The organism is Streptomyces sp. NPDC048606 (genome assembly GCF_040650855.1).
Lineage (GTDB): Bacteria > Actinomycetota > Actinomycetes > Streptomycetales > Streptomycetaceae > Streptomyces.
Genome location: NZ_JBEZIB010000025.1, coordinates 1 through 115,343, shown reverse-complemented (window position 1 = coordinate 115,343; position 115,343 = coordinate 1). Strand labels below are relative to the sequence as shown.

General features: G+C 72.4%; 86 protein-coding genes and 1 pseudogene (1 of these 87 running past the window's edge). 40 read left to right on the top strand and 47 right to left on the bottom strand.

Features of this window, described 5'->3' with window-relative positions; genetic code table 11:
* The 5 genes from AB0D01_RS25675 to AB0D01_RS25655 all read right to left on the bottom strand — a co-directional run.
* Positions 1 to 4,479, bottom strand: the 5' portion of a protein-coding gene (locus AB0D01_RS25675) for an SDR family oxidoreductase (RefSeq protein ID WP_363059107.1). 1,692 nt of this gene lie to the left of the window's left edge; the window shows 4,479 of its 6,171 coding nt (coding positions 1-4,479); the start codon lies at positions 4,477 to 4,479; its stop codon lies off the left edge, out of view.
* Positions 4,476 to 6,371: an acyltransferase domain-containing protein gene (locus AB0D01_RS25670; RefSeq protein ID WP_363059105.1), complete on the bottom strand. Its 1,896-nt coding sequence runs from the start codon at positions 6,369 to 6,371 to the stop codon at positions 4,476 to 4,478. The genes AB0D01_RS25675 and AB0D01_RS25670 overlap by 4 nt, the downstream gene beginning before the upstream one ends.
* A 313-nt stretch (positions 6,372 to 6,684) precedes the next feature.
* Entirely contained in the window at positions 6,685 to 8,049 is a 1,365-nt protein-coding gene (locus AB0D01_RS25665; protein ID WP_363059103.1) for an NAD(P)/FAD-dependent oxidoreductase, read from the bottom strand.
* Positions 8,050 to 8,304: 255 nt separating this feature from the next.
* Positions 8,305 to 9,084 carry a LuxR C-terminal-related transcriptional regulator gene (locus AB0D01_RS25660; RefSeq protein WP_363059101.1) on the bottom strand — a complete coding sequence of 260 codons (780 nt, stop codon included), beginning with the start codon at positions 9,082 to 9,084 and terminating at the stop codon, positions 8,305 to 8,307.
* Between the two features lie 846 nt (positions 9,085 to 9,930).
* On the bottom strand, positions 9,931 to 11,613 hold the full coding sequence (locus tag AB0D01_RS25655) for an SWIM zinc finger family protein (RefSeq protein ID WP_363059099.1): 1,683 nt from the start codon (positions 11,611 to 11,613) through the stop codon (positions 9,931 to 9,933).
* 146 nt (positions 11,614 to 11,759) lie between these two features.
* Here AB0D01_RS25655 and panD point away from each other — a divergent pair, with 146 nt between their 5' ends.
* From panD to AB0D01_RS25635, 4 genes are all read left to right on the top strand, one after another.
* Positions 11,760 to 12,179: an aspartate 1-decarboxylase gene (panD, locus tag AB0D01_RS25650; RefSeq protein WP_363059097.1), complete on the top strand. Its 420-nt coding sequence runs from the start codon at positions 11,760 to 11,762 to the stop codon at positions 12,177 to 12,179.
* Positions 12,180 to 12,191: 12 nt separating this feature from the next.
* A complete protein-coding gene (locus AB0D01_RS25645) occupies positions 12,192 to 12,533 on the top strand; it encodes a GNAT family N-acetyltransferase (protein WP_363059095.1) in 342 nt (113 codons plus the stop codon).
* Complete coding sequence (locus tag AB0D01_RS25640) at positions 12,530 to 13,198, top strand: arylsulfatase (protein WP_363059093.1); 669 nt, start codon at positions 12,530 to 12,532, stop codon at positions 13,196 to 13,198. Before AB0D01_RS25645 ends, AB0D01_RS25640 begins: the two co-directional genes overlap by 4 nt.
* 105 nt (positions 13,199 to 13,303) lie before the next feature.
* Positions 13,304 to 13,507, top strand: a complete 204-nt coding sequence (locus AB0D01_RS25635; protein WP_363059091.1) for a hypothetical protein — start codon at positions 13,304 to 13,306, stop codon at positions 13,505 to 13,507.
* A gap of 78 nt (positions 13,508 to 13,585) precedes the next feature.
* Here AB0D01_RS25635 and gndA read toward each other — a convergent pair whose 3' ends face one another.
* The gene (gndA, locus tag AB0D01_RS25630) at positions 13,586 to 15,031 is read right to left on the bottom strand and encodes an NADP-dependent phosphogluconate dehydrogenase (RefSeq protein WP_363059089.1); all 1,446 of its coding nucleotides are present in this window, start codon (positions 15,029 to 15,031) and stop codon (positions 13,586 to 13,588) included.
* A 184-nt stretch (positions 15,032 to 15,215) separates the two neighbouring features.
* On the opposite strand from gndA, the gene AB0D01_RS25625 reads away from it, so the two are divergent.
* Positions 15,216 to 16,652, top strand: coding sequence for a transglycosylase family protein (locus tag AB0D01_RS25625; RefSeq protein WP_363059087.1), 1,437 nt, complete (start codon positions 15,216 to 15,218; stop codon positions 16,650 to 16,652).
* Between the two features lie 24 nt (positions 16,653 to 16,676).
* Here the strand turns inward: AB0D01_RS25625 and AB0D01_RS25620 are convergent.
* Positions 16,677 to 17,534: pseudogene (locus AB0D01_RS25620) on the bottom strand (DMT family transporter); the annotation flags it as partial.
* A 373-nt stretch (positions 17,535 to 17,907) separates the two neighbouring features.
* Between AB0D01_RS25620 and AB0D01_RS25615 the strand changes: the two are divergent.
* A complete protein-coding gene (locus AB0D01_RS25615; RefSeq protein ID WP_363059085.1) occupies positions 17,908 to 19,395 on the top strand; it encodes an SDR family NAD(P)-dependent oxidoreductase in 1,488 nt (495 codons plus the stop codon).
* Between the two features lie 168 nt (positions 19,396 to 19,563).
* Here the strand turns inward: AB0D01_RS25615 and AB0D01_RS25610 are convergent, their stop codons facing one another.
* A complete protein-coding gene (locus AB0D01_RS25610; protein ID WP_363059083.1) occupies positions 19,564 to 19,926 on the bottom strand; it encodes a hypothetical protein in 363 nt (120 codons plus the stop codon).
* A 309-nt stretch (positions 19,927 to 20,235) separates the two neighbouring features.
* Between AB0D01_RS25610 and AB0D01_RS25605 the strand changes: the two genes are divergently transcribed.
* Together AB0D01_RS25605 and AB0D01_RS25600 are read left to right on the top strand one after the other, a co-directional pair.
* A complete protein-coding gene (locus AB0D01_RS25605; protein WP_363059159.1) occupies positions 20,236 to 20,406 on the top strand; it encodes a hypothetical protein in 171 nt (56 codons plus the stop codon).
* Positions 20,407 to 20,630: 224 nt separating this feature from the next.
* A complete protein-coding gene (locus AB0D01_RS25600; protein ID WP_363059081.1) occupies positions 20,631 to 21,617 on the top strand; it encodes an NAD-dependent epimerase/dehydratase family protein in 987 nt (328 codons plus the stop codon).
* Here the strand turns inward: AB0D01_RS25600 and AB0D01_RS25595 are convergent.
* From AB0D01_RS25595 to AB0D01_RS25585, 3 genes are all read right to left on the bottom strand, one after another.
* Positions 21,600 to 23,048 carry a lipase maturation factor family protein gene (locus AB0D01_RS25595; RefSeq protein WP_363059079.1) on the bottom strand — a complete coding sequence of 483 codons (1,449 nt, stop codon included), beginning with the start codon at positions 23,046 to 23,048 and terminating at the stop codon, positions 21,600 to 21,602. The two genes, AB0D01_RS25600 and AB0D01_RS25595, sit on opposite strands and share 18 nt — an antisense overlap.
* 11 nt (positions 23,049 to 23,059) lie before the next feature.
* Positions 23,060 to 23,599, bottom strand: a complete 540-nt coding sequence (locus AB0D01_RS25590) for a DUF1990 domain-containing protein (protein WP_363059077.1) — start codon at positions 23,597 to 23,599, stop codon at positions 23,060 to 23,062.
* A gap of 65 nt (positions 23,600 to 23,664) precedes the next feature.
* Positions 23,665 to 24,627: a YndJ family protein gene (locus AB0D01_RS25585; protein WP_363059075.1), complete on the bottom strand. Its 963-nt coding sequence runs from the start codon at positions 24,625 to 24,627 to the stop codon at positions 23,665 to 23,667.
* A 180-nt stretch (positions 24,628 to 24,807) separates the two neighbouring features.
* Here AB0D01_RS25585 and AB0D01_RS25580 point away from each other — a divergent pair, with 180 nt between their 5' ends.
* The 4 genes from AB0D01_RS25580 (at position 24,808) to AB0D01_RS25565 (ending at position 29,990) form a co-directional block, all read left to right on the top strand.
* Positions 24,808 to 26,487: a DUF6777 domain-containing protein gene (locus tag AB0D01_RS25580; protein ID WP_363059155.1), complete on the top strand. Its 1,680-nt coding sequence runs from the start codon at positions 24,808 to 24,810 to the stop codon at positions 26,485 to 26,487.
* 7 nt (positions 26,488 to 26,494) lie between these two features.
* The gene (locus AB0D01_RS25575; RefSeq protein WP_363059153.1) at positions 26,495 to 28,558 is read left to right on the top strand and encodes a SpoIIE family protein phosphatase; all 2,064 of its coding nucleotides are present in this window, start codon (positions 26,495 to 26,497) and stop codon (positions 28,556 to 28,558) included.
* Between the two features lie 78 nt (positions 28,559 to 28,636).
* A complete protein-coding gene (locus tag AB0D01_RS25570; protein WP_363059073.1) occupies positions 28,637 to 29,497 on the top strand; it encodes a DNA-formamidopyrimidine glycosylase family protein in 861 nt (286 codons plus the stop codon).
* 64 nt (positions 29,498 to 29,561) lie between these two features.
* Positions 29,562 to 29,990, top strand: coding sequence for a hypothetical protein (locus AB0D01_RS25565; protein WP_363059071.1), 429 nt, complete (start codon positions 29,562 to 29,564; stop codon positions 29,988 to 29,990).
* 55 nt (positions 29,991 to 30,045) lie between these two features.
* On the opposite strand, the gene AB0D01_RS25560 is transcribed toward AB0D01_RS25565, so the two are convergent.
* Positions 30,046 to 30,510, bottom strand: a complete 465-nt coding sequence (locus tag AB0D01_RS25560; protein ID WP_363059151.1) for a hypothetical protein — start codon at positions 30,508 to 30,510, stop codon at positions 30,046 to 30,048.
* 257 nt (positions 30,511 to 30,767) lie between these two features.
* The gene (locus AB0D01_RS25555) at positions 30,768 to 31,301 is read right to left on the bottom strand and encodes a sigma-70 family RNA polymerase sigma factor (RefSeq protein WP_363059069.1); all 534 of its coding nucleotides are present in this window, start codon (positions 31,299 to 31,301) and stop codon (positions 30,768 to 30,770) included.
* Between the two features lie 327 nt (positions 31,302 to 31,628).
* On the opposite strand from AB0D01_RS25555, the gene AB0D01_RS25550 reads away from it, so the two are divergent.
* The gene (locus AB0D01_RS25550; protein ID WP_363059067.1) at positions 31,629 to 32,879 is read left to right on the top strand and encodes a CapA family protein; all 1,251 of its coding nucleotides are present in this window, start codon (positions 31,629 to 31,631) and stop codon (positions 32,877 to 32,879) included.
* Positions 32,880 to 32,895: 16 nt separating this feature from the next.
* Here AB0D01_RS25550 and AB0D01_RS25545 read toward each other — a convergent pair whose 3' ends face one another.
* Positions 32,896 to 33,357 carry a universal stress protein gene (locus AB0D01_RS25545; RefSeq protein WP_363059065.1) on the bottom strand — a complete coding sequence of 154 codons (462 nt, stop codon included), beginning with the start codon at positions 33,355 to 33,357 and terminating at the stop codon, positions 32,896 to 32,898.
* 60 nt (positions 33,358 to 33,417) lie between these two features.
* Here AB0D01_RS25545 and lysX point away from each other — a divergent pair, with 60 nt between their 5' ends.
* Entirely contained in the window at positions 33,418 to 36,723 is a 3,306-nt protein-coding gene (lysX, locus tag AB0D01_RS25540) for a bifunctional lysylphosphatidylglycerol synthetase/lysine--tRNA ligase LysX (RefSeq protein ID WP_363059063.1), read from the top strand.
* Positions 36,724 to 36,889: 166 nt separating this feature from the next.
* Positions 36,890 to 37,729: a polysaccharide deacetylase family protein gene (locus tag AB0D01_RS25535; protein ID WP_363059061.1), complete on the top strand. Its 840-nt coding sequence runs from the start codon at positions 36,890 to 36,892 to the stop codon at positions 37,727 to 37,729.
* An 89-nt stretch (positions 37,730 to 37,818) separates the two neighbouring features.
* Here AB0D01_RS25535 and AB0D01_RS25530 read toward each other — a convergent pair whose 3' ends face one another.
* Entirely contained in the window at positions 37,819 to 38,484 is a 666-nt protein-coding gene (locus tag AB0D01_RS25530; RefSeq protein ID WP_363059059.1) for a class F sortase, read from the bottom strand.
* A gap of 375 nt (positions 38,485 to 38,859) precedes the next feature.
* Here AB0D01_RS25530 and AB0D01_RS25525 point away from each other — a divergent pair, with 375 nt between their 5' ends.
* Entirely contained in the window at positions 38,860 to 39,360 is a 501-nt protein-coding gene (locus AB0D01_RS25525; protein ID WP_363059057.1) for a hypothetical protein, read from the top strand.
* Between the two features lie 351 nt (positions 39,361 to 39,711).
* On the opposite strand, the gene AB0D01_RS25520 is transcribed toward AB0D01_RS25525, so the two are convergent.
* The 3 genes from AB0D01_RS25520 to AB0D01_RS25510 all read right to left on the bottom strand — a co-directional run bounded on the left by AB0D01_RS25520 (position 39,712) and on the right by AB0D01_RS25510 (position 41,669).
* Positions 39,712 to 40,434 carry a hypothetical protein gene (locus tag AB0D01_RS25520; protein ID WP_363059055.1) on the bottom strand — a complete coding sequence of 241 codons (723 nt, stop codon included), beginning with the start codon at positions 40,432 to 40,434 and terminating at the stop codon, positions 39,712 to 39,714.
* A gap of 195 nt (positions 40,435 to 40,629) precedes the next feature.
* Complete coding sequence (locus tag AB0D01_RS25515; RefSeq protein WP_363059053.1) at positions 40,630 to 41,400, bottom strand: hypothetical protein; 771 nt, start codon at positions 41,398 to 41,400, stop codon at positions 40,630 to 40,632.
* A gap of 128 nt (positions 41,401 to 41,528) precedes the next feature.
* Positions 41,529 to 41,669, bottom strand: a complete 141-nt coding sequence (locus AB0D01_RS25510) for a hypothetical protein (RefSeq protein ID WP_363059157.1) — start codon at positions 41,667 to 41,669, stop codon at positions 41,529 to 41,531.
* Between the two features lie 902 nt (positions 41,670 to 42,571).
* Here AB0D01_RS25510 and AB0D01_RS25505 point away from each other — a divergent pair.
* The gene (locus tag AB0D01_RS25505) at positions 42,572 to 43,402 is read left to right on the top strand and encodes an SAM-dependent methyltransferase (protein WP_363059149.1); all 831 of its coding nucleotides are present in this window, start codon (positions 42,572 to 42,574) and stop codon (positions 43,400 to 43,402) included.
* Between the two features lie 227 nt (positions 43,403 to 43,629).
* Positions 43,630 to 45,786, top strand: coding sequence for an EAL domain-containing protein (locus AB0D01_RS25500; protein ID WP_363059147.1), 2,157 nt, complete (start codon positions 43,630 to 43,632; stop codon positions 45,784 to 45,786).
* 61 nt (positions 45,787 to 45,847) lie between these two features.
* Here AB0D01_RS25500 and AB0D01_RS25495 read toward each other — a convergent pair whose 3' ends face one another.
* Positions 45,848 to 47,092, bottom strand: a complete 1,245-nt coding sequence (locus AB0D01_RS25495; protein ID WP_363059051.1) for an FAD-dependent oxidoreductase — start codon at positions 47,090 to 47,092, stop codon at positions 45,848 to 45,850.
* Between the two features lie 131 nt (positions 47,093 to 47,223).
* Between AB0D01_RS25495 and AB0D01_RS25490 the strand changes: the two genes are divergently transcribed.
* Complete coding sequence (locus tag AB0D01_RS25490) at positions 47,224 to 47,868, top strand: TetR family transcriptional regulator (protein ID WP_363059049.1); 645 nt, start codon at positions 47,224 to 47,226, stop codon at positions 47,866 to 47,868.
* A 16-nt stretch (positions 47,869 to 47,884) separates the two neighbouring features.
* Here the strand turns inward: AB0D01_RS25490 and AB0D01_RS25485 are convergent, their stop codons facing one another.
* Positions 47,885 to 48,766 (bottom strand): LysR family transcriptional regulator, encoded by an 882-nt coding sequence (locus tag AB0D01_RS25485; protein ID WP_363059047.1) that lies wholly within the window; start codon positions 48,764 to 48,766, stop codon positions 47,885 to 47,887.
* A gap of 96 nt (positions 48,767 to 48,862) precedes the next feature.
* Between AB0D01_RS25485 and AB0D01_RS25480 the strand changes: the two genes are divergently transcribed.
* The 5 genes from AB0D01_RS25480 (at position 48,863) to AB0D01_RS25460 (ending at position 54,921) form a co-directional block, all read left to right on the top strand.
* The gene (locus AB0D01_RS25480) at positions 48,863 to 49,567 is read left to right on the top strand and encodes a succinate dehydrogenase (RefSeq protein WP_363059045.1); all 705 of its coding nucleotides are present in this window, start codon (positions 48,863 to 48,865) and stop codon (positions 49,565 to 49,567) included.
* Between the two features lies 1 nt (position 49,568).
* Positions 49,569 to 51,557, top strand: coding sequence for a fumarate reductase/succinate dehydrogenase flavoprotein subunit (locus AB0D01_RS25475; RefSeq protein ID WP_363059043.1), 1,989 nt, complete (start codon positions 49,569 to 49,571; stop codon positions 51,555 to 51,557).
* Positions 51,554 to 52,294, top strand: coding sequence for a succinate dehydrogenase/fumarate reductase iron-sulfur subunit (locus tag AB0D01_RS25470; RefSeq protein ID WP_363059041.1), 741 nt, complete (start codon positions 51,554 to 51,556; stop codon positions 52,292 to 52,294). Before AB0D01_RS25475 ends, AB0D01_RS25470 begins: the two co-directional genes overlap by 4 nt.
* 153 nt (positions 52,295 to 52,447) lie before the next feature.
* On the top strand, positions 52,448 to 53,110 hold the full coding sequence (locus tag AB0D01_RS25465; protein ID WP_363059039.1) for a histidine phosphatase family protein: 663 nt from the start codon (positions 52,448 to 52,450) through the stop codon (positions 53,108 to 53,110).
* A gap of 110 nt (positions 53,111 to 53,220) precedes the next feature.
* Positions 53,221 to 54,921 (top strand): protein kinase, encoded by a 1,701-nt coding sequence (locus AB0D01_RS25460; RefSeq protein ID WP_363059037.1) that lies wholly within the window; start codon positions 53,221 to 53,223, stop codon positions 54,919 to 54,921.
* Here AB0D01_RS25460 and AB0D01_RS25455 read toward each other — a convergent pair.
* A complete protein-coding gene (locus AB0D01_RS25455) occupies positions 54,906 to 57,371 on the bottom strand; it encodes an excinuclease ABC subunit UvrA (RefSeq protein WP_363059035.1) in 2,466 nt (821 codons plus the stop codon). The genes AB0D01_RS25460 and AB0D01_RS25455 overlap by 16 nt on opposite strands.
* A gap of 126 nt (positions 57,372 to 57,497) precedes the next feature.
* Positions 57,498 to 58,481, bottom strand: coding sequence for an LLM class flavin-dependent oxidoreductase (locus AB0D01_RS25450; protein ID WP_363059033.1), 984 nt, complete (start codon positions 58,479 to 58,481; stop codon positions 57,498 to 57,500).
* A gap of 161 nt (positions 58,482 to 58,642) precedes the next feature.
* Between AB0D01_RS25450 and AB0D01_RS25445 the strand changes: the two genes are divergently transcribed.
* Positions 58,643 to 59,137 (top strand): hypothetical protein, encoded by a 495-nt coding sequence (locus AB0D01_RS25445; protein ID WP_363059031.1) that lies wholly within the window; start codon positions 58,643 to 58,645, stop codon positions 59,135 to 59,137.
* Positions 59,138 to 59,178: 41 nt separating this feature from the next.
* Here AB0D01_RS25445 and AB0D01_RS25440 read toward each other — a convergent pair whose 3' ends face one another.
* Positions 59,179 to 59,394: a dodecin gene (locus tag AB0D01_RS25440; RefSeq protein WP_363059029.1), complete on the bottom strand. Its 216-nt coding sequence runs from the start codon at positions 59,392 to 59,394 to the stop codon at positions 59,179 to 59,181.
* A 169-nt stretch (positions 59,395 to 59,563) separates the two neighbouring features.
* Here AB0D01_RS25440 and AB0D01_RS25435 point away from each other — a divergent pair, with 169 nt between their 5' ends.
* The 3 genes from AB0D01_RS25435 to AB0D01_RS25425 all read left to right on the top strand — a co-directional run bounded on the left by AB0D01_RS25435 (position 59,564) and on the right by AB0D01_RS25425 (position 62,819).
* Positions 59,564 to 60,820 (top strand): extracellular solute-binding protein, encoded by a 1,257-nt coding sequence (locus AB0D01_RS25435; protein WP_363059145.1) that lies wholly within the window; start codon positions 59,564 to 59,566, stop codon positions 60,818 to 60,820.
* Positions 60,821 to 60,945: 125 nt separating this feature from the next.
* Positions 60,946 to 61,836 carry a GNAT family N-acyltransferase gene (locus AB0D01_RS25430; protein WP_363059027.1) on the top strand — a complete coding sequence of 297 codons (891 nt, stop codon included), beginning with the start codon at positions 60,946 to 60,948 and terminating at the stop codon, positions 61,834 to 61,836.
* Positions 61,833 to 62,819: a lysophospholipid acyltransferase family protein gene (locus AB0D01_RS25425; protein ID WP_363059025.1), complete on the top strand. Its 987-nt coding sequence runs from the start codon at positions 61,833 to 61,835 to the stop codon at positions 62,817 to 62,819. The genes AB0D01_RS25430 and AB0D01_RS25425 overlap by 4 nt, the downstream gene beginning before the upstream one ends.
* Here AB0D01_RS25425 and egtD read toward each other — a convergent pair.
* From egtD to egtA, 4 genes are read right to left on the bottom strand one after another with little or no spacing between them, the layout of a single operon-like run.
* The gene (gene egtD, locus AB0D01_RS25420) at positions 62,702 to 63,676 is read right to left on the bottom strand and encodes an L-histidine N(alpha)-methyltransferase (RefSeq protein WP_363059023.1); all 975 of its coding nucleotides are present in this window, start codon (positions 63,674 to 63,676) and stop codon (positions 62,702 to 62,704) included. The two genes, AB0D01_RS25425 and egtD, sit on opposite strands and share 118 nt — an antisense overlap.
* Complete coding sequence (egtC, locus tag AB0D01_RS25415) at positions 63,673 to 64,497, bottom strand: ergothioneine biosynthesis protein EgtC (RefSeq protein ID WP_363059021.1); 825 nt, start codon at positions 64,495 to 64,497, stop codon at positions 63,673 to 63,675. The genes egtD and egtC overlap by 4 nt, the downstream gene beginning before the upstream one ends.
* A complete protein-coding gene (egtB, locus tag AB0D01_RS25410; RefSeq protein ID WP_363059143.1) occupies positions 64,497 to 65,843 on the bottom strand; it encodes an ergothioneine biosynthesis protein EgtB in 1,347 nt (448 codons plus the stop codon). Before egtB ends, egtC begins: the two co-directional genes overlap by 1 nt.
* Before the next feature lie 8 nt (positions 65,844 to 65,851).
* Positions 65,852 to 67,219 carry an ergothioneine biosynthesis glutamate--cysteine ligase EgtA gene (gene egtA / locus AB0D01_RS25405; protein ID WP_363059019.1) on the bottom strand — a complete coding sequence of 456 codons (1,368 nt, stop codon included), beginning with the start codon at positions 67,217 to 67,219 and terminating at the stop codon, positions 65,852 to 65,854.
* 108 nt (positions 67,220 to 67,327) lie between these two features.
* On the opposite strand from egtA, the gene AB0D01_RS25400 reads away from it, so the two are divergent.
* A complete protein-coding gene (locus AB0D01_RS25400; RefSeq protein WP_363059017.1) occupies positions 67,328 to 68,158 on the top strand; it encodes a TIGR02452 family protein in 831 nt (276 codons plus the stop codon).
* A 121-nt stretch (positions 68,159 to 68,279) separates the two neighbouring features.
* Here AB0D01_RS25400 and AB0D01_RS25395 read toward each other — a convergent pair whose 3' ends face one another.
* The 5 genes from AB0D01_RS25395 to AB0D01_RS25375 all read right to left on the bottom strand — a co-directional run bounded on the left by AB0D01_RS25395 (position 68,280) and on the right by AB0D01_RS25375 (position 74,231).
* Positions 68,280 to 69,848 carry an immunity 49 family protein gene (locus tag AB0D01_RS25395; RefSeq protein WP_363059015.1) on the bottom strand — a complete coding sequence of 523 codons (1,569 nt, stop codon included), beginning with the start codon at positions 69,846 to 69,848 and terminating at the stop codon, positions 68,280 to 68,282.
* Between the two features lie 89 nt (positions 69,849 to 69,937).
* Positions 69,938 to 70,402, bottom strand: a complete 465-nt coding sequence (locus tag AB0D01_RS25390; protein ID WP_363059013.1) for a type II toxin-antitoxin system PemK/MazF family toxin — start codon at positions 70,400 to 70,402, stop codon at positions 69,938 to 69,940.
* A gap of 78 nt (positions 70,403 to 70,480) precedes the next feature.
* Positions 70,481 to 71,911: an amidase gene (locus AB0D01_RS25385; RefSeq protein WP_363059141.1), complete on the bottom strand. Its 1,431-nt coding sequence runs from the start codon at positions 71,909 to 71,911 to the stop codon at positions 70,481 to 70,483.
* Between the two features lie 190 nt (positions 71,912 to 72,101).
* The gene (locus AB0D01_RS25380; protein ID WP_363059011.1) at positions 72,102 to 72,797 is read right to left on the bottom strand and encodes an alpha/beta hydrolase; all 696 of its coding nucleotides are present in this window, start codon (positions 72,795 to 72,797) and stop codon (positions 72,102 to 72,104) included.
* A gap of 180 nt (positions 72,798 to 72,977) precedes the next feature.
* Positions 72,978 to 74,231 (bottom strand): MFS transporter, encoded by a 1,254-nt coding sequence (locus AB0D01_RS25375; protein ID WP_363059009.1) that lies wholly within the window; start codon positions 74,229 to 74,231, stop codon positions 72,978 to 72,980.
* A 406-nt stretch (positions 74,232 to 74,637) separates the two neighbouring features.
* Here AB0D01_RS25375 and AB0D01_RS25370 point away from each other — a divergent pair, with 406 nt between their 5' ends.
* The 8 genes from AB0D01_RS25370 to AB0D01_RS25335 all read left to right on the top strand — a co-directional run bounded on the left by AB0D01_RS25370 (position 74,638) and on the right by AB0D01_RS25335 (position 85,401).
* Positions 74,638 to 75,615 carry a LacI family DNA-binding transcriptional regulator gene (locus AB0D01_RS25370; RefSeq protein ID WP_363059007.1) on the top strand — a complete coding sequence of 326 codons (978 nt, stop codon included), beginning with the start codon at positions 74,638 to 74,640 and terminating at the stop codon, positions 75,613 to 75,615.
* 786 nt (positions 75,616 to 76,401) lie between these two features.
* Entirely contained in the window at positions 76,402 to 77,619 is a 1,218-nt protein-coding gene (locus tag AB0D01_RS25365; protein WP_363059005.1) for a thiolase family protein, read from the top strand.
* Positions 77,620 to 77,974: 355 nt separating this feature from the next.
* Entirely contained in the window at positions 77,975 to 79,414 is a 1,440-nt protein-coding gene (locus tag AB0D01_RS25360; protein WP_363059003.1) for an aldehyde dehydrogenase family protein, read from the top strand.
* 126 nt (positions 79,415 to 79,540) lie between these two features.
* On the top strand, positions 79,541 to 79,966 hold the full coding sequence (locus AB0D01_RS25355; RefSeq protein ID WP_363059001.1) for a thioredoxin family protein: 426 nt from the start codon (positions 79,541 to 79,543) through the stop codon (positions 79,964 to 79,966).
* Positions 79,967 to 80,009: 43 nt separating this feature from the next.
* Positions 80,010 to 81,467: an NAD(P)/FAD-dependent oxidoreductase gene (locus tag AB0D01_RS25350; protein WP_363058999.1), complete on the top strand. Its 1,458-nt coding sequence runs from the start codon at positions 80,010 to 80,012 to the stop codon at positions 81,465 to 81,467.
* A 198-nt stretch (positions 81,468 to 81,665) separates the two neighbouring features.
* The gene (locus AB0D01_RS25345; protein ID WP_363058997.1) at positions 81,666 to 82,220 is read left to right on the top strand and encodes a hypothetical protein; all 555 of its coding nucleotides are present in this window, start codon (positions 81,666 to 81,668) and stop codon (positions 82,218 to 82,220) included.
* The gene (locus AB0D01_RS25340) at positions 82,217 to 84,544 is read left to right on the top strand and encodes a hypothetical protein (protein WP_363058995.1); all 2,328 of its coding nucleotides are present in this window, start codon (positions 82,217 to 82,219) and stop codon (positions 84,542 to 84,544) included. Before AB0D01_RS25345 ends, AB0D01_RS25340 begins: the two co-directional genes overlap by 4 nt.
* A gap of 89 nt (positions 84,545 to 84,633) precedes the next feature.
* Positions 84,634 to 85,401 (top strand): metallophosphoesterase, encoded by a 768-nt coding sequence (locus AB0D01_RS25335; RefSeq protein WP_363058993.1) that lies wholly within the window; start codon positions 84,634 to 84,636, stop codon positions 85,399 to 85,401.
* On the opposite strand, the gene AB0D01_RS25330 is transcribed toward AB0D01_RS25335, so the two are convergent.
* The 7 genes from AB0D01_RS25330 to AB0D01_RS25300 all read right to left on the bottom strand — a co-directional run bounded on the left by AB0D01_RS25330 (position 85,371) and on the right by AB0D01_RS25300 (position 90,290).
* Complete coding sequence (locus AB0D01_RS25330; protein ID WP_363058991.1) at positions 85,371 to 85,676, bottom strand: DUF2087 domain-containing protein; 306 nt, start codon at positions 85,674 to 85,676, stop codon at positions 85,371 to 85,373. The genes AB0D01_RS25335 and AB0D01_RS25330 overlap by 31 nt on opposite strands.
* Positions 85,677 to 85,792: 116 nt before the next feature.
* A complete protein-coding gene (locus AB0D01_RS25325; protein WP_363058989.1) occupies positions 85,793 to 86,443 on the bottom strand; it encodes a hypothetical protein in 651 nt (216 codons plus the stop codon).
* Entirely contained in the window at positions 86,440 to 86,931 is a 492-nt protein-coding gene (locus AB0D01_RS25320) for a DUF6114 domain-containing protein (RefSeq protein WP_363058987.1), read from the bottom strand. Before AB0D01_RS25320 ends, AB0D01_RS25325 begins: the two co-directional genes overlap by 4 nt.
* Complete coding sequence (locus tag AB0D01_RS25315) at positions 86,922 to 87,563, bottom strand: DUF6230 family protein (protein ID WP_363058985.1); 642 nt, start codon at positions 87,561 to 87,563, stop codon at positions 86,922 to 86,924. The genes AB0D01_RS25320 and AB0D01_RS25315 overlap by 10 nt, the downstream gene beginning before the upstream one ends.
* 108 nt (positions 87,564 to 87,671) lie before the next feature.
* Complete coding sequence (locus AB0D01_RS25310; RefSeq protein WP_363058983.1) at positions 87,672 to 88,616, bottom strand: MerR family transcriptional regulator; 945 nt, start codon at positions 88,614 to 88,616, stop codon at positions 87,672 to 87,674.
* A 28-nt stretch (positions 88,617 to 88,644) separates the two neighbouring features.
* Positions 88,645 to 89,850 carry a methyltransferase gene (locus tag AB0D01_RS25305; protein WP_363059139.1) on the bottom strand — a complete coding sequence of 402 codons (1,206 nt, stop codon included), beginning with the start codon at positions 89,848 to 89,850 and terminating at the stop codon, positions 88,645 to 88,647.
* 83 nt (positions 89,851 to 89,933) lie between these two features.
* Complete coding sequence (locus AB0D01_RS25300; protein ID WP_363058981.1) at positions 89,934 to 90,290, bottom strand: tetratricopeptide repeat protein; 357 nt, start codon at positions 90,288 to 90,290, stop codon at positions 89,934 to 89,936.
* Between the two features lie 151 nt (positions 90,291 to 90,441).
* Between AB0D01_RS25300 and AB0D01_RS25295 the strand changes: the two genes are divergently transcribed.
* Positions 90,442 to 91,407, top strand: a complete 966-nt coding sequence (locus tag AB0D01_RS25295; protein ID WP_363058979.1) for a pirin family protein — start codon at positions 90,442 to 90,444, stop codon at positions 91,405 to 91,407.
* A 413-nt stretch (positions 91,408 to 91,820) separates the two neighbouring features.
* The gene (locus AB0D01_RS25290) at positions 91,821 to 93,035 is read left to right on the top strand and encodes a hypothetical protein (protein WP_363058977.1); all 1,215 of its coding nucleotides are present in this window, start codon (positions 91,821 to 91,823) and stop codon (positions 93,033 to 93,035) included.
* Positions 93,036 to 93,066: 31 nt separating this feature from the next.
* On the opposite strand, the gene AB0D01_RS25285 is transcribed toward AB0D01_RS25290, so the two are convergent.
* The 6 genes from AB0D01_RS25285 to AB0D01_RS25260 all read right to left on the bottom strand — a co-directional run bounded on the left by AB0D01_RS25285 (position 93,067) and on the right by AB0D01_RS25260 (position 108,520).
* The gene (locus tag AB0D01_RS25285) at positions 93,067 to 94,260 is read right to left on the bottom strand and encodes a hypothetical protein (protein WP_363058975.1); all 1,194 of its coding nucleotides are present in this window, start codon (positions 94,258 to 94,260) and stop codon (positions 93,067 to 93,069) included.
* A 285-nt stretch (positions 94,261 to 94,545) separates the two neighbouring features.
* On the bottom strand, positions 94,546 to 99,951 hold the full coding sequence (locus tag AB0D01_RS25280) for a DUF3883 domain-containing protein (protein ID WP_363058973.1): 5,406 nt from the start codon (positions 99,949 to 99,951) through the stop codon (positions 94,546 to 94,548).
* A gap of 236 nt (positions 99,952 to 100,187) precedes the next feature.
* Positions 100,188 to 101,825: a serine/threonine-protein kinase gene (locus AB0D01_RS25275; protein ID WP_363058971.1), complete on the bottom strand. Its 1,638-nt coding sequence runs from the start codon at positions 101,823 to 101,825 to the stop codon at positions 100,188 to 100,190.
* 73 nt (positions 101,826 to 101,898) lie between these two features.
* Positions 101,899 to 105,129, bottom strand: coding sequence for a DEAD/DEAH box helicase family protein (locus tag AB0D01_RS25270; protein WP_363058969.1), 3,231 nt, complete (start codon positions 105,127 to 105,129; stop codon positions 101,899 to 101,901).
* A 41-nt stretch (positions 105,130 to 105,170) separates the two neighbouring features.
* Positions 105,171 to 106,475, bottom strand: coding sequence for a restriction endonuclease subunit S (locus AB0D01_RS25265; protein WP_363058967.1), 1,305 nt, complete (start codon positions 106,473 to 106,475; stop codon positions 105,171 to 105,173).
* Positions 106,472 to 108,520, bottom strand: coding sequence for a class I SAM-dependent DNA methyltransferase (locus AB0D01_RS25260; protein ID WP_363058965.1), 2,049 nt, complete (start codon positions 108,518 to 108,520; stop codon positions 106,472 to 106,474). The genes AB0D01_RS25265 and AB0D01_RS25260 overlap by 4 nt, the downstream gene beginning before the upstream one ends.
* A 593-nt stretch (positions 108,521 to 109,113) precedes the next feature.
* On the opposite strand from AB0D01_RS25260, the gene AB0D01_RS25255 reads away from it, so the two are divergent.
* Entirely contained in the window at positions 109,114 to 110,001 is an 888-nt protein-coding gene (locus AB0D01_RS25255; protein WP_363058963.1) for a DUF5655 domain-containing protein, read from the top strand.
* Positions 110,002 to 110,210: 209 nt separating this feature from the next.
* On the opposite strand, the gene AB0D01_RS25250 is transcribed toward AB0D01_RS25255, so the two are convergent.
* Both AB0D01_RS25250 and AB0D01_RS25245 read right to left on the bottom strand, forming a co-directional pair.
* A complete protein-coding gene (locus tag AB0D01_RS25250; RefSeq protein WP_363058961.1) occupies positions 110,211 to 112,976 on the bottom strand; it encodes an RNaseH domain-containing protein in 2,766 nt (921 codons plus the stop codon).
* 5 nt (positions 112,977 to 112,981) lie between these two features.
* Positions 112,982 to 115,204 (bottom strand): hypothetical protein, encoded by a 2,223-nt coding sequence (locus tag AB0D01_RS25245; RefSeq protein ID WP_363058959.1) that lies wholly within the window; start codon positions 115,202 to 115,204, stop codon positions 112,982 to 112,984.
* Between the last annotated feature and the right edge of the window lie 139 nt (positions 115,205 to 115,343).

The following is a 115,343-nucleotide window of genomic DNA, read 5'->3' as shown; positions in this document are numbered from 1 at the left end:
CTCGCCGGCGCGCACGCCCGCCGCGATGTACGCGGAACGCGTCGCCGCGAACTCCTCGTCGGAGCCCTCGAAGGTCTCCGGCGGGTAGCCGTCGAGGGGGTTGCTGCCCAGGGCGTAGATCCGCGACCCGTAGCGCTCGGCGAGCGCGGTCAGCAGCTCCGCGGTGATGCCCCGGGCGCCGCCGAGGGCGAGCACCACGGAGTCGCGGTCCAGCGGGGACCCGTCGGCCCCGGCCGGCTCCCGCGGCGCGGGCGCCTCCTCCAGGGCGGGCACCAGCCGGCTCGTCCCGTCGTGGTGGACCACCGGGAAGGTACGGACGGCGTCCGCCTCCAGGGCCGCGAGCCGGGCGCCGACCGACGCGTCCGCGGTCGCCGTGAGGAAGGCGAAGGAGTCCGCGTCGGCGAGCTCCAGGCGGACGCACTTGACGAGCCCGGTGAACAGTCCGGCCAGCGGGTGCGTGACCCCGCCCGGCATCGCGCCCAGCAGCAGGAACACCACGGACGACGTCGCGTCGCCGAGCTCCTCGTAGCGCTGCTGCACGGTCAGGAACGCCAGGTCGTGCAGGGCGGAGATCCCCTCGACCGCACCCGTGAGCGCCTCCTCGGCGGGCACCGAGCCGGTCAGGTCCGCGACCAGGCGCAGGTGGCGCACCGGGCCGGGGACGGAGGCGAGCGCCTCGCGCACGGCGTCGGCGGTGACCTCGGGCAGGTGGTGCCAGCCGGGTCGGGGCGTCGCGGGCCGGACCGTGCTGAGGACGGTGACCTCGGCGGCCGGCGCGGCGATCCGCGCCACCAGCTCCGGGTCGTCGGTCAGCACCACGGCCCCGGCCGGCAGGAAGTCCGCGGCCGTACGGGCGGACGGGCTCGCTCCGGCGGCGGCGAGCGCGGGTTCCGGCCGCAGGGCCGTGGCGTACCGCCGGACCAGCTGCGGCGGGAGCGCGGCGGTGCCTTCCGGGGCGGCCTCGGCGTCGACGCCGGCCTCCGCGGGGGCGGCGGCCCGGCCCGGCGCGGTCACCAGCAGACCGGGCGCCACGTCGCCGCCGCTCTCGCGGCAGCGGATGACGGTCGAGTCGTCGCCCTGGCGCAGCGCCCGCAGCAGGGCGAGGCCGCCGGCCGCGCCGAGGTAGCGGGCGTACTCGCCGTCGGCGCCGCATTCGAGCTCGGTGGAGTCCGCGGCCGGTCGGGCCCCGGGGGCGAGCTCGTCGACGAAGGCGAGCACGTCGAGCCCCGCCTCCCGGGCCTTGCTCTCGGTGGTGAGGCCGAACAGGAAGGCGCCCTCGGCCGGATCCACCGACCGCCCGCCGAACACCTCGCTCAGCAGCGGCAGGTACTCGGGGAGGCTGTTGCCGTTGATGCCGCCCGCCAGGACGAAGTCCAGCTCGCCGCTGTGCAGGTAGCGGGCCGCCGTCGAGAAGGCGGACAGAGCCGATCCGAGGCCCGCGTCGACCGTGATGTTCGGGCCGTGCAGGTCGAAGTAGTTGGCGACCCGGGCGGAGATGACGTTCGGCATCATCCCGGGGAAGGAGTCCTCGTTGGACGGGGGAGTCATCGAACGGACCCGCTCGCGGAGCCGGTCCACCACCTCGGCGAGCCGGGGCTCGGCCGCCAGCGAGGCGTCGGACCGCAGGCCGCGCTCGATGTCGTCGAGGTAGCAGCGGTTGGCGTACAGCATGGCGGCCCGGGTCGGTCCCATGTGCCCGACGACGACGCCGGTGCGCTCCGCCTTGGCGTCCCAGAACTCCGAGAGCTGGCCCCGCAGTTCGTGGGCACAGGAGATGATCATGAGCTGGCAGCGGTCGATGGTCCGGACGGTGGCGGGAGGCATGCGCACCTCCTGGAACGACGGCGCGGGGAAGGTGTCGCCGAATCCCGCGTCGACGGTGCGGGCACCGTCCAGCCACTCCTGCACGTCCTGCCGGCCCGAGGTGCCCGGCAGCCTGGCCGACCAGCCGACGACGGCGATCCGCTCGGCGGACGCGGCGACCGGGGCCCGGCCGGCGCCCTTGTGGCCCTTGCGGTCCTTGCGGCCCTTCCCGCGCGCGGCCACGGGCCGCCCCGCCGGCTCCTCCGCGCTCTCGGAGACGATCAGGTGGGCGTTGGTGCCGCCGAACCCGAAGCCGGACACCGCCGCCGTGCGGCGGCTGCCCTCCTTAGGCTCCCAGGGGCGCGACTCGCTGGAGATCTCCAGTCGCGTCGAGTCCATCTCGAACAGCTCGGGGGCGGAGCGGTAGCGGTACTGGCCGGGGATGGTCCGCTCCTGGATGCCCAGGATCGACTCGATCAGGGAGACCACCCCGGCCGCCCAACCGGTGTGCCCGATCAGGGACTTGTTGGAGGTGACGACACTGGCCCGGTCCTGGCCGTAGTGCCCGCGCAGGGTGGTGAACTCGGCCAGGTCGCCGGCCGGGGTACCCGTGGCGTGGGCGTTGACCCAGTCCACGTCCGCGCCGGTGAGGCCGCCCGCCGTCAGGGCGCGGCGCACCGCGAGGTCCTGACCGGCGGAGCTGGGCGCGTAGATCGCCTTGCCCTTGCCGTCGGAGGAGGAGCCGAAGGCCCGCAGCACGCCGAGGATCCGGTCGCCGTCCGCCTTGGCCCGGCTCATGCGCTTGAGCACCACGACCCCGGCCCCGTCGGCGAAGATCACGCCGTCCGCCTCGGCGTCGAGCGAGTGCACCGATCCGCGCTTCGAGAGCCCCTTCAGCTTGGAGAAGAGGACCGTGCCGCGCGGCGCGAGGGCGAAGGCCCCGCCCGCGACCGCGATGTCGTACCGGCCCGAGAGGAGGCCCTTGACGCCGATGTCGATGGCGTACAGCGAGGAGGAACACGCCGTGTCGACCATCTGCACGGGCGTCTCGTCCGGCAGCACCCCGGCCATGGCCTCCTGGCCCACCTGGTGCGGCAGGAAGCGCGGGGCGTCCGCCCGCCCCCGGTGGTAGCGGGCCGACAGGGCGCGGTCCACGCCCGACAGCAGCCGGTCGCGTTCCGGGCCGGCGATGTCGAGGTCGGAGGTGATCTCGCCGATGAGGTGGTTGGAGGCGGCGAGGACGCCCGCCTCCTCCAGGTGCTGGCTGCCGTCGGCGGTGTAGCCGACGTGGAAGGAGTGCCGGTCGCCCGGCTCGCGGTGCACGCCGTCCAGGGCCTGGACGAGCGAGTGCCGAAGCCACATCGTGGTCAGCTCGACGTCGTCCGGGGCGGAGCCGAGCCCCTCCAGGGCGGTGGGCTCCGGTCGGAAGTCCGTGATGAAGACGCAGGTGTCCTGGTAGGACTTGTCCTCGTCGGCCTGGTCGGGCGAGGAGAAGGCGGCCCGCTCCCAGCGGTCCTCCGGCACCTCGATGAACAGTTCGGCTCCGGTGGTGCGCAACTCCCACAGCTCGGCGGGGCTGTTGGCCCCGCTGACGGCCAGGCCCATGCCCACGACGGCGATCTCGTCGTCGTTCTCGTCCTCGTACGCGTCCTCGGGGGACTCGGCCGGCGCCTGCTCCGGCGCGGCGTGTACGGGCGCCACGGGCTCGGGCGCGGTCTGCGGTGCCACGGTCTGCGGTACGAGCTCGACGGCGGCCGCGTCCTCGACCGCGACCTCGGCTTCGGTTTCGGCCACGACCTCGGCCGCGACCTCGGGCGCCGGGGCGCCCACGGTCGGGTCCGCGGCCCGGGCCGGTGCCAGCAGGGTGGACCCGAGGGTGAGGCCGCCGTCGGCCAGGATCACCTGGCCGGTGATCCAGCTGGACTCGTCCGAGGCCAGGAACGCCACCAGGCGGGCGAACTCCTCCTGCGTGCCGAGGCGCCCCAACGGCGTGCCGTCGATCACGGCCCGCTGCATCGCGGCGGACTCGGGGAACTTGTCGGCCACCTCGCTCGCCAGCATGGCCGCCGAGGCGATGTTCACGCGGATGTTCCGCGGGGCGAACTCCACCGCCAGGTAGCGGGCGGCGGCCTCGGCCGCCGCCTTCGCCGGTGCACAGGCCAGGTAGTTGGCCATCACCATCTGCGAGGCGCCGAGCGCCGAGACGGTGACGATCGAACCGCCGCCGGAACGCGCCATCAGCGGCGCCGCCGCCCGGGCGCAGCGCAGACCGCCCTTGAGGTTGGTCTCCAGCGCCCGGTCGAGATCGGCGTCCGTGGTCTCGTCCACGGACAGCAGCGCCCCGTTGGCGGCGTTGTTGACGAGGATGTCGAGCCGGCCGACGCGCTGCTCGATCTCCTCGAACATCCGGGTGACCTGCTCGGGGCGGGCCACGGAGGCCCGGAAGATGTCCACGGTCGCGCCCAGGGCGCGCAGCTCGTCGCGGGTCTGCTTGGCCTGCTCGTGGGAGTGGAAGTAGTTGATCAGGACGTGCGCGCCCCGCTCGGCGAGCGTGGTGGCGATGGCCTTGCCGACGTTGCGGGCTCCGCCGGTGACGAGTGCCACCTTGCCCGTCAGGTCGGCCGCCGCGCCGGTGGCGCGGGGGCGGCCCCGGTCGGTCGTGTGGTCGTGGGTCATGCGGCGACACCTGTCGACTGGAGGGCGCGGAGTTCGTCCGCGATCAGGGTGACGATCTTGTCGAGGGTTCCGTAGTCGGCGAGGCGGAAGTCGCTCGCGCGGGTGGGGAGTCCGTAGTGGCGGGAGGCGCGGGCGAGGAGTTCGACCTGCTTGACGGAGTCCACGCCGAGTTCGGCTTCGAGGAGGGCTTCGGGGGTGAAGACCTCCTCGGGGTACTCCAGTGCCTCGGCGTAGATCCCGCGGACGACCGCGAGGATCTCCTCCCGGTCCGGCAGGGCGGCCGCGGCCGGCTGCGGCAGGGCGCTCACGGGAGCGGAGGCGGCGGAGGCGGGCGCGACCGTGGGCGTGGTCGGCGCGGCCGTGGTCGGTGTGACCGTGGGCTCCGGACGCCGGGCGCCCAGTTCGTCCGCGATCAGGGTGACGATCTTGTCGAGGGTTCCGTAGTCGGCGAGGCGGAAGTCGCTCGCGCGGGTGGGGAGTCCGTAGTGGCGGGAGGCGCGGGCGAGGAGTTCGACCTGCTTGACGGAGTCCACGCCGAGTTCGGCTTCGAGCAGGGCCTCGGGGGTGAAGACCTCCTCGGGGTACTCCAGTGCCTCGGCGTAGATCCCGCGGACCACCGCGAGCAGCTCCTCCCGACCCGGAACCGCGGCGCCGTCGGCCGCGACGGCCCGGGGCGCGCCAGCTGTTCCGTCCGCTCCCGCGGTGGGGGCGCCCGCGTCGAGGAACTCCCGCAGACGGCCGGCCGCGACCTCGGTCAGCTCGGCGCGGTGGGCGTTCCAGAACGCCTCGAACACCTCCTGCGGCGCGTCGGGCACCAGGTGCAGGCGCACCGACCGCAGCCCGTCCTCGCCGCCGCCGGTCAGGCCGGCCGTCCGCAGCGAGCCCAGGGTGGTGGAGAGCTGGAGCGCCCCGCCCTGCCCGGTGGCGAGCGTGGGCAGCGCGGTCGTCAGGGAGCCGTCGGCCGCGTCGAGCGGGCGGACGACCTTCGAGACGAGCGAGGTCAGCACGGCCCGGCCGCCCGCCTCCACGAAGGTGCGGTGGCCGCGGGCGCGCAGTTCGCGCACGGCGGCGGAGAACCGTACGGGCTGGGTGAGGTGTTCGGCCAGGCGCTCGGCGAGCGGCTCCCGGGGCTCGTAGAAGCGCCCCAGGATGGGCGAGTACACCGGGACGGTCAGCGGCCGCCGGTCGAGCGAGCCGAGGAACGAGGCGAAGGCGGGCGCGACGTCGGCCAGCGCGGGGTTGTGGAACGCGAAGGCCGAGTCGAGCTTCAGGGAGCTGATCCGCAGCTGGTCGGCGATGGCCTTGACGCTCGCCACCACCTCGTACGGGCCGCTGAGCACGGTCTGCGTGTCGTGGTTCTCGGTCGCGACGGACAGCAGCGGGTGGCCGATCAGGCCCACCAGGTGGCGGGCCCGGTCCGGGTCGGCGGCCAGCGCCACCATGGCGCCGCCGTTCTCCCCGTCGCCCTCGCTCTCGGCGATGACCATGATGCGACGGGCGACGATGCGGGCGCCGTCCTCGACGGAGAAGGCGCCGGCCGCCACCAGTGCGGTGATCTCGCCCAGGCTGTGCCCGGCCAGGACGGCCGGCCGCAGGCCCTCGTCCTCCAGGATCCGGTACGCGGCCAGGGCGGCCCCGTAGATGGCCAGTTGGGACACCCAGGGCTCGTCCGCGAGGAGCTTGGGGAGTTCGACGTCCGAGGCCTCCAGCAGCAGCGGCGACAGCCTGCGCGAGAACAGCTCGTCGGCGACCGTGTCGACACGGTCGAAGACGGCCCGGACCTGGGGGTGGCGCTCGTGGGCGCGCCGCAGCGCGGCGCCGTCGAAACCGCCCTGACCGGGGAAGAGGACGACCGGTCCGGTGCCGGTCGTGGTGTCGGTGGATGTACTCATCAGAGGATCTCCATGAAGGGTCTACGGCGTGGACGGGTACGGCCCACGGGCACGCGGCGGGGCCGGCGCGCGGACGGCCGGCGCGTGCGCGGACGGCACGCGGGCCGGCGTCGAAGGCGGTGGCGTCGACGGCTATGGCGTCGACCGCGGTGCCGTGCGACGAGGCCGTACGCGGCCACGGACCTCGTCGTCCGTGCCGCTCGGCGGTCGTGGGCCGGAGGGCGGCCGGGCCCGGCGTCGTGGCACGGGCGACCGGCGTGATGGGGCAGGCGTGATGGATCGGGCGTGCCGGCTCGGGCGGTCGGCGTGAGGGTCAGGCGGTCGGCTCGGGGCTGCGCAGCAGCAGTTCGCCCATCGGGCCGATCTTCGCGGCGATGAGCCGGTCGGCGGTGCTCGACGCCCAGGCCGGACGGCCGGGCACCCCGTCGATCAGCCAGCGCACCAGGCGGGACTTCCACGGCACGTCGGGGCCGGAGCCCAGGTGGCCGAACAGCTCCCGGAAGTTGCCCCGGGTGTAGAACTGGTCCGGGGGCACGATGGTGGCGAACAGGCCGATCATGTCCTGGCCGTGCCGGGGGCTGCGGCTCATCGCCGCGATCAGCGCGCGTTCCTCGGGGGAGTGGTCGGCGACCTTCGCGTAGTCCCGGGTGTAGTCGTAGTGGTCGCCGATCAGCCGGTCGCGGCGGGCCGTGTAGTCGGCCATCGCCTCCGCCATGGGACGCTCGGACAGGCCCTCGGTGATGGCGTCGGCGAGCAGTTCGGCCCCGAGCAGCGCGTGGGTGATCCCGGAGGCGGTGATGGGGTCCCTGGTGGCGCCCGCGTCCCCGACGAGCGCCCAGCCGGGCCCGTGGGAGGTGCGCAGGAAATTGGGGACCGCACCGGTCAGCCAACGGTCGCCGCGGCGGCCCTGAAGCAGCCTTTCCGCGAATTCCGGATCGGCGTCGGTGAAGGCCTCGACAACGGTCCGGTCGGTCTGGTCGGGATCCCCCGAGGGAAAGGTATCGGCAGGCCAGGCCACACCGACGATGGAAAGCCCGTCGTGCGTCGGCCAGCTGAACGGATGGCGCCGGCTCTTCCGGTACGTACGGACCAGCGGTTCCTGTTCCAGTCCCTCCCAGTACGTCCAGGAACTCTTGCTCAGAACCGGCTCGTCACGGTATTTCTCCGCGCCTGCCAACTGCGCCACGCGGGAATTCTTTCCGTCCGCGCCGACCACGATCGTGGCCTTTTCGTGAATTCTTCCCGAACTCTTCGAGACGCCGCCGACACCGACGACGGTGTCGTTCTCGCGCAGCAGTTCCTGGACCGAAATCCCTTCCCTGAGCTCGGCGCCGGCTTCGACGGCGGCCTCCGCGAGCGCCTGGTCCAGGCTGATCCGGGGCGGGGAGAGGGCGTACCCCACGCCCTCCACGGCCGGCAGCGGTGCCACGAGCCGTACGGAGCCGCTCTGCAGGGAATAGTGGGTGATCTCCGGAATGGTGTGCGACTTCAGCCGGTCGAGCACGCCCCAACGGCGCAGCCTCAGCACTCCGGGCGGGTGGATCAGATTGGTCGACGAACTGGTCGGGCTCGGGAAGGTTATTCGGTCCACGAGCAGGACCCGGTATCCGCGTCCGGCCAGGATCAGCGCCGTCGCGGAACCGGAAATCCTCGCTCCCACAATGATGACGTCGTACATGTTCCCCCGTATCGGTCGCTCCGCCCGTGACTGCTCCGCACCCGATTCGTGCGGCGCGGCGGTCGAGTGCCGCTCAAGCGACGCCCCGACGATTGTCGAGATTAGTCAGGGAGGATGACGACTTCGGTCACTCGCGCATCAACGTGCCATCTTCCGAAATCATTGGCAGGTTGATGCCAGGGACACGCGATCGGGCCCTCTCCGGAGCGGCGCGAGCGCCGCGGAGAGGGCCCGAAGGGCGGTACGGACCCGCGTCTACTCGGTGGCGTCGATGAGACCGAGCTGAGCCGCCCGCACCCCGGCCTGGAAGCGCGACGTCGCGTCCAGACGCGTCATGAGCGAGGCGATGTGCCGGCGGTAGGTGCGCAACGACAACCCCAGGTCACGGGAGGCCTTCTCGTCGGTGTGCCCCTGGCTGAGCGTGCGCAGCACGCGCAGGACGTTCTCGTCGTCCGCCCAGTTGCCGCAGACCGAGGCCAGGTCGACGGCGCCGTCCCACACGGCGTCGTGCAGCACCGCCATCGCCCTGGCCGTGTCCAGGTCCCTTACCACGGCCAACCCCTGGTTGCGGCCGCCGGCGCAGTCGACCAGGGCGAGGCTGCCGTCGAAGACGGTGGTGGTGGGGAGTCTGTGCGGGGACAGGCGGATGTCGGCGCCGCGGCGCGCCAGTTCGCACAGGTGGGTCAGGGCCTCGTCGTCGCCGAGCAGTCGGCTCGGCAGGATCATGCGGACCTCGGCGCCCCGCGCGAGCAGTTGGGCGTGCAGTCGGTTCAGCAGGAGGTCCTCGAACTCGTGGGGGCCCGCCGCGTAGCTCGACTGCGCGAGGACGACGTGGTGCCCCGCCTGCTGGACGATGCGGGCCGCGACCGCCTCGTCGGTCTCCTCCGGGTCCAGGGGCGCCGCGGGATGGGGTGCGGCGGCCCGCTGCCGTTCGAACAGTCTGGTCGCCATCTCCGCGAGCTGCTGGGCCTGGTCGCGTAAGTCGTCGAGCGTGGGATCGCGGAGATCCGTCACCGGCCCTGCCGTGACGCTCATGAATGCTCCTCGTGTCATGGCCGCGAGTCGAACGGCCGGCGGATCGGACGGGGCCGGGGAGAGCGGTCCGCTCCTCACCCGGTCTCCGGCTACGCGCGTCAGCGCCCGGGGGCGGCGGCGGTGGGGGCGTGCTCGACGCGGCCGGCGTCGTCGCCGGCTCCCGTCACGCCCCGGTGCCGCGCCGCCGCGCGGGCACGGACCCGTCCGAGTCCTGGTTCACGTGCGGTCGTGGACCGCCCCGTGGCGGTCGAGGGAGTGTCGAGCGCGACTCCTGCGGCGCGGCGGACACTGTCGAGCGGCGACGTGCGAAGGCCGCGGGCGCACGCGTGGACCGCGGCGCGATCACGTTCCGGACATCGCGTCGCATACGGTGCCGGCTCGGATTCCGTTTCCCTGGGATGGGTGAGCTTCTTCATCGACCGGTTCCTCCATCGCCCCCGTGCCGGGCCCACCCGCGGGTCGGCGCCGACCGACCGGCAGCGGACCGGGACGGAGGGCTGGGGCGGGCCCGTCCATCGCCGCCGCCTCATGGAACCGGACGGCGAGCGAGCGCCGTTCACGTCAGTGAGCAGCGACTTTGCCCGACTCTGCCACGCCGTGACCCCGTCGTGTCAATGGCGACCGGCCCCGACCCGCCCCGGATTCCCCGGCCTTGCCGGTTACTTGCCGGGGCTTGACCGATTCGCCGGCGGCGCGCTGGCGAACGGGCCCGCGGGCGCGGACAAACCCCACCCAATCTGACGTTCCGTCACCATGATCCGGCGGCACGGAGCCCCGCCCCCGGACGCCCTCCGGGTACCGCGCTCGTCCTCGACGGCGACGCGATCCCGGGGTGGGCCGGTCCGCTCAGAGCCCGCGCTCGTCGAGAAGGGCCATGAGTTTCCGCTTGCGCTTCTGGTCGGCGCGCAAGGCGGCCAGGTAGGTGGCGAACTCGGCCTCGGTGCCGAGCGCCCGATGGCAGGCGCGAGCGCTGAGCAGGAGCTCCGCGAGGTGCTCGTACGTGCCGACACCGGTCTGCCGGCGCAGCGGCTCGATGCAGTGGCGGTAGACGGTCAGTGCGTCGGCCGGTCGCCGGTCGCGGAGCCGGTCGGCCAGGACGAGCCACTGGCGCCGGTCGGCGTGGCCGTCGGTGGCGGCCTGCCAGGCGCGCCGGAGATCGTTGTCGTCGATGAGCGCGTCGACCAGCAGGGAGCCGTCCTGTCGGTGGCCTGCCCCGTGCCGGTCGAGGGTCTTCAGCGACGCCAGGGCGTCCGCGCGGTCGGCGCCCTCCCAGGTTCCGGCCGCACGGGCCGCGGCACGCAGCTGCCGGTAGGCGGCCAACGAGGGGCGGGCGCGCAGCAGGTTCCGGCGGACCGCGACCACGTCGGCGAGGCGGTCGGCCCGCTCGTACCGCTCACAGACGAAGGCGACCAGATCGCTGTCCGGTCCCCGTTCGGGGTCGGCTTCCCGCAGGCCGCGCTCGGCCCACTCCAACGCCTCGGCCGCGCGGCCCGCCGTCTCCAGCTTCCTGGCGATCACCAGGTGGGTGTGGCCGTTCGGGGCGAGGTCCGCCGCGTGCACCTCCACCAGAGCGTCGACGCCGTCTCCGCCGGCCTTCAGCAGGCGCTCCATGAGGTACTTCTCCGTCCATCCCTTCGGGTTGGCCCGCCACGCGGCCACCACCAATGTCCGCGCCCGGGCGAGGCCCGGGTCACCGAGCACCTCGCGGTAGTCGAAGAGGTCGATGTCGGTGGCTTCGTTCGTCTCGTCCAGCAGGTACCGCACCAGCCACTCGGCGGTCTCCACCCGGTCGGGCCGGGCGGTCCGGCAGGCCTCCAGATGGGCTTCCGCCAGACCGGTGGCGACGTTCCCGATCAGGCCGTCCGAGTCGTCGATCTCGCCGTACGCGCGCCCCAGGGCCTGGAGGGCCTCGCGGGCCACCCGCACCGCCTGGGCCGCCCGGCCGCTCGCCGTCAGCGCCCGCAGCGCGGTGACGGCCTCGCTCGCCTGCCGCCCGTAGGCGTGGGCGTCGGCGTACTCGACGTACCCGTAGCGGGTGAAGGGGCGGGTGTCGAGGAGGCTCAGGACGCGTTCCCGGAGGATGCCGGTGTCCTCCCCGGCGGCTGCCGCGCGCAGTTCGAGGCGCCGCCGCAGGTCACGGTCGTCGGCCAGTTGCTCCCGTACCAGGGCGAGCAGTTCTTCCCCGGTACGGGATGTCAACCATGTCTCCAGCAGTCGGGTACGCGCGGCGGCGGCCGACCGCAGCCGCGGCACGGAATCGACCTGCCTCAACACGGTCAGGCCGACTGCCACGCAGTGCTTGCAGAAGTTGCCGTCCCGTCCGAAAGGGCAGTCGCACCGGCCGGTCAGCCCGTCGTCCTCGGTGAGTTCCACCCCGTAGGCGTCGCTGCCGTCGACCGTGGCGGTGATCGCTTCCTCTCCGATCTCCAGCCGGGAGACCGAGGACAGATAGCCGAGTCCCCGCTCGAAGGAGCGCGCCCCCGCCAGTCGACGGAGGACTTCCTCGGTGAAACCAGGACCGTGTGTCACGGTCCGCATTCAATCGGATGGGAACCCCCCGGCGCCGTGCTTTGCGCAGGGTTCGGCCCTTCGCCGGTCCAGGTCCGCCGGTGTAGTGTGCGGAACGCCCTTGACCTGCAGAAAGCAGGCAGGGAGCCGTCCTTTAGGAGTTCAGCGTGCTGCGCACCATGTTCAAGTCCAAGATCCACCGGGCCACCGTGACCCAGGCCGACCTGCACTACGTCGGGTCCGTGACCATCGATGCCGATCTGCTCGACGCCGCCGACCTGCTGCCCGGGGAGCTGGTTCACATCGTGGACATCACCAACGGGGCGCGGCTGGAGACGTACGTCATCGAGGGTGAGCGCGGTTCCGGGGTCATCGGGATCAACGGGGCCGCCGCGCACCTCGTACACCCCGGTGACCTGGTCATCCTCATCAGCTATGCCCAGGTCGAGGACGCCGAGGCGCGTGCGCTGAAGCCGCGCGTCGTGCACGTGGACGCCGACAACAAGATCATTGAACTGGGCGCGGATCCCTCCGCGCCCGTGCCGGGCACGGACCAGGAGCGCAGCCCGCACGCGGTGGCGGTCTGAGGGGAGTCGAGCATGTCGGTCGCACTGCGGGTCGAGCGCGAGGCCGGGCGGCTGCTCGCCGTCGAGGACGGGCAAACGGTCGGCTTCATCGCCTACTTCGTCCTCGACGCCGAGCCCCACGCCCTCGTCGCCGTCCACACGGTGGTCGAGCCGGGCCACGAGGGCCGGGGCATCGCCGGAGAACTGGTCGAGGGGTTCTACGGGATCGCCGCCGCCGAGGGCGTCCCCGTCGTGCCGCTGTGCCCCTACGCGGCGCGCTGGGCCGCGCGCCACCCCGAGCAGGCGCCCCCCGCCCCGGACGCCTTGGTCGAGGCGGCCAAGGCGCGGCTGCGCGCGGACCCCGCGTCGCGGTGACGGCCGGCCCGGCGGAGCTGACGCTGCTGCACACCTCCCCGGCGCACGTCCCGGTCTTCGACGCCCTGCGCGACGCGGACCACCCCGGGGCGGGCCTGCGCCACGTCGTCGCGCCGGGGCTGCTGGAGCGGGCCCGCGCCGAGGGCCCGGCGAGCGTCACCGCCGACCTGCGCGGGCTGCTGGCGGGGGCCGGCACACCGGTGCTCGTCACCTGCTCCACCCTGGGCTCGGTCGCCGAGTCGCTCGCGGGGGCCGCCGGTACGCGGGTGCTGCGCGTGGACCGGCCGATGGCCGCCCGGGCCGTGCGCACCGGCCCGCGCGTCGTCGTCCTCGCCACCGTGGAGTCCACCTTCGCCCCCACCGCGGAGCTGCTCGCCGAGGAGGCCGCCGGGCGGCCGCTGGAGGTGCGCACCCTGCTGGTGCCCGGAGCCTGGGAGCGCTTCGCGGCGGGCGACGCCCCCGGCTGCCACGCCGCCGTGGCGCGGGCGGTGGAGGCCGTCACCGACGCGGACGTCGTGGTCCTGGCCCAGGCCTCCATGGCTCCCGCCGAGGCCCTCGCGCGCACCCCGCTGCCGGTCCTGTCCAGCCCGCGCCCGGGCCTGGACGCGGCCCTGCGGCTCATCGGGCACCCGGGGCCCCGCTCACCCGGACGGGCCGGCCGCTGACGGGCGAGGCCGCCCCGCGCCCGCCGCGTCGCCGCGGCCGCGCGAGCCGCGAGCGCCGTCGCGCGGGCGGGGCGTAGCGCGCGGGTTCGGGGGAAGGTGGGACGTATGGTGCGAAACGTAGAGCAGACGCAGCCCCCGGTCCCCGAGCCGGACCCGAGGCCGTTCCCGCCGTTGCCCGACCCGGAGCCGATCCCGCGCCCGGTGCCGCCGGTGCCCGCGCCGGTTCCCGAGCCCGACCCGGTGCCCCCGCCGCCGGGGCCCGCGCCGATCCCGCAGCCCGGACCCCTCAGCCGCGCCGAAGTCGCCTGAACGGGGCCATCCTGAACGGAGCCGCCTGAACGGAGCCGTGGGCAGGCCCCGGGCCGCGCGGCCCGGGGCCCTCGTGCGTCAGTCCGTGCGGACCTCGGAACGGTCACCGCTCCAGAGGGTGTGGAACGAGCCCTCCCGGTCGGTGCGCCGGTAGGTGTGGGCCCCGAAGAAGTCGCGCTGGCCCTGGGTGAGGGCGGCCGGCAGGCGCTCCGCGCGCAGCGCGTCGTAGTACGCCAGCGAGGCCGCGAACGCCGGCACCGGGATGCCCTGGCGGACCGCCGCGACCAGCACCTCGCGCCAGTCGTCCTGGGCGTCCCCGGTCTCCCGCGCGAAGTGCGCGTCCGCCAGCAGGCTCGGCAGGTCGGGCCGGGCGTCGTAGGCGGCCCGGATGCGGTCGAGGAAGGCCGCGCGGATGATGCAACCGCCGCGCCACAGGGAGGCGACCGCGCCCAGGTCCACGTTCCAGTCGTACTCCGCGCTGCCCGCCTGGATCTGGTGGAAGCCCTGGGTGTACGAGACGATCTTCGAGGCGTACAGGGCCTGCTCGACCTGCGCGGCGAAGGCGTCGGCGGCCTCGCCCGACAGCGGGGCCGCCGTCGGGCCCGCCAGCTCGCGCGCGGCGTCGCGCAGCGCGCCGTGCCCGGAGACGGCGCGCGCGAACACGGCCTCGGCGATCCCGGAGACGGGCACGCCCAGGTCCAGGGCGATCTGCACGGTCCAGCGGCCGGTGCCCTTCTGCTCCGCCGCGTCCGCCACGACGTCCACGAACGGCCGGCCGGTGGCGGCGTCGGTGTGCGCGAGGACCTCGGCGGTGATCTCGATCAGGTAGGAGTCCAGGCGCCCCTCGTTCCAGGAGCGGAACGTCTCGGCGATCTTCGCGGGGGAGTAGCCGGCGACCTCGCGCAGCAGGTGGTAGGCCTCGCCGATGAGCTGCATGTCGGCGTACTCGATGCCGTTGTGCACCATCTTGACGAAGTGACCCGCGCCGTCGGGGCCCACGTGCGACACGCACGGGGTGCCGTCGGCGGCCTTGGCGGAGATCTTCTCCAGCAGCGGGCCCAGGGAGGCGTAGGACTCGGCGGGACCGCCCGGCATGATGCTGGGGCCGAGCAACGCGCCCTCCTCGCCGCCCGAGATGCCGGCGCCGACGAAGTGGATGCCCTGCTCGCGCAGCTCGCGCTCGCGGCGGCGGGTGTCCTCGAAGTGGGCGTTGCCGCCGTCGATGATGACGTCGCCCTCCTCCAGCAGCGGGACGAACTCCCGGATCACGGCGTCGGTCGGCTCCCCGGCCTTCACCATGACGATCAGGCGGCGCGGGCGCTCCAGCGCGTCCACGAACTCCTGCGCGGTCTCGGCCGCGACGAAGGAGCCCTCGTGGCCGTGCTCCTCCACCAGGGCCTTCGTCTTCGCTGCGGTGCGGTTGTGGACGGCGACGGTGAAGCCGTTGCGGGCGAAGTTCCGGGCCAGGTTGCTGCCCATCACCGCGAGTCCGGTGACACCGATCTGGGCGGTGCTGCTGCTCATGCGTGCGCTCCTGCGTGCCTCGATGTGCGGGGAGTGCCGACGCTACATCGACACGGATCACAACAGATCCGATGTTCTCGACGTGTCCTCAACTTCGCCTTGAGGGAGGCTGGTTGTCGCCCTTGCCGGCGAAGTGCCGCGGCGTTAGGTTGTGCGGTTCCTGATGTCTTCCAGGGGGGCTCCCATGGGTGTACGGGGCCGGCACCGCCGGTACCAGCCGAGCAGCATCAACCGGGCCTCGCTGGCCGTCACGGCCGGTGGCGCGGGGATCGCCCTCCCCTTCATCGGAACCGGGGTCGCCCAGGCGGCCTCCGTGGACACCTGGAACGACGTCGCGGCCTGCGAGTCGACCGGCAACTGGCGGATCAACACCGGAAACGGCTACTACGGCGGCCTCCAGTTCAGCCAGAGCACCTGGAAGGCCTTCGGCGGCACCACCTACGCGCCGCGCGCCGACCTGGCGACCAAGGAACAGCAGATCGCCGTCGCGGAGAAGGTCCTCAAGGGGCAGGGGCCCAACGCCTGGCCCTCCTGCGGGCCCCAGGCGGGGCTCAGCCGCAGCGGGCCCGCGCCCGCCGTGAACGTCGCCGCGCCCGGGACGAAGCCCTCGGCCGCGCCCTCCGCGAAGCCCTCGCCGCAGTCGTCCGCGCGGCCTTCCGCGCCGACCTCGCCCGAGCCCGCCGCGAAGCCGTCCGGGACCGCGCAGGCGCCGATGGACGCGCTGCTGCCGACCAAGGCCACCACCCCGGTGCCGGTCACCGCGCCCCGTCCGACGGGCACCTCCGTCCTGCCGAACCCGTACGTGGTCGCCCCCGGGGACTCCCTGTCGGCGATCGCCACCGACCAGCGCGTCGAGGGCGGCTGGCAGGCCCTCTACGAGACCAACCGGGCCACGGTGGGCGCCAACCCGAACCTGATCTTCCCTGGGCAGCGGCTCACCCTGCGCGTCACCACCGCCCCGGTCGCCCCGCCCGCGCAGAACCCGGAGAAGCCGCCGCGCACCGCCGAGCCGGTCAAGCCCGTGGAGCCGGCCGCGCCGAAGCCGGAGCAGACGAAGCCGGAGCAGACGAAGCCCGCGCCCAAGCCGACGCCGGAACAGTCGAAGCCCGCGCCCAAGCCGACGCCCGAGGCGAGCAAGCCGGCACAGAAGCCCGCCGAGAAGCCGAAGCCCGAGCAGGCCGCGAAGCCCGCCTCACCGCAGCAGAAGCCCGCCGCGGGAGGGTTCAGCGCCCCCGTCGACGGCGCCATCGGCACCGCCTACCGCGTCGCGGGGTCCTCCTGGTCCAGCGGCTACCACACGGGCGTCGACTTCCCGGTGCCGACCGGGACCAGCGTCAAGGCCGTCGCCTCCGGCACCATCGAGTCGGCCGGCTGGGCCGGGGCCTACGGCTACCAGGTCGTCATCCGTCACACCGACGGCCGCTACTCCCAGTACGCCCACCTGTCCGCGCTCGGGGTCAAGGCCGGACAGCAGGTCTCCGGCGGTCAGCGGATCGGCCGCTCCGGCAACACCGGCAACAGCAGCGGCCCCCACCTGCACTTCGAGATGCGGTCCGGGCCCGGGTACGGCTCCGACATCGACCCCCTGAAGTACCTGCGGGGCAAGGGCGTCTCCATCTGACCCCCGCGCGTGCGGCGGCACGGCCGTGAGCAGGACCAGGCCGGCCGCCGCGAGGGCGCCGCTGGCGAGCGCGGCCACGGTGCCCGCGGCCCCGTACCGGAAGCCCTCGTCGAACAGGGAGATCCCGACCGCCGCCGCCACCACCGGGTTGACCACCGTCACGGTGGCCAGCGGCGCGGTCAGCCCGGCGCCCCGGTAGGCCGCCTGGGACAGCAGCAGCCCGCCGGTCGCCAGCACGGCGATCGCCACCGCGTCCGGGACGATGGAGGACAGGGCGCCGGAGGACAGGGCACCGGACGAGGCGGCGCCCGAAGGCACGGCGCCCGCCGTGAAGGCCTCCGCCACCGCCTTCGTGAACACCGAGGCCATGCCGAAGGCCGTTCCCGCGCCGGCGGCCAGCAGCACGCTGCGCAGCACCGGCCGGTGCGCCCGGTGCGCGGCGAGGAACAGCGCGGCGACCGAGGCCGCGGTCACCGTCAGCAGCAGCCCCCGCTCGCCGCCCTCCAGGGCCTGGCGTCCCCGGCCGTCGCCCCCGGTCAGGGCGAGCAAGCCGGCCAGGCCGACGGTGGCGATCAGCGCCCCGCGCCAGGCGGCGGCCCCCGCCCGGCGTCCCACGAGGACGGCCGCCATCGGGAGCGCGAACACGATGGTCAGCGCGCCCAGGGGCTGCACCAGGCTGAGCGGCCCGTACGCCAGGGCGAGCACGTGCAGCAGGGCTCCGAGACCGTTCAGCCCCACGGCCACCCACCAGGCGACGCGGCGCAGCGGCGCGTAGGCGCGCTCGGGGGAGCTCGCCGCGACGTGCTCCTGGACGATCGCACCGCCCGCGTACGCGACGGCGGACACCAGGCACAGCAGAACCGACAGGCTCAGGGCACTCATGAAATCCACCATGCCCCACGGCGGCGGGCGATTCATCCGCCCGGAGGCTTCTTGATCGGTTTCCGAGTCGCCCTCCAGGAGTACTCCGGCCGGAGCACGGCGGATCCGGCCTCCGTCGATTTCCGGCCGGCTCCCGACCGGTCGCGGACGGGGATCCCACCGACGTCCGCGGCGCGGTGCGACACGAGCGCCGGCGCTGTCGGAACAGGGCACGGAACATCACGAAACGATCCGGATCGTGACAGCGCGCTCGCGGTGGGTGAGGCGTGCGGGGACGGGTTTGATCCCGGGCGTGTCGGCTCCGTACAGTTGCCGTTTTGGGGACTTCCGCAGCAAGCGGACGCGGACGAGTGAACAGGGAACGGCAGCGGCCATGACGGTGACCGAAGACAGCCAGGACCACGGGCACGCCCACGGGCCGGGCATCGACCCCGAGCGGCTGGCCGTGTGCCTCAGCGTGCTCGACGAGCTCGACAAGATCGACGTCGACCACCCGGACGCCATCACCGTACGCCGTGCCACCGCCGGCATCTACCGCACGGTGAAGCAGCGCCGGCGCCAGGAGCGCCGCGCTTCCAAGACCGCCAACGACAAGGCCGTCACCGAGGCCACCGCGACCGGCTCCGCCGAACGCATCGACGACGAGACCGAGGGCATCCTGCCCACCTCCGTCACCGAGGCCGGCCGGATCGCCGGAATACTCCAGCGCCCGCGCTCCTGCTACGTCTGCAAGACGCGGTACGTCGAGGTCGACTACTTCTACCACCAGCTCTGTCCCGCGTGCGCCGTCGTGAACCGGGCCAAGCGGGAGGCCCGCGCCGACCTCACCGGCAAGCGCGCGCTGCTCACCGGCGGCCGGGCCAAGATCGGCATGTACATCGCGCTCCGGCTGCTGCGCGACGGGGCCCACACCACGATCACCACGCGCTTCCCCAAGGACGCCATCCGCCGCTTCAAGGCGATGGAGGACTCGGCGGACTGGATGCACCGCCTGGAGGTCGTCGGCATCGACCTGCGCGACCCGGCCCAGGCCGTGGCCCTCGCCGACCAGCTTGCCGCCGCCGGCCCGCTCGACATCCTCGTCAACAACGCCACGCAGACCGTCCGCCGCCTGCCCACCGCCTACGCCGCCCTGGTCGAGGGCGAGAGCGCCCCGCTCCCCGCCGGCGAGCTGCCCGCCCACCACGTCATCGGAGCCTTCAACTCCGGCGCGGTCGACGGTCTCGCGGCGCTGCCCGTCGGCGTGAGCGGACTGGAGGCCCAGAAGGTCGCCGACCTCGCGCTGGTCGCCGGCAACGCCAGCCTCGAACGGCACCTCGCCGGCACCGCCATCGACGCGGGCGGCCTGCTGCCCGACGTCGTCGACAGCAACACCTGGGTGCAGACCATCGACCAGATCTCCCCGGTGGAGCTGCTCGAAACCCAGCTGTGCAACTACACCTCGCCGTTCATCCTGATCAGCGCCCTGCGCCCCGCCATGGCCGAGGCCGCGCGCAAGGCGTCCAGCGGCCGGGCGTACGTCGTCAACGTCTCGGCCATGGAGGGCGTCTTCAGCCGCGGCTACAAGGGCGCGGGGCACCCGAACACCAACGCCGCCAAGGCCGCGATGAACATGGTGACGCGGACCAGCGGCCAGGAGATGTTCCAGAGCGACGGCATCCTGATGACCTCCGTCGACACCGGCTGGATCACCGACGAGCGTCCGCACTTCGACAAGCTGCGCCTCGCCGAGGAGGGCTTCCACGCCCCCCTCGACCTGGTCGACGGCGCGGCCCGCGTCTACGACCCGATCGTGCGCGGCGAGGAGGGCGAGGACCTGTACGGCGTCTTCCTCAAGGACTACGCCCCCGCCAACTGGTAGGACGCCTCCCGCGGGCCCGACGGCCCGCACCGGTGATCGGCACCCCCGGCCCCGCGAGCCCGGCCCGGCCCTCCACGGCCGCCCCGGCCCGCGGGGCCGTCCGCGTACGGGGCCGCCGTCGCGCCCGGGCGCGCCGCGCCGCCGAATTCACCCGTACGGGTGTGTTGTTCAGCGGTGGTAGGCCCCGGCGACGATCAGTTCGAGGACCGGACGCCAGTCCTCCACGAGGCCGGCCTCGGAACCCGTGAGCGCGTCGGTCCGCGCGGCCGTCGACAGGGCCTCCGCGTCCGGGTCGTCGGCCTCCGCGTCACCCGCCCGGAGCAGTTGCGCCACGCGTTCCCCGAGCAGTTCCCGCACGGCTTCGGCGATGGCCGTGCCGTCGCCCGTCGGCCCGTCGAGGCCCTGGAGCAGCCCCGCGACCTGGAGTTCCTTGTCGAACGGGTGAGAGCGTCGCAGCAGCGCCGCCGTCCGCAGCCCGTGCCCGTGCCGCGCGTGCAGCAGCTCCACCAACTCGTCCACACTGCGGACCAAGGGAACTCCGGAACTCGCCACCCCAACCCCTCCCGTCGTCCGCGCTCGCGCGCCGCCATCGCCGAGCAGATCAGTGCCAGCGGACCCACCGGCGTACGCGTTACCGAACTCACGGCGAAAACCAGCGGTCCAGCGCGGATTTTACCGATCCATCGAGCGGAACCCCGCTCATATGTGTACCCTGAGCGGCAAGGAGGCCCCACCCGGGCCCCGCTCCACCATGGCGCCACCGCGTCCGGAAAACCTTCTATATCCCTACTCCGGCGCGCGGACGAGCCCGCCGGGTTACGCGACACAAGGGAGTGCGCGGTGACTGAAATGACCAAGCCCGACCCGACCATGGAGCGCACGGCACCGAGGGCAGGCACCCGGTCCGACGAGCTCGGCAGCCTCGACGTCTGGGCCCGCTCGGCCCCGATCCGACTGGCCGGCTACGAGGACGACCTGGCGGAACCCCACATCCTGCCGAGCGTCGACTAGCCCCGACGCCCGAAGTCCGAAGTCCGATACCCGAGCAACGGACACCCGGACCTCGGGCACCCCACGCCCGGCGGCCCACCCCCACGGGCCTGAACCGCGCCCCCGCACCCCACGGTGACGGGGGCGTGGCGTGCGCGCGGTTCCCGTTCGCGCTACGCCCTCGGCGTCATCGCTCTCGGCGATCAAGGCTGTCGCCCGGGGCCCGTACCGGGCAGGGTCGAGGCATGAGACTGCTGATGCTGGGCGGAACCGAATTCGTCGGACGCGCGATCACCGAGGACGCCCTGGACCGGGGCTGGGAAGTGACGGTCTTCCACCGGGGACACCACGCGCCCCCGCCCGGGACCACCGCGGTCCACGGGGACCGCACCGCCCCCGGCGGCCTGGACGCCCTGGCCGAGGGGGAGTGGGACCTCGTCGTCGACACCTGGAGCGGCGCCCCCCACGTCGTCCGCGACAGCGCCCGCCTGCTCGCGGGCCGCGCCGGAGGGTACGCGTACGTCTCCAGCCGCTCCGTGTACACCTACCCCGCGCCGCCCGGAATGGCCGAGGACGGCCCGGTGGTGGAGGGATCGCCCGACGCCGAAGCCGTCGGCTACGCGCAGGACAAGCGCGGCGGTGAACTCGCCGCCGAGGCGGCCTTCGGGGACCGCGCCCTGCTGGTGCGCGCCGGCCTGATCCTCGGCCCGTACGAGAACACCGGCCGGCTTCCCTGGTGGCTGAACCGCGTCGCGCGCGAGGGCCCGTTCCTCGCCCCCGGCCCCCGTGACCTGCCGATCCAGTACATCGACGTGCGCGACCTCGCGCGCTGGACCCTCGACGCCCTCGCGGCAGGCCTCGGCGGGGCCTACAACCTCGCCTCCGCGCCCGGCCACGCCACGATGGGGGGATTCCTCGACGCCTGCGTGGCCTCCGCCGGGTCCGTCGCCGAACCCCGCTGGACGGACCCCGCCGCCATCGAGGCGGCCGGCATCGAACCGTGGATCGAGCTGCCGGTGTGGATCCGGGAGGGCGAGCCGCACGACTACATGTTCGCCGGCGACGTCGGCAAGGCCCTGGCGAGCGGTCTGGTGTGCCGCCCCGTCGAGGAGACGGTGGCCGACACCTGGAGTTGGCTGCGTTCGATCGGCGGCGAGGCACCCCAGCGCCCCGACCGCTCCACCAAGGGGCTGGCGCCCGAGCGGGAGGCCGCGCTACTCGGGCTCGACTGAGCGCCCCGGCGCGAGACGGGTCGGCGGGAGGTACTCGCGCAACAGCGTGCGGTGCCACCAGGCACCCGTCTCGCGCAGCTCGCGCAAGGTGGTGAACCGGTAGCGGTAGAGCCTGGCCCGCACGAACCGCGGCGGGGCGTCCGGGAAGGGATTGTGGCGCAGCAGCCGCAGGGTGTCCCGGTCGCCCGCCAACAGCCGCTCCACGAACGGGCCGAACCAGTCCCGCGCGTAGCCCGGCGACAGCGCCGCGAACCACATCAGCCAGTCGAGCCGCAGGTGGTACGGGGCGAACTGGCGCGGGGTGCGGCGGACGTCGCCGGGCTTGCCCTTGAAGCCGTACTCCCGCCACGTGCCGCCCTCCGCCTCCTCGCGCGGGACCCGGTCCGCCGTGCCCTCCACGACCACCTCGTCGCGGATCCGGCCGACCGTGCCGAAGGCCCCGTAGGTGTTGACGAGGTGCAGGGAGTCGAAGGAGCGGTTCATCACCTGGCGCCGCGAGACCAGGTTGGCCACCGGACGCCGGCTGAGCACCAGCACGAGCGCCGTGACGGCGCACACCAGGGCGACGAACCACAGGGGCGCCGGCCGCGAGGCTGCTGCCGGAGGCGGTCCCGCGAGGCCGGTGAAGTCGACGGCCGAGAGGGCGAGCGCGATGGTGAGCCAGTTCAGCCACGCGAAGTTCCCCGACAACACCAGCCACAACTGGGTGGCGACCATGATCCCGGCGGCGTACGAGGCCACCGGCTGCGGGGTGAACAGCAGAACGGGGACCAGCAGTTGGGTCACGTGGTTCGCTGCGCACTCCACCCGGTGCAGGGGCCGGGGGAGGCGGTGGAAGAACCAGCTCAGCGGCCCGGGCATCGGCTGCGTCTCGTGATGGTGGTAGAGGCAGGTCAGCGCGCGCCAGCAGGGGTCGCCGCGCATTTTGATCAACCCGGCGCCGAACTCGACCCGGAACAACACCCACCGCAGCAGCCACAGCATCAACACCGGTGGACCGATGGCGGCGTTGCCGAGGAACACGGCCAGGAACCCGACCTCCAGCAGCAGCGACTCCCAGCCGAACGCGTACCAGGTCTGACCCACGTTGACGATGGACAGGTACAGCAGCCACAGCAGCGCCCACAGCGCCATGGCGACGCCCAACGGCACCAGGTCGCCCACCCCGGCCGCGAGGGCCGCCGCGACGGCGGCCCCGGACCAGGCGCACACCGCGAAGAGGCGGTCCGAGTAGTGCAGTTGGAACAGGCTCGGGGCGTGCCGGAAGGGGACGTGGCGGACGTGGCGGGGGACGGGCAACATGCCGTGCGCCCCGATCAGGGCCCGGAACTGGAGCGCGGCCCCGACGAAGGCGCAGAGGTACACCCCGGCCAGGGCCCGCTGGAAGACCAGCCGGCCCAACCAGTAGCCGGGCGCCGTGAACCAGTCCATCCCCTCCAGTATCAGGCGGCGCAGGCCAGCGCGCGCAGCCTGCGGCCCAGCCAGGCGGCGTAGCCGCGCTGGAGGACGGGGACGACCGGTCCCGCGAGGCGGGTGTACCAGGCGTCCGGTCGGCTGAAGGCCGTCACCGTGAACCACACGGCGCCCGCGTCGTCGATCTCCACGACGAAGGACTCCTCCCCGCACTCGGGGTGGCCGGGCAGCGTCCCGTAGGCGAACCCGGTGCGGGTGGGCTCGTACGCCGTCCAGATCACCTCGCACGGGACGGAGACGCGCAGGGGGCCCACGCCCAGGCCCACCTCCACGCGGGTGCCCGGCCGCACGGCGCCCGAGTCGGCGCGGACCCGCAGGCCCGAGGTGCGGTGGGCGTCCAAGGTGGTGACGGCCGTGCCGGCGGCCTCGAAGGCGGCCCGCCCCCGGCCGATCCGGGTGCGGTGGTGGAGGTGGTTGTACCCGTCCGGGAGCGGCCGGCGGGCCGTCGCGCCCCGGTGGGGGTAGGTGACGCCGTTCGCCACGGCGGCGGCTGCGGTGAGGCGGGTCATGGGGTGGTCTCCGTTCGGTCGGGGCGGTCGGTAGGGGCGGTGCGGGGGAGGGGAGGGGCGGCGGGTCAGGGGGTGCGCGCGACGGCGGGGGCCGGGCCGGCGCCGGCCTCGGCGCTCCGGTCGCCGGTCGTCGGGTCGCCGGTGGGTCCGCCGCTCGGTTCGAGGGCCGGTTCGGGGTCCCGGTCGGTGCTCGTGGCGGCGGCCCGTCGGCGCCAGGCCAGCAGCCCGCACACGGCGAACCCCAGCGCATTGCCGAGCCCGTGGGTGGCCGCCATCCAGGTCAGGGTCGGGTGGACGATCCCGGTGGCCTCGCCCACCGCCCACCACAGGGCGAGCAGCATCGTGGCCACCAGCACCGCGGCCGAGCCGGCGAGCAGGGCCGCCGTCGTACGGTCGCGTTCCCGCGGGAGCAGCTCCCGCCAGGTCGTCAGGGCCGCCGCCCACATCCCGCCGGTCAGCACCGCCGCGCCCAGCAGTTCCGCCCAGTCGTCGACGAAGTAGCCCAGCAGCACCAGCAGGGTCCCGGCCGGGACGCTGTACGCCGCCCCGCGCGCTCCGCGCCGCCCGGGCGCCGCCCGGCACACCAGCCCGGCGATCAGGGCCGCCGCGAAACCGGCGTAGTGGAAGTGCGGCACGGTCAGGGCGAGGATGTCGAGGTCGAAGCCGAACAGCCGGTACCCGGCGCGTTCGGCGACCAGGGCCGTGGCGGCGACCGACGGCGAGAGGAGCGCGGTGAACGCGGCCACCTCCCGAGGCGCCCGCGATCCGTCCCACCGTCCGCCGCGCGCGGCGCGCCACAGAAGGGCGACGGCCACCGCCGCCAGGGCCACCGCCGCCAGGGCGTACGCGCCGGCGAGCGCGGTGGCGGCCCCGCCGCGCGGGAGCCAGAGGCAGACGGCGGCCGGCAGGGCGGCGAGGGGCCACAGCCGGGCCGCGCGGGCGAGCCCGTCCGGGTCGATGAGACGCAGGCCCACGGGGACCACGTAGAACATCCCCAGGGTGACGATCAGGTTCACGAGTACCGTCACGACCCACTCCTTTGAACGTGTTCAAGTCGAGTGCGACCCTACGGGGTTTGTTGAACATGTTCAAGACGCTGTTCGGGGCATCGAGGGGCCCCTTCGCCCCACTCCACTTGCGGGCCCGTGGCGCATGCGGCAGACAAGAGACAACAACTCGGGGCGAAAAGGGAGAAAAGCGTGAACGACATGCATGCCGTGTCCGCACCGACACCCCGTCAGGCGCCACGCCGTCATGTACCGGCCTGCGCGGCCCTCTTCGCCCTGGCCGGCCTGCTCGCCTCGGGCTGCGGCGGATCCGGCCACGAACAGACCAAGGGCGCGGCGGCCGAGAGCCAGGAGGTGCTCCTCCAGCCCGTCGGTGCCCCCGGACCCGACCCGTTCACCCCTTCGACGGCCACCGCCGAATCCGCGCCCGTCCAGCCCCCGGTGCCCAACCGGACCGGCCGGGGCATCCGCACCATCGCCGCCGCCACCCCCGGCCTGTACGGCGGGACCAACCGGCTCGGCAGCTGCGACGTCGAACGCCAGGTCAACCTCCTCACCACGGACGATGCGAAGTCCCGGGCCTTCGCCCAAGCCTCCGGCGTGGGCCAGGAGACCCTCCCGCAGTTCCTGCGGGCACTGACCCCCGTCGTGCTGCGCGCCGACACCCGCGTCACCGACCACGGCTTCCGCGACGGCGGACCCGCCGGATACCAGGCCGTGCTCCAGGCCGGCAGCGCCGTCCTCGTCGACGAGCACGGCATGCCCCGCGTTCGCTGCGCCTGCGGCAACCCGATCGGGGCGCCGCGCGCCGCGAAGGGCGACCCGGTGCTCAAGGGGGACCAGTGGAACGGCTACCAGGCCAACCAGGTCACCGTGATCGAGCCCGCCGCCCAGGTCCTCACCCACCTGCTCATCGTCAACACCGCCGACAACACCTGGATCGAGCGTCGGATCGGTGACGACGGCGCGCAGGACCGCACCCCGAAGGTGGTGCCCCGCTTCGACCCGGCCGAGGGGATCCCGAACGGCCCCCTCACCCCCAACACGCCCTCCTCCTCCGACCCGTGCGCCGGCGGCGCGGCCGGCCGCGGCGGTCCGGAACGCACCGGGCCGCGGGCCGCGCCGCCCGCGCCCCCGGCGGGCCCGCCCGCCGACCTGCCCGAGACGGCCCCGCCGACGGACCCGCCGACGTCCGACGTGCCGTACGAGCAGCTCCCGCCGATCGAGGCGCCCGGGGAGGCGCCGGCCGACGGGACGGCGGACCCGCTGAACGAGGCACCGAACGACGTGCAGAGCGACGTACAGGGCGACGTACAGAACGACATGCGCAACGGCGTGCCGGGCGAGGCGCAGGTCGCGCCGGCCCCGCGGGGCGGGGTGCCGCACGCGGGTCCGCCGTCCGCCGCGCTCCCGTCCGCCGATCCGCAGACGGACCCGCTCGCGGACCTGCCCGAGGACGCTCCCGCGGCCCCCTCGTCCGACGTGCCCTACGAACAGCTCCCGCCGCTCGACGTGCCGCCGGCCGGCCCGCTCGACGGCCCGCTCGACGTGCCGCCCGCCGGTCCGCCCGCCGCCGACCCCCCGTCGGCCGCGGCCCCGAGCACGCCGTGTCCCTCCGAGAGCGGCGCCGCCAACGGTCCCGCCACCGCCCCCGGCGTCCCGCCCGCACCCCAGGCCAACCCGCAGCGGCCCCCGGCGGAACAGCGGCCGCAGGCGCCCGACGCCCCCTCCGACGTACCGACCGACCTGGCCCCGGAAGCCCCCGACCTGCCCCTTTCCCCCGACGACGAGCTAGTGGACCCCTCGGTCCCGCTGGACCCGGACGGATTCCCGATGGACGAGGAGACCATGGACTCGGGCCAGTACCTGGAGAGCGCCTGAACCCGCGCTGTGTCATGGTGGACCGGTGCCGAGCACCGTATCGCTGCCGGAGGACTGGCCCGCGCACCCGGACCGTTCCCTGTCGCTGAACCGGATGGGCAGTTTCGACTGGGACCTGGTCACCGGGCTCATGCACATGGACGCGGCCGCCCTCGAGGTGTTCGACACGACCGCGCGGGAGTACGACGGACGCCCCGAGTCCCTGGGGCCCCGGGTGCCGCGCGCCGAGTCCACCCGGCTCGACGCCCTCGTCTCCAGCGCCCTCAAGAGCGGCGTCGACACCTACGGCGCCTACTTCCGCATCCGCTGCCGCGACGGGACCCTGCGCTGGACCCACACCCAGGGCCGGGTCATGCGCGAGGCGGACGGACGCCCGTACCGGATCATCGGCATCGTCCGGGACGCGACGGAGGAGCTCAGCCACTCCGCCGAGCGCCTCGGACTCGACGAGGAACGCCGCCGCCAGACCTCCGTGGTGGAGAGCACCACGGCGGCCCTGGCGCACGCCCGCACCGTCCGGGACGTCATCGACGTCATCGGCGACGCCCACGGACTGGAACGCCTCGGCTCCATGGGCATGGTCATGGGCCTCGTCGAGGCGGGCCGCATCCACCTGGTGGCCGAGGGCCCCGCCGACAGTTTCGTCCCCGGCACCCGCTACACCCGCATCGACGAGCAGTACCCGATGAGCGAGGTCGTCCGCTCCCTCCAGCCCCGTTTCCTCGACTCGGCCGAGGAGTTCGCCGCCGACTACCCCGCCCTGTGGTCGAAGATCTCCTACATGCGGATCTCGGCCGCCGCGTACCTGCCGCTCATCGCCCAGGCCCGCCCGATCGGCGCCATCGGCCTGCTCTACCAGGACAAGGACGGCTTCACCCAGGAGGAGCGCAACCTGCTGGTCGCCCTCGGCAGCAGCATCGCGCAGAGCCTCCAACGGGCGATGCTGCTGGAACAGGAACACGACCTCGCCGAGGGACTCCAGCAGGCCATGCTGCCGCGCCGGATCCCGGACGTCCCCGGCGGCCGCATCGCCGTGCGCTACCGCTCCGCGCGCATGGGCCGCGACATCGGCGGGGACTGGTACGACGTCATCCCGCTGCCCGGCGGCAGGGTCGGCGCCGTCATCGGCGACGTCCAGGGCCACGACACGCACGCGGCGGCCGTGATGGGACAGCTGCGCATCGTGCTGCGCGCCTACGCCGCCGAAGGGCACTCGCCCGCCACGGTGATGGCCCGCGCCTCCGTCTTCCTCCACGAACTCGACACCGACCGCTTCGCGACCTGCACGTACGCGGAGGCCGACCTGTCCACCGGCGTCCTGCAACTGGTCCGGGCCGGCCACCTCGACCCCCTCCTGCGCACCCGCGACGGGGACTGCCGGCGGCTGTCGGTGGAGGGCGGGATGCCGCTCGGGCTGTCGGCGGAGTTCGGCCGGCTGGAGTATCCGGTGACCACGGTCGAGCTGGATCCGGGAGAAACGCTCCTGCTCTGCACCGATGGGCTGGTGGAAAGGCCCGGCGCCGACCTCGACGACGGGATACGGGTCCTCACCGAACGGGTGCGCGGCGGCCCCGCGGACCTTCAGCTGCTCGCCGACCGGCTATGCGAGGTCGTCGACGAACGGGGCGGGGACGACGACATGGCCCTGCTGTTGCTGCGCCGTCGGGGCGAGGACGCCCCGCAGGCCGGTGGCCGGCTCCAGCAACACGTGGCCCCCGGCGACCCGGAAGGGCTGGTCTCGGCCCGTCACATGATCGGCGCGGCCGTCCGTGCCTGGGGCGCCCGCGGGCGGGCCGACGAGATCGAGCTCGTCGCGGACGAGCTGATCGTGAACGCCCTGATGCACACCGACGGGCCCGCCATCGTCACCCTGCGCGTCCTGACCGGCCCGCAGCCCCGGCTCCGGGTGGAGGTGGCGGACCGCTCCAGCGCCCTGCCGAGGCGCCGCGAGGCGGGCGACTCCGGGGTCTCGGGCCGCGGCCTGATGCTGGTGGACCGGCTGGCCGACGTGTGGGGCGTGGAGCCCAGGGGCAGCGGCAAGTGCGTGTGGTGCGAGTTCGTGATGACCTGAGCCCGCCCGCCGTCCCCCTCGGCGCGGCGCCCCGCGCCCCGGCTCGCGCCGCGCGGGGCGTGGCGGCAGGCTGGGAGGATGCCCGAGCTGCCGGAGGTCGAGGCCCTGCGGGAGTTCCTCGACGCGCGCCTCGCCGGGCGGGTGGTCGCACGCGTCCTCCCGCTCGCGATCAGCGTGCTCAAGACCTACGACCCTCCGCTCACCGCCCTCGAAGGCGGCCGCACCGGGCCCGTCGGCCGGTACGGCAAGTTCCTCGCGGTGGGCGTCGGCGAGCTGTACCTCGTCACCCACCTGGCCCGGGCCGGCTGGCTGCGCTGGCGGGAGGAACTGCCCGCGCAGCCGCCCCGGCCGGGCAAGGGTCCCCTCGCGCTGCGCCTGGTCCTGGAGGACGGCGCGGGCTTCGACCTCACCGAGGCGGGCACCCGCAAGAGCCTCGCCGTGTACGTCGTGCGCGACCCGCACGAGGTGCCCGGGATCGCCCGCCTGGGCCCCGACCCGCTCGCGGAGGCGTTCGGGCGCGACGACCTCGCGGCGCTGCTGGCCGGGGAGCGCCGGCAGATCAAGGGGATGCTGCGCGACCAGGGCGTCCTGGCCGGCATCGGCAACGCCTACAGCGACGAGATCCTCCACCGGGCGAAGGTCTCGCCCTTCAAACCGGCCGCCTCCTTCGACGAGGAAGGGGTCACGCACCTGTACGAGGCGCTGCGCGACACGTTGGGCACGGCCGTCGAGCGGGCCCGGGGACTGGCCGCGGGGGAGCTGAAGGCCGAGAAGAAGAGCGGGCTGCGGGTGCACGGCCGGGACGGGGAGCCGTGCCCGGTGTGCGGGGACACCATCCGCTCGGTGTCCTTCGCCGATTCCTCGCTCCAGTACTGCCCCACCTGCCAGACCGGGGGCAAGCCGCTCGCGGACCGAAGGCTCTCCCGCCTCCTCAAGTAGAGGGAGTGGGGGAGCGGCGGGAGTGGCGGAAGGGGCGGGGGAACCGCCTAGACTCCGTGCCACCATGGCCGAGGAGCAGCAGGCGTCGCAGCCCCGACGGGAGGTCGTCACGGGGGTGCCCCGCGGGACCCGCCGTCGGCCGCCCGCGCACACGCCGGCCCGCTCGGAGATCTCCGAGCAGACCACCCTCGGGGAGACCTACGTCCGGGCGCTGATGCGCACTCAGCTGCGGTCCGCCCTGGCCGCGTTGGCCGCGCTCACCCTGTTGCTGGGGTTGTTGCCGACGGCCTTCCTGCTGCCCCGGTCGACCTCGGGGCCGCTGGTGTGGGTGGCCCTCGGCCTGGTGGTGTACCCGGTGATGTGGCTCGTGGCCCGCTGGTACGTGAACCGGGCGGAGCGCAACGAGGCCGACTTCACCGGTCTGGTGACCGACCCGGCCGACGGGATCGACGCGCCCGACGCGCCCGGCCCGACGGCGCCTGCGGGCCGGTAGCCCGCGTCGCCCTGCCCGGCCCCGGTGCCCCCGTGACCTTCGTGGCCGCGGAGCCTCAGAACAGGTGCATCGCCAGGTGCCCCAGCGGCAGGCCGAGTTGCCAGGCCGGGGTCCACACGCGCGCGTTCTCGTCCACACCGGGCGGGGTGACCCCGTGGCCCTGCCGGCCCGGGTCGAGGTTCGTCGCGAACAGCTCGGTGTGGTCCAGCCACCGCCAGGCGGCGCGGGCCAGTTCGAGGTCCGGGTCCTCGCCCCGGCCGCGTTCGCGGGCCTCCTCGCCCAGGGCGAGGAAGCGGGTGTGGACCCAGTCGCGCCAGGGGTGTCCGTACGCCGTCAGGGACAGCCACTCGTCGAGCTGCGAGACCACCCGGATCCCGGAGAGCTCGCCGGCCGAGTCCGAGAGGTAGATCGTCAGCGCGAGCGTGTCGCGCCCGGCCCGGAACTCCACCGTGCCGGCCGGGATCAGCCGGCCGGTGCGCAGCAGCTCGTCCGCGATGTACTCCGCGTAGAGCCATGCCATGGGCACGGCAAGTCCACCGTCGCTGGTGCCGTACGAACCCTCGGGCTGCACCGCTGCCACCTTCTCCCGCGTGTCGAGCTTCCCGTCGTCACCCCGAGCCTTCACCGAGCGCCTCGCGGAGCGGGGGATGTTTACTCAAGTTGCACGCTCTGATGCCGATATCGATGCGTTCTGTGTCCGATTCCTGTGCATCCAGGGCGTTTCTTGAGCGGTCCTCCAGTGATACCGGAGCGGTGTCGACGCGCGGCGGCCGTCGGTCAGGCTCCGAGCCCGTACCCCTGGAGGCCCTTGCGGAGCGCGCGCAGGGCGTAGTACGTGCGGGACTTGACCGTACCCGCCGGGATGCCGAGCTCGGCCGCCGCCTCGGCCACCGAACGGTCCTGGAAGTAGACCTGGACGAGCACGTCCCGGTGTTCGCGGCCCAGGCTGCCCATGGCGCGGCGGACGTCGATCGCGGTGACCGATCCCGCCACCGCGTCCCGGGGTGCGGGCGCCTGCTCCAACCCGTCCGGGTCGACCTCCTGGGGCCGTGACAGGCGGGCCCTGCGGGCGTCGATCGCGAGCCGCCGCGCGACGGTGAACAGCCAGGGCCGCATCGACTCGTGCCCGCTCGACAGCACCTCGGGGTGCTGCCAGACCCGTACCAGGGTCTCCTGCACCAGGTCCTCGGCGCGCTGCGCGTCGCCCGCCGTGAGGCCGAGGAGGAATCCGAACAGGGCGCGCCCGTGTTCGCGCTGGAGTTCGGCGAGCGCCTCGGGTTCCGCGCGCCGGCGGGTGGGGGAGAGCGGCACGAGTGGCTCCTTCCGGGGTCCGCTTGGGGGGCTCGGGGGCCGCTGGGGGCCCGACGCACTCACCCTGACCTGCGGGGAGCCGCCCCGGGAACCGTTCGAGGCCGCCGTTGCGCCCAAGCACCCGCGTCGTCCGGTGGGCGGGCGCGAGGGGCGACGAACGGTCGAACGGCGCGGCGAACGGCCCCTCGGCGCCCCCGCCGCCCCGGGGTCCGCCGTGGGCCATCGCGGTGAGCGGGGCCGGACGCGCGGCCCGGTTCCTTGACGCGCGACCCCTTCTCCTATGGATTTCAAGTGATCCGATAGTCATATGAATGGGAGCCGGGAAAGATGGCGCACCGCACCCACCGCACCCACCGCACCCACCGCACCGACCGCGCCCCGCGCACCCGGCGCGCCCTCGCCCTGCTGTCGGCCGGCCTCCTGGCCGCGACGGCCGCCGCCTGCTCCGCCCACGGCGACCGGTCGCCCGCCCGGCTCGGCTCCAGCGCGGCCGGGGCGCCGGCAGGCACCCCCGGCGTCGGCACGGCGCCGGCCGCCCGGGGCTTCACCCTGGTCGCGAGCGGTGACGTCCTGCCGCACAACTCGGTCATCGCGCGCGCGGCCCTCGACGCGGACGGCGACGGGCACGACTTCCGCCCCATGTTCTCCCGCGTCAAGCCCGTGGTCTCGGCGGCCGACCTGGCCCTGTGCCACATGGAGACCATCTACGGCGAGGACGACGGACCGTTCAGCGGCTACCCGGCCTTCGTCTCCCCGCCCGCGATCGCCGACGCCCTCAAGGACGCCGGCTACGACGGCTGCTCGACGGCCTCCAACCACACCCTCGACGACGGCGCGGACGGCATCGACCGTACCCTCGGCCGCTTCGACAAGGTCGGCCTGGGCCACGCCGGCTCCGCGCGGACCGCCGCCGAGGCGGCCCGCCCCGCCCTCTACACGGCCGGTTCGGCCAAGGTGGCCCACCTCGCGTACACCTACGGCACCAACGGCTACCCGATGCCCGAGGGCCGCCCCTGGGCGGTCAACCTGACCCGGCAGGAGAAGATCGTCGCCGACGCCCGGGCCGCCCGGAAGGCCGGGGCCGACGTGGTGCTCGTCAGCCTGCACTGGGGCACCGAGTGGCAGACCGAACCGGACGGGACCCAACTCGAACTCGGCCGGGCCCTGACCGCCTCGCGCAGCGGGGACCGCCCGGACGTCGACATGATCCTCGGCACGCACGCCCACGTCCCCCAGGCCTACGAGAAGGTCAACGGCACCTGGATCGTCTACGGCATGGGCGACCAGGTCGCCGGGGAGATGTTCAACCACTCCGGCGCCCGCGACCCGAGGGGCAACCACGGATCCCTCGGCCGGTTCACCTTCGAGCCGCCCGCCGCGCCGGGACAGCGCTGGCGGGTCACCAAGGCCGAGTTCGTCCCGCAGATGATGGACCTCGACATCGGCAGGGTGATCAACCTCCCCGCCGCCCTGGACGCCGACCCCGACAACGCCGAGTACGAGAGCGCCCGCGACGGCGTCGCGGAGGCCGTCCTCGGCCGCGGCGCCGCCGAGGACGGCCTGACCATGGGCCGCTGAACGCCGCGCGGACCGGCTACGGGACGACCGTGACCGGCCAGCGGCCCGCCTTCACCAGCCGCACCGCCACCGACCCGACGATCCGGTGCCCCGCCTGCTCGGAGGCACCGACCACCACCGCGTCCGCCCGCAGTTCCTCGGCGGCGCTCACCAGGCCCGCGTACGGGTCGCCGCGGAAGGTGTGGAACTGCCAGCGGACCTCGAAGATGCCCTTCAGCCGCTCCGCCGCCTCCCGGATCTCCCGGACGATCCCCTCCGCGATCTCCCCGGTGGTGTCGCCGACCGGCGCGCCGAGCGAGGCCCCGGCCGCCAGGACCGGTTGGACGTACACCAGCGCCAGCAGGGCGTTCTGGCGCCGGGCGAGCCCCGCCGCGTAGGCGGCGGCCCGCAGTGAGGACTGCGATCCGTCAACCCCGGCGAGGATCACCTTGGGGCCGTCCGTACCGCGCTCGAATCCCGTGTTCACGTGCTCAGTCACGGGTCCGAGGCTAGTCGGCTCGCCGCGCGGACCGGCGCCGCCCTCCCTACAGTGCCAAGCATGAGTGTCACCGTGGAGGAGACCCGAGGAACCCGCAACCGGTTCCTCAACCGCGTCCCGGACGCCTTCGGCGCGTTCTTCGGAGCGCTCGGTCTGCTGTGCGCGCTGCTGGCGCTCTCCCCGACACTGCGCAGGCTGCTGCGACCCGTGGTGCGCTTCCTCGACGCCGTCGTGGTGCCGGTCAGCGAGAACCTCGCCTACGCCGTGTTCCTCTTCCTGCTGGCCGCCGCCCTCGGCATGCGCAAGAAGATCGCCTGGTGGATCGTCGTCACCTATCTGGCCCTGCTGATCCTCGTCGACGTGCTGATCCTCGCCGACGGGGACTTCTGGATCGGCGGCCCCTCGCTGGTCATCTCGGTGGTGGCCCTCGGCGTGCTCGTCGCCGCCCGCGCGGAGTTCTACGCCGCCTCCCGCCCCGGCGCCGTGTGGCGCGCCATGCTGGTCCTCGGCCTCGGCCTGCTCGCCGCGGTCTTCCTCGGCTGGGGACTCGTCGCCCTGTTCCCCGGGTCCCTGCCCAAGGGGCAGTGGCTCGACTGGGCCGCCAAGCAGGTCTTCGGCGGCCTCTTCTCCGCGCGCCAGTTCGACGGCCACCCGCCGCGACCCCTGTACTTCCTGCTCGGCCTCTTCGGGGCCCTCGCCCTGCTGAACGCCGCCGCCACCCTCTTCCGCTCCCAGCGCCTGACGGCCGCCCTGCACGGCGACGAGGAACCCCGCATCAGGGCGCTGCTCGGCGCCTACGGCCGCAACGACTCCCTCGGCTACTTCGCCACCCGACGGGACAAGGCCGTCGTCTTCGCCCCCAACGGCAAGGCCGCCGTCACCTACCGCGTCGAGGCCGGCGTCTGCCTGGCCAGCGGCGACCCCGTGGGCGACCCCGCCGCCTGGAGCCCCGCCGTCGACGCCTGGCTCGCCGTGGCCCGCCGCCACGGCTGGCAGCCGGCCGTCATGGGCGCCTCCGAGGACGGGGCGACGGCGTACGCCCGCTCGGGACTGAGCGCCCTCCAGCTCGGTGACGAGGCCATCCTGCACGTGGCCCACTTCGACCTCGACGGCCGGGACATGCGCGTCACCCGGCAGGCCGTCAACCGGGTCCGGCGCGCGGGAGCCACCACCCTCATCCGCCGCCACTCGGCCCTGTCCGAGGACGAGATGCAGACCATCGTGGACCGGGCCGACCGCTGGCGAGACACCGAGACCGAACGCGGCTTCTCCATGGCCCTGGACCGGCTCGGCGACCGCGCCGACGGCGACTGCCTGCTGGTCGAGGCCTTCGACGCGGACGGCGAACTGATCGCGCTGCTCTCCTTCGTCCCCTGGGGCAAGGACGGCATCTCGCTCGACCTGATGCGCCGCGACCGCGCCGCCCCCAACGGGGTCATGGAGTTCATGGTCGCCGAACTGTGCGCCGCCGCCCCCGGCCTGGGCGTACGCCGGATCTCCCTCAACTTCGCCGTGTTCCGTTCGGCCTTCGAGGAGGGCGGCCGGATCGGCGCGGGCCCGGTGCTGAAGATGTGGCGCAGGCTGCTGCTGTTCTTCTCCCGCTGGTGGCAGCTGGAGGCGCTGTACCGGTCCAACGTGAAGTACGGCCCCGAGTGGTACCCGCGGTTCCTCTGCTACCAGGACGCCGGCTCGCTCGCCCGCGTCAGCCTCGCCTCCGGCATCGCGGAGGGCTTCGTCTCGGTCCCGAGCCTGCGCACCCTGTGGGGCAACGGCCACCCCAAGGGCCTGACCGCCCCCGCCAACACCGCCGGGCTCCCCTCCATCGACTCCCTGGGGCTGGACCTCGTGGGCGACGACGGGGCCCCCGTCCCGGCGGCCGAACGGCTCCCCGAACAGGTACGGGTGCGCCACGCGAAGCTGGACCGCATCCGGGCCTCCGGCACCGACCCCTACCCCGTCGGCATCCGGCAGCGCACCCACACCGCGGCCCGGTTGAAGGCCGAGCACCCCGGATACCCGCCCGGCACCCGTACCGGGGAGCAGGTCACCCTCGCCGGGAGGGTGATGGTCGTGCGCGACCTCGGGGGCGTGGTCTTCGCCGTGCTCCGCGACTGGACCGGCGACGCCCAGCTGATGTTCACCCGCGACGAGAGCGGCGCCGACGTCCTGGACGCGTTCACCACCCAGGTCGACTTCGGCGACCACGTCGTGGCGAGCGGAGAAGTCGGCAGCAGCCGCACCGGCGCCCTGTCGGTCCTCGTCGACTCCTGGCAGCTCACCGGCAAGTGCCTGCGCCCCCTGCCCGACAAGCGCAAGGGCCTCGCCGACCCCGAGGCCCGGGTCCGGCGCCGCTACCTCGACCTCGTCGCCAGCCCCGAGGCGCGGGACGTCGTACGGGCCCGGTCGAGCGCCGTCCAGGCCCTGCGCCAGGGCCTGCTCGACCGGGGCTACCTGGAGGTCGAGACCCCGATGCTCCAGCAGATCCACGGCGGGGCCAACGCCCGGCCCTTCCGCACCCACATCAACGCCTACGACCTCGACCTCTACCTGCGCATCGCCCCCGAGCTGTACCTCAAGCGGCTGTGCGTCGGCGGGATGGAGAAGGTCTTCGAGATGGGCCGCACCTTCCGCAACGAGGGCGTCTCCTACAAGCACAATCCCGAGTTCACGATGCTGGAGGCCTACCAGGCGTTCGCCGACTACGACGTGATGCTCGACCTCACCCGCGACCTCATCCAGAGCGCCGCCACCGCCGCCTTCGGCTCGCCGATCGCGCACAAGGCCGGCCCCGACGGCAGGCTCGTCGTCCACGACATCTCCGGACCCTGGCCCGTCAAGACCATGTACGGGGCCATCAGCGAGGCCCTCGGCGAGGTCGTCGACGCCGACACCGAGGAGCACGTGCTGCGCGCGCTGTGCGACCGCGCCGGCGTCCCGCACGCCCCCGAGGACACCCGCGGCGACGTGGCCCTGGAGATGTACGAGCGCCTCGTCGAGGAGCGCACGAAACTGCCCACCTTCTACAAGGACTTCCCGACCGACGTCTCCCCGCTCACCCGCCAGCACCGCAAGGACCCGCGGCTGGCCGAACGCTGGGACCTGGTGGCCTTCGGCACCGAACTCGGCACCGCCTACTCGGAACTGACCGACCCCGTGGAGCAGCGCCGCCGGCTGACGGCCCAGTCCCTCCTGGCGGCCGGCGGCGACCCCGAGGCGATGGAGCTGGACAACGACTTCCTGGACGCCCTGGAGTACGCCATGCCCCCCACGGGTGGACTGGGCATCGGCGTCGACCGCCTCGTCATGTTCCTCACGGGTCTGACGATCCGCGAGACGCTGCCGTTCCCGCTGGTGCGGCGGGGCTGAGCGGTGGGGCCGAGCCGCGGGGACTATCGGCGCGGCCGCTGATCGGTGGGGCCGTTGGCCCGTCCGGGTGGGGGCAGCGGGGAGCGTCCGCGCCTCTCGACATCTTCGACGATGTCGTTGATACGTAGTAATAATGACAAATGACGAGCAGACAGTAGGGCGACGCATGCTCCTGCGTACCGCCGTCTTCCTCGGAATCGCCACCGCCTCCGCCCTCGTCTCCGGCGGCGAGGCCGGCACGCCCGCCGGGACCGGCGCCCCGGGCGCACCGGGACCCGTCGGCGCCGGCGGAGCGCCCGGGCTGCGTCCCGCCGGACCGCCGGAGAAGTCCTACCGCCTGCGCCCCATGACCGCCGAGGCCCCCGCGCGACCGCCCACCGTCAAGCCCGCGGTCCGCAACCGCCCCATCCTGGAACTGCCGGCCGACGCCGCCCACGCCTCCGCGATGGTGCTCACCTTCGACGACGGCCCCGACCCGCGCTACACCCCCGCCATCCTGGACACCCTCGCCCGCCACGGGGTCCGCGCGATGTTCTTCGTCTGCGGGGAGATGGCCACCGAGAACCGCGACCTGCTGCGCCGCATGGTCGCCGAGGGCCACGTCATCGGCAACCACACCTGGACGCACCCGCTCATCCCCACCCTGGGCCGGTCCGCCCTCGAAGCCGAGATCGGCCGCACCAGCGAGGTCGTCCGGCAGAGCGTGGGGGAGGCCCCGCTGTGGTTCCGGGCCCCCTACGGGGCGTGGAACCGCGCCGCGTTCGAGATCGGGGCCGACCTCGGCATGGAACCCCTGGCGTGGACCGTGGACACCCTCGACTGGAAGGAGCCGGGGACCACGACCATCGTCTCCCGGGTCATGGCCGGCGCCGGCCCCGGGGTGATCGTGCTGAACCACGACGCGGGCGGCGACCGGACGCAGAGCGTCCACGCCCTGGCCACCTACCTCCCCCAACTCCTGGCCCGGGGCTACCGCATGACGCTCCCCACCCTCCCGCCCCGCTGAAACCGCCCCCCTCCTCCGTCTCCCCCGCCCCGCGGCGGTGCCGGGGGAGGGGAACGGGGGAAGGGGGCGAGGGGGTGTGGGGGCGTGGGTCAGCGGGCCGCGACCATGCGGGCGAAGACCACCACGTTGCCGTCGTAGCCCTTGGCCTTCGAATAGCCGCCGCCGCAGGTGATCACGCGCAGCTCGGCGTGGCCCGTGTCCCCGTACACGCGGGAGCCGGGGAAGGACTCCTTGGAGAACACCTCCACCCCGTACACCTCGAACACCGCCGTGCGTCCGTCGTAGCGCTCCACCTCGATGCGGTGACCCGGCTTGAGCGATCCGAGGCCGTAGAAGACCGCCGGGCCCTGCGCGTTGTCCACGTGCCCGACGATCACCGACGATCCCCGCTGGCCCGGCGAGATACCGTTCAGGTACCAGCCCGCCAGGTTCCTCTCCTCGGGCGGTGGCGCGTCGATCCAACCCTGCGCGTCCAGCCCGACCGTCATCACCGGCGCGTCCACGTTGATCGTCGGAATCCGGACGCGCTGCACCGACGAGTGGTCCAACACCTCCATGTCCGCCGCCGGCGTGGGTGGATTGGCCGGCAGCTGGTCCGCGCGCACGGCGACGGCCGCCGCGGCCGTCGGCTGCGGCGGCCCGTCCTCGGCATCGGCCCCGTTCCGCATCATGGCGAGGCCGGTGAGCATGACCATCGCGAGTACGCCCCAGGGGGAGCGTCTCCTCGGTCGCTGCTCACACTCGTCCTCGGTCATGGCTCTCCCTTCCCGACGCGGGGGTCCCGACCCGCGTTCCAGTCCCTCCCCGGTACGCCCTTCTCCCCGCACGTTAAGGCCGCTCGCGCGGGACGGCGATCGGGGAAGGGCGAACGGGTGGTGGAGGGCCGGAGGGCGGGCGGTGCGGCCGTAAGGGATGCACCCATCCAGGTAATCGTCACATAAATGCCTGACGGCTCGTGACCTGCGGATCCGTCAGATGATTCAGTCCGCGCGTCGGCGTGTCGCTCAACCGGGCGGCCCAAAGGTGGACATGCGCCGGATGCGCGGCGCCCCGAGGGTTCGTGATGGGAGGCGTTCTCGTCGATCTGCCCGGGCCACCGCTCCGGGGCGCTTCCCGCTGGAGGTTCCACCATGCGTGCTTTCCGCGCTCTCACCGTGACCGCGGCCGCCTGCGCCGCGATCGGGCTCAGTGCCACGTTCGCCGCCGCGAACCCCCCGCAGGGCGGCGGGAACGGGCCCAGCAACGTCACGGTCAATCCCTACTCCGTGCACCAGGGCGCCAGGATGCAGGTCAGCGCCGCGGGCTGCGGCCACGGCGGCGTCGTCTGGTCGCACGGAAACTTCCCGCAGACGAACCTGTCGGCCGGTTCCATCGGTTTCGCGAGCGTGCGGATCTTCAACCACGCCTCGCCCGGCCACCACACCCTGTCGGTCAAGTGCAACGACAACAACCTGGTCGCCACCCACCGCTTCACGATCCTGCACGGCAACGGCGCGCAGGGCGGCATCGGCGGCTCGTTCGGTCCGTCCGCGGCGGAGACGGCCATCGGTTCCGGCCTGGTCGGCGCCGCGGCCCTGGGCGCGGGCGTGCACGTGATCCGCCGTCGCCGCACGGTGGGCAGCCGGGTCTGACGGGGTACGGCCACGCGGTCCCGCACCGCGTCGCCGTTCCGCGTCCGAGGGTCGCCGCGCGCCCGCCGGCGCGCGCTCCCGTTTCCCCGCCCGTTTCAGCCGCCCGCCCGTTCAGCCGTCCGTTCGCCCGCCCGCCCGGGCGCTCGGCACCGCTCGATGGCCTCGCCTTACCCCTCTGGCGACTCCGCTTTCCCCCGACCTGCGACCCTCCGCCCCCGCGTTCGTGGTGCGCCCGGGACTCGTGTCCCGCCGTACGTTCCTCCCGGCCCCGGCCGGTCGCCGTCCGCTCCGGATCCCGCCCGGGACCCGGAGCGGACGGCGGTCGCCGGGGGCTCGCCGCGGGGGAGTCGGTCAGTGGCCGCGGGCCGAGCCGCGTCGGCGCAGGGCGAACGCGGTCGCGCCGGCGGCGGTGAGGAAGAGGCCCGCTCCCGCGCCCAGTTCCACGGGGTCCATGCCCGCGACGCTGCCCCCGAGTCCGCCGCGCACCCCGAGGGTCGCGCGCGGGGAGGTGCCGGTGGTGGTGCCGGTGACGGTGCCGGTGGTGCTGCGGGGGGCCGTGCCGGTGGTCGTGCCGGTGGTCGTCCCCGTGCCGGTCCCGGTGCCCGTGCCTGTGCCCGTGCTCGTGGTGCCGGTGGTGCTTCGGGGGGTGGCGGGGGCGGTCGTCCGGGCCCTGGCGCCGGTCGTGGAACTGGTGCTGGGCAGCGACGCGGCGGCGCCCGCCACGGTGAGGTCGGCGGATCCGTTCTCCCCGTCGCAGGTGAAGGTGACGGAGTACTGGGCGCCGCGCCGCGCGTCGCGGTCCACGGTGACCCGTACGGTCTGCCCCCGCGCGATGCTCACGGTGTCGAAGACCCCGGAGGAGGCGGTGGCGAAGGCGGCGTCGCAACCGGTCACCGACAGCACGGCCTGGCCGCCGGGAGCCACCGTCGAGGGGGTGATGGCGAAGCCGAAGGAAGTGACGGGCGCCGCGTCGGCCGCGCCGGCGGAGGGCATGGCGAAGGCGCCGAGCGCGAGGGCGATGGCCGTGGCGCCGGCGACCGGCAGGGCTGTGGCGGAGCTGCGTATCGCACCCATGGTCGGTTCTCCGGATCCCCGAGGAGCAATCGCGCAGCGTTTCCGCACGTGGGGGGAGTGCGCCTCGATGTCCGTCACACTAGGCGCGGGTGCGGTGACCCGCGATCAGGAACGGGCGAATGGGGCACGGGCGTAGGCCGAACCGGGGACGGGGGGCCCGTCCCCGGTTTGCCGGGCCGGCGGGTGGGGCGTGGCTCAGTCGTCCAGTCCCAGGTGCCCGAACTGGGCGAGGAAGGGCTCGGCGGTCGCCGAGATGCCCCGTCCGAAGGGGGCGTCGAAGTCCCAGATCAGGAACAGCAGGAAGGCGATCAGCGCGCTGAAGAGGCCCGCGAGGAGCATCTCGCGGAACGAACGGCGGATCTGCAGGGTGAAGATCAGACCCACCGTCACCAGGGCGCCGGCGATCAGCCCGAACCACACCACCCCGGGCATCGTGGCGCCGGCGCTCTGGCCGCGCGCGTTGCGGGCGTCGTCGACGAGCGCGACCTGGTCGACCAGCGGTTGGTAGGCCTGGCCCTCGTGGTCGGTCTGCGGTTCGTAGTCGGTCACGTCACGGCGGATACGTTCCAGCAGTTCCGCGCTGCGGTCCGTCAGCGTCCCCTCGTCCGCCATCTGCCGCCACTCGGTGTCGACGACGTGGGTCACGTAGGCGTCGACGTCGGCGCGGATCTTCTTGCGGACCTCGGCCGGGTAGACCTCGGAGCGGACGCTGATCTCGTGCAGGGCCTGCGCCTCCTGGCGCACGTACTCCTGGGCGGCGCCGCGGCCCTCCCAGACGCCCGCGATCGCCAGACCCAGCACGATCGCGTAGATCACCCCGATCATCATCGTCATGTACTCGATGACGTCCGGGGTCTCGTTCGGATCGTCGTCCTCGCCGATCCTGCGGTGGTTGAAGAAGGCGATGGACAGCACCACGGCACACGCCGCGGCCATCGCGAGGGACAGGACGAGCCATTCCGACAAGATGACTCCCATATGTAGACAAGTGATCAGAAGGTGCGGGGGAAGGTGGCGGCCCGCGGTCGAGGGCCGACCATCAGGGGTCCGCGGTCAGGGGTTCGCGGTCAGGGGTTCGCGGTCAGGAGTCGCGCTCAGCGCGGGCGCAGCGCGACGATCGCGAGCACGGCGGGGGCCGCCGTCATGAGCGTGAACGTGACCGGCGAGATGTGGTGCTCCTGAGGCTTGCGGGTCGCCGCGTGGTACGCGGGACGGGCGACGGGCTTCATCTTCACCGGCGGGGGCGCCGGTGGAGGAGGGGTGGTCGAGGGAGCGGGGGGCTCGGGCGCGGGCGGTGGAGGCGGGGCCGGGGCCGCCTTGAGGACCGGTCGCGCGGGCGGTGGGGGTGGAGTCGGCGTCGGCTTGGGCGGGGCCGGGGTCGGTCGGGGGGCCGGCGGCGGTGGTGGAGGAGACGGTGGCGGGGTCGGCTTCGGTGGTGGCGGTGTGGGGGTGGGCGTCGGCGTGGGCGTGGGGGTGGGCGTGGGCGTGGGCGTCGGCGTGGGGGTGGGCTTGGGGGGACACGGCGGGGGAGGGGGCGGCGGGCAGTGATGTCCGTGCCCGTGCCCGTGACCATGGCCGTTCCCGTGGCCCTTGCCCTTGCCCCCTCCGTGATGTCCGCCACCCCGACCGGCGACGGAGTGGGCGCCTCCGGCGGCCGCGAAGGCCTGGAGGAGGGGTGTGCCGTCCTCGGTGTCGATCGTCGCGTAGGCGCGGCTATCGGCCATGGCCGGTGTGGCGGCCAGGGCCGCCCACAGCAGGACAGGGACCACCAGCAGGCGCCTGGCACAGGGTCTGTTCACCCGGGGAGCATGGGGTCGCGCGCGCCCGCGCACGTGAGGGCCGGGCAGGGTTCGCCTGATCGGGCGGAGTTGGGACCGTAGAGGTTTGAGCCATGTTTTGGTCGGATCAGATCGCCCGGAGGGCAATTCTCAAAAGGTATTTGTCGGTTTCTCGCCCCTGCATGGCCGGACCCGCACCTGCCTTTGGTGTGTGACCAAGAACGGACCGCCAATTTCCGCTTTTGCTCGCCCTGTTGGGCAATGATCAGTACATTCGGCTCGGACAGCAGTCCGAGCCCCGTCCCACCTCCTGGACGGACGGCGAAGGACCACGGTACGACCAAGGCTTGGAGACCCCGATGGAGCGCCCCGCCTGGGCCCCGCCAGGCATCGACATATCGGTGCCGAGCGTGTCCCGCATCTACGATTACTACCTGGGCGGCTCGCACAATTTCGAGGTCGACCGACAGGCGGCCCGCCGGGCCATGGAATTCATGCCGGGACTCCCCAAGATCATGCAGGCGAACCGGGCGTTCATGCGCCGGGCCGTCCGCCACGCCGTCGCCGAGGGCGTCACCCAGTTCCTCGACATCGGCTCCGGCATCCCCACCTTCGGCAACGTCCACGAGATCGCGCACGCCGCGAGCCCCGACGCGCGCGTGGTCTACGTGGACCACGACCCGGTGGCGGTGGCCCACAGCCAGGCCGTCCTGGCCGGCGACGACCGCACCGACGTGATCGCCGCGGACCTGCGCAAGCCGCAGGAGATCCTCGACGCCCCCGCCCTCACGCGCCTGCTGGACCTCGACCGGCCGGTCGCCCTGCTGCTGGTCGCCGTCCTGCACTTCCTGGAGGACTCCGACGACCCGTACGCGGCCGTCGCCGCACTGCGCGACGCCCTGGCCCCCGGCAGCATGCTGATCCTCACGCACGCCTCCTACGAGGGCATCCCGCTCAGCGAAGAGGTCGCGAGCGGCACCGTCGGCGTCTACCGGGACATCCGCAACCCGCTCGTCATGCGCAGCGGCGAGGAGATCAAGGGTTTCTTCGACGGCTTCGAGCTGCTGGAGCCGGGCGTCGTCTCCATGCCGGACTGGAGACCCGACCGCACCGGGCCGCTCGCCGAGGGCGAGACCCCCGAGGATCCGTACGCCTTCTCGGGCTTCGCCGGAGTGGGACGCAAGGCGTGAGACTCCCCGCTCCCACCCCGCCCCCGGCCACCCCCGGCCAGGCCCACGGGGAACCGGACGCCTCCCCCCGCCGGGAGTCGCGCCCGGTCCCCGAGGCCGCCGGGTCGACCAACGCCCGGACCGGAAGGCAGCCGGCGACGCCCCGCAAGGGCCCCCGCGCGGGCGCGCGGGCGGGTGCGGAGGCCGGAACCGGGTCCGACGGGGCGGGAGCCCCCGGCCGGGCGCCGCTGCGCGAGCTGCGCAGCGGTCTGGAGGACCGGATCGCGCGCTTCGCGACGATCTGGGGGCGGGCCATCTTCCCCGTCACGGCGACCTCGCTCACCCGACCCGAGTTCGAACAGCACCTCGTCCCGCTCACCCGCACCCTCACCGAGGCCCTGCACGCCCGCCCCTTCGACGCCGGCGTCGCCCAGCGCGTGGGCGCCGAACTCGTGGCCGTGCACTGCACCGACCCCGAGGCCCTCGCGGGCACCCTCGGCGTGGTCGAGTCCTACCTCGTCCTGTACTGCGGACCCGACGGCTCCGGGACCGAGGGCACCGAGGAGTACCGCTCGCGCTGCGCCCGACTCCAGCACGGCATCGCCGCCGGCTTCGCCCGGGCCCTGCGCGAGCGGACCCTCAAGGAGCAGGAGGCCATCGCGCGCTCCGCGCTGACCGCCCGCAGCGACGCCCAGCAGGCCCTGCACGCGAGCGAGGAACGCTTCCGGGCGGTCTTCGAGGGCGCCGCCATCGGCATCGGCATCGCCGACCTCCAGGGCAACGTCCTGGAGGTCAACGACACCCTGCTCCAGATGTTCGGCGGCCTGGAGGGGCACGTGCGGGGCCGCAACGTCAGCGAGTGGGGCCACCCCGACGACACCCCCCACGTGTGGCGGATGTACGGCGAGCTGGTCCGCGGCGAGCGTGAGCACTACCGCGTGGAGAAGCCGTACTACCGGCACGACGGCACCGTGCTGTGGACCAACCTGACGGTGTCGCTGCTGCGCGACGCGGACGGCGTCCCTCAGTACCAGCTGGCGCTGATGGAGGACACCACCGAACGCCGGCTGCTCAACCTGCGCCTGCGCTACGAGGCCACCCACGACGCGCTGACCGGCCTCCCCAACCGGACGCTGTTCTTCGAACGGCTGGAGAAGGCCCTGGGCGGCCCGGCCGGCAACCGCTTCGGCCTGTGCTACCTGGACCTCGACGGGTTCAAGACGGTAAACGACAGCCTCGGCCACTCGGCGGGGGACCGGCTCCTCGTGGAGGTCGCCGACCGGCTCCAGAGCTGCGCCACCGGCCCGGGCGAGGTGGTGGCCCGCCTCGGCGGCGACGAGTTCGTGGCCCTGACCACCGGCCCGGCCGCCGACACCGAGGAGAAGATCACCGACCTGGCGGTGCGCATCCTCTCGGCCCTGTCCACCCCGATCCGGCTGGAGGGCCGGGAACTGACGGTGCGGGGCAGCATCGGCATCGTCGAGGGCCGGGCCGGCGAACGCACCCCGGCGGAGGTGCTGCGCAGCGCCGACATCACCATGTACCGGGCCAAGGCGGCCGGCGGCAACCGCTTCGAGTTCGCCGACGCCGAGGCCGACGCCCGCGCCATCACCCGGCACGGCCTGACGAACGCCCTGCCCGCCGCCCTGGAGCGCGGCGAGTTCTTCATCGAGTACCAGCCCCTGGTGCACATGAACGACGGCAGCGTGCGCGGCGCGGAGGCGCTGGTGCGCTGGTCGCACCCGCAGTACGGGGTGCTCGGCCCGGACCGGTTCATCCCGCTCGCCGAGCGGACCGGGCTGATCGTGCCGCTCGGCCGGTGGGTGCTGGAGGAATCGGTGCGCCAGGCGCGCAACTGGCAGCGCGAACACGGTGGCACCCCGCTGCGCGTCAACGTCAACCTCTCGCCGACCCAGTTGCACCACCCCGGGCTGGTCGCCGACACCCTGCGGGTGTTGGAGAGCTCCGGGCTGGCTCCCGGCGCGCTCTGCCTGGAGGTCACCGAGTCCGCCCTGATCGGGGCCGACGACGAGCTCCTGGAGCCGCTGCGGCGGCTCGCGGCCATGGGCGTGGACATCGCGCTGGACGACTTCGGCACCGGCTACTCGAACCTGGCCAACCTGCGCCGCCTGCCGGTCAGCGTCCTGAAACTGGACCGCTCCTTCACCCGGGGGATGCAGCAGCAGCCCGCCGATCCCGTGGACGTCAAGATCGTGGAGGGCATCGTCGCCCTGGCCCACAGCCTCGAACTGGCGGTGACGGTCGAGGGCGTGGAGACCGGGGCGCAGGCCGCCCAGCTGCGAGCCCTCGGCTGCGACACCGCGCAGGGCTGGTACTACGCCCGGCCGGGTGCCCCGGACCGGATCCACGCCCTGTCCCTGTCGGACGCCGTCCCCACCCCCTGACCTGCCCGGCCGACGGCGGACTCCGGGGCGGGGGCGCGGGGCGCCGCGGGGCCGGATCGGGTCAGGCCCGGTCGGGTCGGTCGAGCCCGGCCTCCGTCCCCCGACCCGGCTCGCGCACGGCGGCCAGGACCCGCTCGTGCCGCTCGACGGTGTCGGCCAGCAGGGCCGCCGCGGCCGGCAGCCGCTCGGCCTCGTAGGCGTCGAGCCCGGCCCCCGCCGCGGACGCCTCCGCCGCTATCCCCTCCGACGCGATCCCCTCGGGCGGACCCTGCTCGGCGAGGGCGCCGGCCAGGGTCCGCCCGAGGGCGGCGGCGTCCTGGATGCCGGTGTTCATGCCGAGCCCGCCGGCTATCGGATGGACGTGCGCGGCGTCACCGGCGAGGAAGACCCGGCCCTCGCGCATCCGCGCGGCCCTGCGCACGTTGACCCGCCAGGTGGAGAGCCAGGTGACGTCGCGCAGCCGGATCCCCTCCATGCGGGCGTGCCGGTCGAAGAGCCGTTGCAAGCCCTCCGGGCCGGGCGGCAGCGCCCGTCCCCGGCCGTCGGTCTCCGGCGAGGCCTGGAGCTGGAAGGAGTCCGTCCCCGGCATCGGGCAGAGCATGATCCCGCCGCCCTCCGAGGTGAACCACTGGTGCCAGAACTCCCGGCTCAACCCGGGGGCCCGCACGTCCGCGATCACCATCGTGGGGTTCTCCTCGGTGTACCCCTCGAAGGGGATCCCGAGGAGGCCGCGGGTCGTGCTGCGGCCGCCGTCGCAGCCGGCCGCGTACGCGGCGCGGACGACGCGACCGTCGGCCCGCCGCGCGGTGACGCCGCTCGCGTCCTGGTCGAGTGCGGTGACCTCGGCCCCGTACTCGATCCGCGTGCCCAGGTCCGCGAGCCGCTCGCGCAGCGCCTCCTCCACCTGCCACTGGCAGATCAGCAGCCCGCCGGCGGTCGGCGTGTCCGTCACGGGCGCGCCGTCGAAGTACTTGCGCAGCGTCAGGTCCCGGGTGCCGAGGGCCGACAGCCGCTCCGCGACGCCGAGCCGCTCGAAGACCTCCAGGCTGCTCTGGTGCAGGCCCTTGCCGCGCGACTCGCGGTGCGGGCCGTCGCGCCGGTCGAGGACGCGGACGGAGGCGCCCCGCAGGGCCAGGTCACAGGCCAGGGTGAGCCCGGTGGGGCCGGCACCCACGATCAGCACGTCGACCGTCCCGTCCACCACGCCCCCGGCCGAGCCGCCCGCGCCCTCCAGGCCGTCCGCACCACACATGTCGTCCGCACCACCCATGTCGTTCACGCCGCTCATGTCCCCGCTGTCGGTCATCGGACCGCCCCTCTCGTCGTCGCCCTGTGCTCGCCGAATCACTCGCTGAATCAAGAGAAGCGCCTGAAGACGAAAAAAGCAACCCGGTCACAAAATTAACCGGGTCATTTTTTCGTGCTACGCTGTGCGTCATGGAGAACACGACGGGTCTGCGCGAGAGCAAGAAGTTGCGTACGCGCCGCCGACTGGCGGCCACGGCGCTGGAGCTGTTCCTGGAGAGAGGGTTCGACGCCGTCTCGGTCGCCGACGTGGCCGCGGCGGCCGAGGTCTCCAAACCCACCCTGTTCCGGTACTTCCCCACCAAGGAGGACCTGGTGCTCGACCGGTTCGCCGACCACCAGGACGAGGTGGCGCGCGTCGTCCGCGAGCGCGCCGCGGGCCTCGGCCCGGTGGCGGCGGTCCACGGGCACTTCCTGGCGGCCCTCGCCGAGCGGGATCCCATCACCGGCCTCTGCGACCACCCGAACGTGCTCGCCTTCCAGGGGCTGCTGTACTCCACCGACAGCCTGGGGGCGCGGCTGGCGCGCTACACCGCGCGCGAGGTGGAACTGCTCGCCGAAGCCCTGGAGGCCGAATCCGCCGAGCCGCTGCCCGCCCGGCTCGCGGCGCTGCACCTGGTGACGGTCCGGCACGAGCTGGGCCGGGAGAACTGGCGGCGGATCGCGGCCGGACGGAGCGCGGACGAGGTCCATCCGGGCGCCGTCGCCGACGCGGACCGGGCCTTCGCCATGCTGGCCGAGGGGTTCGACCGGGGATGGCCCAGACCCGCGGCCTGACATTCCCGCCGGCCGGTCAGGAGCCCACGAGCATCCGCTTCAGTTCGCGGGCCGCGCGCGGCGGAGCCACGTCCGTGCGGTGTGCGAGGGCGATCGTGCGCCGCAGCGGCGAGCCCGCCAGACCGGTGGCGCGCAGTCCCGGCCCGCCGTCTCCGACGACCATGGCGGGCACGACCGCCAGGCCGAGGCCCGCGCGCACGAAGCCCAGCACCGCGTCCATCTCCCCGCCCTCCACCGTGAAGGAGGGTTCGAAGCCCGCCGCCCGACAGGCCGTCACCGTCAGGTCCCGCAGGTCGTAGCCGTGTCGGAACATCACCATCGGCTCGTCGCGCAGATCGGCGATGGTGAGCTCCCCGCCGCCCCCGGGCGGCGGGAGATCGGCCGAGGAGACCACCACCAGGTCCTCGGTCAGCAGCTCCACCGTGGTCAGCGCCGGAGCCGACGGCGGCAGCGGCAGCGCGATCAGCGCCAGGTCCAGCACCCCGCGCGCGAGTTCCCGTACGAGGTCGAGCGAACCGCTCTCCTCGATCAGCAGCTCGATCCCCGGATGCGCCGCGTGGAAGTCGCGCAGCACGGCCGGCAGCAGGCCCGTGCACACACTGGGCGTGGCCCCCAGCCGGACCCGTCCCCGCCGCAGCTGTGCCAGCTCCTGCACCTCCAGCCGCGCCGTGTCGGCGTCCGCGAGGATCCGCCGCGCCAACGGCAGCAGGGCCTCGCCCGCGTCGGTGAGCGTGATGTTCCCCCGGACCCGGCTGAACAGCTCGGCGCCCAACTCCCGCTCCAGGGACTTGATCTGCTGCGACAGCGACGGCTGGGCCACGTGCTCCCGCTCGGCGGCGCGGGTGAAGTGTCGGGTCTCGGCCACGGCCACGAAGTAGACCAGCTGCTGGAACTGCATGCCCCCACGCTAACCCGCGACGATAGGCACCGCCTATCGCGATCAGCTCCACGATGTCTTGGACCTTTCGGGACCTTGGTCCTTACCGTCGATGACATGGCTCTGGCAACGCGGACGGATCGACGGCCGTCCACCACGCGCACGCCCTGGGACTCCACCGTCGGCAAGAAGTCCGTGATGGCCGTGTCCGGCCTGATCATGCTCGGCTACCTCGTCGTGCACATGCTCGGCAACCTCAAGATCTTCTTCGGGGCGGACGAGTTCAACGGATACGCCCACTGGCTGCGCACCCTCGGTTCCCCCTTCCTGCACTACGAGTGGGCCCTGTGGATCGTCCGCGTGGTCCTCGTCGCGGCCGTCGTCGCGCACGCCGTCTGCGCCTACCAGCTCAGCCGCCGCGACATCAGGGCCCGCCCGGTGAAGTACGCCCACAAGCGCCGCCGCGCGAGCTACGCCACCCGCACCATGCGCTGGGGCGGGATCATCCTCGCCCTCTTCATCGTCTGGCACCTGCTCGACCTGACCACCCTCACGGTCAACGAGCGCGCCTGGGCCGGCCACCCCTACGAGAACGTCCTCGCCACCTTCTCCACCTGGTACGGCAACACGATCTACCTCGTCGCGATGGCCGCCGTCGGCCTGCACGTCCGCCACGGGTTCTGGAGCGCCGCCCAGACCCTCGGCGCCGGCAACGCCCGGCGCGAGCGGACTCTGAAGTTCCTGGCCAACGCCCTGGCCCTCGTCCTCTTCGCGGGCTTCGTGTCCGTACCCGTCGCCGTCATGACCGGAGTGGTGAGCTGACATGAGTCCCGCCCCCGCCCACAACGCCTCCCACGACCACTCCCACGACTACGCCGACTACACCACCGGCGAACCGATCGCCGACACCAAGGCGCCCGCCGGGCCGATCGCCGAGCGCTGGGACCGCCGCCGCTTCGAGGCCAGGCTCGTCAACCCGGCCAACCGCCGCAAGCACCGCGTGATCGTCGTCGGCACCGGCCTGGCCGGCGGATCGGCCGGCGCCACCCTCGCCGAGCAGGGTTACCACGTCGTCCAGTTCTGCTTCTCCGACTCCCCGCGCCGCGCGCACTCCATCGCGGCCCAGGGCGGGATCAACGCCGCCAAGAACTACCGCAACGACGGCGACTCCGTACACCGCCTCTTCTACGACACCGTCAAGGGCGGCGACTTCCGCGCCCGCGAGTCCAACGTGCACCGCCTCGCCCAGATCTCCGTCGAGATCATCGACCAGTGCGTGGCCCAGGGCGTCCCCTTCGCCCGCGAGTACGGCGGCCTCCTCGACACCCGGTCCTTCGGCGGCGTACAGGTCTCCCGCACCTTCTACGCCCGCGGTCAGACGGGCCAGCAACTGCTGCTCGGCGCCTACCAGGCCCTGTCCCGACAGATCGCCGCCGGCAACGTCGAGATGCACGCCCGCACCGAGATGCTCGACCTCGTCACCGTCGACGGCGTCGCCCGCGGCATCGTCGCCCGCGACCTGATCACCGGCGAGATCTCCACCCACTACGCGGACGCCGTGGTCCTCGCCACCGGCGGCTACGGCAACGTCTTCTACCTCTCCACCAACGCGATGAACTCCAACGCCACCGCCGTGTGGCGGGCCCACCGGCGCGGCGCGTACTTCGCCAACCCCTGCTTCACCCAGATCCACCCCACCTGCATCCCGCGCACCGGGGACCACCAGTCCAAGCTCACCCTCATGAGCGAGTCCCTGCGCAACGACGGCCGGATCTGGGTCCCCAAGGCCCAGGGCGACACCCGCCCCGCCGCCGAGATCCCCGAAGCGGAGCGCGACTACTACCTGGAGCGGATCTACCCCTCCTTCGGCAACCTCGTCCCCCGCGACATCGCCTCCCGCGCCGCCAAGAACGTCTGCGACGAGGGCCGCGGCGTGGGCCCCGGCGGCCAGGGCGTCTACCTCGACTTCGCCGACGCCATCCGCCGCATGGGGCGGGACAAGGTCGCCGAGAAGTACGGCAACCTCTTCGAGATGTACGAGCGGATCACGGCGGAGAACCCGTACGAGGTCCCCATGCGGATCTACCCCGCCGTCCACTACACGATGGGCGGACTGTGGGTCGACTACGACCTCCAGACCACCATCCCCGGACTCTTCGCGATCGGCGAGGCGAACTTCTCCGACCACGGAGCCAACCGCCTCGGAGCCTCCGCGCTCATGCAGGGCCTCGGCGACGGCTACTTCGTCCTCCCCTCCACCATCAACGACTACCTCGCCCGCCACCCGCACCGCGAGGAGATCGACGACAGCCACCCCGAGGCCGCCGCGGCCGTCCGCGAGACCCGCGACTGCCTCGCCAAACTCCTCGCCGTCGACGGTGACCGCACCCCCGACTCCTTCCACCGCGAGATCGGTGAACTCATGTGGGAGTACTGCGGCATGGCCCGCACCGAACAGGGCCTGCGCAAGGCCCTGGCCCGCATCCCGGAGATCCGCGAGGAGTTCTGGACGCGGATCAAGGTCCCCGGCAGCGGCGACGAGTTCAACCAGTCGCTGGAGAAGGCCAACCGCGTCGTCGACTACCTCGAACTCGCCGAGCTGATGTGCCTCGACGCCCTCCACCGCGCCGAATCCTGCGGCGGCCACTTCCGCGAGGAATCCCAGACCCCCGACGGCGAAGCGGCCCGCCGAGACGAGGAGTTCGGCTACGCCGCCGCCTGGGAGTACCGGGGAACCGGCTCCGCACCCGTCCTGCACAAGGAAGACCTCGTCTTCGAGTACGTCCACCCCACCCAGCGGAGCTACGCATGAAGCTCACCCTGCGCGTCTGGCGCCAGCGAAACGCCGACGCCCCCGGCGCCATGGCCTCCTACGAGGTCGACGGCATCTCGAAGGACATGTCCTTCCTGGAGATGCTCGACACCCTCAACGAGGAACTCATCCTGCGCGGCGAGGACCCGGTCGCCTTCGACCACGACTGCCGCGAAGGCATCTGCGGCGCGTGCAGCCTCGTCATCAACGGCGACGCCCACGGCCCCGAGCGCACCACCACCTGCCAGCTCCACATGCGCTCCTTCGACGACGGCGACACCATCGACGTCGAGCCCTGGCGGGCCTCTGCCTTCCCCGTCGTCAAGGACCTCGTCGTCGACCGCGGCGCCTTCGACCGGATCATCCAGGCCGGCGGCTACATCACGGCCCCCACCGGATCCGCCCCCGAGGCGCACGCCACCGCCGTCCCCAAGCCCGACGCCGACTCGGCGTTCGAACACGCCGAGTGCATCGGCTGCGGCGCCTGCGTCGCCGCCTGCCCCAACGGCTCCGCGATGCTCTTCACCTCGGCCAAGATCAACCACCTCAACGTGCTCCCGCAGGGCTCCCCCGAACGCGAGACACGGGTCCTCGACATGGTGGCCCGCATGGACGAGGAGGGATTCGGCGGCTGCACCCTCACCGGCGAATGCGCCACGGCCTGCCCCAAGGGCATACCGCTGCCCTCCATCGCCGCCATGAACAAGGAGTGGCTGCGGGCCCTGCGCAAGCGCTGACCCTCCGACAACCATCGACCCCCGTACGGGCGCGCCGCGGCCCCCCGCGGCCTGGGCCGACCGGCTGATCCGATCCGCCGACCGGGCGCTCGTACGGGCCGTACGCCGCGCCGCGCGGCGGCCCGCCACCGGGCGTGGGGTTCAGTGGACCCCATGCCACACACCGCCGCCGCTTCGGGACCGGGCCGCCGTACCGTACTGGCCGCCGCCCTCGCCGCCGTGGCGACGGCGGGCTGCACGGAGCGGGAGGAGCCGGCCCGCCCGGCAGCCGGCCCCGGCGCGGTCCCCAAGGACGCCCTCGTGATGGTGATCCGGCACGCCGAGCAGCCTTACGCGGGCGCCCCCGGCGAGGACGACGACGGCAACGACGACCCCGGCTCCCTCGCCGGGCGGGGCCGCCGCCGCGCCCACGAGCTGCCCCGGCTCTTCGTCCCGGCCCCCGCCGCCCGACTGCCCCGGCCCGCCGCGCTGTTCGCGACCGGCGGCCCGGCCGGCTCCCCCGCCCGCTGCCGGCAGACCCTGGCGCCCCTGGCCACCGCCCTGAAGACCCCCGTACGCACAGAGTTCGCCCTCGGCGCGGAAACGGCCCTGGCCCGCGCCGTCCTGGCCGGCCACACCCCCGCCCTGGTCTGCTGGGAACACACCGGCATCCCCCGCCTCGTACGGGCCCTCGGAGCCGGGGACGTCCTCGGGATCCCGGCGGCCTGGCCCGACCGCCACGACCTGCTGTGGAGCCTCACCCGCACCCAGGGCACCTGGACCTTCCGGGAGTTCCCGCAGGCCCTCCTCTCCGCGGACGCCCGCCCCGCCGGCTGATCGGCGCCGGCCCGGACGCCTCCCACCTGCCCGTCCCGCACGGACTCGGTGCGCCGGCCGGATTGCCGCTACTCTGCTGCCTCCCGCGCCGAAACGAGTACGGGGGTAACGTGGCACAGAGCAACCAATCGGGGAAACGACTACCGGGCGGCCGCTACCGCCTGGTGAGCGTCCTGGGGGCCGGCGGCTTCGGCCGGGTCTGGCGGGCACGCGACGAGACACTCCAGACCGACGTCGCGGTCAAGGAGTTGCTGCTGCCGCACGGACTGGGCACGGCCGAACGCGACGAGCGACTGCGCCGGGCCGAGCGCGAGGCGCGCAACGCGGCGAAACTGCGCGACCACCCGCACATCGTCAGCGTCCACGACGTCGTACTCGTGGACGGGGCCCCGTGGATCGTGATGCAACTGGTCCAGGGCGGCACCCTCCAGGAACTCCTGCGGACCAGGCAGCGCCTGACCGTCCCCACCGCGACCAGACTCGCCCGGGCCATGCTGGAGGCGCTCGACGCGGCCCACCGGCAGGGGATCGTCCACCGGGACGTGAAGCCCGCCAACGTCATGCACATCGCGCAGAGCCACTTCCTGCTCACGGACTTCGGGATCGCGGTCAACGAGACCGATCCGGGGCTGACCGTATCCGGACAGGTCATCGGCTCACCCGCCTACCTCGCGCCGGAACGGGCCCACGGCCGGCGGGCGGTCGCCGCCAGCGACCTGTTCTCCCTCGGCGCCACCCTGTACGAGGCGCTGGAGGGCGCCGGGCCCTTCCACCGGGACAGCCCGGCGGCCTCCCTGCACGCGCTGACCCACGACGAGCCCTCGCCCATGCGCCACGCGGCGGGGCTGGAACCGCTGGTCACCGCCCTGCTGGCGAAGGAGCCCGGCAGCCGGCCGACCATCCCCGAGGCCCTGCGGATGCTCACCGCCGGGAAGGGACAGCCGCCACGACCGCAGCGCCGCACCCCGCCACCGGCCGGGCCCGCCCCGGCCCAGAGCCCGCGACCGGCCCAGGCACCCCGCCCCGCCCCGAGCGCCCGCTCCGCCCCCTCCCCGCGTCCCGACCGAAGCGCCCGCCCGGCACCGACCCCGCGCCGCGACCCGACCCCGCGCCGCGACTCGGGCGCCCGTCACGACCCGACCCCGCGCCGCGACCCGAGCCCCCGGCCCCGGACGCGGCCCGGACCCTCGTACGCGGCGCCGCCGAGGGCGAGGATCCCGACCCGGGCACCGATCGGCCGGACCACCGCGCCGCCGGCCCGGACCCGCCCGCTGTCCTCGACCCCGGTGGCGCGGAGCGGCGGATCCGCCTCCGGGGGCTCGTACCGGGGCACCGTCGTCCTGCTCGGGCTGTGCCTCGTCGTGGGGCTCCTGGTCGCCACCTACGCGCGGGACGAGTCCCTCGCCAACTGGGTCAGCATGAAGCTGAACGGCCCCCTCGACCGGGCCGGGACCGGTGACTGCGTCCACTACGTCGACGCCTACCGGAGCGGCGATCAGGCCCTGCCCGGCGAATGGGTCGAGGTCCCGTGCTGGTCCGCCGCCACCAAGTACGCCGTCCGGGCCCGGACGGCGGCCACCCGGAGCGCCTCCGGCCAGGGCGCCTCGGGCCAGGGCGCCTCCGGCCAGGGCGCCGGTAACCAGGGCGCCTCCGGCCAGGGCGCCGGCCGCTCGACCGCTCGCGGCGCCTGCGCCGGCATCGCGGCGTCCTCCCCGACCACCGGGGGCGCCGCGGGCACGAAGACGATCACCGTCCGCGGCGCGGACGCCGCGAGCTGGCAGCTCTGCGTCGTCCCCTACGGAGCCGGCTGAACCCCGGCCGCCCCCTCACCACCCCGCGCCGCGTCCAGCGCGCGGGCCAGGTAGGGGGCGGTCCGGCCGTCGGAGCGCGCGGCGACCACCGCCGGCGTTCCGACGGCCGTGATCCGGCCGCCGTCCGCGCCGCCGCCCGGCCCGAGGTCGATCACCCAGTCCGCGCCCGCCACCACCTCCATGTCGTGCTCCACGACCACCACCGAATGCCCCGCGTCCACCAGGCCGTGCAACTGCCCCGACAGCACCCGCACATCGGCCGGGTGCAAGCCCGTCGTCGGCTCGTCCAACAGGTAGAGGGTGTGATCGCGGCGCGAGCGCTGGAGCTCCGTCGCCAGCTTCACGCGCTGCGCCTCGCCGCCCGACAGCTCCGTCGCCGGTTGCCCCAGCCGCAGGTAGCCCAGGCCGATGTCCTCCAGGGCGCGCAGACTGCGGGCCGCCGCCGGCACCTGCGCGAAGAACCCCGACGCGGCCTCCACCGTCAGGGCGAGGACCTCCGCGATGTTCAGCCCGGCGTGCCGGACCTCCAGGGTCTCGGCGTTGTACCGGGCCCCGGCGCACTGTGGGCACGGGGCGTACGTACTGGGCAGGAACATCAGTTCCACCGACACGAAGCCCTCGCCCTGACAGGTCTCGCAGCGGCCCCCCGGCACGTTGAAGGAGAACCGGCCGGCCTTCCAGCCGCGCGCCCGCGCCTCCGGGGCGGCCGTGAAGAGCCTGCGCACCACGTCGAACAACCCGGTGTACGTCGCCAGGTTGGAGCGCGGCGTACGTCCGATCGGCTTCTGGTCCACCTCCACCAGCCGCCGCACCGGGAAGTCCGCCTCCCCGAGCCGGGCACCCACCTCCTCGGCGAGCACCTCCCCGACGAGCGTGGACTTCCCCGAACCGGAGACGCCCGTGACCGCCGTGAACACCCCGAGCGGGAAGTCCACCGTCACGTCCCGCAGGTTGTGCCGGTCGACACCGGCCAGCCGGATCCGACCCGACGCCGTCCGCACCGCTCGCCCCCCGGACCGGGGCCCCCGGTCCGCCGCCGGGAACAGGTGCCGCGCCGTCGCCGACTCCGCCACCCCGGCCAGGGCCCCGGGCGGCCCGCTGTACAGGACCCGGCCCCCGTGCTCCCCGGCCAGCGGACCCACGTCCACGAGCCAGTCGGCGCTGCGCACCACGTCGAGGTGGTGTTCCACCACGAAGACCGTGTTGCCCGAGGCCCGCAGCCGCTGGAGGACGCCGAGCAGCGCCTCGGTGTCCGCCGGGTGCAGCCCCGCCGAGGGCTCGTCCAGCACGTACACGACCCCGAACAGGCCGGAGCGCAACTGGGTCGCCAGGCGCAGCCGTTGCAGCTCACCCGCGGACAGGGTGGGCGCGGTACGGTCCAGGCTCAGGTAGCCGAGTCCCAGCTCGACCACGGGCGCGATCCGGGACCGCAGGTCCTCGGTGAGCACCCGCGCCGCCCGCCCGGCCGGGCCCTCCGCGGGCGCGTCCGCGAGGACACCGTCCAACTCGGTCAGCGCGAGCCCCGCCAGCTCGGCGATCGTCCGACCCGCGAAGGTCACGGCGAGGGCCTCCGGGCGCAGCCGCCGCCCCGCGCACGAGGTGCACGGGGCGTCGGTGAGGAACTTCTCGGCCCGCGCCCGCAGGGTGGCGCTCCTGGTGTCGGAGAAGGTCTTCATCACGTAGCGGTGGGCGCTCGTATACGTTCCCTGGTAGGGGCGTTGGATGCGGTCCGCGTCCCGTACCGGGTGCACGGTGACCACCGGTTGTTCCTCGGTGAACAGGATCCAGGCGCGGTCCTCGGCGGGCAACTCCCGCCAGGGCCGGTCCACATCGTGTCCCAGCGCTTCGAGGATGTCGCGGAGGTTCTTGCCCTGCCAGGCTCCCGGCCAGGCCGCGACCGCTCCCTGACGGATCGACAGCCCCGGGTCGGGGACCAGGAGTTCCTCGCTGGTGCGGTGCACGCGCCCGAGGCCGTGGCAGGAAGGGCAGGCGCCGGCGGCGGTGTTGGGGGAGAAGGCGTCGGAGTCCAGGAGCGGCGCCCCGGGCGGGTAGGAGCCGGCCCGCGAGAACAGCATCCGCAGGGAATTGGACAGCAGGGTCACCGTGCCCACCGAGGAGCGCGAGCCGGGAGCGGAGCGGCGCTGCTCCAGCGAGACGGCCGGCGGCAGACCGGTCACCGAGTCCACCCGGGGGGCGCCGATCTGGTGGATCAGCCGCCGGGCGTACGGGGCAACGGACTCGAAGTACCGCCTCTGGGCCTCGGCGTAGAGCGTCCCGAAGGCCAGGGAGCTCTTGCCGGAACCGGAGACGCCCGTGAAGACGGTCAGGGTGTCGCGCGGGATGTCCACGTCGACCCCGCGCAGGTTGTGCTCGCGGGCGCCCCGTACGCGCACCCAGGGGTCGAGGGGTTCCGGTCGGAAGGCGGCGGGCAGATCGGTGGAACGGTGCATTCGCCCCAGTTTAGGGCTGCCGGTGGGTGAGGTGCAGGCGGAGCCGACACGAGGCCGGCCGGGGTCGGGCGGAGCGTGCGGCCGTACCGCGGGGCGCACGGCCGGATCGTGTGCCCCGCGCGGCCGTCACGCGATCCGCGCCAGCCTGCGGAAGCAGTCCAGCAGGGCCGTCCGGTCGTACGTGGAGGTGGTGACCAGCAGCTCGTCGGCCCCCGTCGCCTCGAAGACCCGGTCCAGCTCCGCCGCGACCCGCTCCTCGGTGCCGACGATGTGGCCGGTGAGGGCGTCCTCGTACAGTTCCCGCTCCTTGGGCTTCATGGCCGACGGGTCCACCTCCTCGGCCGGGCGGAGCGGAGGGAAGCTGCCCCGGGTGCGGGAGTACGCCGACGACCAGGCCTCCGGGACCAGGATCCGGCGCGCGTCCTCCTCGGTGGCGGCGACCGCGACCGTCCCGGAGATCACCACGTACGGCTCGGGGCTCAGCGCGGAGGGCCGGAACTCCTTGCGGTACGTCTCGATGACCTCCCCGACCTTGGTCCGGGCCCGCAGGTCGCCGACCACCATCGGCAGTCCGGCCCGGGCCGCGACCTTCGCCCCCTCGCCGGTGGCCAGGACGAACGGCGGGATGGGCAGTCCTTCGGCGGGCCGGGCGTGCACCTCGGGGTGCGCCGACTGGGTGCCGTCGATCCAGCCCAGCAGCTCGATCAGCTGCTCCTCGAAGCGGTCGGCCTCCTCCAGTTCCCGCCCGAGGGCCCGCCGGATGCCGTTGGTGAAGCCGACCGAACGGCCCAGCCCCATGTCGATCCGGCCGGGGAAGAGGGCCTCCAGGACGCCGAACTGCTCGGCGACCACCAGCGGCTGGTGGTTGGGCAGCATCACCCCGCCGGTGCCGACGCGGATCCGCCGGGTGGCCGCGGCGACGGCCGCGGCCAGCACGGTGGGCGCGGAGCCCGCCACCCCGGGGACGCTGTGGTGCTCGGACACCCAGAAGCGGTGGTAGCCCAGCTCCTCCGCCGCGCGGGCCAGCTCCACGGTGTCGCGCAGGGCCTGCGGGGCGGGGTGGCCCTCACGGGTACGGGACCGGTCGAGTATCGAGATTCTACGGATCACACAGGTCTCAACGCGTGGCGCCGGTCAGGATTCCCCGGAGCCGCGCCCCCTGACGTGCGGGCCGAGCGCCCCGCGAGCCGGAGTCCACCGCGCCCGGCGGGGCCGCCCGGCGGGGCCGCCCGGCGGGGCGGCGCGGTCGGGGGCCTGCCTAGGCTTCCCCCATGACAGAGAGCGCTCCCCGTAGGCCGTTGGCCGTCTTCGACATCGACAACACCCTGGCCGACACGGCCCACCGGCAGCACTTCCTGGAGGGCCGGCCCCGCGACTGGGCGGGGTTCTTCGGCGCCGCCCCCGCCGACCCGCCGCTCGCGCGCGGCGTCGCGCTGGCGGCGCGGAGCGCGGCGGACTGCGAGGTGGTCTACCTGACGGGCCGCCCCGAGAGGTGCCGGGCGGACACGGAGGAGTGGCTGGCCCGGCACGGGCTGCCCGAGGGGCGGGTGTGGATGCGCGGCGACCGGGACCGGCGACCGGCCCGGCTGACGAAGCTGGAGGTGCTCCGTCGGATCGCCCGGGGCCGTGAGGTGCGCGTCCTCGTCGACGACGACGAACTGGTCTGCCGGGAGGCGCGCGCGGCCGGGTTCCGGGTGCTCCTGGCCGACTGGGCGGCGGACGCCCCGGCCCTCAAGGACGCGCAGGAGGGCGAGGGGCGCACCTGACCGCGGCCGGGCGGCCCGACGGCCGGCGCCGCCCGCCCCGATCACTCCTCGCCGTCGAGGCGGAAGCCCACCTTCAGCCCCACCTGATAGTGCGCGACCTGCCCGTTCTCGATGTGCCCGCGCATCTGGGTGACCTCGAACCAGTCCAGGTTGCGCAGGGTCTGTCCCGCCCGCGCGAGCCCGTTCCGGATGGCTTGATCAATACCCTCGTTCGAGGTGCCGACGATCTCGGTCACCCGGTACGTGTGGTTGGACATGGGGTCTCCCGCCAGTCGTCGCTGTTGCCTTGTTCCACGGTGCCCCAGTAAGGCCGGCTCCGCGAACTTTGTCCGAAGAGTCCCGGGCGAAAGGGTCTTGACCCACCCATTGGTCTATGCCAATTTCAAGCCATCTGAGATCAATCCCCAGAAGGTGACCCTCGTGAAGATGCGCTTCCTCGCCGTGTGTACGGCCCTCGTGGCCGTGACCGCCCTGTCAGGCTGCGGCCAGTCGGCCGAATCGGGCGGCGGGTCCGAGAAGGTCACCCTCTGGCTGATGAAGGGCAGCGCCTCCGACGACTTCATCACCCGGTTCACCGCCGATTTCGAGAAGCAGCACCCCGGGATCGACCTGGACGTCAAGATCCAGGAGTGGACGGGCATCGGCGACAAGGTCAACGCCGTCCTCGCCGGCACCGCGAAGGAGGGCGCCGACGTCATCGAGGTCGGCAACACGCAGGTCGCCCAGTACGTCGAGACCGGAGGCCTCTCCGAACTCACCCTTGAGGGCCTGCGCTCCTGGGGCAGCAAGGACTGGCTCAGGGGCCTGTCCGAGCCCGGCAGCGTCAACGGCGCCCAGTACGGCGTCCCGTGGTACGCCGCCAACCGGGTGGTGATCTACAACAAGGAGCTCTTCGCGAACGCCGGCATCAAGTCCGAGCCCAAGACGCGCCAGGAGTGGCTCGCCGCCACCCAGAAGCTGGACAAGGGCGACCAGCAGGGCATCTACCTCCCCGGCCAGAACTGGTACGTCCTCGCGGGCTTCATCTGGGACGAGGGCGGCGAACTCGCCGTGGAGAGCGGCGGCCAGTGGGTCGGCGCCCTCGACGACGAGAAGGCGCTGGCCGGCATGGACTTCTACAAGCAGCTCCAGGGCCTCGGCGACGGCCCCAAGGACGCCGACGAGGAGACGCCCCCGCAGTCCGGGGTCTTCGCCCGCGGCCAGACCGCCCAGATCATCGCCCCGCCCAGCCAGGCCGCCCAGATCGAGGCCGCCAACCCCGCGCTCAAGGGCAAGATCGGCTTCTTCCCCATCCCCGGCAAGAGCGCCGACAAGGCCGGTTCCGTCTTCACCGGCGGCTCCGACCTGATCATCCCGGAGAAGACGCGGCAGCGCGGCCGGGCCGTGGAGCTCATCACGGCGCTGGTCAGCGAGAAGTGGCAGACCGAACTCGCCCGGACCATGAGCTACGTGCCCAACAAGACCACCCTCGCCCACGTCGTCCAGGGCAACGAGGGCGCCACCGCGATGACCGTCGGCGCCGCCCAGGGCCGCGCCACCCCTAAGTCAGCCCGCTGGGCCGAGGTCGAGGCGAAGAACCCCATCAAGCCGTTCATGACCGCCGTGCTGAGCGGGCAGGACCCCCGCCAGGCGGCCAAGACGGCGTCGGACACGGTGAGCAAGGTGCTCAGCTCGGACCGCTGAGTTCAGCCTCCTCACATCCGAGGGCCGCCGAGCGGTCATGCCGAATCCAGCCGGTCACGGAAGAAACGAAGGAGCCAGGCCCGCCGCCCGCGGCCCGGCTCCCCGTGCCCGGATCAGGAGCAGCCATGACCCTCGCCCCCCTGTCCCCGTCCCCCCTCGCGCCCGTCGCACCCCTCACGCCTCCCGCGCCGGCGGTCGGCACCGCCCCGGCCGCCGCATCCGCCCCCGCCCCGGTCGCCACTCCGCGCCCGACCCCCGGCCCGGCCGGCGACCCGACCCCCGCCCCGGCGCCGCACTACACCGTCCGCCTCGCCCGCGACGAGGACGAGGTCCGCGCCGCCCAGCGCCTGCGCCACCAGGTCTTCGCCGGGGAACTCGGAGCCCGCCTGGAGGGGCCCGAGCCGGGCCTGGACATCGACCCCTTCGACGCCCACTGCGACCACCTCCTGGTCCTCGAAGAGGAGACCGGCCAGGTCGTCGGCACCTACCGGCTGCTGCCCCCGGAGCGCGCCGCCGTCGTCGGCCGCCTCTACTCCGAGGGCGAGTTCGACCTCTCCGCGCTGGCCCCGATCCGCCCCGACCTGGTCGAGGTCGGCCGCTCCTGCGTCCACCCCGACCACCGCAACGGCGCCGTCATCGCCCTCATCTGGGCCGGCCTCGCCCGCTACATGGACCGCTCGGGCCACAACTGGCTCGCCGGATGCTGCTCGATCCCGCTGGCCGACGGCGGGGTGCTGTCCGCCGCCACCCGCGAGACCGTCCTGGCCCGCAACCTCGCCCCGCGCGAGTACCGCGTCACCCCGCACCGCCCCTGGAGCCCCGAGGGCATCGTCGTCCCCGGCCGCATGGAGCTGCCGCCCCTGCTGCGCGGCTACCTGCGCCTGGGCGCCTGGGTGTGCGGGGAGCCCGCCCACGACCCCGCGTTCGGCTGTGCCGACCTGTACGTGCTGCTGTCCCTGCGCCGGACCAACCCGCGCTACCTGAACCACTTCCTCGCACTGGTCCCGGACGCATGAGCGCCTGGCTGCCCACCGCACCCTGCACCCCGGGTGCCTGCGCCGCCCACACCGGGCGGTTCGCGAGCGTCGCACGCGCCGTGCTCCGCCTCGCCGGGGCCCTCGCCCTGGTCCTGCTCGCCGTCGCGGTCGTCGCGCCCGTGCGCCTGCTGCCCGTACGCCCCCGGCACGCCCTGATCAGGACCTGGGCGGCCGCGCTCGTCCGGTCCCTGGGGGTACGGATCACCATGCGCGGGGCGCCGGGCCCGGACGGGGGCCGCCTCGTCGTCGCCAACCACATCTCCTGGCTGGACGTCCCGCTCGTCGCCGCCGCCCTGCCCTCCCGGATGCTCGCCAAGAGCGAGATCGGAACCTGGCCCGTGCTCGGCCGGCTCGCCGCCCGGGCCGGCACCCTGTTCATCGAACGCGACCGGATCCGCGCCCTGCCCGACACCGTCCACACCCTGACCCGCGCCCTGCTGGCCGGCGACCGGGTCACCGTCTTCCCCGAGGGCTCCACCTGGTGCGGCCGCGCCCAGGGCCCCTTCCGGCGCGCCGCCTTCCAGTCGGCCCTGGACGCGCGGGTCCCCGTACAGCCCGTACGGATCTCCTACCTGCTGGCGGACGGGAACCTCGCCGGGGCTCCCGCCTTCGTCGGGGACGATCCGCTGACCGCATCCCTGTGGCGGATCGCCCGATCGCACGGCCTGCGGGCCGAGCTGCGGCTGCTCCCGCGCATCCCGCCCGGCCGGCACCCCGACCGGCGGGAACTGGCGGCCGCCGCGCGGGCCGCCGTGGTCGGGCGGCCGGAGCGGGCGCCGCTGCTGCCGGGCGTACCCGTACAGCGGCGACACCGCGCCCCTTCGGCCCCGGCGGGGGAGGGGGATCAGCGCGCGACGCCGTCCGCCACCGACAGGGACAGCGCGAAGCGCCCGGCGGAATCCGTCCACCAGTGGGTCAACTCCAGTCCGGCCGAGGACAGTTCCTCGCGGACCCCGTCCTGACGGAACTTCGCCGAGACCTCCGTCAGGATCTCCTCACCCGCCTCGAACGGCACCACCAGGTCCAGCGCCCGGACCTTCACGGTGACCGCCGACCGCGCCCGCAGACGCATCTCGATCCACTCCCGCTCCCGGTTCCACACCGCCACGTGGGCGAAGTCGGCGGTGTGGAAGTCCGCGCCCAACTCCCGGTCGATCACGGCCAGTACGTTCTTGTTGAACTCCGCCGTGACCCCCTGCGCGTCGTCGTACGCCGCCACCAGCACGGCCTCGTCCTTCACCAGGTCCGTCCCCAGCAGCAACGCGTCCCCGGGCGACAGCATCGCCCGTACGGACGCCAGGAACGCGGCGCGCTCCGGCGGCAGCAGGTTGCCGATCGTGCCGCCCAGGAACACCACGAGCCGGGGCTCGCGCGTGGCCGGCAGGTGCAGCGGCTTCGTGAAGTCCGCCACCAGGGCGTGCACCCGCAACCCCGGGTGCGCCGCGAGCAGGGCCTCGGCGGCGCCCGTCAGCGCGCTCTCGCTCACGTCCACCGGCACGTACGTCTCCAGCGCGGGCATCGCCTCGATCAGGTGACGGGTCTTCTCCGAGGAGCCCGAACCCAGCTCCACCAGGGTGCGCGCCCCGCTGACGGCCGCGATCTCCTGCGCCCGCTCCAGCAGGATCTCCCGCTCGGCGCGCGTCGGGTAGTACTCCGGCAACCGGGTGATCTCCTCGAACAGTTCACTGCCCCGCGCGTCGTAGAACCACTTGGGCGGCAACTCCTTGGGCGTGCGCGTCAGACCGCTCAGCACGTCCGAGGCCAACGCCTTCTCGGCGGCGTCCTCGTCGAGGGTCCGGGTCAACTGGAAGTCGTTCACGGGGAGATCTCCTTGAGGGGGGTCAGGGCGACGCGCGTGCGGTCGGCGACGAGCAGGGTCCGCTCGGGCACTTCGCACCAGAGGGGATCGTCGTCGTAGGGCTCCGAGGCCACGACCACCCGGCCGGTGGCCGTACCGCCGGAGGCCGTACCACCGGGGGCCGTGCGACCGGTGGCCGTACCGCCGGAGGGCGTGCGACCGTCCGCGAGGTACCACAGCGAGTCGCCCCAGGCGGTCGCCGCGATGCTCCTGCCGTCGGTCAGCAACAGGTTCAGCCGGGAACCGGGCGCGGCGACCGCCACCTCGCGGACGGTCTCGGCGAGCGCCGTCCCCAGGTCGTCGCCCCGCCGCAACCGGTGCAGGACCAGCGCCCACACCAGCGCCGAGTCGGTGCGCGCCGCGAGCCGGAGCAGGTCCGCGGGGGGCAGGCCGGAGGCCAGGGGCGCCAGCGCCTCCGGCCAGTCCCGCACCGCCCCGTTGTGGCTGAACAGCCAGGGCCCCGAGGCGAACGGAGCCGCCGCCGCCTCCCCGTCCGCCCCGGCCAGGGTGGCGTCGCGCACGGCGGCCAGGACGGCCCCGCTGCGCACCACCCGCGCCAGGTCCGTGAAGGTCAGGTCCCCCCAGACGGGCCCGGCCCGGCGGTAGCGGGCCGGTACCGGATCCTCCTCGGCGTACCAGCCGACGCCGAAGCCGTCCGCGTTGATCGTGCCGGAGCGCTGGCGGCGGGGCTCCCAGGCCTGCCGCACCAAGGAGTGAACCGGCTCGCTCAGTATCCGCCCCAGGGCCACTTCCGGCCCCAGGTAAGCGAGGTGACGGCACATCAGGCGTCCCTCGCGGTGCGGAACCCGGAGAAGATCTGCCGCCGCACCGGCAGGTCCCAGTTGCGGAAGGTGCCCCGGCAGGCCACCGGGTCCACCGCGAAGGAACCGCCGCGCAGCACCTTGTGCTCCGGCCCGAAGAACACCTCCGAGTACTCCCGGTACGGGAAGGCCCGGAAGCCGGGGTACGGCAGGAAGTCCGAGGACGTCCACTCCCACACGTCCCCGATCAGCTGGCGGACGCCGAGCGGGGAGGCCCCCCGCGGGTAGCCGCCCGCGGGGGAGGGGCGCAGGTGGCGCTGGCCCAGGTTGGCGCGGGTCGGCGTCGGGTCGGCGTCGCCCCACGGGTAGCGGCGGGAGCGGCCCGAGACCGGGTCGTGGCGGGCGGCCTTCTCCCACTCCGCCTCGGTGGGCAGCCTGCGTCCCGCCCAGCGGGCGTACGCGTCCGCCTCGTACCAGCTGACGTGCAGCACCGGCTCGTCGTCGGGCACCGGCTCGACCACCCCGAACCGGCGGCGCAGCCACTGTCCGCCCTCCCGGTGCCAGAACAGCGGGGCCTCGATGTCGTGCGAGCGGATCTGCTCCCAGCCCTCGGGCGCCCACCAGCGGGGTTCGCGGTAGCCGCCGTCCGCCATGAACGCGCGGTACGCGCCGTTCGTCACCGGCGCCGTGTCGATGTGGAAGGCGGGCAGGTAGCGCACGTGCGCGGGCCGCTCGTTGTCCAGCGACCAGGGTTCGGTGGAGGTGCCCATGGTGAACGGGCCCGCCTCCACCAGGACTTCCGCCGCCGCGGGGGGTTGCGCGGAGAGCGGCGCGGGATCGGGAGCGGTCAACACCGGTGCCCCGAGCCGCAGCTGATGGGTGATCAACATCGTCTCGTCGTGCTGCTGTTCGTGTTGGGCGATCATCCCGAAGACGTATCCCCGGTCCAGCAGTGACGTTCCTTCCAGCGGGGTGCGCTCCAGCAGGTCGAACACCCGCCCGCGCACCTCGGCCGCGTACCGCCGGGCCTCGTCCGGCCCCAGCAGCGGCAGCTTCGGCCGCTCGGCGCGCGGGTGCTCGAACGCGTCGTACAGCGGATCGATCTCCGGGTGCATGGACTCGTGGCCGGCGACGTTCCGCAGCAGCCAGAGCTCCTCCATGTTCCCGATGTGCGCCAGGTCCCACACGAGCGGGGACATCAGCGGCGAGTGCTGCGCCGTGAGGTCCACGTCGCTCACGGGGTCGGTCAGCGCGGCGGTGCGGGCCCGGGCGGCGGTCAGGGCCTTCGCGGCCCGCTCGCGCAGCCGCTCGGGATGGTTCTCGGCCTCGGCGGCGGCCTCGGACCCGGTCTCGGACGCGGAGTGGATCTCGGTGCTCACGGACGGTGCCCCTTCCCGGCGGGCTGCCGCCAGAGGTCGTGTTCCCCGCTGTCGTCGGCCGGGCAACGGCCGCGTCGTACGTAGCGCTCCGCGAAGGCGCCGACCGCGTCGCGGACCTCCGTCCCCGCCCCGAGCCGGGGCAGGGCCTCGGCGGCGGCCGCGAAGCAGGCCTCGGCGGCGGTGCGCAGCTCACGGTCGGCCAGGCCGACGCGGGCCGCGGAGCGCCACAGCGGGTTGCGCGGGGCGGGCTCGGGCCCGTACGCGTCGGCCAGGGCCTTCAGCACCCGGTAGGCCGTCTCGGCCGCCTCGGGGTCGTCGAACAGGGCGTGCGTGACGGCCACCGGGACCAGCCAGCCGTCGTCGCCCGACTGCGCGTCGATCATGCGCAGCTCCAGGTGGCCGCGCGGGCGGACCGGGGGGAACAGCGTGGTGAGGTGGTACTCCAGATCCTCGGCGGTGGGGGCCCGCCCGACGGTGCCGGTGCCGCCTCCCGGGCCGGTGGCGGCGTCCGCGCCGGTGGGGGCGTCCGCGCCGGCGCGGAGCCAGGAGCGGAAGGTGAGCCCGCGCGGCGCCGTCCACGGGCCGTCGCCGTCCGCCCGTACGCACATCACCTCGGTGTCGAGGGCCTGGCGGACCCAGCCGGCGCGGGGCGCCGCCTCCAGCGGCGGGGCGAGCGCGCGCCGGGTGTCCAGGTCGTTCCAGATGCCCTGCCGCGCGCACCTCCAGCCCCGGTACGGGCCCTCGCGGGCCGGGGAGTTCGCGAACGCCGCCACCAGGACCGCGCCCAGCAGGTGCGCCATGCGCCAGCGGCGGCCGTGGCCGAGCGGGCCGGGCTCCTCGTGGCCGGCGTCCACGCAGACCTGGACGGAGGCCGAGGTGCGCATCATGGCGCGACCGGCGGGCCCGGTGCGGTCGAAGTAGCGTTCCATCGCCTCGTAGCGCGGGCTGTCCAGCAGGCGGCGCGGGGGCCGGCGCGGGTCGCGGCCCAGGCCCCGCAGGACCAGGCCCCGCTCCCGCAGGACGGTGCGTACGGCGCGGAGATCCGTCTGGAGGCCGTCCACGCAGGCGGTGAGGGAGGCGGCGGGTGCGGAGCTGAGCTCCAGCTGACCGCCGGGTTCCACGGTGAACCGGGAGTTCAGGGGCAGGGCGCGGGCGGCGTCGTGGGCCTCGGACAGCCGGTCGGGAGGCAGCGGCAGCCAGGGCCGCTCGGCGTCCACCACCAGCCATTCGAGTTCGGCGCCGAGGAGGCGGGGCGGGCCGGTCTTGAAACAGATGCCGTGGACGAGGTCCTCGGCCGCCGCCTCGGTCAGCGGGTCGCGATCGTGGTTCCGAACGATGAAGGGAGCGGGCGGGTCCTCGGGCATGGCCGGGTCCTCGTCTCCTGTGATCGGCGGTGATGTCACCCGTGCCTACCCGTCCTCGGCGTTCTAATTCCTTTGCTCCGCGCGACATCGGCGTTCGAGGATGACGGCGTGAGCAGCAGATTGCGCGAGATCGCGCGGGAGAACGCGACGATCCTGGCGGCCGGTGGGTACCGGACGCGGTCGGGACGGCGGATCCCGCTCGCCGCCGACCTGGCGGAAGCCAAGGCCAACACCAGAATATATGGGCCAAACCAGGTCATTCCAGACGAACAACCTCTCGGCGGGCACGGTCCGACGGTCTACGAGGTCACCGGGGAGAGCAGCACCGTCGCCGCGCGTCGCCTCGCCGAGGACCCCGCCGGGCCGTCCTCCGTCGCCGTCCTGAACTTCGCCTCGGCGCGCAATCCCGGGGGCGGCTACGTCCGCGGGGCCAAGGCGCAGGAGGAGGCGCTGTGCCGCGCGTCGGCGCTCCACGAGACCCTGCTGGAGGCCCGCGCCTACTACGAGGAGCACCGCGCGACCGCGAGCACCTTCTACACCGACCGGGTGATTCACTCCCCGGGGGTGCCCGTCTTCCGCGACGACCGGGGCGAACTGCTGGAGGCGCCCTTCCGGGTCGCGTTCCTCACCTCCCCGGCACCGAACGCGGGCACGATCCGCCGCCAGGAGCCGGAGCGCGCGCACGAGATCCCGGCCGCACTGGCCCGCAGGGCCGGACGGGTCCTGGAGGTCGCCGCGCTGCACGGCCACCGGGGACTGGTGCTGGGGGCGTGGGGGTGCGGGGTGTTCCGCAACGACCCCGCGCAGGTGGCGGAGGCCTTCCGGGGGCACCTGACCGGCCGCTTCGACGGCGTGTTCGAATACGTGGTCTTCGCCGTACTGGACCGCGACCCCGGCCCCCGCGAGGCCTTCGCCCGCGCCTTCGCGCCCGCGACCTGACCTGACCTGCCCCCGGCCCTCGGCGCCGCCGACGTCGAGCGGGCCGAGGGCGTAGGGAGGCCGGGGCGCCCGGGGATCGGGGGCGTCCAGGCATCCGCGTGCGGCCGGGGAGCCCTGCGGATCAGAAGGGCTTCGCCGCTTCGAGGAGGAGCGCGGGCAGGTAGGGGGAATCGACCAGGATCCGCCAACCGCGCCGTCGGGCGTGGCACACCAGGGCCAGGATCTCCAGGTTGACGGCCGCGTCGGCGGTGTCCGGGCGGGCGCCTACCGAGTGGTACGCGCGGTGCTCCTCCAGCGCGTCGGCCAGCGCCAGGTTGAAGCTCTCCTCGTCCCCCTCGACCAGCTGCGACAGGAGGACCGCCGGCGGCGGGGCGAAGCCCCACTCCGCGATCCTGACGAGGTCGCCCACCGCCCGGTCCGTGGCCGGCTCCGGATCGTCACCCCGCAGGTACGCGTGCAGCGCCGCACGGTACGAGGCGTACGCCGAACGGTCCTCCTCCCGGGCCGCGGGACCCCCGAGGACCAGCGGGGCGAGGTCCGCGCGGTTGCCGGTGATCAGAGCCCTCGTGACCCGCTCGTCCCACGCGCCGGGCGACGGCGCCAGGCCGGTGGACCGCGGCCGCTCCCCGGCGTCTCCGTCCGCCGCGCCGATCCGCTCGTACAGCTCCCGCACCCAGTACTCCGCGCCGGCCACGGCCTCCGGCATCTCGGGCCGCTCCACGCACACGGCGCCGGCGGCCAGCGCCGCGACCGCGTCCGGACGCCGCTCGCGCCCGTACGGCCCGACCCGGGGCGCCGGAGCCTCGAAGCCGGTCACCAGGGCCCGCGGCAGGTAGCCCGATTCCACCGCCGGCTCCCACCCCTCGCGCCGGTACGCGAGCGCGGCCAACGCCAACGGGAGCAGGGGCAGCAGCGTGTGCGGCCGGGCGTCCACGTCGTCCAGGCCGGCCCGTGCCAGGAGCAGGGCGCTCAACTCGGCGTCGAAGTCCGACCGGTCCCGCGCGGCGAGGGCGCGCAACGCCCGCAGGGCGCCGAGGTGTACGCGGTGGCCGTCGCCCGCTCCGGCGCCGGGCGCGGTGTCCCGTACCCGGTCGAGGGCGGCGTCGAGGGCGGCGAGCTTCGCCTCGCGGGACGGCGGGTAATCCCGCGCGTCGTCCCCGAGGTCCCCGGCGACGTACGCCTTCAGGCCGTTGACCAGTTCGCCCTCCGATGCCCCGGCGCCGGCCACGTCGCCGCGCGTCGGGTGGGTCCGGGCGAAGCGGAAGGCCTCGCCGTGCCGTTCGGCCCGGTCCGCGAGGAGCACCAGGCAGAACGCGTCGATCCAGTCGGCCACAGAGATCGAATCGGGGGTCCCGTCGGCCTCGGGCTCGTAATCGCGGCCGAAGTCGACGTAGGGGAGGAAGACGTGGAAGAAGGAGGTGGGGTGGTAGGCGGCGTACGACACGGCGGCGGCCGCCGACTCGGCGGCGTCGAACAGGATCGCCTTGGCCTCCGGCGCGTCCAGATCGGGGATCTCGACCGAGAGGGCGCCCAGCCCGTCGAGGAGCTCCCGGGTGATCCGCAACCAGTCCCAGGCGTCGATCCGCCCGCCCCGGGCCATCGAGTGGACCTCCGAACCGATCCGGTTCGCGAAGTCCTCGCGGGCCGCCGCCACGGCGGCCCCGTCCACCCGGTGTCGTTCTATTCGCACTGCCGCTCCCGCTACCGCTGTCCTCGTACGCGTACCGGAGCCAGCGTAGGGCGCGCGGGACGCCGTACCGGACGCGGGCGATGCGCGGTTCACCGCCAGCCGTAGCGCTCCCGGAGCCGTTCCACGACCAGGTCGAAGCGCCCGCGGTCGAGCGCGCACGCCTCGCGGCGCATTCCCGCCTCGTGCACCCGCAACACCCGGTCCAGGTCCACCCAGGACTCCCGCCCCGCGCCGTCCCAGGGCCCCGATCCGATCGCCACCCACTCGCGGTCGGCGTCGTGGCGCTTGCTGGACAACTGGACGGCCAGGAGCGTGTGTCCGCCCGCCTCCCGCGCCACCACCAGGACCGGCCGGTCCTTGCCCCGGCCGTCGTTCTCCTCATAGGGGACCCAGGTCCAGACGATCTCGCCGGGATCCGGATCCCCGTCCTTGTCGGGCGCGTACTCGGTGCGCACCGCGCCGATGGCGCGCGGATCGGCCTCGGTGGTGGCGGTGGACCCGTCCCGGCCGGGCTGCTCGACGTGGTCGTTGCGGTGGTGCGAAAGTGCCGTCATTCGGGCGAGGGTAGTGGTTCGGGGTGTGCCGTGCGCGGCAGGACGTCCGGCGCGTCAGGGCGTCAGGGCGTCAGGGCGTCAGCGCGTCGAGTCGGGGGAGGCGGCGGGGGGTTCGGGGGAGGCGTACGGGGGCGGCATGTGCGCGGACCAGTTCTCGGCCGCCTCCAACTGTGCCGCCAGGGACAGCAGTCGGGGCTCCGAGGCCTCGGGGCCCAGGAGTTGGGCGCCGAGCGGCAGACCGTCGGCGGTGAAGCCCGCCGGTACGTTGACACCCGGCCAGCCCAGCACGTTCCACGTCCAGGCGTACGGACACGCGGCGATCATCGCCCGATCCGTGGCCAGCGCCCCCAACCCGGCGAGGGCGCCGACACGCAACGGCGGAGTGGCCGTCGTCGGGGTCAGCACCACGTCGAACCGGCCGAAGATCTCACCGACCCGGCGGCGCAGCGCACCCTCCGCCCGCCGGGAGACCCGCAGCGCGGCCCCGCCCAGCAGCCGCCCCGTACGCATGGCCTCACGGGTGCGCGGGTCCAACAGCGCCGGATCCGGCACCAGTTCGGCCAGCCGTCGGACGCCGGAGGTCGCGCGCGGTACGAAGGTCAGGCCGATGGCTCCGTAGCGCGGATCCTCCGGCACCACCTCGTGACCCAGCTCCTCCAGCCGCCCCGCGAGCCGCTCCACCGCCGCGCGCACCACGGGGTCGAGGGTTTTGGGGGTGGCGGTGAAGGCCATCCCGTACGACAGCGCGATCCGCAGCCGGCCGGGCGGACGGTTCACCGCGTCGGTGGCACGGACGCGGGCGGGCCGGTGCAGGTCGCCGGGGGCCGGACCGGCGGCGGCGTCCAGCAGCAGCGCCGCGTCGGCGACCGTCCGGGCGAGGACGCCGTTGACCGTCAGACCGTGGAAGGACTCGGGCTCCGGCCAGGTGGAGACGCGTCCGCGCTGGGGCTTGACCCCCACCAGGTGCGTCCAGGCCGCGGGGATGCGCACAGAACCCGCCCCGTCCGAACCGAGGGCCGCCGGCACCAACCCGGCGGCGACAGCGGCGGCCGAACCGCCGGAGGAACCTCCGGGCGTGTAGGCCTGGTTCCACGGGTTGCGGGTCGCGCCGAAGCCGTGGCCCTCGGTGAAGGGCCACTGGCCCAACTCCGGCGTCTGCGTCTTGCCGATGATCACCGCCCCGGCCGCGCGCAGGCGACGTACCGCCTCGCCGTCGGCCCGCACGGGCGGGAAGACCCCGGCGCAGCCGAAGGCGGTCGGCTCCCCCGCCACGTCCATGTCGTCCTTGACGGCGAGCGGCACGCCGAGCAGGGGCAGCCGCTCCCCGGCCGCCAACCTCCGGTCCGCCGCATCCGCCTCGGCGAGCGCGGCCTCGGCCCGGACGATCCGGAAGGCGTTGAGCGAGGACTGCGAGGCGGCGATCCGCTCCAGCGAGCGTTCGGTCAACCGGCGCGCGGACACCGCGCCTTCGGCGAGTGCGGCCACCAATTCCAGCAGGGTGGGAGGCAGCTCCCGCGCGCCCGCGGGCCCCGACTCCCTTGCCGTGTACGAGGAAACAGACACCGGAACTCCCCCTTACCCATCGGTAGCACGACGGTACGGGGGAGGGGTCGCGGGTGACTAGATCCTGCGGGGTGCGATGAGCGGGGGAGGGCGTCGGGGGCATTGGGGAAGAGCCCCGGGGGAGGCGTGCCGGGGGTCAGATCCAGCCCTCCAGGGCGGCCATGAAGCCGTCGAAGTCGTCGCGGTGGATGGTGTGTCCGGCCCCGGCGACCGAGCGGACCTCGAAACCGCGCTCCCGCAGCAGCGCCGCCCGCTCCGGCGAGATGAGGAAGCTGGGGTCGGCCAGTTGCACGAGGGAGGGCACCACCGGCGCGGCCGGGAGGAGGTCCTGATCGACGAGCGGGGCCAGGGCCGGCGCCGTGGCCTCGTCCCAGAGCGCGAGCGTCGCCAGCTCGATGTCCACGTCCGCCTCCTCCCAGCGGGGGTTCAGCAGACGCACCTGCTCCCGGCCCGCCCGCTTGAATTGGGAGAACAACGACGGGTCGAAGTCCAGGCCGGGGAGGCTCAGGTTCCAGGCCGGGTCCGAGAACACGGCCCGCGCGGGGCGCAGCCGCTCCACGGCCAGGGCCAGGGTCAGGCCGCCGAGTGAATGGCCGATGGCGAGGTCGGCGCCGGCCGGCAGGGTCTCGACGAGGTCGTCGGCGTAGTGGGCCGGGGTGTACGCGCCGCGCCCGCTGGCGCCGTGGCCGCGCAGGTCGACCGCGAGGACGCGGTAGCCGAGGTCGGCGAGGGCGGGGCCGACGCGGCGCCAGGTGCGGTGGTCGGACATGATGCCGTGGATCAGGACGGCGAGGCGGTCGCCCTCGCCCCAACTCTCGGTGTGCAGCTGCACGGTGGTGCCTTTCTGTGCGCGGCCCGGATGCCGGGGTGCGGGGCTGTCGGGATGCCCGGATCCGGGCCGCGGGTGCGGGGGTGGGTCCTACGGACGATTGGTTACACGAGTTACGCGGGTGAGTTCATCCGAAGTCAAGGCGAGGAACGGCGGCGGGTGTCACGTGTTGGCCGGATCCGGTCAGCGCACCCCGCGGATCGGCCGCACCGCGAGGGCGCCGGCCACGGCCAGTACAGCGGCCACCACGAACAGCGCGGTGTAGCCCCCGCTCAGCGACACGATCACCGAGGCGATGAAGGGGGCGACGATCTGCGGTCCGGCGTTCGCGATGTTGAGCACGCCCATGTCGCGGGCCGCGTCCTGCGCCCTGGGCAGGACCATCGTCACGAGTGCGGTGTCGACCGCCATGTAACAGCCGAACGCGAGCCCGTTGACCGCCGCGAAGGCCAGCATCGCGGTCCAGCTCGCCGACAGGGCCGGGATCACGAGGGCGACCGCCGACAACAGCGCGGAGGCGCCGACGAACAGCTTGCGCCGGTCGAACCGGTCGGACAGGTAGCCGCCCAACACGGTGGAGACGACCATGGCCACGCTGGTCAGCGGCATCAGGACCGCCACCGCCTCCTCCGGCTCCATCCCCTCGGGCAGGACGGTGTGGTCCTGGAGCACGTACAGCTGGTACCCGCTCACCGCGAAGTACCCGAGCACGAGCAACGCCCGTCCGATGAAGGCCCAACGGAAGTCGTGGTGGCGCAGCGCGCTCGCGAACGCGGCCGCCTGCGCCCTGAGCGGCAGCGACGGGCGGGCGGGAAGGCGCCGTTCCCGGGCGCCGGCGGTGAACAGGACGGCCGTCCCCGCGACGATCGCCCCGAAGACGAGGTAGCCGGTGCGGTAGTCCTCCGAGAAGGCGGCGCCGATGAGCGCGCCGACGGTGGAGCCGACGGGCAGCCCCAGGCCGACCGCGGCCGAGGCCTTGCCGCGCGCGGTCATCGGCACCCGGTCGGGGACGACGGAGGTCAGGGCGGCCTGGTAGACGTTCATGACCGCCTGGCCGAGGCACCAGGCGATGGTGACCAGCAGGATCGTGTCGGCGAAGCCGAGCAGGACCATCGCGGGGACGGCCGCGAGCCCACCGCCGAGGATCCAGGGGTTGCGCCGTCCGCTGCGGTCGGACAGGGCGCCGGCGACGGGGTTGAAGACGGTCGCGAAGATCGCGGAGACCCCCGCGATCAGGCCGAAGTTGGCCACCTTGTTCGCGGGGTCGATGTGTTCGACCTGGAGCGCGAGGAGGATTCCGGCGACACCGACGTACAGGGTGTACATCGCGCTGTTGCCGAGGAGGAGCAGCGGGAGCAGACCGCGCGAGGGTACGGGGGCGGCGGACGGGTCGGGGGTGGCGGCGGCGGTGCCGGTGCCGGGGGAGGAAAGGGCCACGGTGCCCTCCTGGGCAGCGAATTCGAGGGGATGAGGGTGGTGCGCGCCGCCCCGGCGCGGTGGCGGGGTCGGATGGAGTGCGACAGGGCGGCGGCACGGCGCGACACGTGGCGGACACACCCGTGGTGCGGGAGGGAGGCGGTGAGGTTACACGTGTCAATGAATCGTGTAACCACTGTGTAGCATCCGATTCAGGCCATCCGCTAGATCCCGGCCGTCGCCGGTCTGGAAAGATGCCACGGCAATGTCTCACTCATCGAAACCGCCGCACTCGTCGAAGGCACCGCACCCTTCGCACCCGACGGCCCCGCACGGGGCGGAGCCGTCATCCGACCCCGCACCGAACCCCTCACCGACCCCTCCGCCGCAGCCCTCGCCGTCCGTCCCGGTGGCCGTGTCCGCCCCGGTGCCGACCAGTGCCGACGTGGCACGCCTGGCGGGGGTTTCACGTGCAACCGTCTCCTACGTCCTCAACAACGCCGAAGCCGTGCGCATCAGCGAGCCGACGCGGCGCAAGGTCCGCGCCGCCGCCGAGGAACTGGGCTACGTCCCGCACGCCGCGGCCCGCAGCCTCCGCGCCGGACACACCCGGATCGTGCTGATGCCGACGTCGCACGTGCCGGCCGGCCCCCTCTACAGCACCTTCCTCAACGAACTCCAATGGGCCCTGCGCCGCCTGGACTACACCGTCGTCCAGTACGGAAGCCTCGGCCTGAGCGGCGACGAGGCCGCCCGCGCCTGGGCGGAACTGCGCCCCGTCGCGGTGATCTCCCTCGGGGAGATCACGCTCGGCCCGCGCAACGTCGCCACCCTCAAGCGCGCCGGCGCCCGCGCGGTGATCACGCTCGGGCCCGGCGGGGTACCGGGCGCGCACGCGCTCGTGATGGACCAGCGCGAGGTGGGCGCCCGGGCGGCGGCGCACCTCGTCGCACGCGGCCGACGCCGCGTCGGGGTCGTCGTACCGGACGAACCCGGACTGGAACTGTTCTCCGGGCCCCGACTCGAAGGGGCCCGATCCGTGGAAGGGGCCCACGTCGAGGCCCTGCCCATGGCCTACACCGAGGAATCGGCGGCGGCGCTGGCCGCCCGCTGGGGCTCGCTCGGCCTCGACGCGGTGTTCGCGTACAACGACGAGTACGCGATGCTGCTGATGCGGGCCCTCCAGGACGCGGGCCTGCGGGTTCCCCAGGACGTGGCCGTCATGGGCGCCGACGACCTGCTCATCGGGCGGCTGCTGCGGCCGCGCCTGAGCACGGTGCAGATCGAACTGCCCACGGGGGACCACCTGGCCTCCCTGGTCGACCGCGTCGTGCGGGAACCCTCCGAACACACGGAACGGCACGACTTGATGGCGGCGGTGGCGATCCACCGCGAGTCCACCTGACACCACACGGTCGGGCGGGGGCGGCGAAGACCGCTCCCGCCCCACCCGCCACGCCCCGGTTACGCGTGTCGCCCTGCGAAGGCGGCACGGGTGCCCGTACAACGAGCCCGTATCGCCCCGGTGCCCACGGGCCCTCGGGTGGGGCTCCGGGCCCGCGTGTCCCGGTGGAGCGCGGCTGACGCCGGGGTGATCACTCGTGTTGCCTCTCGGCCTCCGGCCCCGGCCTCGGGTCCCGGGTTCGGGGTCCCGGGTGCGGGGTCCGAGATGATCACACGTGTTGCCTCCCGCCCTTCGGATGGCTGCCGGTCGAGTCGAGCGCAAGCCGGGCCATGGTGCTTACTCGTAACTCCGCACCCACGACTACCGCCGTGCGACCCCAACCGGGCCGTGGTGCCTACTCGTGTTGCCTCCCACGCAGGCTGCCGGTCGGGCGCGACCAGGCGGACTTGCTTGCTCGTGTCGCCTTCCGCCCCCGGCTGTCGATGGAGGGAGACCGGGGGGCGCTGATACGTGTTGCTCCCGGATTCCCGCGCTGCGGCGGCGCGAGAACGGGGCCGAAGTGCTTACACGTGTTGCCCCCGGCAACCCGCCCCGGCCACCCCGCGTCCCCCGCGGCTTCGGTCCACCCCGCCGCCACGACGCCCGGAGGGCCGTTGACAGGGGGTGACGCCGCGGCGGAGACTGCGGGCGCGCGCCCCACCGGGCGCGCCGCCCCGGCCGCGCGTCGCCGTGCCCACTCGGCACCGGCGCGGCGCCGCCCGTACGGATCCGCCCAGGAGAGCCGCCATGAGCATCCGCACCGACCGCACCGACCGCACGGTGCGTGACGTCTACGTCGTCGACGCCGTCCGCACCCCGATCGGGAAGTTCGGCGGGGCCTACGCGGGCGTCCGGCCGGACGACCTCGCCGCCCACGTGGTGCGCGCCCTGGTGGACCGTACGCCCGACCTCGACCCGTCGCGGATCGACGACGTCGTCTTCGGCGACGCCAACGGCGCCGGCGAGGACAACCGCGACGTGGCGCGTATGGCCGTGCTGCTGGCCGGGCTGCCGGTGTCCGTACCGGGTGTCACGGTCAACCGGCTCTGCGGTTCCGGTCTCGAAGCGGTGATCCAGGCGGCACGTGCCATCGCCCTCGGTGACGCCTCCGTGGCCATCGCGGGCGGTGTCGAATCGATGAGCCGCGCCCCCTGGGTGGTCCAGAAGCCCGAGCGGGCCTTCCCCGCCGGCCACCAGCAGATGTGGTCGACCACCCTCGGCTGGCGGATGACCAATCCGCGGATGCCCGCCGAGTGGACCGTGTCCCTGGGCGAGGGCGCCGAGTTGATCGCCGACAAGTACGGCATCAGCCGCGAGGCGCAGGACGCGTTCGCCCTGACGAGCCACCGCAACGCCGCCGCGGCCTGGGCCGAGGGGCTGTACAGCGACGAGGTCGTGCCGTACCCGGGTGTGGACCTCGTGCGCGACGAGTGCATCCGCGAGGGATCCACGCCGGAGGCCCTGGCGCGGCTCAAGCCGGCTTTCCGGACCGACGGTTCGGGCACGGTCACGGCGGCCAACGCCTCCCCGTTGAACGACGGGGCCGCCGCCCTGCTCCTGACCGACGAGGCCGGTCTTGCCGCGACCGGCCGCGAGCCGTTGGCCCGCATCAGCGCCTCCGCCGTCACCGGTATCGAGCCGCAACTGTTCGGTCTCGGGCCCGTCGACGCCGTCCAGCGGGCCCTGTCCAAGGCGGGCCGGAGCCTGCCCGAGCTGACGACGTTCGAACTCAACGAGGCTTTCGCCGCCCAGGCGTTGGGCTGTCTCGCGGCCTGGCCCGAGCTGGACCCGGCCGTGGTCAACCCGCGCGGCGGGGCCATCGCCATCGGCCACCCGCTCGGTGCCTCGGGGGCCCGGCTCGCCGGTTCGGTGGCCCACCAGCTGGCGGCGGCGGGTTCCGGCACCGGTATGGCGGCGCTGTGCATCGGCGTCGGGCAGGGCATCGCGCTCGTACTGGAACGCTGACCCGGACCGACCCGGACCGACTGGGGTGCCGGGATGCCCGGCGGCAGGCCTGCGCCCGTGGGCCTGCCCTCCGGAGCCCTGCGGCGGTCGGCCCACCGCCGGGTCCGCGATTTCGTCGTTCCCGCCGGGTCCGTGGTCCTGTCTTCCTCGCCGGCCGGCGACCCCGGCCTCCTCGCCGCTCGGCGACCCCGCCGCGCCGTCCGCCGCGGGCTCGGCCGGCCGCCGGTGTCGATCGTTTCCGGTCACCGCGGCGCCCCAACTGCCTTATAACTGAACAGAAGTGGTGCCGCAGGGTCTGGCACGATGGCGCGTGCTGCCGCCCCCCGCTCCGCCCATCTCCCGGAGGCCCCGCGCCATGCCGCTCCTCGACCCGACGCTCTGGCAGGACGGACCCACCCTCACCGGAGGTACGGCACCGGCCGTCGAACCCGCGACCGGCCGTACCCTCGCCACCCTCGACCTCGCCTCGCCCGCCGACGTCGCCGAGGCCGCGGTGCGGGCCCGGGCCGCGCAGCGCGAGTGGGCCGGCACCACCCATTCGGAGCGGGCGGCCGTGCTGCGCCGCGCCGGAGACCTGTTCGCGGAGCACGCGGACGAGCTGCGGGAGTGGCTCGTGCGCGAGTCGGGCTCCATACCCGGCAAGGCGGACTTCGAACTGCACGTCGCCGCCCAGGAGTGCCACGAGGCCGCCGCCCTGGCCTCGCGGCCCAGCGGACACGTGTTGCCCAGCGAGGCGCCCCGGCTCTCCTTCACCCGCCGGGTCCCGGCCGGGCTGGTCGGGGTCGTCGCGCCCTTCAACGCGCCGCTGATCCTCTCGATCCGTTCCGTGGCGCCCGCCCTCGCCCTCGGCAACGCCGTCCTCCTCAAGCCGGACCACCGCACGGCCGTCTGTGGCGGTCTCGCGCTCGCCGCCGTGTTCGCGGCCGCCGGACTCCCGGCCGGCCTGTTACACGTGTTGCCCGGCGGATCCGAGGTCGGCGCGACCCTGGTCACCGACCCCCGCGTCCGCGTCGTGTCGTTCACCGGATCCACGGCCGTCGGCCGCGAGGTGGGCGAACTGGCCGGCCGCCACCTCAAGCGCGCCCACCTGGAGCTCGGCGGCAATTCCGCCCTCGTCGTCCTCGCCGACGCCGACGTCGAGGCGGCCGTCGCCCAGGCCTCCTGGGGCTCCTTCTTCCACCAGGGCCAGATCTGCATGACCGCCGGCCGCCACCTCGTCCACGCCTCCCTGTACGACGAGTACGTCGAACGCCTCGCCGCCCGCGCCGAGGCCCTCGTCGTCGGCGATCCGCACCGCGAGCGCGTGCACCTGGGCCCGCTGCTCGACCGGGGCCAGCTGCGCCGCGTGCACGGCCTCGTCGAGGCCAGCGTCGACGAGGGCGCCAAACTCGTCGCCGGCGGCACCCACCAGGACCTCTTCTACCGGCCGACCGTCCTCGCGGCCGTGGCGGACGACACCCCCGCCTACGCCGAGGAGGTCTTCGGCCCGGTGGCCCCCGTACGCTCCTTCGCGACGGAGGACGAGGCCGTCGCCCTGGCCTCGGCCGGCCCCTACGGTCTCTCGCTGGGCATCGTCACCCGTGACGCGGCGCACGGCCTGGAGGTGGCCGACCGCATCCCCACCGGCATCGCGCACGTCAACGACCAGACCGTGAACGACGAGGCGGTGGCCCCGTTCGGCGGCGTCGGCGTCTCCGGCACGGGCGCCCGCTTCGGCGGGGAGGCGAACCTGGACGCCTTCACCGAACTGCGCTGGACCACCCTGCGCGCCACCGCGCCCGGCCACCCCTTCTGACCCCGCCACCGCACGGCCCGAGCACCACCCGGCGGAACGCCACGGAACGCCACGGAACGCGACGGAATTCGACGGCCGGCTCGATCGTTCACCCACCACACGCCGCAATCAGGAGGTCAGGACACCGTGGCTACAGTCGAGCTCACCAAGGAGAACTTCGACCGGACGGTCAGCGAGAACCCGTTCGTGCTGATCGACTTCTGGGCGGGCTGGTGCCGGCCCTGCCTCCAGTTCGCCCCGGTCTACGAGAAGGCGGCGGAGGCCAATCCCGACCTCCTCTTCGCCAAGGTCGACACCGAGGCCCAGCAGGAGCTGGCCGCCGCCTTCCAGATCACCTCGATCCCGACCCTGATGATCGTCCGGGACCAGGTGGCCGTCTTCGCGCAGCCCGGGGCCCTCCCCGAGGCGGCGCTGACCGACCTCATCGGGCAGGCCCGCGCGCTGGACATGGACGAGGTCCGCGCGAAGATCGCCGCGTCCCGACCGCAGGAGGGCGACGGCTCCGCTCAGACCGGGGAGGCGGGGGAGAGCTCCGGCGCGCCGGAGGCCTGACATTGCCGGACGCCGCCCCGGCCGTGCGGTGACACTGGACCGCATGACCGAAGCGGTGGAGTACGACGTCGTGGTGCTCGGTGGGGGCCCGGCCGGCGAGAACGCAGCCGACCGGACCCGCGCCGCCGGGCTCAGCACGGCGCTGGTGGAGAGCGAACTCGTCGGCGGGGAGTGCTCGTACTGGGCCTGCGTCCCCAGCAAGGCGCTGCTGCGCCCGGCCCTGGCCCGGGCCGAGGCCCGTCGGGTGCCCGGACTGGCGGGCGCCGTCGGTGGCCCGCTCGACGCGGAGGCGGTGTTCGCGCACCGCGACTACTGGACGGGCGACTGGAAGGACGACGGGCAGGTCGACTGGCTCGACTCGATCGGCGCCGACCTCTACCGGGGCCACGGGCGGCTCTACGGGATGCGCAAGGTCGCCGTCACCAGCCCCGAGGGGGAGCACCACGTCCTGACCGCCCGGCACGCCGTCGTCGTCGCCACCGGCACCCGCGCCCTGGTCCCCGACGTGCCCGGGCTGGCGGACGCGCGGCCGTGGACCAGCCGGGAGGCCACCTCCGCGCGGCGGGTCCCCGACCGCCTGCTGGTCGTCGGCGGTTCGGTGGTGGCCGTCGAGATGGCCACGGCCTGGCAGGCCCTCGGCTCGCGCGTGACCATCCTCGTACGGGGTTCCGGGCTGTTGCCCCGCATGGAACCCTTCGCCGGCGAGCTCGTCGCCGAGGCCCTGCGCGAGGCCGGGGCGCAGATCCGTACCGGGGTCGACGTCCAGGCGGTCGTGCGCGACGGCGAGACCGGCCCCGTCACGGTGGTGCTGGAGGGCGGCGAGACCCTGGAGGGCGACGAGCTGCTGATCGCCACGGGCCGTACGCCCGCGACCGACGACATCGGGTTGGAGACCGTCGGGTTGACCCCCGGCGGCTGGATCGACGTCGACGAGAGCTGCCGGGCGGTCGGGCACGACTGGCTGTACGCCGTCGGGGACGTCAACCACCGGGCGCTCCTCACCCACCAGGGCAAGTACCAGGCCCGGATCGCGGGCGCGGCCATCGCGGCCCGCGCGGCCGGTCACGCCCCGCCGGACACCGCGCGCTGGGGCGCCCACGCGGCGACCGCCGACACCGAGGCCCTGCCCCAGGCCGTGTTCACCGACCCCGAGGCGGCCGCCGTCGGCCTCACCCTGGAGCAGGCCGAGCGCGCGGGCCGGCGGGTGCGCGCCGTCGATCACGACCTGGGGAAGGTGTCGGGCGCGGGGCTGTACGCGGACGGCTACCGGGGACGTGCCCGGATGGTCGTCGACCTCGACCGGGAGGTGCTCCTGGGCGTCACCTTCGTCGGGGCGGGCGCGGCCGAGCTGCTGCACGCGGCGACGGTGGCGGTGGCCGGGGAGGTCCCGATCGGACGGTTGTGGCACGCGGTTCCGGCATTCCCGACGATCAGCGAGGTCTGGCTGCGCCTGCTGGAGGCGTACCGGGACGGAGCGGACGGCCAGGGAGCGGACGGGTAGGGAACGGGGGCCACCCGGCCGCCCCGCCCCGCCCGGTACCCGAAGCGGGCGGGGCGGAAGGTGCGGAACCGGTCAGGGAGCCGAGAACCGGCCACACCCCGGGCGAGGGGTTCTGGGTTGATCCACATTAGGTTAGCCTTACCTAAGTCGATCGGTTCGTGGTCGGCCAACACCCCTTTCCGGAAAGGCCTCTTCCCCATGCGTGCTGCCCTCCTGCCCCGCGCCGCCGTACGGCTCACCGCCCGCGCCGCCTTCGCCGCCACCGCCGCGGTGGCCCTCGCCCTCGGCGCGGCGGGAGCGGCCTCGGCCGCGACCTCGACCCGTACGGTGACGGACGGCGCGACGACCTACCAGCTGAGCGTCACCGCGCCCGGCACCGCCGCCGCGTCCGGGCAGAACATCACCGTCAGCGGGAGCGGCTTCAACACCGCCAAGGGCATATACGTCGGCCTCTGCGCGGTGAACGGCCCGCAGGGCGCGAACAAGCCCACCCCCTGTCTGGGCGGTTCGGACCAGGCCGGCACCACCGGCGCCTCGCACTGGGTGAACAACACCCTCGGCGGGACCCTGCCCAACACCTCCCGCTTCGGCACCGGCGGCACCTTCAACGTCACCATCCACGTCAAGGCGGACCTCGGCAACGGCCAGATCTGCGGCGAGACCGTCGAGTGCGCCGTCGTCACGCGCGCCGACCACTTCAACTCCTCCAACCGCAAGTACGACGTCCACGTCCCGGTGACCTTCAACCAGTGATGACACCCCGCCACCCCCTCACTCCCGGCAGGACGGGCGCCGCGGCCTCGGCGCTCGCGCTCGTCCTCGCCTCGGCGGCCGCGGTCGCCGCGGCGGTCCCTGCGGCGGCGACCGCGACGGAAGCCGGTGCCACCGGCGCCTCCGGCGCGGCCGGGACCGCCGGCGCCCCCGGCCCGCCGAGGACCGTACAGGGCGCGAACGGGCAGCGGCTGACCGTCTCCGCCGCCTCCGAACTCGATCCGCTCGGCCACACCGTCCGCGTCACCGGCGCCGGCTTCGACCAGGCCAAGGGCATCTACGTCGCCTTCTGCAAGGACAACGGGGACAACCGCGTCCCCGCCCCCTGCGTCGGCGGCGCGGACACCTCCGGCGACGCGCGGGCCTCCCGGTGGATCGTGCCCCGGGGCGACGCGCACGTCGGTGACCTGGCCACCGCCTACGGCGAGGGCGGCACCTTCGCGGTGGAGCTGCGGCTCGCGGCCCGCAACGAGGGCCTGGACTGCACCGTCGTCGCCTGCTCCGTCGTGACCCGCGTCGACCACCGCGGCGCCGGCGACCGATCCCAGGACGTACGCGTCCCCGTCGCCTTCCGGGGCCAGACGCCCACCGGACCCGGCGGCGAGGGGGTCGACGGCCCCCAGGGGCGGGTCGCCTACCGGGCGGCGAAGGACTTCACCACGGCCGGCCGGCCGCGCGACCTCCTGCTCCACCCCGACTCGAAGAAGCTCTACGTCGGCTCGGAGGACCTTCCGGACACCGCCGACGCCGACGAGAGCGGCCTGCACGTCCTGAACCCGGCCGACGGCGCCGTGCGCAGCACCGTCAGCCGGGCCCCGGGCGCGAACGGCTCCCTCGACCGGCGGGCGGTGCGCAGGATCGTCGCCCCGCTGCCCGGCGACGGGGTGGTGTTCTCCTACCCGCTGCGCGGCATCGGAACGGCCAAGGACGGCGACGCCGCCGCGGCGGGCGCGTGGGTGGCGGGTCGCACGGTGACCGACGCCGGGCCCGGGGTCACCCCCGGGACGGTGCTGGTGGCGCAGGGCAGCGTCCTTTCGGAGGTCGACACCGCCACGGCCGCGGTGAAACGATCCGTCACGCTGGAGGGCGGGGACGAGTTCGCGGTCGACACCGCGCGCGGCACCGTCTGGTTCACCGACTTCGGCAACCGGCGCGTCCACCGCGTCGACACCGCGACCTTCCGGGTCACGGCGACCGTGGAACTCCCCGCCGGGGAGGGCTTCGGCGGATTCACCGAGGTCGACCCGGAGACGGGCGCGCTCTGGGTGGGCCTCGACACCTCGGTCGTCGTCCACGACGCGACGGGCAAGCGGCTGCGCGTCCTTGAGGGCGCCGACCTGCCCCGGGCGGCGCGGTTCGACCCCGTCACCCACGAGGCGTTCGTCGTCCGGCAGGACGGAGGGGACCCCTCCCAGCCCGGCGACGACAACGACGGCTCGCTCACCGTGTACCGCACGGCGGACCTCCAGGCGGTCGCCGAACCGGTGCGGCTGCCGGGCAACACCTCGCAGTTCGGCTTCGCCGCGCTCGCGGTCGAGCCGGGCGGCGGGGCGGTCTTCGTCTCCAACCCGGCGGAGGGGCGGATCACCCGGCTGGAGCGCTCGGTGTCCCCGCGGATCACCCAGGGGCCGACGGACCAGACGGTCGCACCGGGCGAGCGGGTCTCCCTCACGGCCCGGGCGGAGGGTCTCCCGGAGCCGGCCGTGGCCTGGCAGAGCAGTACGGACGGCGGGCGCACCTGGCAGCCGGTCGCGGGCGCGACCGCGCCGACGTACGCCTTCACGGCGGAGGCGGCGCACGACGGCCGCCGGTTCCGGGCGGAGTTCCGCAACGCGGCGGGCGCCAGTCGCACCGCTCCGATCACCCTCACGGTGAAGGCGACGCCCGACCCCACCGCCCCGGTGGACCCGACCCCCGGGCCGGGCACCGACGCGGGAACGACGACGGGCGGCACGGGCGGTACGGGCGGTACGGCCGGTACCGGAAGTACCGGCGGTACGGGTGGTACGGGCGCGGCCGGTGGCTCCGGCGACGCCTCCGGCTCCGGCAGCGCCTCCGGATCAGGGCCAGGATCGGGATCGGCCTCCGGCGGTGTCGCGGGAGGCGGCAGCGCGGGCGGTGCGGGCAGCGTGGGAGGCGCGGGCGGTGCCGCCGGCGGCCTGGGCGCCACGGGCGTCATCGGCGGCGGCGGCGCACTCGCCTCCACCGGCGCCGGGGTGGCCGGACTGGCCGCCGGCGCGGCGGGCCTCACGGCGGTGGGCTGGGCGCTGGTACGCCGCAGGCGGGCCGGCGATCCCGTCGCATAGGGTGAAGGGGCCGCCCCGGAACGGATCGTGACCGACCGTCACGTCCGCTCCGGGGCGGCTCCGTGCCGGCGATGAAGGAGCCACCACCCGTGATCGTGATCGCCCATCTCAGTGACGTCCACTTCGACGGCGAACCCCGCGCCGCCGAACGCGCCCGCACCGTGATGGCCTACCTGGACGCCCTCCCGTACGACCTCGACGCGGTCCTGATCAGCGGCGACATAGCCGACGACGGAGCCGCCCACGAGTACGCGCAGGCCCGCGCGACCCTGGTGTCCCGTCATCCGACGGTCGTCTGCCCGGGCAACCACGACGATCGACGCGCCTTCCGGCGCGGCCTGTTGGGCGAGGAGGAGCCGTCGGCGGCCCCGGTCGACGCGGTGGTGCGCGGCAGCGGCTTCGTCCTGGCCGTCTGTGATTCCTCCGTCCCCGGTGAACACCACGGCCGGCTGGAGGAGTCCACCCTCGCCTGGCTCGACGAGGTGCTGACGGACACTCCGCGGGAGGTTCCCGTCCTGGTCGCCTTCCACCATCCGCCGGTCGAACTGCACACCCCGTACGTCGACGGGATCAGGCAGTTCGGTGAGGAGCGCCTCGCGGCGCTGGCCGAACGCCACCCCCACCTGACGGCCTTCCTGTGCGGGCACGCCCACACGGCCGCGGCCACGACCTTCGCGGGGCGGCCGCTGCTCGTGGCGCCCGGGGTGGCGTCCACCCTCCGGCTCCCGTGGGAGCGGCAGGACGACCCGGAGCACCACGTCCACCTCGACGAGCCGCCCGCCGTCGCCTTCCACGTACTGGGCGACGACGGGCGGCTGACGACCCACTACCGGGTGGTCGTCGACGCGCGGCGGTAGCTGCGGCCGTCCCGGGTCCGGGTGAGCCGGCCCGAGGTGATCAGGTAGCGCCGCAGGGCCGAGCAGTCCTCGTGCACGGTCCGCAGCGCGTCGTTCACCTCGGGCTCCGTGTACTCCACGCCCTCCTCGAAGAGGGTCTCGCAGAGGTGCGCGAGCAACTGCTCGCGCCGGGCCTCCTTGCGCGGGATCGCGATGAGCCGGCCGTTGGAGAAGAGGTCGGACACGTTCCTCGCGGACCGGCCCGCGGGCGGGTGTTCTTCGGTGCTCTGTGACATGCCCCGAAGCCTCCCCGGTCCGTAGGCCCCCGGCAACGCAATTAACCGCGCCGTGCCCGGGGCCCACGGGTACACCGGGGCCCACGGGAACACCGGGGCCCACGGGAACACCGGGCCTACGGGGCGACGGTGATCTGCTGCGTCGGGTCGGTGGTGTCGGAGACCTTGTACACCGCGTTGAAGGTGGACGAGGTGGCGCTGGTCGGGCAGCCGAAGCCGCCGGTGACCGTGACCGGGACGGTGGCGCCCACGAAGGTCAGGCTGGGCGGGGCGCCGTTGGTCCAGGTGCCCGCCACGTTCGCCGGACCGGACGGGGCGGCCGTGACGGTGCAGTTGGCCAGGCCGGTCGTCTGCAGGACGAGACCGCCCGTCGGCACCGTCATGGTGGCGGTGATCGGCGAGCCGTTCTGCATGGACACCGACCAGGCCCCGCTGGTGGTGACCGTCGGGGTCACGCCCGGCAGGCTCGCCGTGCAGGAGCTGTACGTCGGCGGCGAGATCGGCGAGGACACCGGTCCGGCCGGGTTGTGGTTGCCGGGGGCGGCCGGCACCGTGCCGGTGGACACGGAGACCGAGCAGGTCACCGTGACCGACCCGGCCTTGAGGGTGGCCTTTCCGCTGAGGGTGGCCTTGAAGGCGTGCCCGGCCGGGCTGACGGTGGTCGATCCGGCCAGGGGTGACGGCGAGGCGGTGGCGGTGGCGGAGGACACCGTCAGTGCGGCCGCGGCCGCCGTCCCGAGGATGAGCGCGGTGCGCGTACGGCTCATGGCTGAGCTCCTTGGGGATCGGGTTGGTGCGGGGCTGTGGTGGGGGAGGGCTCGAACTCCTGCGTGGGTGCGGGTGCGGGTGCGGGTGCAGGTGCGGACGCGGGCTCGGAGGCGGCGGAGCCTCGGGCGCGCGGGGCGGCGTAGGGCTGCCAGGCGAACATCAGCCCGCCGCCGAGGATGCCGATCAGGGTGCCGACGAGGAACCCGCCGAGGTTCGACAGGACCAGCGCGGCGGTGGCGATGAGCGTGGTGAGCACCCCGGCGAGGGTGCGCTGTGCGGGGGAGAACCAGGCGGTGAGCCCGAGGGCGATCATGACGATGCCCATCAGGACGGACGGGATGCCCGCCACCCCCTGCTGGAGCATGATCTTCAGGGGGGCCAGCGGCAGGACGCAGATCCACGCGCCGGCCAGGACGGCGAGCAGACCGCCCCAGAAGGGCCGGCCGCGCCGCCACCGTCGCCACCGCCCGCCACGGCTCAGAAGCATTCCTTCTTGCCCTTGCTGATGTTCATGCTCAGCCCGGACAGCTTGAAGGTGCCCGCGTTCGTGGCCCACGCCGTCTGCTGGAGGTTGCTGATGGTGACGGAGTCGGCCTGCTGCGCGAACAGGTCCTGCATGCCCTGCGCGTCGGCCGGACCCTTGTCGAGGGTGGACGCGTCGCGCCCGATCTCGATGTTGCTGAACACGGCGTCGCCGGCGAGCTGGGTGGCGTCGACGAAGAGGTTGCTCGCCTCGACCGGGGTCTTCTGACCGGCGGTCAGGTTCAGCGAGATGTCACCGATGACGGGGAGGGTCGTGACCACCGACTGGCACAGGCTGTTCAGCTTGGCCTCCCTGATGGCGGTGACCGCCACCGGGATCAACTCCTGGCGGGCGTTGACGTCGACGCTGCCGTACTGGGCGAACCCCTCGCCCTCCAGGCTCTTGGCCGACACCTTGAACTGCTGGCCCGACACCGCGAAGGAGGCGGCGAGCACCCCCTGCGCGAGGGCGATCCCCAGGCCCGCGGTCACCGCCACGGCGGGCACGGTCAGTACGGCGAACCGGCGCCAGCGGACCCGGCCCCCGCCTCTGTCCTCGTCGCCGGGCGGTTCGGACACGTTCGGTGAGTTTGCCATGGGATCGTCCCAACATCTCGGCTGTGCACCTTTGTTACCGACGAGTTGAATGTAAGAGTGCCAATGGTGGTTGGCAAGGTTGTGCGACCGCACCCTTTCGGCCGACTCCTACCGCTCCGTACGCGGCTCCGCGTCCGCCCCGCCCCGCCCCTCGGGGCCCGTCCTGGTACGGGGCCTCGTCCCCAGCAACGCGGCCACCTCGGCCTCGACGCGCTGCGCCATCGCCCGTGAGAACTCCGCCGCCACCACCTCGCCCGCCACCGGGCGCAGGGCCGCCACGGCCTCCCTGATGTGATCCAGTTCGGTGGCCGAAAGCCGCTCCAGCCCGTCGGGGCCGATCACGTGCCGGCGGAACAGCGTGACGAAGCGGTCCGCGAGCGCGGCCGCCTGCGCCCGCGCGAAGTCCCCCGCGTCCAGGATCTCGTCGAGCGGCACCCCCTGCCGCGTCAGCGCCACCGTCGCCTCCAGCAACCGGCGGCTCGGGTACGTCACCCGGTCCCCGTCGACCCGTACGTAACCGGCCCGCGCCGCCCTGCGCGTGTGCTCGGCGGTGGCGCTCGGGCCGAACAGCTCGCGCAACCCGTCCCGGGTCATGGTCACGGGCTCCTCCCGTACCCAGTCCCGCGTCATCTCCCGCTCCAGGCCCAGGAGTTGTGAGATCCCGCCGCCCTGCTCCCAGGCGGCCAGCAGCTCACCGATGCCGTTGACGGTGTACCCGCGCCCCAGCAGGTCGCTGATCAGCCGCAGCCGGGTCAGGTGGTCGTCGGAGTACCACGCGATGCGGCCCTCGCGGCGGGGCGGGGGCAGCAGCCCGCGTTCCTGGTAGTAGCGCAGGTTGCGCACCTTGACCCCCGCGGCCGCGGCGACGTCCTCCCGGCGGTAGCGTCGCGCGCCGCCGCCGGGAACCCCGTCGCGCGCCGCGTCCGCTTCCCCGGCCGCCGGAGGGCCGGCCGGAGGGCGCGTCGGATCGCCCCTCCGGCTCTCGGCCCGGCCCTCGGCCTTCGCCCGGGTGTCCGTCCGCCTGTCGTCCCGCTGTCGCGCCTGGCTGCTCACGCGGCCGAGTGTAGGACGTACCGGCAGGTCACATGGGGCGCGGACGGTTCTCCCGCTTCACCGCGCGCAGGACGACGAACTTCGGCTCGCTCGCGACGACTTCGTCGTTGCCGAACAGGCGGCGCAGGTGCGTGTGGTAGCCCATGTGACGGTTCGCGACCACCCACAGCTCGCCGCCCGGCCGCAGCACCTTCCGCGACTGCGCGAACATGCGCAGCGCCGTGGCGTCCGAGGTCGCCTGGTGGGAGTGGAACGGCGGGTTGCACAGCACCAGGTCCACCGAACCGGGCGCCAGCATGGCCACTCCGTCCCCGACGTGGAACTCGGCCGTCCGCCGGCCCGGCCGGACGTTGGCCTCGTAGGTGGCCCGCGCCGAGGCGACGGCCTGGTAGGACTCGTCGGTGAAGACCACCTCGGCGTCCTCGTCGGCCACCGCCACCGCCGTCCCGACGACGCCGTTGCCGCAGCCCAGGTCCACGACCCGGGCCCCGTCGGTGTTGGTCGGGATGCTCTGGAGGAAGAAGCGCGTGCCGATGTCCAGGCGGTCCGCGCAGAAGATGCCGGCGTGGTTGACGACGGTCAGCCCGGCGCCCGAGCCGCCGTCCGGGTCCACCGTGTACGTCAGCGGCCACGGCGCGGGCGAGGGGGCGACGGCCCGCTCGCCGACCAGCGCCGGGTCGGGGGCGCAGAAGATCAGGCGGGCCTTCTTCTCCGCGAGGGAGGTCTTCGTCGGCCCGAGGATCTGCTCGAACAGGCGCAGCGTGGAGGTGTGGATCTCCTTCACCATGCCGGTGCCGACGATCACCGTGTCCGCGTGGACGTGCGGCGCCACCCGGTGGAGCTGGTCCTCCAGCAGCGCGAGGCTCTTGGGGACCCGCACCAGCAGGACGTCGATCCGCGCCGGCGGGGCGTCGCGCGTGGTCAGCAGCGTCACCGTGGCCTTGGAGGTGCCGATGCCGGCCCGGTCCAGGTTGGCCTCGGTCGCGGACCGGGTCAGGGCGGAATCGGTGATCTGCGTCGGGTGGTGCGCGGCCAGGGCCGTCGTCAGCGCTCCCCAACGGTCGCCGAGCACCGTGATCTGCCCGGCGCCGGCCAGGTCCACCGGGCCGCGCTCGCCGGTACCGGCGTCGAGGTGACGCAGCAGGTACTCGTCGGCGGCGTCCCAGGCGCGGAGCCGGTCGCGCGGGTCCGCGGGGAAGCGGGTGAGTTCGTAGGAGCCGAAGGGCGTGGTCAGGCGGTTCATATTGGGACCCAGGCTAGCCGAGGCGACCGCGTGGCCCCGCACGCGCGGGGCCGGGCGGCCGTGTCGGGGCGCCCTCAGGCCCCGTCGGGGAACTCCCCGGCCATGGCGGCGGCCATCCGCAGGTACGGTCGGGCCTCCTCGGACCGGCCGGCACGCTCCAGGGTCCGCCCCAGGAGCAGCTGCGCGTAGTCCTCCACCGGCCGGCGCTCCAGGAGGGCGCGCAGCTCGCGCTCGGCGCGCGAGAGCTGCGCGGAGTGGTAGTAGGCGCGGGCCGGCAGGAGGCGCGGAGCGAGCTGCTCGGGGGCCTCCTCGACGACCGTGGCCGGCACGCGGGCGGCGTTCGCGTACTCCTTCGCGTCGAAGAAGAGCCCGCCGCGCGCCCAGCGCTCGGCCGTCGTGCCCTGCTCGTAGTACTCCGGCGGCGTGTTCATCGCCCGCATCACGTCCTCGCTTCCCCGACGTGGCCCCGCGGCGCGCTGTGGCGCGCCCCGCGACCGTCCGGTCCCTCCGACACGGCCGCCGGCCCGAACATTACTGACGAAGAGGCCAGGTGGGCGCCGGTACGGGGCTAAGTTGTGCCGTATGAGCAATCTCGATCGCCAGCCCGCCCTCTCCGCCTGCGGCGGCCGCGGCTTCGTCGTGGCCGAGCCCGTACGAGAGCTCCTCAGCCCGCGCACCGTCAAGCTCGGCGAGGCCACCGAGGTCCGCCGACTCCTGCCCAACCTGGGCCGCCGCATGGTGGGCGCCTGGTGCTTCGTCGACCACTACGGCCCGGACGACATCGCCGACGAACCCGGCATGCAGGTCGCGCCCCACCCCCACTCGGGACTGCAGACCGTCAGCTGGCTGCACGAGGGCGAGGTCCTGCACCGCGACAGCGTCGGCAGCCTCGCCACCATCCGCCCCCGCGAACTGGGCCTGATGACCTCCGGGCACGGCATCAGCCACTCCGAGGAGAGCCCGCGCCCGCACGCCCGCCTGCTGCACGGCGCGCAACTGTGGGTGGCGCTGCCCGACGCCCACCGCGACGTGGCCCCGCACTTCCAGCACCACGCGGAACTCCCGCAGGTCACGGCCCCGGGCCTGACGGCGACCGTGATCCTGGGCACCCTGGACACCGCCACCTCCCCCGGGACGGCGTACACCCCCATCGTCGGCGCCGACCTCACCCTCGCGGCGGGCACCGAGACCCGGCTCCCGCTCGACGCGGACTTCGAGTACGCGGTCCTGTCCATGTCCGGCGAGGCCCACGTCGACGGCGTCCCGGTCCTCCCGGGCTCGATGCTCTACCTCGGCTGCGGCCGCACGGACCTCCCCCTGCGCGCGGCCTCGGACGCGAGCCTGATGCTCCTGGGCGGGGAACCGTTCGAGGAGGAGATCGTCATGTTCTGGAACTGGATCGGCCGCTCCCACGAGGATATCGCACAGGCCCGCGAGGACTGGATGAATGGGACACGCTTCGGCGAGGTAAAGGGCTACGGTGGCCCTCCACTTCCGGCCCCCTCTCTTCCCCCGACGCACCTGAAGCCACGAGGTCGAGTCCGCTGACCTGCGGTTATTCGGAATCCCGACGTCTTAGGCGGTTTGGCGTATACGCCTCCGCTTGTCGAGCTCGTGGGATTGCCGATCGAGCCCTGCGCTCCGCTTCCGGGAGTGCAGGGCTTTTCCCTTCCGTGGGTGTCCGTTGGAGGGTCTGTGTCTACGAATGCTGACCCAATGCTGACTTTACTGACAAGTAATCAGATAGCTGTCGTCCGCCTGCCTGATCGTTTGGGTGGTAGCGTCGAGCGGCCTGGCGGAGTACCTGGGCCCGCGGCGATGCCAGGTGACGCCCGGAGGTGGGGGCGGTCGGAAGGTCGAATATGGCCCCTCGTCGACTTGATGTACCGCTTGTAGAAGGTCGACAAGCAATGACGTTGATGGCCATGGGCTGCTGGAGCAGCGTCTTGCATCATGGGGCGATGGAGAGTGATGAGGGCCTGCGCGTCGTGATGGTCATGGTTGACCGCGAGACCGAGACCGTCGTGCTGACGAGGTCCGACGGCAAGGAGGCTCGGTTTCCGCTCACCTCCCCGATGTTCGAATCGAGCAGCTTGCTCTCCCGACTCGCCTATCCGCCCACCTTCGAAGGACTGTTTGTCCAGACCCGCAAAGGCGACACCATCGTGTTCGAGCTGCCCCGCTCTGATGGGGCAGACCAGCTGAACGGCAGGTTGGTCGTCTACTTGGACCAGAACAAATGGCGCCCCGTGAGTGACGTGCTCCAGGGACGGTGCGGTGGCGCAGCCGCCGATCGGGAGGCGGCGCAGCGACTCGTGGAGTGGGTGGAGGCAGGAAGGATCATCCTTCCTGCCTCGGCGGGCCACTACTACGAGACGACGAAATGGCCCGACGCTGAGGGGCGCTACCGTCTGGGCCTGTCCATCCTTCAGCTGAGTAGAGGCTGGCAACTTCGGGACCCCCTCCAGGTCCGTCGGGACGAGCTGCGTTGGCTGTTCCGCAACACGCTGGCACCCGGTGGGGTATTGCCGACAGCTGTCACGCTGGCGCCGAACGTCATCCATTCCGCCGCGCGCGGGTTCACGCCCCTCAGCCCTCCGCCAGACTTTCCAGTGCAGGAAGCGTTTCAGCACGAAGCGCTCGTGTCGGCGACGACGCTCATCGATCTCATGCTGGACTCGGAAGGAGGGGAGCGAGGTCCGGAGACCGGCTGGACGCAGGACAACCAGGGGTTCAGCGATTGGTTGGACAGCCAGGACGGAGACTCCCAGAAGAAGCGCAAGGCGATCGATGCCTGGCTCTTTCGTGACCTCCAGCGCGAGTTGGGCGAGGAGTCGTACGCCGCCGGCCTGACGGCAGAGCGACTCAAGGAGTGGGGCAGCGCATCGCAGCCCGTGCAGGAACTGGCTGCCCTCCCGTGCCTCGGTCTATTCCGGGAGATGCTTCACGAGCGCCATCTCAACAAGGGGACCACCTGGAAGCCGAATGATGTGATCGACATGGTGTACCTGTCCTGTGCTGCTGGCTATGCGGACTTCGTCGTCTGCGAGCGGCAGATGCGTGAGCCTTTGGCGCGTGGCATTGCCCGACTGGGGCGGTCCACCCAGGTCTTCCGAAGCCTCGCCGAAGCCGTATCCGCCATCGCGGCAGCACTCGACGCGGGATCGAATGCCTAAGCTCGCTGCCCGCCTCTGCTCGACCAACCCATCACGGTGAGGCGGCGGAGCCGGTCTTCCATGGAGCGGTGCGATGCAACAGATCCATGTCGGTACAAAACTCCGCGGCGGGATCGTAACCGTCAGGCACGCAGGTGGATGTCATTTCGAAGTCCGAGCGGCTGCGAAGAGTCTGCAACTCACTCGGAAGGTCACGAAGCTGTTTGACGATCCCTGTGCCGCTACGTTGCCCTGCATCAGATCGGGACAGCAAGTCGGCCATATCTGCGTCCGGGACGACGACGTGGCAGTAAGGCACTGCAAGACTGAGCGCGTCGATGTCATGCAAGGCGCTCAGCTTCCAGGGCCTGGCGCGATTACGGAAGAGTTCGGTCTTGAGGTCCACCGCGATCCGCACGGAGGCTATCCGGTCGGCGAACGCCACCATCTTCTTGCGACCTGACTCAGGTTTGGTGGGATCGAGACCGACGGCTCGGTGGAGATCGAGTCGATACTCCGCCAGTAGTTCCGTCAGCAGTTGGGAATGCTCGTGCATCATCTCTCGTGCCTGGACCCGAACGCGGAGCTCCGGTCGGCTTACGGGATCGCTTGCCAGGAGCTGAGAGTAAGTGCTCTCCCACTCGAGCCTGCTACGCGCTGACTGGAGGGCGGTCTCAGGCTGGTAGCCGTACTTGGCTCGCAACTCCGAGATTTCCTCGTCTCTCGGGCCTGCGAGTACCTGAAACTCGGCGTACTGGTTCGCCTGGCGCAACCACGATTGCAGCTCGGGGCTCGCATCGACGTTGATCTTTCCCGCCGGGCCGTAGAGGGCGAGCGGAGCGTGCTCGCCGGTGACGGCCCACATGGCCCCAAAGCCAAGAACCTGCGGTCGCTTCGGCCGGAACGTGGGCCGGCCGAAGCACTCGTACATTGCGTGGAGCACTTGGTGGCGCATCAGGACCTGGCGCGACCGCAGGGTCCGGCCGTGGGACACCGACGCCATGATGCGTGCCAGGTCGAACCGCTGCCGTGGGTCAGTGATCTTGCTGGTCTCGAAGTAGTGCGTGTGAGAGAGGGGAAAGACGACACCGGCAGCGCTTGCATCCCTCACTGCAGCCAGGGCGTCGACGTCCGACGCTTCGCGCGGCGAGCCGTTTGCGGCCCGCGCCAAGCGGATCCACACCCATTGGTCGAGGTAGACGGTTGGTGTGGGTTCGTGGAGATCCAGGAAGCAGTCCGTTGCCATCTTCGTTCCTTCCCGCCCGGCGCGTCTTCAAGGGCCTTCCGTCGCTCATGGTTACAGCTCATCGCGCCGGTGTCGGTCGACTTCTCCCGTAGCCTCTGCCCGACGGACCTCCCGGCTACGCCGTGACTCTGCCCGACGACGGCCAGCCTCTTCGCGTCAAGGCGAAGGCGGCCTGGTGCGACCGGTTGTTCCGAGCCGTCGGCTCCATGCCGGGCGGCGCTGGCCGATGCGAGGCAGTGGTGAGCCGAGGCGAGTGATGGCTGCGGCGGAGGGGCCGGCTGCATCTCACAGCCGGTAGGCGAAGCGGAGCGCGCCGCCTTCCTCGCGGTAGAGCCCGCGGCCGCGCTCGCTGAACGGGTTCGGCAGCATGCGTACCTGCCGGTGCTCCGCGTCCAGTACCGAGGTGATCACCAGGATCCGCCAGCGGTCGCTGCCGGCGTACTTCTGCGCGGCCCGCACCTCGGTTTCGCCGAGCTCGATCTGCCCGCCCTGCCCCTGGGTGGCCTTGACCTCGTACAGCCGCGGACTCTTGCCCGAGCCGACCTTGAAGTCGTAGCCGAGGCTGTCGTCTCCGGCGGGCCCGGGGAAGATGTGGGCCCGGTTGCCGGAGACCCAGCTGGTCTCGTCGATCGCCGTGTCCTGCTCGCGAAGCCATTGGTAGGCGTGCCACTCGCCCACGAAGCCGATCGCCGAGCGCTGGGCGGACGACAGCCCGCGTTCCCCGTCGACGCGCCCGCCCGGCCGTCCACCCGAGGGGCCGGCCGCCTTCCGGGGCGGGATCGGCTTCAGCGCGGCCCAGCGACTGCGGGCGCTGCCGCCAGGCGGCGGGCCGGATTCCAGAGCGCGGCGCAGCTCCGAGGCCAGCTCGGTGAAGTCGCCGGACTCGATGTCGAAGTTCCGTTCGCCGATGGAGATGATCCGCTTGCGCTTGGCTCGTTCGGCGCGGGCCTGTTCCGCCGCGTTCCGTACCCGGTCCAGCTCGGCGGGGGTGACTCCGTGCGTCTGGGGCTCCGAGGAGGCGGCCATGCCCGCCGGCCACTGTCCCAGGGCGGCGAGCCAGCCAACGACGTCGTCCGCCGTGAGCTCGCGGAAGTCGAGTGCGCCCGCCCCGTCCAGCAGGGCGGTGACCTCCTCCGCGGCGGCCGCGTGCTCCAGCGCCGGGGGCAGCGGCTGTTTCGCGGCCTTGACCAGGGCGACCAGGTCGGGGGTGGTCCTGGTGATGACCGCGTGGTTGTGGCTGCGCAGCCTGTCGATCGCGGCGAGCCGTTCGCCCTTGGCTGGGGCGGGTGCCCCCAGACGGGCGGTGAGTGCCTGTTCGACGATGGCGCGCAGGAGGCCGTCGTCGGCGGTGTCGACGGTGAGCGCCCACTCTTTCGGAGCCGTGATCCATTTCAGGGAGCGGGTCGCGGGCCAGTCGGCGATGGGCCTGCGGGCGTCGAACTCTTCCCGACGGGCCCAGCGCAGCCGGTCGATGAGGGCACCGCGACCGAGATCCACGTGCCGGCGTACGGCCTCGTCGTGGGCCTCGGCGTGGCTGATCGGGCGGTACCGGGGCGCGAGCCCTGCCAGGGTGCGGTTCAGGTCCGCGAAGTCGACCTCCGCCACGACCCGGAGGTCGTCGATGTCCCGCGCGTCGCGCGCGGCCTCGATGAGCTGCGGGGCGTGCAGGGGAAGGGCGTCCGCGTACGGTTCGAGGCGGGCGAGGAACTCCCGGACGTCAGCCGGAGCCGGGTCCGTCACCTCTCGGGCCGCGTCGGCACCGAGGGCGTGTACGAGGAAGGGGTGGCAGCGCTCCAGTACTCCCGCGAGGGACCCGTCGAGGCGGTGAACCGTCTCCCTGACCTGGTGGACGGAGAGATCGAGCACCGTCGCGAGCTGCCGCTCGGTCGGTTCTCCGAGGGGTGCGTGCCAGCGCTCCAGTTCGCGGGCGGCGAGCTTGAGCGGGACCGCGTACTGCGGACGGTCCAGGACCTGGCTGACCGCGTAGCCGATCCGGGCCACGAAGTCCCAGGAAAGGGGCAGGTCGGGGGTGAGGACCAGCGGGTGAGAGGCATCGGGCAGGGGCAGCATGCCGTCCTGCCGTTCCGGGAGTTCCACGGCGGCCCCGTCGAGGCTGATCTTCAGCGAGACGTAGCGGTGGACGCGGACGCGGCGGACGGCGGCGACGAGGTCGGTGAGCTCGGCGTCGGTCGGACGGCCGCCCCGGGGCGGACGGTCGGCCAGGGTGCCCACCGCGAGGGGAAGCCACGGCAGCTCGTCGATGAGCGGCGTTCCGAGTCCTTCGGTGGTGCCGGAGGATCCGACGACGGTGGTGCCGGAGGCGCTGACGATCTCGACCGACAGGTCGGCGTCGTCGGCGTGACGTATCGCGTCCGTGCAGCGGCGGCCCAGGACACGGGCGACTCCGGCCGCCGCCCCCGGCACCACGAGCAGCGGAAGCCTGAGCTCCCTGGCCAGGCGTGCCTTGAGATTGTCCCGGTCTCCGGTGACGTACAGCCGTACCGAGCCGTCGAGGAGCGAGGCGAAGTCGACCGCGATGAGCTGCCGGCCCCGCTCCGCGAGCAGGGCTGAGCCGATGAGCGGCTCGATCGAGGCCGCTTGTGCGGCCAGGTCCTGCCAGGCGCGCTCGTTCGCCCGCTGTAGGGCGGGCCGGTCCGCGTCGTCCACGGCATCCGACTTCACCAGCTTGCCCAGGGTGGCGATGAGCCGGGCGCTGTCCCTGGGGTCGCCCCAGGTCGGCAATCCGGCATCGCGTAGCCGCCGTAGGGCCCGATCGGCGTCCAGCAGGGGGCGGAGCTGCCGCAGGACCGTCGGGGCGAAGGCCGGCTCCTGCTCAAGGGTCGCGGGGGCATGCCACGCCTCGCTCGGCCGGACGAAGCGGACGGTGCCGCCACTGCCTCGCACGGGGAGCCAGGGCTCGCCGCGGACGAAGGAGGACAGGGGGGTAGGGACGTGCTGCAGATCCTGGTTGCCCGTCCGGTCCCGGTTCCAGACGGTGGTGAGGTGAGTGTCGCTCCACCGGGCCAGGCCGTGCAGGACCAGTCGTGCATAGGCGATCCGGCCCGGTTCGCTCAGCCGCCCGGCGACGTCCTGGCCCGGCAGCCGGTACGCGGGGGTTCCGACGTACGGGGTGTACGGATGGGCGGCACGGCTCCGCGCGCGGTCGATGAACGGCCGCCACTGATCGGCGACTTCGTCGGACACCTTCGCCATGCTGATCAGGTTGCTCGTGGTGAGCGCGCCACCCTCGGCTTCCGTCTCCGCGCCGGGTGACACTACGGGGAGCAGTCCGTCGGTGACGCCGAGATCGCCGAGGAACTCCCGCCACTCCTCCAGGGTCTCGCCCCGCCTGCGGAAGTCTTCGGGTGGTGCGACGAGCCGCTCTGCCATGAAGCGGAGGCCGGCCGAGGACTCCCGCCCCTCGGCCACGACGGAGGCGAGATCGTCTCCGTGGGTCCCGGTCCATCCGGCCCCGAAGGCGGCGCCGGCCGCCTTGATGGAGGGTCCCTTGGCGGAGGGGACGTACAGCCCGAGCGGACGTAGTTGCAGGGAGTGTGCCGACTGCCTTGACCGGTGGAGGCGGAACACGAAGCGGAGGGTCTGCTCGCGCAGCCGCGCCGAGTTGCTCTCGGTGAGGGCGCGGCGGACGTGGTCGAGCAAGCCGGCGGCGTCGAAACGCCGGACGAGCCTGAAGCGTTCCAGGAACAAGCGGGCTTCCTGGCGTCGTACGTGGCCTTCCTCCTCCACCCAGTTCAGCCCCGGGTGCAGATAGAACATGCGCTTCTTCAAGGCGTCGGGCACGGCCAGGCCCTCGCCGCCCGTTGTCTCGCCGCGCGCTGGCTGGAAGAAGGCCTCCCGCCTGACCATCGTGCGCCGCGAGCCGCCCTTCGTGTCCATGGCGGGGTTGCCGTTGGCACGCCGGAGTTTCCCGTCGTCCGCCAGCAACAGCTTCCTGCCCCGCAGCACTGCGCCCTCGTCCTTGAACAGCAGGGCGAGATCGGCGTAGACGCCGTTCCAGTCGCCGACGGGAGCATCGGGTGCGGGTAGCGGCAGGGCTTCCACGATCCGCTCGGCGTGGTCCGCCCGCTGCTGTGCCGAGGGCTCCAGGGGGCACTTGAGCGCCTCGCACAATCTCGCGAGGCGTTTCAGGGGCTTGGCTCCGACGGCCGGATCGGCCACGCCGATGCCGACCGCCCCGGCCGCCTCGGCCGTGAGCACAGACAGCCCGAGCTCGGGCCAGAGCACGGAATCGCGGGGCGTGCCCCAGGAACCGTGGGGGGCTTCCCGGTTCAGGAGCGGTACGACGGGAACGTCCGCGAACTCGGCCCCGTGCACCTGGTGCGCAGCCTCGCGCAGCAGGGTGTGGGAGCGCTGCTCGTGCTCCCAGGTCACGAGATCGACCGCCAGCCTGCGCTCGGAGGGCCGGCCCCGCTCCCGCAGCGCGGCGGCCGCTGCCAGGGAGGTCTCGGCCGCCGCCGCGAACAGCATGCTGTTCAGCGGGTGCTCCCGGTCGAGGGCCGTACGGTCCACCTTCGTGAAGAACGGGGCGTTGAGGTGCCCGCGCAGGGGTGCGTTGGCGTCCTCTCCCAGGGGGAGGAAGGTGTAGATCCGGCCGCCGCGTAGCGACTCGGTCCCGTCGAGGGGCAACGCCACCTCGACCACGGCCGGTTCCTTCCAGTCACCCCACGAATCGTCCAGCTGTCCGAGTTCGGTCGCCGCCTCGATCGTGCCGCGCAGGCGCGCCACGGGGACACGGCCCCTGGCCACGAGGTACGTGCCCAGGGAGCCGAGTCCGACACGGACGAGGGAGACGTTCGGGCCGGTCCGCGCCGCACCGGCCTGCACACCGTGTCCCTGGGCCGGAATGACGCAGGTCCCCAAGGGGGCTTCCTGCCGGGCGAGTTCCGTACGCTGGGGGCTTTGGCCGCCCCGCCGCTCGATGACCAGTCGGTTGAGCCGGTCCAGGAACAGCATCACCGGGGCCTTCGCGGCGCCGAGCTCGTCGAGGCGGCGCACGGCCGCGTGCCGGGAGGCCTCGTTGCGCAGCGGGATCCTGATGACCGTCACATGACCGTCGCCGGCGAGCTCCTTGCACGTCGGGGGCACATCGGACAGGGGGAAGGGGACCTGGAAGGGCGGGAGTTCCTCCTCCGCCCTGCGTACGAGGTCCTCGTCCCCGAGCAATACCCGCAGGTCGTCCCGTACCGCGAACCGGAAGCAATACCCGTCCAGCACGGCCGGTCCCTCTCCGGCCGTGCTGGCGCTGTAGATCTCCGGGGCGTCGGTGATCTCCAGGATGCTGCGGAAGCCGACTCCCTTGTTCCCGATGCCCTCGCCGACGGTCTTCTCGCTCCGGGCGAGCTTGCACACGGCCTGGATGCTGGCCCAGGTGAAGGGCGTGCCGCCATTGGCCACGTAGAGCGTGCCGTGCGCCCCCTCGGCCTCGTCGAGCAGGACGTGCACGCTGCCGTCCTTCCGGCCTCCGCGGTGAGCATCGTGCCCGTTCTGGAGCAGCTCCAGGAGGAAGCGGCCGGCGTAGTCGCGCGCGTTGCCGTGCGAGGCCGCACGCAACTGCTGGGCGGGCTGCCACACCTGGGTGGACTGCCACTCCTTGAGTACGGTCTGCGCGTAGTCCCACAGCTCGCGGGCCCACGTTCCGCTCGGGCCGTCCATGTGCGTCGTACCGGCCATGTCCCCCTGCTTCCATGACGATCTCACGCAGACCGTAGCTCGGGCGTCGCTGACGGCGCAGGGCTGTCCTAAATCCGGGAAGTCATCAGGCCCGAGGCTCGGCAGAGCAGCGGCCCCGACGTCTTCCCGGGGGTGGGCAGACCCTCGTGGCGGTCTCCCACGGGCTGACCATGTCGTGGGCCGTCAGCGAGATGCGCGTGCCACGTACCTGGCTGCGTCTCCTACGACGGTCGGCGTCACGTCGTGAAGCGCTTGAGGCGTTGCATGAAGCCGTCGATGTCAGCCAGGTCTGGGGCGTCGGGGCCGCGCAGACGTTGGGTTGCCTCGCGCAGCGCTGCGGCAGCGCTGCGGGCTTCGGGGAAACGTTCGCGGGCGGCGTGGAGGCGGACGAGGTTGGCGAGGGCATCCAAGTGGCGGTCGACAGCCTCTGCGTCGGTGGGCTCCGGGGCCTGTGCGGTGTAGGCAAGGAAGGCATTGATCGCGGCACTGGACTCGCCGAGGGCCATCCGGCACTGAGCGACGTAGTACTGACAGAGCAGGGCCTGTTCGTCGTTGGCGCCGTAGCGGTCGGTCCAGGCGGTGCCCACCTCGTCGAAGAGAGGAGCGGCTTCACTGTGAGCGCCGGCCAGGAATCTGACCTGGGCCAGGGAGAACATCAGGTCGCCGTGCAGGACACCGTCCTGGGCGCGCTGGATGGCACCGACAAGGAGGTCCGCGGCCTGCACGAACTTCCCCGCCTGGGCGAGCTGTGCGGCGAGGTCAGCGGCCTCGCTGGCTTCTTCGTCGGTGAGCGGGGTGGACGGGGTCTCGGACGCAGAGTCTGGTTCGGCCGGCATGACCAGGGTCGGCGTGTAGCCGATCGGGGTGGGGCGCTTGGGCGGGCCACCGAACGGACGGCGGAAAGGCTGGCGCGGGTCGTGCTCGCTCTGGATAGCCGTAGAGCCGTCCCGCTGACAAGCCCATGGCAAAAGCGCGTCGTAGACCTGGGCGGCATTGAGGCGGCGCTCGGGTGCCTTGTCCAGCATGCCCAGCAGGAGATCTTCCAACTCTTGGGGGATGTCGTGACGCCGCCTGCGGATTGGCGGTGGGCCAGAATGCACGTGGTGCCAGGCGTGGGAGCCATTGGCATCGGCAGCGAATGGCGGTCGACCGGTGAGGAGTTCGTACATTACGCACGCCAAGGCGTAGATGTCGGAGGCTGGGCCTACCTCGTTTGCCAGGCTCTGCTCGGGGGACATGTAGGGCGGGGTACCGACCGTCATGCCCTCCTGGGTCAGGCGAGGGTGATTGCCGGAACCGCGCAGGGCAGCGACCCCGAAGTCGAGTACCTTGACGACACCGTCGGAAGTGATCATGAGGTTCGCGGGTTTGATGTCGCGGTGGACGACATCGTTCCGGTGTACTTCATCCAGGACGGAGGCGATCTGCACGACTGCCGCCGCTGCCCAGGAGACAGCCAGTGGTGAGACATCGTAGTCCGTGTCATCGACGATGGTCTGCACCTCACGTCCGCGCAGTAACTGCATGACCACGTAAAGCTGGTGTGTGGTCTCGTCGATGCCGGTGTCGTAGATGGCTGGGATGCCAAGGTGCTCCAGGGCGGCGGTGGTGCGAACTTCGCGCAGGAAGCGGTCGCGGCGGTTGGCCAGCATTTCGGCTGCGCCGAGGCCGGGGATGCCGGAGAGGCCGCGGGTATCGGTGAGCATCATCTTGACCGCGACGCGGCGGTCGAGGCGCTCGTCGTAGGCGTGCCAGACCTCGCCCATGCCGCCGGCGCCGATCGGCCGGTCGAGCCGGTAGCGTCCCGCTATAACGCGGGACGGCGACCCGCCGGCGTCCTCGGCTAGCCAATGGTGGTGCTCATCGTGCGGCACTGCAGCGATCCCTTCAGCCACGGCGCCTGCCCAGCACCGGAGGTCGTCTTGAAGTTGGGACTGATGATGCAGATTACGCGTCGGCCGGAGAAGTGGTTCCCGCTTCGCCGGATTTGATCGCTGCGGCGCGCTCGGCGGTGGCGCGGCGCTCCGCTTCGCGGCGTACGGGACGGCGGATGAGCCCGTACGCCTGCTGGGTGGCGACCTGTTTGAAGATCTTGTTGATGAGCGGATCGTCGTAGTACCGCACGAGCAGGGCGTCGTTGGACTTGGCCTGGTCGATGACGATGCGGTCCATGTCCTTGTCGACTTCGCGGCGGAAGGTCTCTTCGTCGTTGTGCATGCCGATTCGCTTCAGGTCCGGATCCTCCGAGACGGCGACGACGAGCTGGCCGAGAAGTATCTGGTCGGTGGTGGACAGACCGATGCCGTACTCGTCGTTGACCGACTCGATGACCTCGGCGAGGGACTTTTCCTCGGCCTCCGGGCCTGCGCCAGCGGGCTGTGGGACCAGGCCGGGCAGCAGTTGGAGACCCTCCGCCTTGAGGATGAGTTCGGCCGTGCCCGTCTTGCGGACGTTCATGTGGCTAGGAGTGACCTCGCCAACGTCCGCGCTTGCCGAGCCGACCGGGAGCCGGAGCCGGCGTACCAGGAACCTTCCGTATTGGTAGAGACGCTCCAAGTCCTCGTTCTCAAAGCCGATGACGTGGGAGAGCCAGCCGTAAGCCTTGACGTAGGAGTCCAGCGCGCGTCGGAACTCCTGTGCTGCGTCGGGCTCGTCCTCCGCCAGGGCGTTGAACCTGTCCACGGAGGGCTGGGTGTAGGCGTACAGCTTCGAGTGTGCCTTGGAGACGGCAGTGTCCGTGGCGGCGCCATTCTTGAAGGCGGCAAAGTAGGCGGTGACGAAGGCGTCCATCTCCGCCTCGATAAGCAGGCGATAGGCCATCACCTCGTCGTGCCGGGTGAAGAGAAAATCCGGATCGGTCGGCTCGGAGATCGACGCCTCGTAGTACTGCTGGAATGCCTCCTCGATTACATCCGGCTTGTTTGCGAAGTCCATCACGAACAAGTCCTCGGCCGATTTGAGGGGGTGTGTGCGATTCAGCCGGGACAGAGTCTGCACGGCGGCGAGGCCGGCAAGTAGCTTGTCGACGTACATCGTCGTCAGCAGGGGCTGGTCGAAGCCGGTCTGGTACTTATCGGCGACGACCAGGATGCGGTATTCAGGGCGGGGCACGGACGGCGGCTTGGGGTCGTCCAGGCGGGTGTAGGCGAAGGCTTCGGGCAGCTTGCTCTCTGGGAAGCCGTTCAGCTTCGCTTCGGTGTACTCGATCTCGTCCAGCGTGAGGGTCCCGGAGAACGCCACCAGAGTGCCGCAGTCGGTGTAGCCGCAGCGCTCCACGTAGCCGCGGATCGCCTGGTAGAGGCGTACGGCGTGCTCGCGGCTGGGAGTGACGACCATGGCGCGGGCCCGGCCGCCGAGCCGATTCGTCGTGTGGGCGCGGAAGTGATCTACGATGATCTTTGCTCTGGACTCCAGGGATGCCGTGGACATAAGCGCGGCTCGCACCAGATTCGCTTTTGCCTTGCGCGGATCAACCTGTCGCTCAGCCTCGTCCGCGGCGGCCTGCTGTAGCTTGAAGTATGTGCCGTAAGTGACATAGGTGCCGAGCACGTCGAGGATGAAGCCTTCCTCGATGGCCTGTCGCATCGAGTACACGTGGAACGGCTCGATCTGACCCGTGACAGGTGAATCGGTGCCGAACAGCTTGAGCGTCTTGTCCTTTGGGGTTGCGGTGAACGCGAAGAAGGACAGGTTGGGCTGCCTTCCGCGGGCCAGCGCGGCTGCAGTCAGCGGATCGCCGTCCTCGTCGACCGAGCCATCGCCCAGCTTGCCCAGCATCCGCTTCAGCGCGTCGGTGCCCTTGCCTCCCTGAGATGAATGTGCCTCGTCGATGATGATGGCGTAGCGGCGCTCGCGGCCGAGCTCGGACGCTTTATCCAGGATGAACGGGAACTTCTGGAGTGTCGTGATGATGATGCGGGCAGTCGTCCCGGTCAGTGCGTCAGCGAGCTGCTGGGAATCGTCGTCGACGCGCAGCACTACACCTGGAGTGTGGTCGAACTGGTAGATCGTGTCCTGGAGTTGCTTATCCAGCACCCGACGGTCGGTAATGACGATGACCTTGTCGAAGACCTGCTGATTGGGCCCAAGACCCTTTGCCTGGGCGGCGGCCGGGTCCAGGAACGTGGGATCTTCGGGAGTGTGCAGTGAGGCCAGACGATGAGCGAGCCAGGCGATCGTGTTCGACTTGCCCGATCCTGCGGAGTGCTGGATCAAATAGTTTTCGCCTGAACCGTGCGTGGCCGCGTGGTTCGTTAGCTTCCGGACCGCATGCCACTGGTGGAACCGTGGGAAGATCAGCGGCTGCTTGTGTGCGGAGCCGGGACGGTAGCGGGGGGCTTTGCCGGCCTTGGCTGCCTCGTCCTCCACGTGCAGATACCGGTGCAGTAGATCGAGCCAGTTGTCGCGCTGCATCACCTGTTCGAACAGGTAGGAGACTGCGTACTCCGCCCCGGGAGCGGCCCACGGGTTACCTGCCCCTCCGATGTTGCCCGGACCGCCGGTGCCCATGTTGAAGGGAAGGAAACGCGTCCTCGCCCCGGCAAGGCGCGTGGTCAGGAACACCAGCTCTGGATCAACCGCGAAGTGCACCAAGCTGCGACGGGCGAAGAACAGCTCGTTCGGGTCACGGTCGGTGCGGTACTGCCGCTTGGCGTCCTCGACTGACTGCCCGGTGAGGGGATTCTTCAGCTCGGCCGACGCGATGGGCAGTCCGTTCACGAAAAACGCGAGGTCCAGAGACTTGGTCGGATCCGCAGCGGAATAGCGGAACTGTCGCACCACAGTCAGCCGGTTCGCGTCGTACTCATCCAGCGCTCCCGCGGCGAGGGTATGGGCAGGCCGGAAGTACGCCAGTCGCAACTTGAGGTTGCGCTGAACCACACCGTGACGCAGCACGTCCAGCAGTCCCCGCTCATCTACCTGCTTGGCCACGTGCGCGGCGAACCGCTGGATCGCGGATTCCTCCGTCTCTGAGTACGTTTCCATCAACCGCTCCCACATCTCCGGCTGAGAGCTACGGAAGAACGCTGACAACTCCGATGTATCGATGCCGAGTTCGTGGCTGTAGGCCGTGGCCGGACCCCGCTCCCACTCGCTGCGGAGCAGGGCCGCCTCGACTGCGTCCTCGAAAGCGCCCTCGGAGTGAGCCTCGTGCGCGCGGGCCGGGGTGATTGGCATGTGAAAGCTCCATACGTACGTGGTCGTTGGGCGGCTGGTCTCTACGCGGGGGCGTCCTGGCGGGCTGTGGTCACATCTAGCTGGCCGATCACTGCGGCGGTGATGAGGGCCTGGCGACGCTCGACGAGGAGAGAGAGCTGTCGGTCGATCGTCCTGCGGAGTCTGTTTGTGCTGTCAACACTGTGCTCTACCTCAGCGAGTAGGGCGCGCTGCTGAGCAGGGGTAGCCACCGGGATTGGCCACTCTTTGATGTCCTCGCCACGGAGTTTGACCATGGACTGTGACGAGCCCCGCGCCGCTGATTCGATGAGCAACCGCACTCGGCTGCTGAGGGCCACTTGGGCGATGAAGGCCGCTTCAACGCCTGACGCGAGTCCGACACGATAGATCAGGTCGGGTAGCAGCAGCCGCTGGGAGTCGTCGGTGACCACGGCGACATCCCCGACCAGACTCGGTGTATTGGCTCGGGTTACGAGAAGGTCTCCCTGGCGCACCTCATAGGAGCGGGTGGGGGCGATGTCATTTGGGAGCCGCTTATTCTCACGCGGGTCGAATTGGCCTTGCTTTACGGCGCTGAGCTTGAGGACGCCCCATTCATCCTTGCCTTCTCGTGGCACGGCCTCACATTGAGGACTTGCCCCCTGCTCGATCTTGGTAACAAAGCGGCGCAAGGGCAATTCTCCGCACGACGCGGCGAGGTCGTCGATCAGGCCGTCTCGGAGTGCACGTTCCCGCTCATCGAGCTTGTTCCGCACGTCGAGTTGCAGCGTGGCCAGTTTGCCCAGGTGGGCTGTTTCAGCGTCGAGGTAGTCTGCGATGCGACGTTGCTCCTCCAATGGCGGCAGCGGCAGGGGAAAGCTTTGGATCTTGCTGCTATTGGTAGAAGCCAGGTTCGTTGTTCTCGTTCCTGTGCTCTCAAAGTAGGAGCGTCCGTAAAGCGACTGGGTCAAGTAGGCTAGAAACTTGCCGTTGAGACGCTGAGGGTCAGGTCGAATCGCGAAGATGTGGTTCTGGTGGAGGCACCCGTCAAGTTCGCCCTGCCAAACTGTGCCACGGCCCAGCTTGTCCAGGTCGCCGCCTTCGGTCATCAGGACGTCACCGGGCCGAAGCTTGCTGCGACGGGCCACACTCCGGGGTACGGTGATTTCCGTGACCGACTCGAGGTTAAGGCTTCCGGCTTGGACGTTGGCGACACGCAAGTAGGGTCGCGTGACGACGTCGCCTGTGATGTCCCGTTTCGCGTCGACTGTCAGCCCGTTCTGCAAGCGAGCGACGTAGCCGAGGCGGACCAATTGGTAGGTATCGGGAAGCCTCAGCGAATACGGGTCGAAGATTGGGTTGTTCACCGGGCCACTTCTCCAAGCAGAGTCTGAATTTCGGCCTCAAGGGCCTTCAGCTCGGCGTCAATTTCTGTGAGTGGCCGCGGTGGCGTATAGACATAGTAGTACCGGGTGAACGGGATCTCGTACCCGACGCGGAAACGCACAGTCTCCTTGGTCTTGGAGTCCTTGGACTCTGTGATCCATGCGTCTGCGGCGTGCGGCATTACCTCCCGCTCAAAATATGCGTCGATGTCTTCGCCTAGCGGTACGTTCTCAGCGTCTCGCAAATCAGGGTCGTGCTCGATCTGCCCCTTCTTGACGTACTGAACCTCGCCTTGAGGATCCGGGACGCCGACCGCGTCACGCATCGCCTTGTCGAAGGTCTTGGTCTTCGGCCAGGTGATGCCGGCTTGGTCCAGAGCTGAGCCCAAGGAAATCCACGCCTCAGCCTTGGTCTTCCATGAGCCGCCCAGCAGCGGTTTGAGCGCGTCGGCCAGCTTCTCCGGGCCGCCCTCCCCGAGCTCCTTCTCCACCGCTTTGGCTACCCGCAGCGTGTCAAGGGAGTCCTCTGAGACTTCAAACCGCAGCTTGAGCGGCCGGTCCACCGTGATGCGCTGATAGCCGAAGTTGTCCGCGTCGAAGACCTTGACCTTTTCCGGCACGGAGTGGTGCGAGCCGTCGCCAGAGCGCGCGAGGCGGTACGCCTCCCCGTACCAGGCGCAGACCTCCCTGCGCTGCTCCTCCGTCATCTCCTTGCGCTTATTGCTCAGGGACTTCCGCATCTTGGACCACTGGTCCCGCGCATCGATCAGGACGATCCGGTCCCTGAGGTTCTTCGGCTTACGGTTCGTGACGATCCAGACGTACGTCGAGATGCCGGTGTTGTAGAACAGCTGGTCCGGAAGGGCGACGATGGCTTCCAGGTAGTTGTTCTGGATGATCCAGCGGCGGATTTCGGATTCACCGGAACCGGCGCCGCCGGTGAAGAGAGGGGAGCCGTTGAAGACGATCGCGATGCGGCTGCCGCCGATTTCCTTCCCCTCGGCGTCCTTCTTCAGCGGCCGCATTTTGTGGATCATGTGCTGCAGGAAGAGGAATGAGCCGTCGTTGATTCGAGGCAGTCCGGCACCGAAGCGGCCGTCGTAGCCGCGATCCTCGTGCTCCTGCTTGACCTGCTTTTCAACCTTCTTCCACTCCACGCCGAAGGGAGGGTTGGCGAGCATGTACTCGAACTGCTCGTCCTCGTGGCCGTCCTGGGTGAAGGAGTTGCCGAAGTGGATGTTGGAGGCGGCCTGGCCCTTCAGCAGCATGTCAGAGCGGCAGATTGCATACGACTCGGCATTGAGTTCTTGCCCGAAGACGTTCACACGCGCGTTGGGGTTGAGGGCTTTGATGTGATCCTGTGCTGCGGAGAGCATGCCGCCGGTGCCGCAAGCAGGGTCCAGGATGTCGATCACCGGCGCTGCACCAGTCAAGCGCTCACCGTCCGGAGTCAGGAGCAGCTCGACCATCAGCTCGATGACCTCGCGTGGGGTGAAGTGCTCGCCGGCGGTCTCGTTCGAGGCGTCCGCGAACTTGCGGATCAGCTCTTCGAAGACGTAACCCATGTTGTGGTTGTCCACGGCCTCGAGGCTCAGGTCGATTCCTGCGAACTTCTGGACCACGAGGTAGAGCAGCCCGGCCTTGGCCAGGCGGTCGATCTGGAGATGGAAGGCATAGTGATCGAGGATCTCGGTGGCCTGCGCGGAGAAGCCGCTGATGAAGTCGTTGAGGTTCTTCTCGACCTTCTGCGTGTCCGGGTCAGCGCCGATGGTGTCGAAAGTCTGCCGCGAGAGATTGTAGAAGTCGCGGCCGGCAGTGGCGCGCAGGACCGCGTCCTTGTTCTGCCCTGCGAAGGACTCCGCGCGTGCCCATACGGCCTCGCGGCTGTCCTTCATCACGCAGTCCATGCGGCGGAGTAGCGTCATAGGCAGGATGACCTTGCCGTACTCGGAGCGCTTGTAGTCGCCCCGCAGCAGGTCGGCGACCGACCAGATGAAGTCGGCCAGCTCCTGATTCTTGTCGCTCACACGCCACCTTCTTGTGTTGTTTCGCTGCGGTGCCTGGCTGCTCGCACCGTACCGGAGAGATCGGACAGGGCTAGCGTACGGAAATCGTACGGGCCGCAGGGCCTGTGCCGATGATCTCGAGGTGGCTGAGCCCGGGGGCCCGCACACAAGCGGCCGTGAGGGCGATGAGGATGCCCTGAGACATCACGATGTCCTTCACCTGGCAAGATGCAGGGGGTGCGGGGCGCCGACGAGGTCGGCCGCCAGCATGCCCGGGCTCGGAGACTGGCATGCGTCAGGGCCCGCAGCGCAGCGGTGTCGTTCTGCTCCCACGCAGATTTTGAAATGCCGGGAGCGTGTGGTAAAAGCTGAAGATGCCTACTCTTGCCACTGATATCAGCGTCTGACCTGCGAAAACGCATTTCCCTGGCGCTCGTCCCGTGATGCTGTGGGACATTTGCGGGATGCTCGGACCCCTTCGGTGTCGGGGGGCACGGGCGTCCCCCTACGGGCCGGCGGTAGCCTCTTACACCGTCTTCACAGGCCCGAAGACCTTGATGGAAACAATTCGATCACCGTTCGTTGTTGCAGGCTCCGTAGCCGAGGAAGGGAAGGTGACGGGGCTGAGACTGTTCAAGCTCAAGGGTGAAGTGACGGAGGTCGTGCCACGTCTCGCCGAGGTCGAGGCCGATGTGCAGGACCTCGTTGAGGCGCACATGGAGGCCATGCTCGGGGTGACGTTCCTGGCGAGCGAATACAGCACGGGACCGGTGCACGGCGGCCGCGTCGACTCGCTGGGCATCGACGAGAACGGCTCGCCCGTCGTGGTCGAGTACAAGCGTTCGACTGACGCGGGCGTGATCAACCAGGGCCTGTTCTACCTGGCCTGGCTGATGGATCACCGGGACGCCTTCCGGTGCCTGGTCCGCAACCGGCTCGGTGCGCAGGCTGCGGCCCGGGTGCGGTGGAGCGCGCCGAGGCTGATCTGCGTGGCCGGCGACTTCACGCGCTACGACCTCTATGCGGTCCGCGAGCATGGGCACTCCATCGACCTGGTGCGCTACCGGATCTTCGGCGACGAGCACTTCGGGCTAGAGACTGTCGCCTCGGCTGGTGGGACCCGTACGCCGGCGCGGGCGGGGCGCCGCCGGGGCGCGGGCCTGGAGCAGCGTGCTGAGCGGCCGGACGGAGCGATGGGCATGCTGGCTGCGGCGGTGGACGAGGTGCTGCTCGGGCTCGGCGAGGGCGTCACCAAGGTCGAGAACCAGACCTACACTGCCTATCAACGGCTGCAGAACTTCGCCTGTGTGTGCTCGCGGAAAAGCAGGCTGCTCGTCTACCTCAAGGCTAGCCCGGCTGAGGTCGAGCTCGTCCCTGGGTTCAGCCGGGATGTGACGGCGCTCGGCCATCACGGCACGGGCAACCTGGAGGTGCGGCTGCACAGCGAGCGCGACCTGGAGCGCGCCCAAGAGCTCTTCCGGATGAGCTACGCCGTGGTGTAGGCCTTGTGCTGTGTCGTTCGGCGTATACGAGATTCACGCCGACTCGGTTTGTGGTTGTGGTCTGGATTCGGGTTGCTGCCTTTCGTGGCCAGGTGTTGAGGGGCCGTGGACCACTCGTGATCCAGTGGGTCCCCGGTTTGGCGAACCGGGGACCCACTGATGACTCTCGCCGCTGTTGTGTGGCCACTGCTCGACGGCTGTTGCTCAGCTCAGCTGATGTATTCCTCCATCAGCTTGGCGAGGTGCAGGAGTAGCGGCATACGCGTGGCTGTGTCCGTGTGGAGGTGGCACCTGCGCAGGTTGTTCACGTACGCGGCCAGATCAGGGCCGCGGTCGCGGGGTTGCTTGAAGGAGACGTGGATCTCCAGAGACGCGGGGTTAGCTCCGTGGCGGGTGGCGTTCTGTTCGTCGCCTGAGTACTTGGAGACCTCCTTGGGGAGGCGGTGAGTATCGGGCCGTGGGTTGATCGCCAGGTACGCGTGATCGTTCCACTCGACGACGCCGGAGAACCTGCCCCATTCCTCGTACGGCAAGCCGACTGAGTTCGTGGTCGGTTCCGTAGACGCCTGGCTCTTGGAAGCCGCGTCGGGTGATGTGTCGTCGTCCGACTCATCAGGCGCGTCGAAGAGGTTGGCGCCGAAGGCCAGGGGGATCTCGTAGGGCTCCTCGTTGATGCGAACGATGCGTAGGCCCGGCAGGTGCTTGGGTTCGCGGTCCTCGCCGTGGTGCGGGTGGGCGCAGTCTTCCCCCGGAAGCCGGAGTTCGTCCGGGGTGATGTGAGGGTTCTGTAGCCAGGGCCATACTTCCCGGTTGCGTAGAGTCTGCGCGCGGGCGAGGAACAGCCGTTCAGTGTGGGAGTCGAGCGCGAGGGCCTGGGTGATGAAGTCATTCAGTTGGGCCTTGTCGCGTCGCCGTACCCGGCCACGTCCGGCGGTCAGAGCGCGCGGGAGATGCTCGATGGGGATGGGCGCTTCGTGAGGATGACCCGGGGACGGCATGAGCTGGGCCGTAGTGTTGCCGTCGGTGTCCATGCGCAGGACGTACGGGATGATCCATGGGCCGGCCTGCGCGATGTGTACCGTGGCCAGTTCGAAGCGGCCCTTGACGCCGATGGGGGCTGGCAGGCGGGGCAAGTGGGCGAGCGAGCGGAGGAGGTCCTTCACCGAGGATGCGGCACGCTGGACGTCCTCGCACCGGACGTCACTGTCTTCGAAGGGTTTGAGCCCTGCGCTCTTGGCGTCGGGCTTGGGATCGGCCGTTACAGGGTGCAGGCATTGCACGTGCCGGTTCAGCTGGGGGAGCGTGTCCTTCAGGAACCGATATGGGTCGTCCTCTCCGGCCATGGCGAAGTTCACAGGCTTGTCGATCTCCACGAGGCAACCGATCAGCCGATCGGCCTCGGGGAACTCCTTGCGCAGAGCTTCTGCTCGCTGCCCTCGTACCTGCCTTCGGTGCGCCGTGCGGGCCTCTGGCTCCTCGCCCGGCGGAGGTTTGGGCAGGCCGGAGACAAGCGCCCCGGGATTGCGTAGTACCAGGGTGATCTTGGTGGGCCCGGCGTACTCATGGATGCCGGGGTCTGAGTCGCGTTCACCGAGGTGCTGGTAGCCCAGCAGCCTGGTGAGCGCCAGATGGACTGCTTGGTAAGTCTTCGGCGCACAGTGCCAGAGTTCGAGATGGTAGAGAGCGCCCTCGCGTGCCGGAACGAGCCGCGGTGCTCGGCGTTGGGGGGCACGTTCTAGGGCAGGAAGTGGATCAAATCCCAGCTTCGCGAGCGGTTCCTTGAGGTGTTCGAAGAGAGTGAGGTGGTCGATGGGCTGCAGGCCGCTCTCCGCGGGGTGGCCATGAGTCTTGAATGCCGGCGGCTCGCCCTCGAGGTCCGTTCGGGTGAGGTAGGTGTAGCCGGGGGCGTGCAGCAGCAGCGCGGCGGGGTCCTTCGTCGTATCAGCGCTGCGTTGGATTCCGGCGGCGTGGCGGGGGTCAGTGCGGACGTCGTCGGGATTGGGGTAGCGGTTGCTGGACGGGAGTGACGGCAGGATGCGCGCGATGCTCGGCTGCCACTGCCACCTCATGTCCTGCTTCTTGCCGGTGACCGATACGGGTGCGCGCAACAGCATGGGACGCTCGATATCCCGCAGAGCCCCCTTAGGCAGGTAGAGCAGGATGGTTGCGGTGGCAGGGCCGTCGCCGCGACGCGGGATGTAGGCGGGCTGGGCACCACCAAAGCGGGCGATGTGGGGGACGGCGCGGAGGATGAGTCGGCCGTCGTGGGGCATGGACACCACGCGCAGCGCTGTCCGGTGGGTCCAAAGACCGTAGGCCCCTTCATCGTTGAGCTCCCTGGGCGGCCAGCTGAAGATGCTGCGCTCGCCGCGGTCGGTCAGAGGGCCGAGGGCCGAGAAGCCCTTCACGCTCTGGCCGGGCATCGCGAGGTTGTCGTCCACCCAGCGTCCCGCGATGTAGGTCGCGAGCATGGAGAACGTGCTGCTGTGTGGGGTTGCTGTTCCGTTTGCGGCGCGGCCATGTGCCAGCAGATCGACCTCGGACGGCGTCCACTCCAGGGGTAGCGAACGCTTGATGAGGGTGGACCAGTCAACGTCGTTCTGGTGGGGTGCGACGTGGGTGGTGATCCAGAACTCAAGGGCCAGTTGGATGGGGAGTTCGTGCTGTGGTCGTTGCATCGCGTGGAGCCAGGGGCCTTCTCCCAGTCGGCCTTCGACTGCGAGGACGGCCGGTTCCACTTGTTCGATGAGCTCGCGTAGTGCGTACGTCGGCAGGTACTTCGAGCGGGCTTTCGGGTTACTGCTCCAGGCCCGCTCGAGCCGTGGCAGGAGCGACGGAGGGAAGGTCGCCGTGTGCACGGGGATGGGCAGGGTGGCTCCGCAACGTGCTTCGAAGCCGGGCGTGATGATGTGGTTGTAGCGAGGCGGTGGCTTCCTCTTTCCGGAGTCGGCCTCGGTGGTGTCGGCTTCGTTCATGCGTGTCATCCCCAGTCGATGGTGTCGAGCAGGTGTCCCAACAGGCCCCATACGGCCGTGTGGATCTGATGGTTGAGGCGCGCGCGGGGATCCGCTGTCGGTCCTGGATCGGCGAGCATCTGACGTGTGAGGTCTCGGCATGCGACCAGCACGCTCGTTCGATCGGTGTCGGGAGCGGTATCGCGGGGGTCTGCCGCACGAGGGGCGAAGGCGGCGTCGAGGAGGTAGACCTGCACAGGCACGTTGCCGCGTAGGCCACGCCCTGTGGTCTGGTAGAGGGAGGCTCCCTGGTCTGCGACGAACGCGTGGCGGAGGTAGTCCTCCTTCATTGCGCGGAAGTTGAGCGGGCGGCCCATCATCGTGCTCCAGGTGGCGCGGGCTCCGAAGGCGAGCTTCCTCATCTCGTTTGCCGCGTCGGCGTCGGGATCGTCGCACAGGATTGGGTTCAAGAGTCGTTGCATGGCTTGGGCGTTGAGGACCGCGAGCGGGAAGGAGAGGTCCGTCGGCGGTGGGTGCAGGCGGGCCAGGTAGAAGATGGCCTGGATCGCTGCGACCCCGTGCTCGTTCAGCATGTTGTGGCCTCGGCCGGCGGAGCCTTCTGCAGCTGCCATCACCTGTGCATCTGTTCGGGGGAAGGCGGAGATGCGGCGATGGTTGAGGCCGTAGAGGCCCGGCGCCTGACGGTCGGGCACGACGTGGACGGCGCGCACGCCGGTCCGGGTGTTCATGTAGTGGGCGCTGGTGGCAGCGTCCTCTGTGCTGAGCGCCACGAAGAGCGCGCGTCGGCGGTCAGGATCGCACCCTTCGAGCACTTGCTCGAGGAGGGAATGGGCTGCTCCGGGGTCGGGGGTACAGACCGCGTCGGTCATGGCCCGGACTGCCGCTTGGCGGGCACCGCGGCCGCCGGCGCCTGAGACGTAGATGCCGCGTTCGTGGCCCGGGCGTCGTCGCGGGCGGAAATAGAGGCGGCTTTTCCGGATGGCGTCGGCGCAGTCGGGAGGTTCTCGCAGGATGAGGGTGGGGAGGATGTCGATGTGGTAGCGGGCGGAGAGCGGGTTGTAGCTGGTTGCCGACGACAGCAGGACGTGTGGGCCCTCGACGCCCTCACACGCGAGGAGATCGTGCAGGTGATAGAGCAGCCATCGGCCGACCCCACGAAGCCACAGCAGGTCCAGTGATCCTCTGTCCTGTTTGGGATTGCGGGTCCACTGAAGTGCCATCATGTTGCCCATTGGCTGCTCGGGGACGAGGGCAAGCAGCTCTGGTTTCGGCTGGTGGGCGAGCATGTTGTTCGTGTCCTCCGCGCCCATGAGTGACCGGAGCGATTCCTGCATGTGGGAGAGCTCGAACACGGTGTTCGTGATGCGGGCGCTCCAGCAGCCGGCGACAAGGACTCGCGCGAATTCGGCCAAGCGCTCGCCAGGGTGAGGCATCCCCTCGGGGATGTGGTGCGTGAGCCAGTCCTGGGCTACTTCCTCGGCGCTCGATTCGGTGTCGTAACCGGAGGTCATTGTGTCGACCAGGAGCTTCAGTCCAGGGGGAGGGGTGCCGAAGGGGTCTTCGACAAGCCGTGCGAAGTGGGTGTGGAAGTACTCCTCGGCTCGCTCCCACAGATGCGACTGTTGCTGCTCCTCGACTCGGCTCGTGATGCCATGCATGGCCCGTGCCAGCCGCATGAGCAGGGTATGGCCGCTGAACGGGCCGTCGGCCGTCACCTCGCCCAGCAGTTCGCTGCCTGCGCCCTCGCCTTCTTGCCCCTCGGTCAACAGTCTCATGAGCAGCGGCAGCAAGCCGGCGAGAGCGGCGGCGTGATAGGCCGCGTACTGCTGGTAGCGAAGTCCCTGCCGCTCGGCCATCGGCCGGTACCACGTGCGTGCCAGACCCTCATGCCAGGCCAGCGCGATACGGCTGCTCCAGCCATCGGGACTCGTCAGCGGCTCGTGGTGCATGAACTGCTTGTCGAACTGCGTCATCACCTGGTCCGCCTCGTCAGCGACGAGGAGGTCGAGTTCATGTTGAGCGGGAATCACCCATTGCGTCTTGTACGTAGCGGGCTCAGCCCTGCTGGCAAGAAGTGCGGCTGGCGTGGCCACCCAGACCTGTGCCGTTGGAACGCGGCGGACCGCAGCCTGCGCCGGGCACACGGCGAGCAGGGGGCAGTCGACAATCTGCGTACGCTTGCCCGAATCGTCGATGCGGAGCTTGTCCCGGCAAGGCCGCTCGTCCATGGATAGCGGCGTGGCGGCGCGGCCAGAAGGTTCCAGGAGGCTCTCTAAGGGTTGTCCCGTAAATGATCTTTGAGTTGCCTCGGGGATAGTGGGCTGCTGTACCGCCCGTAGGCCTATCCGGCGAGGGCGAGGTTGTGCA

Excerpts from the sequence above, each read along its gene's own strand:
- AB0D01_RS25250 (WP_363058961.1), bottom strand. The coding sequence starts at position 112,976 with ATGAACGAAGCCGACACCACCGAGGCCGACTCCGGAAAGAGGAAGCCA.
- AB0D01_RS25485 (WP_363059047.1), bottom strand. The coding sequence starts at position 48,766 with ATGCAGTTCCAGCAGCTGGTCTACTTCGTGGCCGTGGCCGAGACCCGA.
- AB0D01_RS25565 (WP_363059071.1), top strand. The coding sequence starts at position 29,562 with ATGGCCGAGGAGCAGCAGGCGTCGCAGCCCCGACGGGAGGTCGTCACG.
- AB0D01_RS25665 (WP_363059103.1), bottom strand. The coding sequence starts at position 8,049 with ATGTACGACGTCATCATTGTGGGAGCGAGGATTTCCGGTTCCGCGACG.
- AB0D01_RS25535 (WP_363059061.1), top strand. The coding sequence starts at position 36,890 with ATGCTCCTGCGTACCGCCGTCTTCCTCGGAATCGCCACCGCCTCCGCC.
- AB0D01_RS25320 (WP_363058987.1), bottom strand. The coding sequence starts at position 86,931 with ATGCTTCTGAGCCGTGGCGGGCGGTGGCGACGGTGGCGGCGCGGCCGG.
- AB0D01_RS25670 (WP_363059105.1), bottom strand. The coding sequence starts at position 6,371 with ATGAGTACATCCACCGACACCACGACCGGCACCGGACCGGTCGTCCTC.
- lysX (WP_363059063.1), top strand. The coding sequence starts at position 33,418 with ATGAGTGTCACCGTGGAGGAGACCCGAGGAACCCGCAACCGGTTCCTC.
- AB0D01_RS25285 (WP_363058975.1), bottom strand. The coding sequence starts at position 94,260 with ATGGCAACGGACTGCTTCCTGGATCTCCACGAACCCACACCAACCGTC.
- AB0D01_RS25525 (WP_363059057.1), top strand. The coding sequence starts at position 38,860 with ATGCGTGCTTTCCGCGCTCTCACCGTGACCGCGGCCGCCTGCGCCGCG.
- gndA (WP_363059089.1), bottom strand. The coding sequence starts at position 15,031 with ATGAGCAGCAGCACCGCCCAGATCGGTGTCACCGGACTCGCGGTGATG.
- AB0D01_RS25290 (WP_363058977.1), top strand. The coding sequence starts at position 91,821 with ATGGAGAGTGATGAGGGCCTGCGCGTCGTGATGGTCATGGTTGACCGC.
- AB0D01_RS25345 (WP_363058997.1), top strand. The coding sequence starts at position 81,666 with ATGCGTGCTGCCCTCCTGCCCCGCGCCGCCGTACGGCTCACCGCCCGC.
- AB0D01_RS25520 (WP_363059055.1), bottom strand. The coding sequence starts at position 40,434 with ATGGGTGCGATACGCAGCTCCGCCACAGCCCTGCCGGTCGCCGGCGCC.
- AB0D01_RS25590 (WP_363059077.1), bottom strand. The coding sequence starts at position 23,599 with ATGACCCGCCTCACCGCAGCCGCCGCCGTGGCGAACGGCGTCACCTAC.
- AB0D01_RS25270 (WP_363058969.1), bottom strand. The coding sequence starts at position 105,129 with ATGCCAATCACCCCGGCCCGCGCGCACGAGGCTCACTCCGAGGGCGCT.
- AB0D01_RS25580 (WP_363059155.1), top strand. The coding sequence starts at position 24,808 with ATGCATGCCGTGTCCGCACCGACACCCCGTCAGGCGCCACGCCGTCAT.
- AB0D01_RS25635 (WP_363059091.1), top strand. The coding sequence starts at position 13,304 with ATGGTGCGAAACGTAGAGCAGACGCAGCCCCCGGTCCCCGAGCCGGAC.
- AB0D01_RS25435 (WP_363059145.1), top strand. The coding sequence starts at position 59,564 with ATGCGCTTCCTCGCCGTGTGTACGGCCCTCGTGGCCGTGACCGCCCTG.
- AB0D01_RS25615 (WP_363059085.1), top strand. The coding sequence starts at position 17,908 with ATGACGGTGACCGAAGACAGCCAGGACCACGGGCACGCCCACGGGCCG.
- AB0D01_RS25245 (WP_363058959.1), bottom strand. The coding sequence starts at position 115,204 with ATGGACGAGCGGCCTTGCCGGGACAAGCTCCGCATCGACGATTCGGGC.
- AB0D01_RS25300 (WP_363058981.1), bottom strand. The coding sequence starts at position 90,290 with ATGAACACGCCGCCGGAGTACTACGAGCAGGGCACGACGGCCGAGCGC.
- egtC (WP_363059021.1), bottom strand. The coding sequence starts at position 64,497 with ATGTGCCGTCACCTCGCTTACCTGGGGCCGGAAGTGGCCCTGGGGCGG.
- AB0D01_RS25595 (WP_363059079.1), bottom strand. The coding sequence starts at position 23,048 with ATGGACTGGTTCACGGCGCCCGGCTACTGGTTGGGCCGGCTGGTCTTC.
- AB0D01_RS25330 (WP_363058991.1), bottom strand. The coding sequence starts at position 85,676 with ATGTCACAGAGCACCGAAGAACACCCGCCCGCGGGCCGGTCCGCGAGG.
- AB0D01_RS25490 (WP_363059049.1), top strand. The coding sequence starts at position 47,224 with ATGGAGAACACGACGGGTCTGCGCGAGAGCAAGAAGTTGCGTACGCGC.
- AB0D01_RS25280 (WP_363058973.1), bottom strand. The coding sequence starts at position 99,951 with ATGGCCGGTACGACGCACATGGACGGCCCGAGCGGAACGTGGGCCCGC.
- AB0D01_RS25315 (WP_363058985.1), bottom strand. The coding sequence starts at position 87,563 with ATGGCAAACTCACCGAACGTGTCCGAACCGCCCGGCGACGAGGACAGA.
- AB0D01_RS25325 (WP_363058989.1), bottom strand. The coding sequence starts at position 86,443 with ATGAGCCGTACGCGCACCGCGCTCATCCTCGGGACGGCGGCCGCGGCC.
- AB0D01_RS25530 (WP_363059059.1), bottom strand. The coding sequence starts at position 38,484 with ATGACCGAGGACGAGTGTGAGCAGCGACCGAGGAGACGCTCCCCCTGG.
- AB0D01_RS25430 (WP_363059027.1), top strand. The coding sequence starts at position 60,946 with ATGACCCTCGCCCCCCTGTCCCCGTCCCCCCTCGCGCCCGTCGCACCC.
- AB0D01_RS25390 (WP_363059013.1), bottom strand. The coding sequence starts at position 70,402 with ATGACGGCACTTTCGCACCACCGCAACGACCACGTCGAGCAGCCCGGC.
- AB0D01_RS25660 (WP_363059101.1), bottom strand. The coding sequence starts at position 9,084 with ATGAGCGTCACGGCAGGGCCGGTGACGGATCTCCGCGATCCCACGCTC.
- AB0D01_RS25470 (WP_363059041.1), top strand. The coding sequence starts at position 51,554 with ATGAAGCTCACCCTGCGCGTCTGGCGCCAGCGAAACGCCGACGCCCCC.
- AB0D01_RS25465 (WP_363059039.1), top strand. The coding sequence starts at position 52,448 with ATGCCACACACCGCCGCCGCTTCGGGACCGGGCCGCCGTACCGTACTG.
- AB0D01_RS25600 (WP_363059081.1), top strand. The coding sequence starts at position 20,631 with ATGAGACTGCTGATGCTGGGCGGAACCGAATTCGTCGGACGCGCGATC.
- AB0D01_RS25360 (WP_363059003.1), top strand. The coding sequence starts at position 77,975 with ATGCCGCTCCTCGACCCGACGCTCTGGCAGGACGGACCCACCCTCACC.
- AB0D01_RS25645 (WP_363059095.1), top strand. The coding sequence starts at position 12,192 with ATGTCGGTCGCACTGCGGGTCGAGCGCGAGGCCGGGCGGCTGCTCGCC.
- AB0D01_RS25480 (WP_363059045.1), top strand. The coding sequence starts at position 48,863 with ATGGCTCTGGCAACGCGGACGGATCGACGGCCGTCCACCACGCGCACG.
- AB0D01_RS25440 (WP_363059029.1), bottom strand. The coding sequence starts at position 59,394 with ATGTCCAACCACACGTACCGGGTGACCGAGATCGTCGGCACCTCGAAC.
- AB0D01_RS25495 (WP_363059051.1), bottom strand. The coding sequence starts at position 47,092 with ATGACCGACAGCGGGGACATGAGCGGCGTGAACGACATGGGTGGTGCG.
- AB0D01_RS25570 (WP_363059073.1), top strand. The coding sequence starts at position 28,637 with ATGCCCGAGCTGCCGGAGGTCGAGGCCCTGCGGGAGTTCCTCGACGCG.
- egtA (WP_363059019.1), bottom strand. The coding sequence starts at position 67,219 with ATGCCCGAGGACCCGCCCGCTCCCTTCATCGTTCGGAACCACGATCGC.
- AB0D01_RS25550 (WP_363059067.1), top strand. The coding sequence starts at position 31,629 with ATGGCGCACCGCACCCACCGCACCCACCGCACCCACCGCACCGACCGC.
- AB0D01_RS25625 (WP_363059087.1), top strand. The coding sequence starts at position 15,216 with ATGGGTGTACGGGGCCGGCACCGCCGGTACCAGCCGAGCAGCATCAAC.
- AB0D01_RS25445 (WP_363059031.1), top strand. The coding sequence starts at position 58,643 with ATGACAGAGAGCGCTCCCCGTAGGCCGTTGGCCGTCTTCGACATCGAC.
- AB0D01_RS25560 (WP_363059151.1), bottom strand. The coding sequence starts at position 30,510 with ATGGCATGGCTCTACGCGGAGTACATCGCGGACGAGCTGCTGCGCACC.
- AB0D01_RS25505 (WP_363059149.1), top strand. The coding sequence starts at position 42,572 with ATGGAGCGCCCCGCCTGGGCCCCGCCAGGCATCGACATATCGGTGCCG.
- AB0D01_RS25455 (WP_363059035.1), bottom strand. The coding sequence starts at position 57,371 with ATGCACCGTTCCACCGATCTGCCCGCCGCCTTCCGACCGGAACCCCTC.
- AB0D01_RS25350 (WP_363058999.1), top strand. The coding sequence starts at position 80,010 with ATGACCGAAGCGGTGGAGTACGACGTCGTGGTGCTCGGTGGGGGCCCG.
- AB0D01_RS25425 (WP_363059025.1), top strand. The coding sequence starts at position 61,833 with ATGAGCGCCTGGCTGCCCACCGCACCCTGCACCCCGGGTGCCTGCGCC.
- AB0D01_RS25475 (WP_363059043.1), top strand. The coding sequence starts at position 49,569 with ATGAGTCCCGCCCCCGCCCACAACGCCTCCCACGACCACTCCCACGAC.
- AB0D01_RS25295 (WP_363058979.1), top strand. The coding sequence starts at position 90,442 with ATGAGCAATCTCGATCGCCAGCCCGCCCTCTCCGCCTGCGGCGGCCGC.
- AB0D01_RS25365 (WP_363059005.1), top strand. The coding sequence starts at position 76,402 with ATGAGCATCCGCACCGACCGCACCGACCGCACGGTGCGTGACGTCTAC.